Consider the following 114091-nt stretch of genomic DNA (forward strand, 5'->3'; position numbering starts at 1 on the left):
CCAAGCGCTTTGTGGTGACCGAGGCCAACTATGAAGCCTTCAAAGAGCGCTTTGTCGCCAAGATGACGTCGCTGAAAGTCGGTGATCCTAACGAAAGCGATACGGATCTAGGCCCCATGGCACGTGTGGATCTGCGCGACACGCTACATGATCAGGTGGAAAAAAGCGTCGAGAACGGCGCGAAGATTTTGTGCGGCGGCGAAAAGCCCGAAGGCAAAGGGGCGTTCTACCCGGTTACCGTACTGGACAACGTTACTCCCGGCCAACCCGCTTATGATGATGAGCTGTTTGGCCCCGTCGCGGCCCTGATTCGTGCCAAGGACGATGAAGATGCCATGCGTATTGCCAACGACAGCCGTTATGGCCTTGGCGGCGGGATTATTTCCAAAGACACGAAACGTGCCACGGAACTCGCCCGCAAGTACTTCGATACCGGCATGGTATTCATCAACGGCTTTGGCGTAGCCACGCCTGAAATGCCCTTTGGTGGCGTAAAAGACTCTGGTTACGGACGCGAGCACGGCGGTTTTGGCATGCACGAGTTTGTTAATGCCAAGTCCGTCATTGTGGTTAGTGAATAACCCTGAACGCATGATGCACGCGTTGTGATAACGACGCCGCAAGCCCTGCAAAAGGCTTGCGGCGTTTTCTATTGCAGTAAGTTTTTCAGGACGTATTAACAGGCAGGGGGCACCATCCTACTAATTAGTGGGCAGCTCGCCAAAACGTAACCGCTTCCTATTACCCTGCTTGTTCAGCCTGACGTTCCAGCTCCATGGTCATCTCTTTGGACAAGTTAAGCGCACCGGCCAGTTGATCCAGCCAAGCGCGCTCCATGGGATTTTGATCATCAATGACCGCAACACTCATCAGGTACATCTCGCGAGCAGCCTGGGGTGAGTCGGCTTCGCGCGCCAGCGCTTCGGCGTCAAGGGGGGTCTTGAGCTGCTGCTCCACCCAGTCGTGCATCTCTTGGTCCGCCCCCAGCGCGTCAATCTGCTCGGTTATCAGTGCCTGCTCTTGCTCATCAATATGTCCATCGGCCCGCGCAGCCATAATCATGGCTTGCAAGAGCTCCAGGCTACGCCGTTCCTGAAACTCACCGCTGAGCGCGTCGACCCGCTCGCCTTCCTGAGCACCTGCTTGCGCATCTGAAGCTGGAGCGTCGCTGCTCTTGGCCGCTTGTGAGCTCTGCCATGCTTTCCACGCGAGCATGCCAACACTTGCGATCGCACCATATTTGAGCGCTTTACCGCCCATGCTGCGGCCACGCTTGGACCCCACCAGCATGCCCATGGCACCGCCGCCCAGCAGACTTTTAATATCCAAACCACCGGAGGAGTGACTACCTTGGCCACTGCTTGCACCGCCCAACTGCCTGGAAAGACCGCTCAGCATGCCTTTCACATCGACCCCGCTGCTGCCTGTTTGACTACCACTGGCCTGCTGCATCAATTGCTGAAGAATTTTACTCGCGTTCATCCTTGTACTCCTTGGTCTGATAGGGTGAGTAAATCATGTAGGTGAACAGCCAGAACCGAGCTTAGCGCAGGAGGGGCATTCTCAGCCCTTGAACTTGCACCGTACTTCCCTGGCGACTGGCACGTACCTCTATACGAACCGGCATCTGCTCTTTGAGTTCGCTGACATGGGAAATAATTCCAATCATACGCCCGCCCATTTGCAGTTCGCTCAGCATGGCGATGGCCTGATCAAGCGCATCCTGATCAAGACTGCCAAAGCCTTCATCTATAAACAGCGTATCGAGCTGTATACCTCCTGCATAGGCTTGAACCACATCGGAAAGCCCCAGCGCCAGCGCCAGAGCAGCCATGAATGATTCGCCGCCCGAAAGCGTGGCGACCGGCCGGTTCTTGCCGGTGTAGGTGTCCGCAACATCCAGCTCCAGGCCTGAAGCCTTGTTGCCTTTCGAGGGGTCTTCCCGACGCACCAGCTGATAGCGCCCCCGGCTCATGCGCACCAGCCGCTCGGATGCCTGGATAAGCACATCATCCAACAGTACGCCCAGTACAAAGCGCTGCAGGCTGATACGGTGCCCGGTACGTCCGTTGGCTATTTCACTTAATGTTCCCCAAAGGCGATATTGCGCCTCAAGCTCGGCCTGGGCGGCGTGGGCCGCTGCCAGCTTCTGACGGATACCGCCAAGCGTGGTTAATCGGCTATCCAGCGCTCGCCACGCTTCCAGCTGCGTATTCTCTTCCGCCTGAGCGGCAGCGCTTTGCGTGGTTAATGCCTCAAGATCCGGCGGTGTCTGCCCAACAAGCTGTGCCTGACAGTTCTGAAGGGCACCTTCCAGCTCGGCCTGCCGGCGTTGATACTCTTCTACCTGGCCGGTTAAATTTTCCCGCTCATGGTCACTCAACTGCGCTGCCTGAAACGCCGCTTCATTGTCAAATGGGCTTCGCGCAAGAGCTGCCTGCCACTCAGTTTGCGCCTGTTCAAGCATTTGCTTGCCTTGCTCAGCACGCTGATTGGCGCCGTTTAGCTGCTCTTCTGCACGCGCCTGCTGGGTCTGGCTAATGGAGAGCGCTTGCTGAGCGCTCTCCCAGTCTTTTTCAAGCTCGGCCATTTTGCGTTCAAGCTCGGCCAGGGTTCGGCGCATTGCCTCGGGATCGCGGGCGTCTTCAGGCAGTGATTGGCTTAACTGATCGCGCTGACTTTCCAGGCGCAACGCTTCATCCCTGGCCTTTTCAACCAACGGCTGCTGCGCCTTGAGCTGCTTATCCAGCGCCACCCACTCACGTCGAAGCCCATCACGCGTTGTTTGTTGCTGAGTGACCTCACGCTCTACTATTTCGCGCCGCTGTACTTGGCCACGCAAGCTAGTACAGGCTTGATCAAGGTCTGTCAGTGAGCGGTCAGCCCACTCGCCAAGCTGCTGGCGTAACCGCTGCGTCTGTTCGACGTGGTAGTTGAGCTGCTGGGCAAGCTGCTGGTAATGGCGGTCAGCATCTTGCAGCGCCAGACGGGCCTTTTCCTGGTCAGCACGTGCGCGCTCGACCTGCGCCTGAGTGACCACATCGGCATTTTCGACCGCAGGCGCCGGGTGCTCCAGGCTGCCGCACACCGGGCAAGGCGCCTTGACTTCAAGCGTAAGTGCCAACAGCGCGGCCTGCCCTTGGTGCCAGCGTATTTCCTGCTCGGTGGCGTAACGCCCGGCCTGAGCGGCATCACGGCGCAGTTGGTCAAGCGTGTCAGCGGCTTGCTGTTTCTGGTTGGCAAGCTCGCGACTCTGGCGTATCAGTCCTTCCAGCTCTCTGTATTGGGCCAACAGCTGCTCATGGCGGCCAAGTTCTGCGGGGGCGCTTGCCAGATTCTGACACTCCGCTTGTAGCTGTTCAAGGCGCGCGCCTATCGCTTCGCCCTGCTGGCGAATGCCTTCGAGCTGGGCTTCATCGCGCTTGTATGCGTTGTCCGCCTGCTGCCAGGCATGCTGAGCTGCTTTAAAGCGCGCCTGCAGCTCGCCTAGCTGCTGCCCCTTATGGATATACTCACCCAGCTGCCGATGCCGCTCGCGCAGGGTGGGAAGCTCTGCTTGGCGCTGGCGGGCAACTTCTACTGCTTGCTGTGCCTGCTCGGCCCTGACCCGCTGGGCGGCTAATGTGGCGGTGGCCTGCTGTTGCTCAATTTGCGCCACGTTCAACGCCTGTTGCGCCTGGGCCAGGGTGGTGCTGTAAGGGCGTAGCGCCTGGGCGTGGCTAGCCTGGCCTAGACGAGTCTGAATACGCACAATATGATCATGCTGTTCAAGGAGGCGGGCCTTATCGGCGACCAGCGCATCGCGGGTCTCAAACTGGCGCTGCAGCGCCTGGGCGTCATCGCGCCTTTTGTCGGCGCTACGGCGCTGTTGCTGGGCCGTCTCAAAACGCTGCCGTGCGCTGACTACCTGGGGGGTTAGCGCCTGACACTCCCGCTCAAGCTCGGCCTCACTCTCAAGCTCCCCCCCGGCCAAAATGCCGCGAATCTGCTGGTGATGATCGTTTACGGCGCGTTCGATCTGGTTTGCCTGAGTGCGCAGATGCTCTTCAATACGCTGAAAGATATGGGTTTGAAACAGTTGGGAAAATATCTTTTCGCGGTCTTTGGACTCCGCCAGCAGCAGCTCACGAAACTTGCCCTGAGGCAGCACCATCACTTGGCGAAACTGGCTGGCATCCAGGCCCAAAAGCGTCTGCACCTGTGCAGTTGCCTCGCTTACGTTTCGGGCCACCAGGCATTTATCTTCCTCGCCTTTGTCGGTTAACCGCCATAACTGGGCCTCCGCATTCTGGGTCGTGGTGCCCTCCCCGCGTGCCTTGGGACGCTCCTGCTGTGGCACCCGACGCACCCGGTAGGCGCTACCGCGCAGGTAGAAATCCAGCGTGACTTCGGTTAGCCGCGAGGCATCCGCCTGGTCGCAACGCATTTGCGTCCCTGAACGCTCATCGCCCGTCGTCTGGCCGTAAAGCGCAAAGCAAATCGCATCCAGAATCGAGCTTTTGCCGGCGCCTGTCGGCCCATTGATCAGGAAAAGCGGGCTTTTCCCCAATTCGGAGAAATTGATCGACTGCCGTGCTGCGAAAGGGCCGAAGGCCTGCATGGTGAGCGCGAGCGGTGTCATGATTCCTGCTCCTCGTCACGCTGCAACTGGGCAATCAACTTGCTCATGGCGCTTGCCTGTTCAAGGGTCATGGCCTCGCCACTGGTCTGTTCGAAAAAATCACTAAACATATTCAACGCATCGAAGCGCAATCGATCACGATCCAACTGCTGGCGTTGCTGGCTGCCCAGCATGCCGGGTTTTTCGAGATGCAGGACATTGGGGTACACCGCCCGAAGTTTTCCCATCGGATCAAGAATCGCGTGACGGTCCGTCAGCCTGACCAGCAGATAGTCATCAGCCTTCGGATCTTGCTTCCCTTGTGCCAGCAGCTCTTCCAGCTCGCCTTCCAGCACGCGTACATCTCGACGTGGTATCAAGGGTAATTGCCTAACCTGCGCGCTGCCCGCCTGATCAATATCTACCAGCGTGACGCCTTTACTGTGGGTCGCTTCGGAAAAGCTGTATTTAAGCAGCGAGCCACTGTAGCGAATATGCTCCCCACCTCGATACTGGGGGCCATGCAGATGCCCAAGCGCTACGTAGTTGAAATTCTGCATGGGCGCCCAAGCGACGCTTTCAGCGCCTCCCAGGGTTAACGGGCGCTCGGAATCTGACGCGCTGCCACCATCGACAAAACAGTGGCTCATCAACACCGTTGGGCGGGTAGCATGACGTTGCTTGTCGATACGCTCAAGCAGGTAGCGGTGAGCGCTATCGAAATCGCGCACATCAATACCAAATTGGCTGCGGACGTATTCAGGGTCAGCGTAAGGCAACCCGAAAATATCAATGTCACGTCCATTTAGGGAAAGCGTGACCGGGGTAGAACAGTCCGCTAGATCGGAAAGAATATGCAGCCCGGCCTGGCGCAGATGCCGGGCACCAAAGCGCAGCCGTTCAGCGCCATCGTGGTTACCTGAAATAATCACAACCGGCAGGTCACGTACTTGGCAAAGCTCGCCCAGCACATCATCCAGTAGCGTCACTGCGGCTGCGGGCGGCACCGAACGGTCGTAGATATCTCCCGCGATCAGTACCGCATCCACGGCTTCACGGTCGATAATCTCGATTAATTGCTCAAGAACATGGCGCTGATCTTCCAGAAGCGAGACATTATGAAACAGGCGCCCCAAGTGCCAGTCGGCGGTATGCAATAAACGCATGGCAAGCTCAATAGCAGATTAAGTGCTTGCATCATAACAAGCTAAGCGAGCGGCGTTTAGCGCTGACTGAGGCGCGCAGCTATTAAGGTGCAATGGGTAGTTGGCGTTTATGCTCGGTGCGCGTATAGGTATCAATAATGGTGTTATATGCCTGATCGCTGACGGTGTCTCCTATCAAAAAGGCATCAATATCCACATAGGTGACGCCGAGCGCGACCTCATCGGCAAGCTGCGGCTTGAGCGTTTCCAGATCGGCAGTCGGTTGCTTTTCAACCAGGAAGGCAGGTGCATCAAGCGCTGCGCCTACTTCTCGTACTTGGCTTTTGGTAAGGCCAGTGAGTGGCGCTACATCGCAGGCGCCGTCACCATATTTGGTAAAAAAGCCCATAAGCGCTTCTGCTGCCTGGTCAGTGCCAACCACCAGCCCACCACGTGCGCCTGCCGCCGCATATTGGGCCACCATGCGCTGGCGGGCCTTAATATTGCCCAGCACAAAATCCCGGTGGCCCTCATCGTTAAACGCAAGACCACCCTCTTCAAGCGCGGCTAACAACGCATCACTTGCCGGCTTGATGTTAACGGTGAGCACATGATCAGGATTGATAAAAGTGAGCGCTTGCTGCGCATCTTCTTCATCATGCTGGGTGCCATAGGGTAGCCGCATGGCGTAGAAGTAAGCATTCACTCCTTGCTCTCGTGCCCGCTCAGCGGCCAGTTGCGCCAGGCGCCCTCCAACAGTGGAATCCACGCCGCCGCTGATTCCTAGCACCAAGGCATGTTGCCCGGATTCCATCATCTGGCGGCATAAAAAATCGACGCGGGTTTCCACCTCCTGCTGAGCATCAATCTTCGGTTTTACCTGCAATACCTTCTGGATATGCGACTGCGTTTCCTGTCGGTCTATCATGTTAGCCTCCTTGCTGTGTTGGGCATTCATAAGAATTAATGACGTGTTGTCAGACTAGGTCAGAAATGCATCCCTATCTACTCATCAAGCGGCGCATTGCCCTCTAGTACACTACGGTGATGCTTGGGGATGCACTCCAACGCATAATGAGCGGCAGCAAGGCGAACATCGTTACGCCCACCAGAAAAGTGCCGGGTTTCTGTTATCAGATACACTTTCTGGTCATGACGAAACGCCCAGGCAAAACATACCGTACCGGCAGGAATGTCATCTTGAGGCTCTGGGCCTGCCACCCCGGTATTGGCAACGGCTACTGTGGCATCGTTTTTATCCAGTGCGCCTTTAGCCAGCTCGCGTGAGGTTTCTTCGCTGGTAAGCCCATACTTGTCAATCGTATCGAAGCTAACCGACAAGTAGCGGTTTTTTGCTTCAGGCGAATAGACTGCCAACCCACAGTCAATGGATTCCCCGCTGCCAGGGATGCTAGCCAGCTCAGAAACAATAAGCCCTGCCGTGCAGGATTCGGCAGTTGCCAGCTTGAGTTGATGCTCTTTTAGATAGTCGGTGACATGTTCAAGCAATTCCATTGCGCACTCCTAACCAACGATGGGTTATATCAATTTACTTTCCTTCTTAAAAAGTAGTTGTTCTCTCAACAGGCTGAAAACCAAAAAAGAAACTTAGCTATTTGTTAATAATAAAGCGCGTAAAAAAAGCCCCTATCTAACGAGAGGGGCTTTAATAAACGCGTTGCTCGAATGCAGGTTACCTGCGGAAGGCATCCGGATAACTGGTCAGATCAACTCCCCAAAGTATTGGCAACAGGAAGTACACGGCGGCCACAATGAGCAGCATTGCTGCAATATTAAGCCAGAAACCGTTACGTACCATTTCGATGATCTTGATTTTACCCGTCGCGAAGATAATCGCGTTGGGCGGCGTCCCCACCGGTAGCATGAAGGCGCAGTTGGCCGCCATAGCGGCAGGCACCATTAGGACAAAGGGGTGAATATCCAGCGCCAGCGCCAGCGATGCCAGCACGGGAAGAATCATCGTGGCGGTTGCGGTGTTTGAGGTGATTTCGGTCAGGAAAAGCACCATGCCGGTAGCCAAGAGAATGACCAGCAGGAAGTTAACTCCTTCCAGCACGCTCATTTGCCCGCCAATCCATGAGGCCAGACCGGTAGAACCAAAACCAGCAGCAATCGCCAGACCGCCCCCGAACAGCAAGAGGATGCCCCAGGGCACATCTTTTGCAACATCCCAACCCAGCAGGCAACCTCCCTTACTGGGGGAAGGCACTAGGAAGAGCAAAATAGCGGCGACAATGGCGATCATGGTATCGCTGATACCGGGGATATTGATAATTTGCCCTTGCCACAAGAACGACCGGGTAATCCACATAAAGGCAGCGAACAGGAAAATACCCAGTACTGCCTTCTCTTCAAAAGAGATACGGCCCAGTTCCGCTTTTTCTTTCTGGATCATCTCCCTGCCACCCGGCAGCTTGTTGAAGTTGATCGGGTAGATAACTCGCGTCAACAGCAGCCAACTGAGCAGCAGCAGAACAACCACTACAGGGAAAGCAAACATCAGCCAGCTGGCAAAGGAGATTTCCACCCCAAACAGCTCACTGACCACCGCCGCTAAAATAATATTGGGCGGTGTACCAATCAGCGTCCCCAGACCGCCAATCGTGCCACCGTAACCAATCCCAAAAATAAGCGCTTTGCTGAACTTATCGATCTCGGTAGTGTGGTCCCCTTCGCTTTTATTCAGCTCCTGGGTCACTTGGTAAACAATGGCGGTACCAATAGGTAGCATCATCATGACGGCCGCGGTGTTGGACACCCACATCGACAAGAAGCCGGTCGCTGCCATAAAACCGAAAACAATATTGTTAATACTGGTGCCCAGCACGGAAATAATCGTCAGGGCAATGCGCTTGTGCAGGTCCCACTTTTCCATGGCTAGCGCGATCATGAAGCCGCCCAGGAACAGGAAAATAATCGGGTTACCGTAGGCTGCCGTCACCGCACTGCCTTCTAGGGCGCCGGTAATCGGCAGCAGCACGATAGGCAGTAGTGAGGTAACCGGAATAGGAATGGCTTCGGTAATCCACCAGACGGCAACCCACAGTGTGGTTGCCAGCACCATCCGACCTTCCAAACTTAGGTCTGCCGGGTGAAAAAACATCAGCACAAAGGCAAACAGCAATGGCCCTAGAATTAAGCCAACTTTCTGCGGTGTGGTGTAGGCGGGGGGACGCGGCGGCTTGGACCCCGTGCCCCCGTGGCCTTCATCGGTCGAGGTGGGCGCACGCGGAGTGCCTGATGTTGGCAGCGCACACATCAGTAGGTTTTTGACTTGGTCGTGGGAATGCCAAAGCTGATCCCAGAGCGTCATCGTGGCAGTTCTGCGCATTGGAAAAGTACCGCTCTTGTCAGGTAAACGAAAAAGCACAGTAGAAAAATAGCGGGCAATTTGCTTTCACTCAGCAAGGACCCAACCGTTTCTTGGCGCCCTTTATTCACTGCAATAAGCCATTAGTCCAGTAAATCACCCTTAATTACAACCAAAGTCTAACAACTTTGGTTGTAACGAGGTATCGCTTCGCGGCCTGTCTATCTAATATTTATTTTTTAAAGCCAACGTTTGCTACTGATTGAATGCTCTCAAAAAATTAACGGATGCCCTCACCACTCTATTTTCACCAACCCATTAGTGACACAGCGGTGACAATATTATTAATTTTTTGTATAGCTTTTTTTGAGCAAATTCTATTTATCGTGGTCTATGCTGAAACAAAACAGCGTGTATCAACAAATATCGTGTAGTTACCCATGACCATGGGCTTTGGAAGGCGGGGGCGAGGGAAATCACTAACCGCAACGCTCAAGGAGTCGAGATGATACGTCAACATCTTTACAATGGAGCAAAACCAGGCAGCCGCGAACATCTGGAACATTACCTTACGGAACAGCGTCATAGGCGCGAAAAAAGCCAAGAAACTGAAATGGTAAAACTTGCTTCTCTGGCTTTTCTGGCAGGCTGTATGGTGACACTGCTCGCAACATTACCCATCATGTAATGGCGAGAAAAAAGAACAGCGAAATCCCTTTACTTGGCGTAAAGGGATTTTTTTGGGCCTGACTGCCCTGCTACGACCAATTGGTGTTTGCTTCTCGGGAGAAGCTATATTACTCTCGAAGAGTACAAGTTGCGTACAAATAACCTCAGCATTCACAAGGAGTAGTGGCATGCACCATATTCATCTAGCAAAGATTTCCCAAGCCGGTCTTCAACTTGCTATTCAAGAGATCAAGGAAGAAATGTTTGATACGCCCGAATGTGATTACACCATCGCCAAATTGCTTTGCCATTGCAGCCAGTTTGATGCCGCAGAACGTCAGCTTGACGAAATGCTGCTCAAATGGGGTTCATCACCTGACGTCATCGAACTGACCGAAAAAGGCTACACCATGGTAGCCACCATGAGCGCCAGTAGTTCAGCCAAGACGCTTTCATCCGTACCTGCCAATCAATCATCACGTGACACGGCTGCTGCCTAATTATTCCAGGCCAGCGCTACCTTGATCTTCCCTTGCCGTTTTAAAACGACGGCAAGGGAAGCAGGCTATCAATCAAGGTGGTCAAGTGTTACTACAATATCCTGTGTTGAAACATCCACTGTCCAGAACGTGTAGCTATCATCGTCCTCATCCACCAGACGAATATCAAAATACGGATTGGTATAGCCTGTTAACGTGACGCGCTGTGTATCGCCGTTCACCAGCACATTTTCTCCCAGTACATCTTCTTCCCAACTTTTTGAGCTCGCCGGGCTAACGTACATGTAATAGAGGGTATAGCCGGTACGGTTGGTAATATCGACATAGTAATCGGCAGCGCTTGCCATTGTTGACATGCACAACAGCACACATCCCGCCAAGCTTAATATGAATCGCATTAGAACGTTCCCTTCTTCTTTTTTGGTTATTTGGCCACCATGCTTGCACCAAAATGGCGCTTCATGGCTCCCAAGCGATTATAAAATGCAAGGCTGCAGAACGGGAGCATGACACGCGGCAATTGTGGCAATTAAAGTAAAAGCACCACTCTGATAACCACAACCTGGTTAACGCGAGAAAATCCTATGTTCTTTTCATGGCTTATTGCCATAAACCTCCTACCAAAAGCCCGCAGGATGATCACAGATGGTAGAATGCTGCACTTTTCGGGCGGCGCCCATGGCGCCAATCCACCTTCTACTACCTGAGTGACGCGCAATGATTGCAACCGCCACAGGCTTACTTCGCCCGCTTTTACAGTTGGGCCTTATTCCTCAGATCCTTATCGGCATCGTGGCAGGCACTCTGCTCGCCACCTTTGCGCCAGGCATTGCCAGTGACGTAGCCTTGCTGGGCCAGCTGTTCATTGCCGCACTCCAGGCCGTCGCTCCCATTTTGGTATTTGTATTGGTAGCGGCTGCCATTGCCGCCCATCGGCAGGGGCAGCCCACCCATATCCGCTCAGTACTAGTGCTCTATATTGTCGGCACGCTGGTTGCCGCCCTTATTGCCGTGGCGGCAAGCTTTGCATTCCCCACTGAGCTTACGCTGGAAGCCCCGCGGGCAGACGGCAACCCACCGGGGGATATTTTCCAGATTCTTCGTCATCTGCTGCTTAATGCCGTAGCCAACCCTGTGAGCGCACTGATGGAGGCCAACTTCATCGCCATTCTTGCCTGGGCAGTAGGTTTGGGCTTGATGCTACGCCAGGCAAGCGAGACCACACGCACTGCCCTTAACGATCTCTCCAGTGCTATTTCGCGTATTGTTGCGCTGGTCATTCGCCTTGCTCCACTGGGCATTTTTGGCCTGGTAGCAGGCACTCTGGCAGAGTCCGGGATCAACGCGCTGCTGAACTATGCACAGCTGCTCAGCATTATCGTGGGCTGCATGGTGTTTGTAGCACTGGTGAGTAATCCACTGCTGGTTTACATCGCTACCCGCCAGAATCCTTACCCGCTGGTATTTGCTTGCCTGCGGGGCAGCGCGATTACCGCCTTCTTTACCCGTAGCTCAGCGGCCAACATTCCGGTGAACCTTGAGCTATGCCGCAAGCTGAAGCTCGACCCAGACACGTACTCCATCTCAATACCGCTGGGCGCCACCATCAATATGTGCGGTGCGGCCATTACTATCACCGTGATTACCCTGGCCACTACACATACACTAGGCATCAATGTCGACTTTCCCACAGCCCTATTGCTGTGTGTGGTATCGGCTCTGGCCGCCTGTGGTGTGTCCGGCGTCGCTGGCGGCTCGCTTATGCTGATCCCCATGGCGGCTAACCTGTTTGGCATTCCCACCGAAGTGGCCATGCAAGCGGTCGCGATTGGCTTTGTCATTAGCGTGGTACAGGACTCTACCGAAACTGCCCTCAATTCCTCGACTGACGTACTGTTCACTGCAGCAGCCTGCCGGGCATACAAACAAGACGTTTAAAAAATCTATTTCCTAGCGAAGCGGTAAGTATCGTATTGACTGTTCAGTGTTCTTTATATAGAACGTTCTATAAAAGGAACACTGAGCAGTATCATGAATGAAGACTCCCTCTACACACTTGGCAAACACCTACAGGCTCTGCGCCAAACGCGGGGCTTATCACTGAGCCAACTAGCCAGTGCTGCTGGCATCGCTAAATCCAACCTTTGCCGCTTGGAGCAAGGCAACGGTAATCCGACGCTGGATACGATATGGCGCCTGGCCGTTCAACTTAAGGTTCCTTTCGGAACACTGGTCGCTCCCATCAGCGTGCCGCTTGGTGAAGATGGCGTGCAGGTTCGGCTTATTGAGCAAGGAAAAGATACTCCCCATGTAGATGTTTACTGGATGCGCTGCGCACCTCACACGCAACGCCATGCAGAAGCGCATACGCCGGGCACCTGGGAGTCCCTTACCCTGATCAGCGGCTGGTTGGAGGCCGGGCCAAAAGGTAAAGCTACGCCGCTTAGGCTGGGTATTCCTGTCACCTTTTCTGCTGATCAGCCACATATTTACCGCACTGAAGACGCCGAGGCCACGCTGCTTATGACCATCACCTATGGTGGAAATGGTGGTACACCATGAGCCATGCATCCACCCGTTCAGTGCTAAAAGGGGTGCGAGAAGCCATCCCACTGCTTGGCGGTTACATTCCCGTTTCTCTATCGTTTGGATTAGTAGCCACCCAAGCCGGTCTCACTACCTGGGAGGCAGCGGCTATCTCCCTACTGATTTACGCTGGCGCCTCACAGTTCTTGTTTGTCGGCATGGTGGCTGCGGGTTCGCCGCTGTGGCTGGTAGTGGCGATGACGCTACTAATCAACGTACGCCATGTCGTCTATGGGCCCAATCTCGCTTCCTGGCTTCCCCCTAGCCGCCATTGGCTGTGGCTAATGCATGGCCTTACCGATCAGGTCTTTGCCCTAGCGCACACGCGTCTGCCTCAGCTTCCCGAAGCTGAGCGATTCAGCTGGTTTTTAGGAGCAGCACTGCTAGCGTGGGTAGTCTGGATTGTGGGAACTATCGTAGGCTCGACAGCGGGAGAAGCACTGACTGCCCGCTGGCCGCTTCTGGGCGAGATCATGCCATTTGCCCTGCCCGCGCTCTTTCTCACCATGGTTGCTCCGCGCTTTACCGATAAGCGCTGGGCGCTAGCCTTGAGCTGCACCATTGCATCTGCCCTCTTCTTCACCCTTTATGGCTGGAGCAATGTCGCCATCCCACTGGCAGCCGCCTGCGGCGCCATCTGTTTTTATATGGTGAAATTTCACCCAGGGAAGAACACTTTATGAGTACAGAGCTTTGGCTGGCGGTAATCGCCTCGGCATTGGGTACGCTACTCATACGCGTTGTGCCGTTTCTTTGGATGCAGCGCCGCCTGGGAAGCGATACCGGCCTAAACGGCATTCCTCAATGGATCAGCATCTTAGGCCCGCTGATGATCGCGGCAGTGTTAGGCGTCTCACTCGTTCCCGTTAATCCTGGCGTTATTTCATGGGCGGCAACGGCCATTGGGCTCTTGGTGACACTACTTGCATGGCTGCGTGTGCGCTCAATGGGCTTGCCTGTGGCAGCGGGTGTGGCGGTGTTCGGAGTGGTGCTGATAGGTGTAGCGCTAGCGGGATGATGTCGCAGAAGACATGAAAAGTGGTGGGCCCAGTAGGACTTGAACCTACGACCAAGGGATTATGAGTCCCCTGCTCTAACCAACTGAGCTATAGGCCCGAAAAGCGTGCATATAATAGCGAATGTGCGGGGGCGAGGCTACCCCCTTATGTACGTATCTTCATGCAGGAATGGCACTTTTTGCGGGTTTGCGGGTCTTGAAAGGAGTTCTTTATGCGGAGACGCGCTTTGAAAGCTTTAATTGCCCTAATTCCCTTGCTGTTGGCGGTGCCCGTTCAGGCTGATTGGCAGCTTGCTCCTGACCAGTCGCGCGTAGAAGCAACCATCACCCAGACAAATGGCGCGACCCCACAAGCGCATCACCATCAGGTGCGCAATTTGCAGGGTGATATTTCACCGGATGGCACGCTGCGTTTGCCGCTTAAGTTAAGCCAGACAGATCTGCTTTCGCGCTTTAGCGACCTGCCGCCCTGGGCCAGTTTGCTGACCAATACCACGCTGGTCACGCTGACGGCACAGATGCCGCCTGAGCGGCTGGACGCGCTGGATATTGGCGAATCGCTGGTGGAAACGCTGACGTTTCGGGTGCAGACCGATGCGGTTAACCAGCAGGAATCGGTACCGTTACGCTTTACCCGCGAAGGCGTCAATCAGGTGCGTGTGACCCATGCAGAACCGTTGGCGCTGGATGGCAATGCGTTGATGGCGAATACCACGGTACGCACCATTTTATCGATGCTGGGTTATCAGCAGATTGATGAGCACGTACCGGTCACGCTGAATGCCCTGCTAGTAAATCGTTAACTGCCCATTACACTCTGGCGCTTTACTCAGCTGCTCGGGTCAAACGCAGACCGTTTGCTTGGCCCGGCGAACGTTGGCAAGCAGGGGGCTTCCCGTATCCGGGTCAGTCAGCAGGGTGCACTCTACTTGGTAAAGCTTGCGCACTAGCTCGGGCGTCACCACCTTGTCGGGGGCGCCCTGATCAACGATTTTCCCATCGCACATGGCGATTAGATGATCGGCATAGCGGCAGGCGCTGGCCAAATCGTGTAGTACCATCACAACGGTTCGCCCATGCCCTGCCAGGTGGCGAACCAGCTCGAACACTTCGATCTGATGACCTAAATCCAGCGCGGAGGTCGGCTCATCCAGCAGAAGCAGAGGCGTCTGCTGAGCGATGGTCATGGCGATCCAGGCGCGCTGGCGTTGCCCGCCGGAAAGCGCATCAATGGGCCGGTCAGCCAGATCCTCGAGGCCGGCGGCCAGAAGCGCATGCTGCACAACGCGCTGATCCTCTGCTGACCATTGGCGGAGCCAACCCTGATGCGGCTGGCGTCCGAAACGGATCAACTCGGTCACCGTCAAGCCTTCTGGCGCGACCGCCTCCTGGGGTAACAACGCCAATTGCGTGGCAAGCTGGCGCGACGGCAGGCGCTGAATATCCTTGCCGTCTAAAAGCACGCTACCGACATCCGGCTTATGCAAGCGCGCCAGACCCGACAGCAGCGTCGACTTGCCACAGCCGTTTGGGCCTACAATGGCCGTTACCTTGGCACTCGGCAGGCTAACATCCAGGCCATCAATTACCCTCCGCGCGCCGTAGCCCATACTCAACGCCTCGGTGGCCAGCGTCGGCGCGGTTCGAAAATCGTTCATGCGTGACTCCGTTGCGGCCGCATCAAAATCCATAAAAGCCAGGGGCCACCAATAATCGCGGTGACAATCCCCACCGGAAGCTCAATTGGCGCCAGTAGCGTGCGCCCGGCCAAATCAGACAACACCATCACTAACGCGCCCGCAAGCGTAGCGGCGACCACCGGCACATGGCGCGGGGTAGAGAGCGCCCGTGCAATTTCAGGGCCGATCAGCCCTACCATGCCCACAGGCCCGGCAACGGCCACAGCCAGTGCTGTTAAAGCCACCGAGAGCAGTAAAATTTGAATACGCCGTGCGCTAGTGTTGACTCCCAATCCGCTGGCCGTGGCTTCTGAAAATCGTAAAACGGTTAGTGACCGCGCCAAGGTTAGCGCTGCTACAAAGCCAAGCGCCAAGCCGATGCCCAGCAATTGAACCGAGCCACCGGAGCGGGCATTCAACGAGCCGACCGTCCAGGGGTAAGCGGCATTGGCGGTATCAATTGCTACTCGCGCCAGCAGCAGCTGAGTGATGGCGCCGAAAACAGCCCCCACGCCGATACCCGCGACGATAAAACGATAGCCCTGAGTGCCGCTGCCTGCGGCGAGCCCGAAAGTCAGCACGGCGGCGGTAACGGCACCGGTCAAGGCCATCGCAGAAGGCGCCAGCGACACGCTCATGCCCACAACCGAGGCCACCGCAAACGCAGTGGCGCCATTATCGATCCCGATAATGCCCGGTGTGGCCAGCCGGTTACGGGCCAGGGTCTGCATGAGGATACCGGCCAGCGCGAACGCCCCGCCGGTGAGACACGCCGCCACAAGCCTTGGCAGGCGTAGCTCCTGAACCATGAATCCGGTCATTATATCACCCTGCCCTGCCAAGGCCTTCACGACATCACGTGGGTCAAGAATGACGCTACCCAGGCTGAGGTAAGCAGTGCAGGCGAGCATCAGTACTATTATCAACCCACTATTAACCCAAACCGCGCGCTGTTCGATCAGGATACTGACACCACCGCCTCGGCGTTCCCCCCACCGCCAGTAGCCCCTGGGCGATTTTACCGGCGCGTCCTCAGGCGGTGCTATTCCCATGGAAGCGTCGTTGGATAACAGCGCGGCGGCACCATGCTTTCTGAATTCAGGTTTTAACCAGCGGAGCGTCATAGGCAAGCTCATAACATCGGTAACCGGCGGGCGCGAACGGCGGCGATCAGCACAGGCGCTCCGCACAGGGCGGTCAGTACGCCGAGCGGCAGCTCAGAAGGCGCCACCACCACACGCGAAATGATATCGGCCGTCAAAATAATCAAGGGACCAATCGGCAGGCAGAACCACAGGGTACGCCGGATATCGGGCCCGGCAAAGGCGCGAGCGATAAACGGCACGACCAGGCCCACGAAAATGATCGGCCCGGCAATGGCCGTTGCCGCGCCCACCAGCAGGGCAACGCAAAGAACGACCAACGCCCGGATAAGCTGGGGATGATGCCCAAGCCCCGAGGCCATGCGCTCACCGAGTGCCAACGCCGAAAGGGGCCGCGCAATCAGAGCGATAAGCACGGTACAAAACGCCATGGAAGGTAAAACGGCCCATAGGTCTTCCAGGCGGCGCCCGGCCAAGCTCCCGATTACCCAAAAGCGCACTTCATCGGCTGAGCGCTGGTCGAACAACAGCATCATGGAGGTCATTGCTCCCAAGAGCGCTGAGAAGGCAGCCCCGGCGAGTACAAGGCGTATAGGGTCATTATCTACCCCGCGCCAGCGGGCGACACCCAATACGCACAGGCAACCCACAAGTGCCCCTAACTGCGCCACGGAAATACGCAGGGTGGCCGCGCTGGCGCCAAGCACCAATGCCAGCGCTACGGCAAAGGCAGCCCCTGCGCTTACCCCCAACAAACCGGGTTCGGCAAGGGGATTGCGAGCAACCGCCTGAAGCAGTGCCCCGGATACACCCAGGGCCATACCCACAGCAATGCCTATCAAAGTGCGCGGCGCGCGCAACTCCCATACAACAAAATGCGCTTCGCTGTCCTCACTGCCCAAAAGCATCGAAAAAGCCTGAGAGGGCGAAACAGTGCCAGCGCCAACAAGTAGGCTAACGACACTCACCGCCACAAGGGCGGTGAGTAGTAATGCGAGCAGCGTGCGCTGTTCAAGACGCTGCGGTATCAGAGCAACCTTCACGGCAATAAGGCTTTTTCAATGTCGTCAAGGATAGTGTGAGCGGCCAGGGGCCCTGATGCACTGCTCCAAACCTGGCCGTTAACGGGAACCACATGGCCCTGCTGTACCACATTCAGGCGGGTAAAGGCGCTGCTTTGCTTGGCGGCACCCAAGGCCTGCTGCCCTTCTTCATTGAGCGTTGCAAGAAACAGCCAATCACCATCTATTAGCGAGAGGTTCTCAAGACTCAATATATCGCTATGCGGACTGCCTTCTTTGACCAAACCCTGGTCATCAACCGTCAGCCCTGTAGAGGCAAGAACCCCGGTCGAGAACAGTTCGGACGACATGATCATAGGGCCTGCTGGCATCCAGCGCACGATGTAAGCAGTACCACCAACGTCGGCTTCACTAAGGCGCTCATTAAGTTCAGCGGCACGCTGCTCAACGGCCTCAAGCGCTTCGTTGATCTCGGCTTCTTTACCCAGCGCCTGCCCGAAAAGGCGTGACTCGTCTTTCCAGCCTTCCTTTGAAAAGCCTGTGGTATTAGGCACAACTGTGGGTGCAATGCGTGAAAGTAGACGGTACTGCTCTTCGGGAAGCTGAGGAGCAGCAAGAATCAGATCAGGCTCCAGGCGAAGGATGGCTTCAATATTGGTTTCACGTGCAACGCCTACCATTTCCAGCAGGCTGGTATCAATATGCTCACCCATGTAAGCCGCTACCTCGTTGCCGCCACGCGTAGCAATCGCCCCAATCGGCGTGACACCTGCCGCGACCGACGCATCCAGTGCGCCTTCGTAAAGCGTGACGATACGCTCTGGCGAGTCAGGCACGTCCACTTCGCCAAACGCGGTATCCAGCTCCCGCGCTTGCGCATGGGCGGCCAAGCTACTTAACAACACACCGGTCAGGCTAAGGCGCAGTACTGTACGCAGCATTGTGAACCCTTACTGTTAATTCATTTCTTTAATAGTAACGATTCTCAAAAGCAAGCGCATCACTATTTCATAGAATCTCCCGTTCCATTTCTAGCAACACCCAACCTTGTCAGTTAAGTTGCCTTTATTGCAACGACTTGTTCCTTGTTATTATCTCGCACATAGGAACTTTTCTTCTTAGAATCTTCGCCTCATTTGATAATCAATATCATTAGCAAATAAGTCATAAACAAGGGGATCGCAATGTCATGCTTTACTCGTAACGCTTTAACCAGCGCTGTTGCACTTGGGCTTGCTGCGGGAGCGGCCAATGCTCAGGAAAATACTCAGCTTAATAACATGGTTGTTACCGCCGCTGGGTATGAGCAGTCGCTGAATAGCGCCCCTGCGAGTATCTCTGTGGTAACGCGAGAAGAATTAGAGCAAAAGCAGTTTTCCAATATTGCCGAAGCAATCGCGGATGTACCGGGTGTCGATGTGCGTTCGGGCACCGGTAAAACCGGCGGTTATAACATCTCCATTCGCGGCATGCCGAGCGCTTATACACTGGTTTTGATCGATGGCCGTCGCCAGAATACCTCCGGCGATGTCACGCCCAATGGTTTTGGTGAGACTTCCACCAGCTTTATGCCCCCGCTCTCGGCCATTGAGCGCATCGAAGTTATTCGCGGCCCAATGTCGACGCTTTACGGGTCGGACGCCATGGGCGGCGTTATCAATATCATTACCCGGCGAGTCGGCACCGACTGGGCAGGCTCTGTCACGGTAGAGAACACCTTCCAACAGGATCGTGATGCAGGCAATGATTCAGCGATTAATCTCTATGCTTCCGGCCCACTAGTCGAAGACACCTTGGGCCTGCAGCTCCGTGGCCGGGTATATGATCGCGACAGCTCTGAGCGCATGGTGGAAAACAGCGTAGGGCGCGACCCGCGTCCCTCTGAAGCGCGCATCTACTCGATTGGCGGGCGCTTGAACCTTACGCCGGATGATACCAATGAACTTTGGCTGGATGCCGAGCGCTCCCGCCAGGTGTACGACAACTCAGATTGCCGCCTGGGCAGCCTGGATGGCTTAAACCGTAGCGACTGTGCCACACCCGAGCCGGGCACCACCTTCGGCTACGAAGATGAGCTTCGTTTTAACCGCGACCAAATTGCCGTAGGCCACACTGGCCGCTACGCAGCAGGTACCCTGGAGAGTAGCATTACTCACAATTTTACCGAATCGCTTGGGCGCACACTGCCTGCGGGCAACGCGCCTGACTATGGCTATATTGCCCAGGGAGGCGAACCCCGCCTTCTTGAAAACCGCGATATTGTGGTCGACAGCAAATTTGTTGCGCCGCTGGATGATCATATGGTGACCGTTGGCGGTCAGTATATTGATGCCGAGCTCAAAGACGGTTCAGCAGGTAACGAGAAATTCTCTCAAACAAGCTGGGCAATGTTCCTTGAGGATGAGTGGTTCCTGCGTAACGACTTGGCGCTGACACTGGGCGGACGCTACGAGCACCATGATGCCTTTGGCGGTCACTTTAGCCCACGCGGCTACCTGGTCTGGGAAACAACGGATAACTGGACACTCAAAGGTGGTATCAGCCAGGGTTACAAAACACCAACGCTCAACCAGCTCCACGACGGCATCAACGGCTTCACCAACCAGGGGCAGTCGATTAGTCTCGGATCTCCCAACCTTAAGCCTGAAAAAAGTACCAACTATGAGTTGGGCGCTATTTACGACAACCTCGATGGTTTCTCGGTAGGCGCCACGGCCTTCTTCACCCAGTTCCGTGACCGCATCGCCAATGGTGACGACCTGCCCAACTGCCAATTCATCGACTCTAATGGCAATCAGCCGTTTGCTAATGCCGCCAACTGTTTGAGCGTGGGTAATTTCACCGAGCAGGATAGCTTCGGCCAGTCGGTCAACGTTGACCGTGCGGAAACTCGCGGCGTTGAGCTGACCAGCAGCTATCAAATTGCGCCTGCCTGGGCCATCAGCGGTGGTTATACCTATACCGACACCGAGATCACATCTGGCAATAACGAAGGCCAGGCGCTTACCAATGCACCCAAGCACAAGCTGACCGCTGATCTTAATTGGGCAATTAACGATCGTTGGACGGCTGCCCTGGAAGGCGAGTACTACTCTTCGCGTGAGCGTTTTAGCAGCGGTGTAACCGGTTCATCAGCCGCTCTGGTCGATCAATTGGGGAATAACCTGAAAGGCTACACGCTGTTTAATCTACGCAGCTCCTATCAGGTTGCTGACAACGTTCGTTTGGCCGGCACCATTTATAATCTCTTTGATAAGGATTTCTCGGCCTACGATACCTATCAATACGACGGCGATACTTACGTTGCCTACCGCTACACTGAGACATACCGCTCCACTGATGGTGTTGCGCTGGATGGCCGCAGCTTCTGGGTCTCGGCAACGTATGACTTCTAAGCGAAGATAGTTTGTTCCAGAAGCTCGCGACGTTCCAGCTACTGTTTCGATACTGATTTAATGCCCCGGCCCAGCGCCGGGGCTTTTTTAGCATGTCTTATAAAAAAAGCGGCTACCTGCCGATAGCCGCTTCTACTTTTATATGCGCTATACGTGGTTAGAAAGAGACATTAAGCCCTAGCCAAAGGCGTCGGCCGTCATCAACGTAGCCATACTCCTCATACGTTATACGCTCATCAAACAAGTTATAAATGCCGGCACTGACTGTTGTGTTGCCATTAATCTGATAACCAAGACCTGTATCAACAAAGGTATAAGATGGTGCTACAGTCGAACCTTGAGAGGGGCCCGTGGTTGGCTGGCTCTCTTTGCCCCGGTACGTGACCTTGGTCCATTGACTTAGTTTGCTGTTCACTTGCCAGTCCAGTGAGGTCGATACCTGGTGGCGAGGCAGCTGCGTGAGCGGCTCACCCGCGTAATCGCCACTTTTTTGTTCGGAGTCGGTAAAGGTATAACTAGCGGTTAGTTCAAGTGCATCATTTAGCGGCGCTGTAAAACTGGCTTCTACCCCTCGAGTAATAGCTTCATCAACGTTAACCCGGTAAGTGGGGTTACTGCCAAACTGGTTAGGCTCATCGGCGCAGACACCGTCAGGGCAGGCAATACGGGTAATCTTATCGTCAAAATCGTTATGGAAAACCGTCAGACTGCCGCTCAAGCCCGCTTGATTGGCATACAGCAGCGCAATTTCTTTATTAAGCGATGTCTCAGGTTTTAAGTCAGGGTTTCCATAAACATCGCCACCGCGGCTGACCTGCCCCCAATTGGGAGTGATCTCACGTAAATTGGGTGACCGAAAACCGGTTGAAACGCCACCTTTTAGTGTCCAGGCAGATGTCATGTTCCATACACTATAAAGGCGTGGGCTAACATGGCTGCCGTACTTTTCATCGTCATCCATGCGCAGACCGCCGGTCAATGCCCACGTATCCGTGAGCATCCATTCATCTTCTACGAAGAGCGCCCACTGACTACCCTCAATCCTTGAGCGATCAGAAATCTGGTTGGTCGTGCTATCTTCAAGGGACTCCTCTTCATAGCTCGCCCCTACCGTTAGCATATGCATGCCTAGCGGAATAATGGCGCTGGCTTTTGCTGTCGTGTTCGTTATCTCTATATCGCGTGATTTATTTTCGCTCTGCTCGCGCTGAATGAAGGTTTCGCTGGTCCCCCAATTAAAGCGGCCGCTATGCGTCAAAGCCACATGCTGATTAGTATATTCGCCAATATTATCAGTACACCCACCTCGACAGCCCTCTGCGGGGGCCGAGCGCCCTACTAGCGAACGGCGCTCCTGCTCGGTAATACCGGCTTCAAAAGTAAAATCATGATTGCCATTGGCCGCTAAACTTAGCCGTGCCGTCAGGCTTTGCAGGCTTTTATCTTCGTAGCCATTAAGAATGTCATCTTCATCACGTTGAGAGGCGCGGCCATACAGTTGAAGCCCCAAACGATCTTCTATCAGCGGTCCACTCAAGTAAAAGTTTGCTTGACGACTATTCCCCGAGTCACTGCTTTCCTGCAAAACAGTATCAAGCTGCACATTACCGTGCCACTCACCTGCCACTTTACGTGTGATCACATTGATAACCCCGCCAATAGCATCCGAGCCGTAGAGCGTTGACATGGGTCCACGCACGACCTCAATTCGCTCGATAGCTTGTAATGGAGGTAGCCAATCCTGCTCGAAACCGGCCGAACCATTAGGGCGAGACTCGCGGGAATTCTGTGGTCGGCCATCTACCAGGATAAGCGTATATTGCGACGGCATACCGCGAATCGAGATATCACTTCCATTATCACCTGCTCCTCCCCCGGTTATAATAACGCCGGGCACATCACGCAACGCATCAGTGACATTTTGATAGTGTCCTCGCTCCAGCTGTTCGCGAGATAGCACACTAATCGAGGCAGGAGCATTAGTTACTTGCTGTTCGAACCCAGCGGCAGTCACGACCATATTATTCAGAGCTTCAGACTGCTGAGCCATGGCAGAGCCAACGGACAGCGAGGTGATAGCGGTTGCAAGTAACGTTCGATTGAATAGGCCAGGCATTTCGCTTCCCTTATTGAAAAAAACATCAATGTAAAATGATAATTATTAGCATTATCATTTTAGCTATTTTGTTCCTAAAAAGGGCGGTACGCTACGTTCATCAATACGCAACACAAATGCCAATTATTTTCATTCATGATATTGGCTGGCATAATAAATTTGATAAAGACCTCGGCGACCCCTTATGTACGACTTTGATGAACTCAATGCTTTTGCCAATGTAATGGCAACTGGAAGCCTGACGCGCAGTGCACAAGCCATGGGCTTGGCTAAATCGACGCTCAGCCGACGCATCAGTCAACTGGAAAATCGCCTTGATCAGCCGTTACTGCGCCGTCAGGCCAATCGTCTGATTCCCACAGAAGCTGGCCTGCTTTTTCATACCTACTGCCAGGAGCTTCTGGCGCTGGCAGCCAATAGTCAGGAGGCGCTGGCTGAACTCAAGGAGGAAATCAGCGGGCAGCTGACGCTCAAGGTGCATACGTCACTGACCAGAGGATGGGCGAGCGAGGTCATCAATGCTTTCGTACAGCGTTACCCCCATATTGAGTTAACGCTGCAAACACTTGAGGCACTGCCCACATCGCCGGATAGCCACTGTGTGCACGTCTGGCTTGGCGATCTAAGCGAGTGCGGTCTTCATCAGGAGCGGGTAGGTGAGTTCACGCGCGGCCTTTACACCAGCCCTCGCTACAGTAATGCCGCGTCGCTTCCTCAACACCCCAACGAGCTTTATCAACACGCCTGGGTCGATTTACTCGGCACCACTCAGGAGGGTTTGCAGTTAAATCATGTCGACGGGGAAAGCCTCGCCTTTCACCCTCCTCGCTCTCGCCTGCGGGTCGACCTGGCCCTACTACATATGGACGCCATCGCCCGGGGCCAAGGGGTTGGAGTATTGTCCCACTGGCTGGTTCAGCAGCGCGAACAGCACCACCCTGGCGAACTGATCGTGTGCCTGCCGGGATGGGCGCCACCGCCTCTACCCATCACGCTTCTTTATGCTTATGGTCATCAGCCGCGCCGTGTTCATGCGCTTCTGGATTTTCTACGCGCCAGCATACCAGCTGAGTGGAGGAAGGTGCAGGACAATTCTATAGGCCAATCGCTTGCCAGTTAGATGGCTAATTAACGACAATAGTCCGCCCTGTCTGCCAAGGATTATTGATGCTTGCTGAACTGTTTGCTGTGATGGCGCCCGTGCTTGCCGGGGCGGGGCTCGGTTTCTTATGGATCCGTTTAGGGCATCCATATCCTGTCGACTTCGTTACCCGCCTGGTTTTCAATATCGGCACGCCCTCACTTGTTTTAGCGTCATTAGCCGGTGCGGATATCGATGCCAACACCTTTGGCCGCACCATGCTGGCCACCGCGCTGGTGATCATCACGATGGGGATAGCGACCTTTGGCGTTGCCAAGCTGCTGAATCGGGATTGGCGAGTTCTATTGGCGCCCATGATGTATCCCAATACCGGCAATATGGGACTCCCCGTCGTACTTTATGCATTTGGTAGCGCCGGCTTTGCTTATGGCATCACGGCAATGATTACCGTATCGCTGTTTCAGTTCACCTTAGGCGCCGCCCTCAACAGCCGAGGCAACCCGCTTAAAACCCTCGTCAAAACGCCTACGGTGTATGCCATATTGATTTCTATGGCGCTGCTGCTGACCAATACATCACTACCGCCTTGGCTTACCAACACCGTGGGCCTCATGTCTGGTTTTACCGTGCCGTTGATGCTGATTACCCTTGGCGTTTCCCTTGCGAGCATTCAGGTAAAAAACCTGCGTTCAGGATTAGGATTTAGTCTGGTGCGCATTCCCTTGGCAGCTGGCGCCGCCTGGCTGATTGCAGGATGGCTTGGGCTTCCGCCGCTCGCGCAAAGTATCCTAGTAATCCAGATGTGCATGCCGGTAGCGGTATTCAACTACCTGTTTGCCCAGCGGGCACAGCGTGAGCCAGCCTATGTTGCAAGCCTGGTATTTTGCTCGACGCTGTTAGCCCTGTTTTACCTCCCACTTCTTCTGGCGCTACTCATGTAACGTTAAAGCGGAACCCTGCACAAAGGCGAAGAGTCACTGCTAGACTGGGGAATTCAGCAATCACCTTGCGGTTACCCCACCTCAAAGGGCTCTTTATGCATAATACAAACAAGGCTTACATAACGTTCCGCTGGCTAACGCTCGGGTTCACCGCGCTGTGCCTGGCGGCAGGTGCAGGCAACGCTCAGGCTGGGCCGGTGGGCGATGTGATCAAAACCGAGCATATTGATGTTACCCTTGAGCGAGTGGCAAAGGGCTTTGAACATCCGTGGGCAGTAGCGTTTCTACCGGATGGCCGTTACCTAGTCAGCGAGCGCAATGGTCAGTTGAATCTGGTGGAAGAGGATGGCCAATCACGGGTACTGGAGGGCATGCCCCGCGTGAATCATCACGGTCAGGGCGGTTTGCTGGATATTGTGCTACATCGTGATTTTGGAGACGGCAGCGGCGAGCACGACTGGATCTACTTCACCTGGAGCAAGCCAGACGATAGTGGCAGCCGCAGCGCGCTTTCCCGGGTGAAATGGCAAGGTGACGCGCTTGGCGATGTAGAGCATCTGTTTGAACAGGATCGCGCCTCCGGCCCTGGCCGCCATTACGGTTCGCGCATTGCTTGGTTAACCGATGGTACGCTGCTGATGAGTATTGGTGATCGAGGCTCTGATCCATCAAGAGCCCAGGCCAGCGATGATCATGCGGGTTCTACCGTGCGTTTGACCGAAACCGGCGATGTGCCCGACGATAATCCTTTTGTCGATGATGCTGGCACACTTGATGAAATATATACGCTGGGCAACCGCAATATTCAGGGGCTGGTGGTACGGCATAACGGCGATGCCTGGGCCTCGGAGCATGGGCCATTAACGGGTGATGAGCTTAATCTGCTTGAACCCGGCAATAACTATGGCTGGCCTGAAGTCACCCTGGGTAACGATTATGCTACCAACGAGCCCATTGGCGAAAACTCGTTGCCGGGCATGGCCGACCCTCATTATGACTTTGAGATTCGCTTTGCCCCCTCAGGGCTGGCAGAAGTCAGTGGAGACACCTTTGCCGCCTGGGAAGGCAACTTGCTGGCAGGCGGGCTGAGCAGTGAAATGCTGCTGCGCCTCACACTTGATGGCGACCAGGTGACGGAAAGCGAGCGCCTTCTTGAAGGGCAGATTGGGCGCATCCGCGATGTTCGCCAAGGGCCAGATGGAGCTATTTACTTGCTAACTGACGATAGCCAAGGCAGCCTCTACCGCTTGCTCCCTGCAGCACAACCTTAACATGTTTAATAATGGCGCCTTTCAATGATGAAACGCTTAACACCACCATGGATGCAGCATGCGACTTCGTAATTTAATTATCCTAACCGTGATCGTACCGCTGTTTGTTGTCCTGGTGGTGTTCAGTCTGGTGGCAATCAAGTCGCTGGAAGACAATGTCCGTTCCAAATTACAGACCGAAGTCGAAATTATCACTCGGGCGCTCAGCACCTCATTGAGCTATGCCGTCGCCCGGGACAGCCCTACCCCACTTGAAGAAGCACTTCAGTCGGCGTTTTCGTTTCATCGCATTTACGGGGCTTACGTGTTCGACCTGCAAGGGCGTGAGGTGTATGGGCTGGGCCTTGGCAAGGATCTCTTTACTGCCGAGGAGATACGCCAGGTGATTGAGCGTGATGACCTTTATAGTAACTACCGCCAACATGAAGGCTGGACCTACTACTCCGCGATTACGCCACTGCGCACGCAAGACGGTACCGTGCATGGCGTGCTTCAGGTTAACCGGCTGAATACCGGCATCGAAAATTACACCGGTTTTATTAGTGTGGTAGCGGTGCTTGTGTTTGTCATTGGTGCTGCTGGCATTGTGTTCAGCATCTGGTGGGGGTTCAGACGTTTCATAGAGCGCCCGCTTAACCGCTTGTTGCACGTTATGCTGCTAGTTGAAGATGGCGACCGAAGCCAGCGTGCTACCATAGAAGGTCCTGCCGAATATCGCCGGCTTGCCTCAGGTCTGAACGGCATGCTGGATGCCATGGCGGAAAAGGATCGCGATATCGAGGCGCGCCAAAACCGCGAGATGGAATTGGAAAAACGCCTGCGCAAGTCTAAAAAACTGGCCGAGCTAGGCGTTCTGGCCGCCGGAGTCGCCCACGAAATTGGCGCTCCGCTAACGGTCATCAATGGCCAGGCCCAGCGGCTGGCGCGTCGCGATGTTATAGGCGATGATGAACGGGCAAAGCTTGGGCGTATTCGCGGTGAAGTGGAGCGTATTGTGGAAATCGTCCGTCAACTGATGGAATTAGGCCGTCAGCACAATGTCGAAAAGGGCGAACTGGCATTAGATCAACTGATTCAAAATGCCAGTGACCTGGTGGAAGAGGAGCTGGAGCCACGAAATATTCGACTTGATATTGATCTTCCCTCTCCTACCCCCCATTTATTGGCCAATGGACAGCAAATTGTTCAGGTGCTTACTAACTTGTTGCGTAACGCCGCTCAAGCACCTGATGTAAGTCACGTTCGCGTGCGCGCACGAACAAATAACCATGAATTGACGCTTTATGTGGAAGATAACGGGCCAGGCATTCCTGTCGACAATCATCAGCATGTTTTTGACCCCTTTTTCACTACCAAGCCGGTGGGTCAAGGCAGCGGCCTGGGGCTCTCCATGGTGCACCGTATTATCAATGACCACGGCGGTACGATTGGCGTGTTTAACAGCGCTCTTGGCGGCGCTGGATTTGAAATCACGCTTCCCCTTACTGAAACCGCATCCGCTTGAGGACAACATTTGTGACCCATCAGGAACACCCTTTACCTTTGCTGGTAGTGGAAGACGATCCCGCTATACGAGAGCTTTTAGAAGAAGAGCTGAACGATGCGGGCTATCAGACGCTTGGTGTGCCCAGCGCTGAAGAGGCGATCGCCCTGCTAAGCCATACGCCTGTGGCCATGATGATTACCGATGTACGCCTGCCTGGGATGACCGGCATTCAGCTTTTACAGCAGGTTCGCCAAAGTGGCAGCGAGCTTGGAATCATTGTTATTACAGCCTTTGGTACTATCGATCAGGCGGTTGAAGCACTCAAGCTGGGTGCCAACGACTTCCTGACCAAACCGCTTGATCTGGATGCCATTCGCGAAGCGGTCTTTCGGGTACTGGAACGCCAGCGCCTATCACTTTCACACGATACGGAGCTTAGCCACTTTCATGGCATCGTGGGTAAAAGTGATGCCATGCAGTCGCTATTTCATGATGCTTCCCGCTTGGCTAAAAGCAATGCGCCCATTCTTATCCTGGGGGAAAGCGGTACCGGCAAGGAGCTTCTGGCACGCGCAATTCATCAGGAAAGTCCACGCCATGACGCTCCTTTCGTCCCCGTCAACTGTGCCAGCATCCCCGCTGACCTGATGGAAAGCGAGTTTTTTGGCCACGTGAAAGGCGCATTTACCGGAGCCAACGAAGCGCGTAAGGGTCTTTTTCAAACAGCTCAAGGTGGTAGCCTGTTTCTGGATGAAATTGGTGAAATGCCGATTAACCTGCAGGCTAAATTGCTGCGGGCGCTGCAGGAAAAAACCGTGCGCCCGGTGGGCGGTGAGCGCGAAGAAACCGTCGATGTGCGTATTATTGCCGCGACCCACCGCAACCTGGATAAAGAAATCGAACAGGAAAGCTTTCGTAGCGACCTGTTCTACCGCCTGGAAACTTTCTCGCTTCGAATTCCGCCTTTGCGCGAACGGGGCAGCGATATTGAACATCTGATTTTTGCCCTGATTGATAAACACTCAGAGGCACAGAATAAACAGATTGAGCAGATCGAGCCCGATGCACTCAACAGCCTGCTTCACTACTCTTATCCTGGCAACGTGCGCGAACTGGAAAATGCCATCATGCGCGCAGTCACACTAAGCGAAGAGGGTATTTTACAGTACCAGGATTTACCCGAGCGGCTGCGTGAACACTCTCCTCAGGACGCTGGCGTTGAAATTACGCCAACCTTGAACGGTGAAATACTGCCCGGCACTCAGTTACCCGCGCCTGCTCCTACCCGTTGGCCAAGCCTCGAGGAGGTGGAAAAGCGCTATATTCGTAAAGTTCTGGAAGCCACGGGTGGAAATAAACGCCGTACAGCGGAGTTGCTGGGAATAGCGCGAAGAACACTATACCGTCGGCTTGAAGACAGCGAAGAGTAAGTGAACCAACCCATTTAAAAAGCCAGATCAGCAATCGCTCATCTGGCCTTCACATAATAGATTAGGTGCCATCTTCCGTTGGCGGTATACCATTGTTATCGTCATTAGCCATCGGCCCCTGATTTAGCGGCTCTTCAGGCTCAGGCTGAGCATTCTCATTCGGGGGATCATCTTCTCCGCAGCCTACCAGTAGAACCGTACTAAAGGCACAGATGAAGGCCAATAATAGTGCCTTGATGCGATATTTATTCAGTATCACCATGCCGCTCTCCTTTGCTTATCATAGTGGATATGAGTATTTACCCCTATCAACATAGCCAAGCTCCCTGGCGATGCAAGGCGCTGGCCGATATTAGGCAAATAAGAAATCAAAGATAAAAAAACCCCCGCAGGCGCGGGGGGAAGGATGATAAACCGTGTGGAGCAGCCGCAGGGAACGAACAGCTGAAGCGGCTTATCATCGTAGGGATCGGTAGGTGGTTACTGGCCGCTGGTTAGCTCGTCATCATTTTCTTCATTGGCACCTGGCATCGGGTCCGTACCTTCGCCAAACCCGGGCTCTTCGTTCACGGGGTTAGTACGAGCCTCGTCTGAAGGCTGAATAGACTCTTGAGGAACAGGTGCATCATCTGCTGTTGAGCCTGCTTGGCCTGTAGAGGACGTACCGGCAGGTTCCTGAGTTACTGTGCCATCTGCCTCGGGCGACGTATTAGCACCTTGCTCCATAGATTCAGGCTGCTGCGCGGGGGGCATCTCTTCATCGCCATTATCACCACAACCTGCAAGGAGAAGAACGCTTGCAGCCGTAGCTGCCATGCACAGTGAAAGTATACGCGGGCGTTTCATTTTTACGTTTACATGCTTATCCATAAATTCTGCCTCCATGACGTCCTGTGCAAATATCCTGAACTGTTCCCTATACATTGCATGCATCACACCAAATACCAAAATAACTCAACAAAACAAACACAAATCAAAAACTTACTTTAAAAATAATAATGCTGAATAAGCTTTAATACTGGGTAAAAAATGGCACATGTGGCATTTATTGGCAGCGTTGAAAGGAGCGTTGTGACACAGACGAAGCATTTATGTATAATATTTTCTAATAGTTAAATAACAAAAATATATTTTTTATTTATGAGCGCTTTGTGTGGCTGTTTTTTATAGGTAGAAATTGGGTAAGGGAAAGCAACAACACAAAGTGCCTACTACTAATAAAAGGCATAGCCAATGGATGAACAGCGTCCTGTTAAAATCAAAGTACGCGGCTTGAGTAAGGTATTTGGCAAACAGCCAAAAAAAGCCTTGGCATTACGTGATCAAGGATTGAACCGCTCTGATATTCTGGAAAAAACAGGTCAGACTTTGGGCCTTTCTAATATCTCCTTCGATGTCTATGAAGGTGAGCTGCTGGTTATCATGGGACTTTCGGGCTCGGGTAAATCTACCCTGATTCGTTGCCTCAACCGCCTAATTGATACCACGGAAGGCGAAATCATTATTGATGGCGAGAATATTCCTACGCTAGGCGAAAAGGCTTTATTAGCATGCCGCCGTCGACATTTCTCCATGGTATTTCAAAACTTTGCCCTCTTTCCCCATCGCACGGTACAGGAAAATGCCGAGTTTGGTCTGGAGATCCGAGGTATCGCCAAAACAGAGCGCAAGCAGATCGCCCATACCGCTCTTAAACAGGTGGGCCTTGAAGGCTGGGAGGATGCTTATCCTAATCAGCTCTCTGGTGGTATGCAGCAACGCGTTGGGTTGGCGCGGGCACTCGCCAATGATGCAAGCGTACTGTTGATGGACGAAGCCTTTTCGGCACTTGACCCTTTGATTCGTAAGGATATGCAGCAGGAGCTTTTGCAGCTTCAAACCAGAATGCAGAAAACAACTGTCTTTATTACCCACGATTTAGACGAAGCCCTTAATATCGGTGACCGCATCGTGCTGCTTAAAGATGGCGAAGTGGTTCAAATAGGCACTCCGGAAGAAATCCTCACTCAGCCAGCCGATGACTATGTCCGCCGCTTTATCGAAAGTGTTGACCGCTCACGGGTGTTAACCGCCGCAAGCGCCATGCGCCCACTGCGCACCACAGCACGAGACAGCGACGGCCCGCGTACCGCGCTGCATCGAATGCGCGATCACGCGCTTGACTCCATCTACGTAACTGACCGTGACCGTCAATTGCTTGGCCTGCTTGAGGCGGAAGCCGCCAACACCGCCATCCAAGAAGGGGCTGAAAGTATTTCTGGCTACCTGACCCAGGACTTTCGCAAAGTGCCACCTGATGAGCCCTTGCATCACCTGTTTGCCATGTTTAGTGAAAAGAGCTTTCCCATTGCCGTTATAGACGAACAGCACCGGCTGCAGGGCGTTGTGGTGAAAGGTGCCGTACTGGATGAACTGGCCAAAGCAGGAGAGCAGTAATGGAAATCCCTCATCTTCCCCTGGGCAGTTGGATCGAAACCGGCCTTAACTGGTTAACCAGCGAGTATTCGGTTGTTACTCGGGGTATTTCGCGCTTTACCCAAACCGGTATTAACAGCTTGAACGATGGTTTGATGTGGCTGCCGGAATGGGCGCTTCTAGCCCTTATCGCCCTGCTTTGCTGGAAACTTGCTGGCCCCCGGCTTGCCATTGGCGGCGCGGCAGGCCTGGCCCTAATCTGGAACATGGGCCTTTGGAACCCGATGATCGAAACCTTGACCTTAGTGGTCATTGCAACGCTGGTAGCAATCATTATCGCACTTCCCGTTGGCATTGCAGCCGCGCTGTCAGAACGCCTTTACCGGGTGATCATGCCAGTCCTCGATTTTATGCAGACCATGCCCGCGTTCGTTTATCTAATACCCGCCATTCCGTTTTTTGGCATTGGTTCAGTATCGGCCATTTTTGCCACGGTAATATTCTCAATGCCGCCCGCCATCCGCTTCACGACGTTGGGTATTCGCCAAGTGCCTATTGAGCTGATCGAGGCCGCCGACTCCTACGGTGCCACCCGTAGTCAGAAGCTATTTAAAGTGCAGTTACCGCTTTCGCTACCGACGGTAATGGCAGGTATCAACCAGACCATCATGCTGGCCCTCTCCATGGTGGTCATTGCCGCCATGATCGGCGCGGATGGTTTAGGCAGCGAAGTATGGCGTGCCATCCAGCGCCTTCGCCCCGGCGACGGTTTTGAGGCAGGTATTGCGGTCGTTATCCTGGCCATGTTACTGGATCGTTTGACCCAGTCGTTTCGCAGAACATCAAAATAGGTTGATCACAACCTCCAGAGCACCATGAGCGTTGAGTCAAGAGCACAATTAGCCTACTTGACTTGATGGGATTGATTTTCACGACCATGCTGAAATCGCCTAACATAATTTTTATCAAGGCGATGATTACAAAAGGGAGCAAGTGAATGAAAAAGCATATTTTGAATCGCCGTATCCGTTTGGCCTCTGCACTACTTATTGCAGGATCTGGCTTGGCCATCAGCGGGGCTACTCAGGCACAGGATCAGGGCACGGTTAACCTGGCGTATGTCGAGTGGTCATCAGAAGTGGCTTCCACCAACGTTATTGCCGCGGTGCTTGAGCAAGCCGGCTTTGACGTGGAAATGACTTCTCTGTCGGCGGCTGCCATGTTCCAGGCACTCTCAACAGGCGACGCTGATGCCATCGTGGCGGCATGGTTACCCACTACCCATGCTGAATACATGGAGCGTATTGGTGACCAGGTTGAGGATTTAGGCCCCAACCTTGACGGCACAAAGCTCGGCCTTGTCGTTCCCTCCTATACAGACGTTGACTCGATTGCCGACCTTAACGACAACGCTGATTTATTCAATAGCGAGATTATCGGTATCGACCCCGGTGCTGGCCTGATGGGGCTGACCGAAGAAGTCGTGAATACCTATGATCTTGATCTTCGCTTACGTAGCGGCAGTGACGCCACCATGGTAGCCGCACTTAGCAATGCTATTAATAACGAAGAAGATATTGTGGTCACTAGTTGGACGCCACATTGGATGTTCGCCCGTTGGGATCTTAAATATCTGGACGACCCTGAGAATGTATTTGGTGGTGCCGAACAGATCCATACCGTGGTACGTGACGGTTTCGAAGACGACATGCCGAAAGCTTATGCAATTCTTGAGGCATTTGAATGGACTCCTGAGCAAATGGGCGAAGTCATGCTTAAGAATCAGGAAGATGGCAGTGACCCCTATGAAAATGCCAAGCAGTGGGTAGAAGACAATCAGGAGGTTGTTGAACAGTGGCTAAATAGCTAACCGCTCCATTACAGCGTGCCGGTCTCAGTAAATGCTGTGGCCGGCACGTTTGTTTTTTTAAAATAAATTCTACAAAAATTAACCTCATAACCCAGAAATACAACGTTCGTTAATATATAGTTAAACAAACGCAACACGCTACTCTCGCGCGTGTTGTTTAATCAAATGGAGAGGCACTCGTGGATAAGTCAGAACCTAATCATTCCCCGGATGAGCCGGTCTCAGAGGGCATTCCTGCCCCTGAAGGAGCAGCAAATCTCATCGATACCGATTACGTTATCGGCCAAGATAACATCACTGCCAATCGCATGGGGGTTAGCGTAGATCTCCATGGCAAGGTCTTCACGATTTCTGCTCTGGTAGTGACTCTATTTGTTGTGCTGACTCTGGCACTCCAAGACACGATCAGCCCCATCTATGATGCCATTTTCAGCTTCTTAACCGGCAACCTTTCCTGGTTCTTTATGCTGGCCGCCAATATCTTCGTGATTTTATGTATTGGTTTGATTCTCTCCCCGCTTGGAAAAGTAAGGCTTGGGGGCGCTGATGCGACACCGGATTACACCTACTCAGGCTGGTTTTCAATGCTGTTCGCCGCAGGTATGGGCATCGGCTTGATGTTCTATGGTGTAAACGAGCCATTAACGCATTTTGGTACGTCCCTTGCCGGTGGCCCTGACGCGCCACTGATGGGAGCTGCAGGCGATGAGTCCGCTGCTGCCGCACTTGGCATGGCCGCGACTATTTACCATTGGGGTCTGCACCCCTGGGCGATCTACGCCATTGTGGGTCTTTCGCTGGCACTGTTTTCCTTCAATAAAGGGCTTCCCCTTTCCATGCGCTCAGTGTTTTACCCGATTTTGGGTGAGCGTGTATGGGGCTGGCCGGGTCATGTGATTGATATTCTGGCCGTCTTTGCTTCGCTTTTCGGTCTGGCTACGTCGCTAGGGTTGGGTGCGGCTCAGGCGGCTGCCGGGTTAAGCCACCTGTTTGGCGCGCCGGAAAGCGATGTCACCATGGTGCTGCTTATCATCGGTATTACCATCATTGCTATCGCATCGGTTATTGCCGGTGTCGATAAAGGCGTTCAGCTGCTTTCCAAGATCAATATTGCGCTTGCCGCTGCGCTGTTGTTCTTTATCGTCGGCGTTGGCCCTACCCTGCTGATCGCAACTGGCTTTTTTGAAAACCTCTTCCATTACTTTGTTAACCTACCCGCACTATCCAATCCCTTTGGTCGTGAAGATATTGGCTTCACCCAAGGCTGGACAGCCTTCTACTGGGCGTGGTGGATCTCCTGGTCTCCGTATGTAGGCATGTTTATCGCCCGCGTTTCACGCGGCCGTACGGTTCGTGAGTTCCTGGTTTCCGTTCTGATTATTCCGGTGCTGGTTTCCGTACTTTGGATGACCACGTTCGGTGGCACTGCCATTGATCAATACGTAAGCCAGGGCATTGAATCTGTCCGCGACGCTAATATGGATCTGCAGCTGTTTATCATGCTTCAACAGCTACCGCTTTCTCAGATCACCTCGTTTATCGGTATTGTGCTGGTCGTGGTTTTCTTTGTGACCTCGTCAGACTCGGGTTCACTGGTGATCGACTCTATCACCGCTGGTGGCAAGGTCGATGCACCCAAGCCGCAGCGGGTGTTCTGGGCCATTATCGAAGGGGCTATCGCTATCGCTCTACTGCTGGGTGGCGGCTTGACGGCCCTGCAAACCATGGCGGTTTCCACCGGTCTGCCCTTTACCGTCATCCTATTGGTCGCCTGCTATGCGATTATTAAAGGTTTGATGAGCGAGCCAAGGTCCGCATAACCCTTGTCAGCTTGCACTCAATCAACGGGCAGCCAATTGGCTGTCCGTTTTTTATGGCTATTGGCTAACACCACAGGTCTTTTAAAGGCGTATCGGGCCGGTAGTGGTTGGCAATTTGCGCCTGCAGAAGCTCTGCCGTTGCCAGCGCATCAATAAGGGCGTGATGCCCCTGATAGTTAGGCAGGCCATAACGTTCGCGGCTGGCGTTTAAACGTATCGAGACGGGCGGTCGCCCTAGCCAGCGGCGAAAGCGGGACCACAGCGTCTGGCGATGCAGCCTTGCTTCAAGCGACATCGTATCAATCATGGGAAACATCACTCCTTCCCCACGCCGCGCCTTGATGGCAGCATCAAGAAAAGGCCGCTCGATATTACGAAAGTGAACGACCACCAGGTGACCTGCCAACATTTCCAACAGCTCATCCAAAACAATATCCAGGTCGGGCGCTTCGGCTACTTCAGAATGAGTAATATGATGAAAAGCGATTGACGCTTCCGCCAACGGCCTTGTCGGTTTGACGACCCAATAACGCCGCTCGGCAAGTTTTATACGATCGAGCGTAAACGGCACAACCCCGATACTGACAATAGCATGGCGATCTTCATCCAAACCGGTGGTTTCCATATCGAGCGCAACCATGGGTACATCGGAAATGGGCGTATCGCTTGCGGGCAGCGGCGTTGAAAAAAACCGCTTGATGGCATCATCTTTTGCCTGCTGCCTGCGCTGTGCCATGTAGCTAGCCCAGTCGGACTGACTGACGCGTTGACGTGGACGAATGCCTAGCATATTACTGCCTCGGCCGCTGTGCGGGCATGGGATAACGGAATTTTAAAAACTTCTGGGCATTGCTAAGCACCTGGAAGGCGTCTTTCAGCGTATGTCGTTCGCTATCTTCCACATTTTCAGGCTCGATATTATTATCCGGCATTCGCTCTTCCTGAATATCAATCATCTGGTGACGCAACCGTGTCATGCATAAAAACTCGAAGGCATAACTAAGCTTATCGCTAACGCCGTTCGCCAATAGCTGCGTCTGGCTTATGTCGTTTAACCGCTGAAATGTATTCTGGGCTTTTGAACCACAGGCCAGCGCATGGATCCGGATCAGATCCACCATGGGCGCAGTACCACGCCGCTTCAGGTTGATCGAATTATTGTGCTTACCGTCTTTTTCCATCACAAAGGTGCGGAAAAACCCAAGCGGCGGAGTACGATTGAGCGCATTGCGCGCCATAGCGGCCAAAAATAGCGGGGATTCTGCGGCTCTCTTAGCGACTAGATCCTGCAGGGTTTCAACAAAATGATCCTCGCCATAGATGCTGTCCAGGTCAAAGAAAATCGAACTTTGCAGTAGCTTTTTAGGCGTGGGATTGGAAATCCAGTCTTCAAAATAGTCTTTCCAGACGCTCAGCGGCTGACGCCACTGGGCATTGGTGGCCATGATATCGCCTTTGCAGTAGGTATAACCGCAAGCATCCAGACCGTCGCTGACAAACTTGGCCAACGCATAAAAGTAGTCGTCATGCTGTTTGGGCACAAACTCATCAGACAGAACGAGCGCATTATCCTGATCGGTCACAATGCTTTGCTCATTACGTGCCATCGAGCCATTCACCATAAAACAGTACGGCACTGGCGGGGGGCCAAGCTCTGCCTCGGCGAGCTCCAGCAGACGGCGGGTAAAACTGCGCCCGATGGTTGAAAGCGCACTGCCGACCATTTGTGAGTTAGCCCCTTCCTGCACCATTCTGACAAATGCAGCGCGTACGTCAGGCGCCAGCCGGGCAAGACCCTGGGCGCTGGACTGATTAAAAATATTGCTGACTAGATAAAGCCCGCTGTGGGTCTCATAGCGAATAATATCGGAAAGATGCACCACACCCACCGGACGCTGGCGGTAAATGACGGGCAGGTGATGCACGTTATTGCGCAGCATCGTAAGCATTGCTTCATAGACCGAGGCATCGGACTGAATGGTAATCAGATGAGACGATGCGACGTCGCCAATCGCAGCCTGAGGCGAGAGCCCCTCTGCTACTACGCGGGTTCGAAAATCACTATCGGTAAAAATCCCTTCCATACGCCATGTCTGGCCTTCGCTGTCCTGGAAGCTATAGCGAGGATTGCCCGAGCACTGCTTGATCACGATGGCCGCCGATGCCTGCGCCTCGCTGATTTGATTCGCAACTTGCTGAAGAGTTGTGCTGGCCTCGACCATGACCGGATAACGCGTTACCAGCTTGCGGATACGCGTCACCATCATGTCATTGGATTTTTTCTGCTGTTCAGCCACCGTTTCAAGGCGTGGCCGTTCAAGCTCTACAAAGTCTGCAAAATCATCATCTTCTTCACATAAGCGCTGAAAGACATCATTGGGAATAAAGTAGATGAGCGTGTCTTCAATTGCCTGCGCCGGAAAGCGCACCTTATGATTGCGCAATAAGCTGAAGTGCCCAAAGATATCCCCCTCACCCAAGCGGTTATAGAGTTCGCCCTGTCGACGATATACCTCCACGGCCCCGCTCCTGATAAAACATAGCTCGTTCAGGATCTCGTTGAGCACCAGAATATCACTGCCGGTCTTGAAATAGCTGACCTCTACTCGCTCAGCTATGACATCAAGCAGCTCATCGGAGAGGCCATCAAAGGGCGGAAACTGGCCCATGAATTGGCGGATTTCGAGTAGCTCAATGTCCATGCATTCTCCTAAAACATATCCGGCAGGCAAAGAGATAGTTTGGAGCGGTTAACGGACAGCGTAAACCCTCGGCACAATAAAAAGCCCGGCACTTGCGTGCCGGGCTTTATGATCACTAGCGAACCACTTCATGTTCTATACGATAAATCAGCTGTTACTAACCTTACCGCTAACAATAAAGACAGCTTCTAGTAAGCAGACGTGACTTATGACTCGCTAGCCATCTCTTGAACACGCTGCATCATTTCCGGATCTTGCTGAATGGACTGACCAATGGCATTGAAGGTATCAACATCCAAGCCGCTATCTTCAACGACTTCGATCATACGATCATTGGCTTCGGCGCGAACTTCCTGTTGTGCAGCTTCGTCACCTGCTTCCTGCAGACGCTGTGTGTACTCTTGCGAGATCACGGCGATTTCTTGAGAAGCATCGGCGAACTGCTGTAGCTGCTCGTCAGAAAAATCCTGGGCGGGTACCGCTTGTTGAGTCGCCATCGGATCCTGAGCGGGGTCCTGCGCTTGTTGAGCGTTGGCGGTAGAAGCCATTAAGCCGGTAGCGAGCAGGGCAGCAGAAAACAAAGCAGTTAAACGTTGCATAGAAAGAAACCTCATTGACACGATGTGAGTGTGTAAGGTCTGACGCAATCATTCAGGACAGGTTCAATTTTTTCAGTAATAGAATGTAACAAGATAATAATAAACGCGCTAAAATGCCAGTCAACTTTTACTTTTATCTAAAAATCATCAGTTAATTCAAATAGTTAATAAAAAATATCTTTATTCCCGTTTATCCCGGATTTTTATAGCTTTTGTGAAACATTAACTTTATACGTACTCCACTCCGGCTTATAAACGCTGCAAGTAGCCAGCGCCGCCCAAGTTACGCATCTGCTGGGCAATCCACTGGCTGCGTCTTTCTACTTGGGCATCCGGGCGCGATGCACTGCGCGTACGCGGGCTGGGCAGGATGGCTGCCAGCAAACTGGCCTGGCGATCAGAAAGTGCGTTGGCCGATACTCCAAAGTAGTGCCGTGCGGCGGCTTCCAGGCCAAACACGCCGCTATCCCATTCAGCTACATTAAGGTACACCTCCAGAATGCGCTGCTTGCTCCAGAGCGTTTCAATCAGCAGCGTAAACCAGGCTTCCAGCCCCTTCCGTGTCCAGCTTCGCCCGCTCCACAGGAAAACATTCTTGGCTGTTTGCTGGCTAAGCGTGCTGGCACCGCGCAGGCGGCCGCCATCCCGACTGGTTTGCCAGGCACGGCGAAGCTCGACGATGTCGAACCCACGATGAACGGGAAAGCGCTGATCTTCAGCCGCAATGACGGCGAGTTTGGCGCTGTTGGAAAGCTCGTCCCAGCTGCGCCACTGGCGCTGTATGTTGATAGGTTCGCTATTGATCCAGCTCTGTATCTTGCGCTCCACCATCACCATGGATCCAGGCGGCGGAACAAAACGGAACAGTAAAACCAGGGCGACAGAAAGAAGGACAAAAAGCAGCACGCCGCGCCACACAAGACGCCATAACTGACGAAGAAAGCGGCCCAGCGTACGTTTAAGCATCGTTATCCTTAGCGTTTCATAAGATGTTCCGCATGATAACGCAGATGGTCCTCAATGAACGAGGCAATAAAGAAGTAACTATGGTCGTAACCCGGCTGACGACGCAACGTTAGCGGATGATCATGTTCTTCACACACAGCCTCTAGCCGTTCGGGTTTTAGCTGCTCCTCAAGAAACTGATCGGCTTCACCCTGATCGATAAACAACCGCTGCCGTGAGGCGCCGTTGGCGACCAGTTCGCAGGCATCGTACTGGCGCCAGCGTGATTGATCGTCGCCCAAGTAGTTGGTGAACGCCTTTTGCCCCCACGGGCATTCCATTGGATTAACAATAGGTGCAAATGCAGAAACCGAGCTGAAACGTCCTGGATGTCGCAGCGCCAGAATCAAGGCGCCGTGACCACCCATTGAGTGGCCGCTGATCGACTCACGCCCATTCACTGGAAAATGTTGGCGTACAACCGAGGGAAGCTCTTCAATAATGTAGTCGTACATCCGGTAGTGCGGCTTCCAGGGCGCTTCGGTCGCATTAACGTAGAATCCGGCGCCTGAACCCAGATCATAGCTTTCGTGCTCGCCGGGCAAATCGGTGCCGCGGGGGCTAGTATCCGGGCATACAATCGCGATGCCGAGTTCAGCCGCCAACCGCTGGGCACCGGCTTTCTGCATGAAGTTTTCATCGTTGCAGGTAAGCCCGGAAAGCCACCATAACAACGGTACACGCTCACTTTCTGCCTGAGGGGGCAGGTAAACCGCAAACTCCATATCGCAGTCCAGCGCCCGGGAGTAGTGGCGGTAGCGCTTGTGCCAGCCACCAAAGCTGCGGTTGGCAGACACCAGTTCTAGAGTTTCACTCATGCTCATGGGCAGGCTCCTTGCGAAGAGACAGGCGCGCAAGATACTCTCGCGCGCCTTGAAGGGCTTATCAAGTAGCTACTTAATAATGCAGTACGGTACGAATACTCTTACCAGCATGCAGCAGCTCAAAGGCTTCGTTGATTTTTTCAAACGGCATATCATGGGTGATGAAGTCATCAATATTGATTTCGCCGTTCATGTAACGTTCAACGTAGCCCGGCAGCTCACTGCGGCCTTTCACGCCGCCAAAGGCGGAGCCTTTCCAGACACGTCCGGTTACTAGCTGGAACGGGCGGGTAGAAATCTCCTCACCCGCGCCGGCCACACCAATGACAATCGACTCACCCCAGCCCTTGTGACAGCATTCAAGTGCTGAGCGCATCACGTTGACGTTGCCGATACACTCAAACGAGTAATCCACACCACCATCGGTCAAGTCGACAATCACCTGTTGAATCGGGTCGCTGTACTCTTTGGGGTTTACAAAATCGGTCGCCCCAAACTGCTTGGCCAATTCGAACTTGTCCGGGTTTACATCAATGGCAATAATCCGGGCGGCCTTGGCCATTACTGCCCCCTGAATAACCGCCAGACCAATTGCACCCAGGCCAAAAACCGCCACGGTTGAACCGGGCTCGACTTTGGCGGTGTTGAGTACCGCACCAATGCCGGTGGTCACGCCGCAACCAAGCAGGCAGATTTTATCCATCGGCGCTTCTTTTGAAACCACCGCCAGGGACACTTCCGGCAGGACGGTGTACTCACTGAATGTTGAAGTGCCCATATAGTGATGGAGCATCTTTCCATCCAGCGAAAAACGCGAAGTACCGTCGGGCATCACGCCTTTACCCTGAGTAGCACGTACGCTGCCACACAGGTTGGTCTTGCCGGAAAGACAGAACTTACACTTGCCGCACTCGGCGGTGTAAAGCGGGATAACATGATCGCCAGGCTTGAGGCTGGTGACGCCTTCACCCACTTCCTGCACCACACCGGCACCTTCGTGGCCCAGTACTGAAGGGAAAAGCCCTTCAGGGTCGGCGCCGGACAGTGTATAGGCATCGGTATGACAGACGCTGGTAGCCGCCATCTTGACCAGCACTTCTCCCGCTTTCGGGCCTTCTACATCGATTTCAACTAATTCAAGCGGTTTTCCTGCTTCCAAGGCAACGGCAGCACGTGATTTCATATTAACTCCAAAATTTTAGTTACTTCTTAAGTAATAACAGCGTTACTACTTGTTGTCAGCCACAGGGCCAAATTCAATTGGCAGCCAGCGATAGCCCGTTTCATCTTTGGCAACATGCCCGATACCTGGGAATGGCATATGGGCACCCGCAACCCAGTGTTTATCTGCAACGGCACTTTCGAGCACGCTTTCACGCGTACGTATAGCCTGCTCGGGGTCGGAATCAAACTCGATAGCTACGCTAGGGTCGGCAAACTGAACGCCATAACTATGCACCACGTCACCCCATACCAGCATGGCGTCTTCATCGCTATTGAGCATAAAGCTTGAGTGTCCAGGCGTATGGCCATGGGTGTCCTGGGCCACAATACCTTTTAAAAGTTCATCGCCCGGCGTAAAGGAGCTAAACCGACCTGCTTTTTGATAAGGCGAGACCGCTTCTTGAGCTATAACGAAGAAATCGCGCTCTTCTTCAGGTAGCTCGGCAGCACGTGCTTCATCTAGCCAAAAATCTGCGTCTGCCTGACTTACACGTAACTCAGCGTTGGGATAAACCGCCTCGCCATTCTCATTGGTTAAGCCACAAGCGTGATCAGGATGCAGATGCGTCATCAGTACCGTGTCAACATCATCAGACGTGTAGCCAGAAGCACGCAGGTTGCTCTCGACCTGCCCCAATGAGGGACCGAAGCAAGCGGCCGAACCAGCATCAACTAGCACAAGGTTCTCGCCAGTGTGAATGAGAAAGGCATTTACCGCTGTTTGCATGCCGTTTTCCGCATCAATAAAAAGTGCATCAAGGTGACGGAGAATTTCGTCCTGCTCTATGCCTTTTAATAACGATGTATCGATAGCTGTATGACCATCATAGAGAGCAGTCACTTCATATTCACCGACCAGCATGCGAAACCAGCCAGGCGCTTGTTCTTGCTGCTGCGTAGGTAATTCAGCTTGGACGGTAGCTGCCCAACCAACACTAACGGCGACTGCCAAGAGACTGTGCGAACACTTGGAAAAGTATGTAGACATAAGCTGTACGCCCTAAATACGGTTAAAATGCCAATAGTGTAGGCCACATAGGCGCAGTTGATAAACCGGGATACACTCATAAGATTGTTGTCACTGAGCAATAATCATCATTGGGAGTTAATATGCAACACTGGGGCCGTATTGAGGCATTTGTTGAAGTCGTACGTTTAGGGACTTTTTCGGCCGCTGCTAGTTACTTGAAGGTTTCAACTTCGCACATCAGTCGTTTGGTTAGCCAGCTCGAAAACCAGTTGGGCGTACAATTGCTCTATCGCACCACGCGGCAAATCCGCTTGACTGATGCTGGCGCTATTTACGTAGAGCAATGCCGCCATTTGTTCGATGGTCTGCGCGATGCTGAACAAGCGCTTAGTGAACTCCAGTCCAAGCCTAATGGGCTACTTAAACTCACCTCAGCCACCACTTTTGGCGAGCGCTTTATAGCACCTTTAGTCAACGACTTTCAGTGCCTGCACCCTCAGCTTGAGGTTCATATGCACTTCACCAATCGCCCGGTAGAGCTGATTGAAGAAGGTTTTGATATTGCCATTCGTATGGGAGTACTCAAGGATTCAAGCCTGATTGCCCGGCGGTTATGTGAGCGGCGCGAATACATTGTGGGTTCGCAGGCCTATTTTCGCCAAACGCCGCCTCCGCATACGCTGGCGGAACTGAGCCAGCATCGCTGCCTAATAGGCTCGCGGCCTAACTGGCTGTTCGAAGCGAACGGTCAGCGCCGCGAAGTGCGTATTGAAGGCTGCTGGAGTGGGAACTCGGGCCCTGCACTGCTGGACGCAGCGCTCAAGGGATTAGGCCTGGCGCAGCTGCCTGACTACTATGTAGCTCCCTATCTTGCCAGCGGTGAACTTGTCGCGGTACTGGAGCCTTTTCAGCATCACGATACGGCCGTGTGGGCGGTGTATCCACGCCACCGCCACCTGTCGCCTAAAATTCGTCAGTTAGTTGATTACCTGGTAGCCAATATATCCCGCGTACTGCCGGATACTCAGCCACGCTGACTCACTCCTCTGGCGACTTTCATGTGATTGGGCTGCCTAGCCGCGGCGATCAAAGGCTTCATAGCCTAAACGTTATGTACCTATGGATTATTAACAAGTGTCGCGTGCCAGCACACAAAGGTGACGATATAATGAACATTCGCAACTGAATGTTTTTCGTCAGCAATACCTGCAAATCTCTACACCGAAGGAAAAAGCATGCACCTCCCCCCTCCTGCCTGGCCCATCGATTTTCGCATCACGTTACTGCGGGCTACGCTTTACGTGCTTTTTATCGGCGGCATTGCCCAAGGGGCTTATTATGAAGCCCTCTATTTTCCGTCCGTACGTTTTACCGAGCTGGGCTTTACTGAGTTTGCCCAGACGCTAACGCTCGCCAGCTGCTGTGGGTTACTGCTGTATACCCGTCAGGTAATTAAGGTCTTCCCTAATGTAACGTTACTGCTATTTGCGTTTATTGCCGCTTCACTCGTTCGCGAGCAGGATTACTTTCTAGATGTATACGTTGCCGATAACAGCTGGAAGGTCATTGTTGCGCTGATTATAATGCCTACTCTTGGTTGGGTGATTTATCAGCGCCGTCACTTTGTTGCCGAGTTTGCTCACTACAGCAACACCTTCGCCTTTGGCCTGTTTGCAGGTGGCGTGCTGACCACCTACGTGTTCTCACGTTTGTATGGGCGGCAGGTTTTCTGGCGCGCTGTTCTTGATGATAGCTACGTACGCGTCTTCAAGGACGTAGCCGAAGAAGTAGCTGAGCTTCTGGGCTACAGCCTTATTCTGTTTGCCACTATCGAACTGCTGCTGCTTGCTCTGCGAATCAGTAAGGCCCAGCGCGCCCGTTCGTAATCCCCCCCTACCTACCTCTAGTAACTGTCTATTTCGACGGCATGCCGCCTATGCTTAGGGCGGCATTTCATTTTTTAGATTCCGCTATACGCAAACCCATTTGCACAGCGTCTTCCCCCACCGTAGTGTGCCGCGTTATAGATTTTTTTATTCTTTGCTTAATAACAACGGCCTAAACCCTATGAAGACTCCTAATAATTACGATAGCCGCACTAACCGCGGCTTATTTACCCGCTTTCTGGATAGCGTTGAGTGGCTGGGTAATTTACTGCCTCACCCGGTTACCCTGTTTGCGCTGCTGTGTGTATTTGTCGTTATTGCAAGCGGCATTGCAGGCGCGCTGGGGTTATCAGTGGCTGACCCGCGGCCTGCCAATGAAGGCGAGCTGATTGCAGTCAATTCGCTACTCAATGCAGAAGGCTTGCGGCGCCTGGTTACTGAAATGGTCACCAACTTTACCGGCTTCGCCCCTTTGGGCACCGTACTGGTGGCCATGCTGGGAGTAGGCGTTGCCGAACACTCGGGCCTGCTGTCTGCCAGCATGCGCGCCTTGGTGCTCAACCGCTCGCCACGTATCGTGACCTATGCCGTGGTGTTTGCCGGCATCATGTCGAACATGGCCGCAGAGCTTGGCTATGTCGTGCTGATTCCCCTGGCAGCCATGATCTTCCACTCGCTGGGACGTCACCCGCTTGCTGGACTTGCAGCCGCGTTCTGCGGCGTATCCGGCGGTTACAGCGCCAACCTGCTGATCGGCACCGTCGACCCGCTGCTTTCGGGGATTACCCAGGAGGCCGCGAGGCTGTTGGACCCGGCCTATATCGTGGGAGCTGAAGCCAACTGGTTCTTCATGTTTGCCAGCACCTTCTTTGTGACGCTGATTGGTGGCTTGGTCACCGAGCGCATCGTCGAGCCAAAGCTGGGAGAATTTGACTCCGCCTATGCTGAAAGCGATATCGACCAGCAGCGCATGGAGGGGCTTTCTGCCGAAGAAAAGCGTGCATTGAAAGGCACCGGCCTGGCCGCACTGGCGCTAACCGCCCTGATCGCGGTGATGGTAGTACCCGAAAGCGGTATTTTGCGTAATCCCGAGACGGGCCTTGTCAGCGGCTCACCGTTTTTACGCGGCATCGTGGTCATTGTGGCCGTCGCCTTCACGCTACTAGGATTTGTCTACGGTCGCCTGGCGGGCACCATGCACAATGACCGCGACGTAGTAAATGCCATGGCCAAGAGCATGAGCAGCCTTGGGCTGTATATCGTTCTGGTCTTTTTTGCCGCCCAGTTTGTTGCGCTATTCAACTGGAGCAACTTCGGGACCGTGACCGCCGTTGCTGGTGCCGACCTGCTACAGTCACTGGGTTTACGTGGCCCGGGCCTGTTTGCCCTATTCATCCTGCTGTGTGCCTTTGTCAACCTGTCGCTGGGCAGCGCTTCGGCCCAGTGGGCGGTAACAGCACCTATCTTCGTCCCTATGCTGATGCTGATGGGCTATGCGCCCGAGGTGATTCAGGCGGCTTACCGGATTGGTGACTCTGTCACCAACCTGATCACGCCGATGATGAGCTATTTCGGCCTGATTCTGGCGGTGGCGTCTCGCTACCGCAAGGATATGGGCATTGGTACGCTGGTAGCCCTCATGCTGCCCTATACGCTATTCATGCTGATCGGCTGGAGTCTGCTGTTCTTCGTCTGGGTGTTTATCCTTGGCCTTCCGGTTGGCCCAGGCTCAGCCACTCACTACACGCTGTAACGCTAGGCAATAAAAAAACCCGCCGTGTTACCGGCGGGTTCTTTACTTAGCTGCCCGAGCTTACTTACTCATCCAGGAACGAGCGCAGTGGCTCAGAGCGCGACGGATGGCGAAGCTTGCGCAGCGCCTTGGCTTCAATCTGACGAATCCGTTCACGGGTAACGTCAAACTGCTTGCCAACTTCCTCAAGCGTATGGTCGGTATTCATATCAATACCGAAACGCATGCGCAGTACCTTGGCTTCACGTGCAGTGAGGCCACCCAGTACGTTGCGGGTCGCTTCAATCAAGCCTTCACCGGTCGCCATATCGATAGGCAGCAGCATCGTGCCATCCTCGATAAAGTCGCCCAGGTGTGAGTCATCATCATCACCAATCGGCGTCTCCATGGAGATCGGCTCTTTGGCGATTTTAAGCACCTTGCGCACTTTGTCTTCCGGCATTTCCAGACGTTCGCCCAGCTCTTCCGGCGTCGGCTCGCGGCCCATTTCCTGCAGCATCTGGCGCGAAACGCGGTTGAGCTTGTTGATCGTCTCGATCATGTGCACCGGTATACGGATAGTACGCGCCTGATCGGCGATCGAACGGGTAATCGCCTGACGAATCCACCAGGTAGCATACGTCGAGAACTTGTAACCGCGGCGATATTCGAACTTGTCCACCGCCTTCATCAAGCCGATGTTGCCTTCCTGAATCAGATCCAGGAACTGCAGTCCACGGTTGGTGTACTTCTTGGCGATCGAGATAACCAGACGCAGGTTGGCCTCAACCATCTCTTTCTTGGCACGACGTGCCTTCGCCTCACCAATCGACAGCTTGCGATTCACCTCTTTCAAGTCCGCCACGGTGAGCTGCACCATGTCTTCTTCAAAAGCGATTTTACGCTGAGAACGGGCGATATCGGCACGCAGCGGTTCAAGACGGTCAGCGTACTTGGGCTGTGCTTCCTGGAAAGCATCCAGCCACTTGGGATTGGATTCGCTGCCAGGGAACGACTTGATAAACGTCTTGCGCGGCACTTTGGCTTTTTTCACGCAAAGCTGCATGACCGCTTTTTCCTGGGCACGCACCTGCTCGACGCTGATACGTACCTGACCGACCAGACGCTCAAAATGCTTAGGCACAAGTTTGATAGGAGAGAAAAGCTCAGCAAGACGTTCTTGCTCGGCCTTCACCTCAGCACTACCGCGACCGTACTTGGCAAGTACAGCTTCTACCGCGGCATTTTGCTCGCGAATCTGCTCAAAGCGTGCCCGCGCCTCTTCAGGGTCCGGGCCACCCTCACTTGCGTTTGTGTCGTCGTCGTCCTCGTCGTCATCGCTTTCAACGTCGTCATCATCGCTAAGCTCGGCTTCCACCTCAGGCTCAGGCACATCCGCTTCGGCAACGCCGGGGATGCCTTCATCAGGGTCGATGAAGCCGGAAAAGAGATCCGATAAGCGGCCAGGAGCTTCCTCATCCTGGGTGGCGTCGTAAGCATCCAGAATCGAGGCGACAGCGCCTGGCAGATAAGCCAGCGCCGACATCACTTCACGGGTGCCCTCTTCGATCCGCTTGGCGATCTCAATTTCGCCTTCACGAGTCAAGAGTTCTACTGTGCCCATTTCACGCATGTACATGCGTACTGGGTCTGTGGTGCGACCCACGTCGCTTTCCACGGCGGCAAGTGCCGCAACGGCCTCTTCCGCAGCGGACTCGTCCGTGGAGTGATCCGACATCATCAAAGTGTCTTCATCAGGCGCTTCTTCAGCAACACGGATGCCCATGTCGTTGATCATGCCAATGATGTCTTCCACTTGATCCGGGTCGGCGATATCCTCAGGTAGATGGTCGTTGACCTCGGCATAAGTCAGGTAGCCCTGCTCTTTGCCGCGCGCGATCAACTCCTTCAGACGTGACTGCTGCTGCGCATTTCCAGCCATAGAAACCCTATCTCGACGAAGAAGAATGAAACACCTAGAGCGCTGAATCGATTAAACTCAACAAGCCGAACAGTATAACGTAATTTACTGATTTTTTTCCAGCATAACGTATTTGCGCGGTCATTCAGGTGTGTTAGGTTATTCGGTTAGCTCAGCGTTTGGCGACTAACCATTATCTGGTGCTGAGAAGAGCAAAATTCAACCCCCCTCACCCCAAGTCTCATCTAGTATTTAGTCATCGCTAACAATTTCATGAACTTTTGCCTTTCGTCAGCCGACAGCTTTTCACCAGACTCCTGCTTTTTAACTAGCGCAGCAAACTGCTCCACCAGCGTTTCCACTTCTTTCTGCGGGGAGAGTTGCTGCTGCTTGCTCTTCAAGTACTCGACAAGGCTTAAAAGCTCTGCCTCTCTCGTGTCTTTTGGAAGCAATAATTCCCGCTTGGCAAGCTCTGCTAACACCTGCCCCTGAGGGCTGCCCTGAAAATGCGCCAGCACCACTTGTGGGCTGCGATAACGTCCGGCCTGTAACAGGGCAACCAAGTCGCGGCATAACGGCGTATGCTCATCTTCAGGCAGCCACTCAAGCGTATCCGGTAGCGTCGACACAATGCCCGGCTCATGCAAAAGCAGCTGTACGATCCGGCCCACCGGCGACAGCACCTGGCTACGCGTCTTGGGCTTAGACCGCCTGACATTTTCAGGTTCCCTGCTTTCTTTAGCTTCGGGCTCTGCTACCGGCTCCCAGTAAGCAGGCTCCTTGGAAGGTGCTGCACGCTTCTCCAAAAGTGCCTGCAGCTGCTGCTGGGCCAACCCACTGCGTTTGGCAAGCGCTTCCAGCAGCAACGACTTGAGCATGCCTTCAGGTACTTTGTTCAGCGCTTCAAGCACCTGGCTTGCAAAGCGCTCTCGTCCTTCCACAGTATTCAGATCACGCCCTTGGGCAGCCTGTTCAAACAGAAACTCGGAAAGCGGCATTGCACAGGTCACACGATCCCGAAAAGCTTCAGCCCCTTCACGGCGTACCAGCGTGTCCGGATCATCGCCTTCAGGCAGAAACAGAAACCGCGCTTCACGCCCATCAATCATCAGCGGCAATACAGTTTCCAGTGCCCGACTAGCCGCTTGGCGCCCTGCACGATCACCGTCAAAACAGAACACCACTCGGCTGACCAGCCGGAACAGGCGGCTTAAATGATCTTCCGTGGTGGCCGTCCCCAGCGTGGCAACGGCGTTATGAATACCGTATTGCGCCAGCGCCACGACATCCATATACCCTTCAACCATGACCAGCTGTTCAAGCTTGCTGGATACCTGACGTGCCTCATACAGGCCGTACAGCTCACGCCCCTTATGAAACACCGGTGTTTCCGGCGAATTGAGATATTTGGGCTGCTCATCGCCCATCACTCGTCCACCAAAGGCAATCGTACGCCCGCGCAAATCACGAATTGGGAACATTACCCGGTCGCGGAAACGGTCATAGGTGCGTCCGGTGTCCTCACGGTGAATCAGCAGGCCATACTCAACCTGAACAGACTCCGGGATACCGCGCTCACTCAAATGCTGTTTAAGCGCTTCCCAGCCGCCCGGCGCATAGCCAATCCCGTAGGTCTGAATCACTTCAGATGAGAGCCCGCGACCTTCCAGGTAGCGTTTAGCACTCTGGCCTTCGCCCATCTTGAGCCGTTCACGGTAGAAGCTGGCAGCAAGCTCAAGCAGGTTAACGCCCTCTTTGCGCTTTTTATCTCGCTCTCGGGCATGGGGGTCGTCCGCCCCTTCTCGGGGAACATCAAGTCCTAGCCGTCCCGCCAGCTGCTCTACCGCCTCAGGAAACGGCAACTTCTCATACTCCATCAGAAAGCGTAGTGCATTACCATGAGCGCCACATCCAAAGCAGTGATAAAACTGCTTGTCGGCGCTTACCGTAAAAGAGGGCGTTTTTTCCTGATGAAAAGGGCAAAGCCCTGCGTAGTTCCGGCCAGCCTTTTTCAGCTGCACGCGCTCGCCAACGACCTCGACCACATCAACGCGGCCGAGCAGATCGTCAATAAAACGCTGTGGAATCTGGCCTGCCATGAACTACGGGCATCCTCGCGCAGAGCGCTGACTTGCTGATAGTTAAGACGCAGCTTAAGGTCATCAGGCACATCGCCAGATCACCCTAAACAACGAGAGATAAATCGAAAAACAAACGGCCACCTAGTGGCGGCCGCTTGGCATCCCTCTTGAGATGGCCAGCTAACTACTCTGACCTTCCCCAGGTACGGATCAATAGAGCCGTTCGAAACGCTTTTGCTCACGCTGAACCTTCTTGGCGTGGCGTTTTACGGCAGCTGCCGCTTTGCGCTTACGCTCAGCAGTCGGCTTCTCATAGTGCTCGCGACGACGTACTTCAGAGAGAACACCGGCTTTTTCGCAAGAACGTTTGAAGCGACGCAGGGCGACGTCAAACGGCTCGTTATCACGTACTTTTACAGAAGGCATTAAGCACTCACCTACCTTAAGGAGTCTTGAGTTCGGATAGTACGCACACCGCTGATTGCATAATTGCCAGTGCGGTGCACGACCCAGTTTTACAGCGCACGATAGTCTAGTCGTGAAAAGCCATCTTTGCAAATGCTTACGCGGTTATTGCCTGACAATGGTAGACTACGGCATTTACCCATATTCACCCGAAGGGTCTTTTCTGCTATGCGCGTATTGGGCATCGAAACTTCCTGCGACGAAACTGGCGTCGCGCTATACGATACCTCATTAACTGGTGGTAGCGGCCTGTTGGCCGATGCGCTGTATAGCCAGATTGCCATGCACGCGGATTACGGCGGCGTAGTACCTGAGCTGGCCTCTCGCGACCATACGCGCCGGTTGCTCCCGCTCATCGAGCAGGTGCTCAATGACGCCAAGCTTACCCGAAAAGATATTGACGGCATTGCCTATACCGCAGGGCCTGGGCTGGTCGGCGCGCTGATGGTGGGAGCCAGCACCGCTCACGGCATGGCCCGTGCCCTGGGCGTCCCGGTGCTCGGCGTGCATCATATGGAAGGGCACCTGCTCGCGCCCATGCTTGAAGAGGACGCCCCGGAATTTCCTTTTGTGGCGCTCCTGGTATCAGGCGGGCATACCCAGCTGGTTGAGGTGAAAAGCCTGGGGAATTACCAGCTACTGGGGGAATCGGTGGATGACGCCGCCGGCGAAGCGTTCGACAAGGCGGCCAAAATGCTGGGGCTTGCCTACCCGGGCGGCCCCGAAGTTGCCCGACTGGCTGAACAGGGTAATCCCAAACGGTTTCGCTTCCCACGCCCCATGACCGACCGCCCAGGGCTTGATTTCAGCTTTTCAGGCCTTAAGACGCATACATTAACCGCAATCCGCCAGCTGGAAACCTCAGGTGAGCTTAACGAACAGGCTCGCGCCGATGTTGCCCGCGCCTTTGAAGAGGCGGTCATTGATACGCTTGTGATCAAATGCCGCCGTGCGTTGGACCAAACGGGGCTTAAGCGGCTGGTAGTGGCAGGCGGCGTCAGTGCCAATCAGCGGCTGCGCGAGCGGCTGGCCCTTGAGTGCGAAAAGCGCCAAGCGAAGGCTTACTATCCGCGCGGGCGCTTCTGCACGGATAATGGTGCCATGATTGCCTACGTAGGTGCACAGCGCCTGGCCGCTGGCGAGCAGGATAGTAATGGCGTCATGCAGGCCACTCCACGCTGGCCGCTTGATCAGCTGGCAGCGCCCAGCGCTTCCTGATCATCAGGGCTTCCTAAGGCGCGGCTCCTCGCCGCGTCTTAGCCTTCGAATATTAAGCCAGTGGCGCAGCAGTACCAGAAGACTCAAACATCCCACCACACCCACGTAACTAGGCGCTAGCCAGACACAGGCGAGCGGAGCTATCAGCGCGCTCATCAAAGACGCAAGTGCCGCAGTTTTTAGCCGCCACGCCAGTAATGCCCATATGGCTGCACTGATGAGTGCCACGCCCGGCACCAGCACTAGCAGCACGCCCAAGGCGCTGGCCACCGCTTTACCTCCGCGAAAGCCATACCAGACGGGGTAGCTATGCCCCAACATTACCGATAGCCCAATCAGCCCCTGCCAACTGATCGGTAGTGCCATCACCTTGCTGGCAAGTACCACAGGCACCCCCTTGAGCGCATCAAGGACCAGCGTAGCGCCCGCTAAACGCGGCCCATAAAGACGCAGGACGTTTGAAAAGCCGGGATTACAGGATCCACAGCAGCGCGGGTCACTAACGCCTGCCGCTCGGCAAACGCTAATCGCTGCCAGCCAGCTGCCGCTTAAATAGCCGATTACGATCCATGCCATGGCGTCTTTCCTGTCCTGCTGTCGTTTCGACTCATCCTAACGTACAATCGCCGGCTTGTTGCAGCCAAGGAAAAGCCCGTGGATCGCATTTTGATCGAAGCGCTGAAGGTAGATACCGTGATTGGTGTCTACGATTGGGAGCGCACCATTCAACAGTCGTTAAGTCTGGATCTGACGCTGGCAACCGATATCCGCCCGGCCGCCGCGACGGATGATCTAAGCCTGACCCTGGACTACGCGGCCATTTGCCAGCGAATCCAGCGTTTTGCCGATACGCATCAATTCGCCCTGGTGGAAACCTTTGCCGAACGCTTGGCGGAATGCTTGCGCTACGAATTCCCAATTTCCTGGCTACGCTTAAGAGTACGCAAGCCCGGCGCCGTGCCCCAGGCGGCTAGCGTAGGTCTTGAAATCACGCGTGGCGAGTTACCGACCGCCAAGGAGTAACCATGAGTCTGGTTACCGTCAGTTTAGGCAGTAATGTTGAACCTGTACGCCATATTCGCCTGTGCCTGGATGCACTCTTTGATGCCTTTGGCCCTCTGCACATCTCCCGGGTGTTTGAAAGTGAGCCCGTCGGCTATAGCGATGGCCGCAACTTCTACAACCTGGTGGTGGCTTTTGAAAGTGACCGCTCACCGGGCGAACTTCAGGCCTGGGCCAAGGCGCTTGAAGTCATTCATGGCCGCAAGCCCGATACGCCCAAGTACAGCCCCCGAGCGCTGGATATCGACCTGCTAACGGTCGGCAATCTTTGCGGCGTTGTGGATGACATCACCCTGCCCCGTGCTGAAATCATCGACAACGCCTTTGTCCTGCAACCGCTGGCCGAACTGCTTCCCGATGAACGGCACCCTGTCTGCAATACGTCCTACGCCACACTCTGGAACAACTTCTCACTTGGCAGTCAGCGCCTTTGGCCGGTCGATTTCACCTGGGGTAACGCTTGGTTATCCCGAGCCGAGGTCATGCCCTACAAAGTAGTGGCAAGGTAGCCAGGCGCTTAACCAAGCGCCTTTACCACCGCAAGCCTGCGCTGCTCACGCAGCGCCTTCCCTAGCGCCGCGCCCTGAACCCCCTGCTTGATGAGCGATTGCGGGCTAACCGCGCGTGCGCTGTTCCAGGCCGCTTCCAAGGCAGCGACTTGCTCACCGGCCATCTTTGCTACCAATAGCAGTTGGGCATCTACCTGAGCGGGCTTGCGCCAGCCATCCAGACGTTCCAGCCAGTGCAGCACCGCTGCTGCTTCCAAGGGTGTCTTCAACAATTGCAGGGTCAACGCCACATGGCGCGCCAGTTCAGAGACACCATTGGGTAGCCGCAAGCGTTTAGCCAACGCCTCGCGAGCAGTATCATCCAGTGCGCAAACCAGCAATGCATAGCGCCAGTGTGCAAGCCTCGCCTGATTGGCAGCGGGGGCATGCTCAAACGCCGCCAAGCCTTTGGATAACGCTTCACCAACAAGCTCCGGGAACCAAACGCTCAGCGCCTGACACTCAGCCAGGGTCGTGAAATACACCTCAGGACTTGGCTCGCCCAAGGCTTTCTCAGTTTCTACCCATACACGCTCGGCAGCCAAGTGCTCAAGCTCGCCGCTTTCACTTACCTTGGTCATCAAAGCCACAGTTTCAGGGGCAATGGAAAATCCCAAAGGCGCGTAGCGGGCTAGAAATCGTGCGGTGCGCAGCACACGTAGCGGGTCTTCGCTGAAGGCCTGGGAAATATGTCGCAGCACGCGCTTTTCTATATCGCCCTGACCGTCAAAAGGATCAACCAGCTGGCCATCCGTCCCTTGGGCGATGGCATTGACGGTAAGATCGCGGCGCAGTAGATCCTCCTCCAGGGTAACATCCGGGCTTGCATGCACCTCAAACCCTGAATAACCGTGGCCCGACTTACGCTCGGTACGTGCCAGGGCGTACTCCTCAGAAGAGTCTGGATGCAAAAACACGGGAAAGTCACGCCCGACCGGCTTAAAGCCCCGCTTGCGCATGGCATCAGGTGTTGCTCCTACCACGACCCAATCGTTGTCATAGACCGGCCAGCCCAACAGCGCATCGCGAACGGCGCCCCCCACGCGGTATACATTAAGCCCGGCAGTATGAGGATCTTCTCGTTTAACCATTAACGCTTCTCCCGCTGCTGGCTGGGCACGCTGATCCGCTCATGAGTATCCAGGTTAAGCGCGGTTAATGCGCCACCCCATACGCAGCCGGTATCCAGCGCCTCGGCATGCACTCTAGAGCCAGGTGTCCGGCCTTCAAGTGCCGCCCAATGGCCAAATAGCAGTCTTGGGTTATCCTCGCGGGCGTATTGAAACCAGGGAGCAAATCCTTCTGGCGCGCTTTCAAGCCCCTCTTTAGCATCGAACTCCAAGCGCCCCTGGGCATCAATAAAGCGCATCCGTGCCATGGCATTCACGATAAACCGCAGTCGATCCATTCCCTCAAGCTCCTCGCACCAGCGGTCAGGCTGATTACCAAACAGCTCCGTCAAAAAACGCCCTGACTGCTCACTGGCCAATGCTTGCTCGACTTCGCGGCTATAGGCAACAGCCTGGTCGACGCTCCATTGGGGTAACAGCCCGGCATGAGTCATCAAAGTATTACCTTGCTGCACGGCAAGCGGCTGACCCTGCAGCCAGTCCAGAAGCCGCTCACCGTCAGGCGCGGTTAGAATCCCGTTTAACGTATCGTGACGTTTCTGCCTGCCGCCTCCGCGCGCCACCACCAGCAGGTGAAAATCGTGATTGCCCAACACGCAGCGCACCGCGCTGCCTAACGCTTCTGCTTCGCGCAGGCACTCAAGCGAGCCAGGACCGCGATTGATTACATCGCCCACCAGCCACAGCGTGTCGTTTGTGGAGTTAAAATGCAGCGCTTCAAGCAGTGCCATAAACTCAGCGTAACAGCCATGCAGGTCGCCAATCGCGTAGGTACTCATGCGCAAAGCCTTATATTGAAATAAACGATACTGACAATAAAAAATCGTACGTCGTGCCATGCCATGCAGTCCCCACTGGATTGCGCTGGTGGGATAGGCAAACATGGACCAAGATAAATAAGCCTAATGAATCTAAGCGCTTTTGCCTTAGATAAGATTAATAATAATCAGCGAAGTAAAACATTCGCGACGATCAAGGACAATACAACCATTATGACGTCTACCTACACGCGGCGCAGGCTTTTAAAAACCGCTTCCTTTGTAGGCATGGGCATGGCGTTAGTGCCGCTTACTACCCTATTGCCCGCCGCCAATGCAACAAACCACCAAGTCTCCTCAACCCAGACTGAAAAGCCTGCCAATGTGATGGTAGATGGCTGGCTTCTACGTGTGAGTGACCGCTGATGTACGTGCCTTTCGAGACGCTCGGCGAGCTGGGCGATACGGTTGATGTGTGCGTGATTGGCAGCGGTGCGGCGGGCGTTTCCATCGCAGTGACGCTTTCCCGCCAGGGTCACCGCGTACTCATGTGTGAAGGGGGCGATGAAATTTTCAGCGAGCGCTCTCAGGATAACTATCGCGGTGAGATAGAAGGCGATACGTACATTCCTCTGGAAACCAGCCGGCTTCGTCACCTAGGCGGCTCTACCAATCACTGGGGCGGCGTTTGCCGCTCGCTTGATACTTACGACTTTACCGCCAAGTCCGCCGCCCCCGAGACCGCCTGGCCAATCAGCCATGACGATTTATCGCCTTACTTTACGGCCGCCGCTGAACTGCTCAGCCTAGACCCAATTCCGGCCGACGAACCCATCGAAGGGGCAGAGATTCAGCGTATCCATTTCTCTCTTGGGACGCCGGTTCGCGTCCAGCATAAGTACGCTGAAATGATCAGCGAGTCCGAGCATCTGCTGTGCTGCCTCACTGCCAACCTGCTTGGCCTTGAAACCGAAAACGGTCATATCACCCGTGCCACGTTTGGCAATTATGCCGGCAAGCAACACCAAGTGCGCGCCCGTTACTTTGTACTGGCCTGCGGTGGTATCGATAATTCTCGTCTGCTGCTCTGGTGTAACCAGCAGACGGGCGGAAAGCTGATTCCCCAGGCGGATACGCTGGGGCGCTACTGGATGGATCACCCTCACGCGACGGTAGGCCAGGCTCTGATTTTCACCCCCGAAGCGCTAGGCCTGGACGAGACGTATAACGTATTTCTTTCGCCTAGCGAGCATGCCCTTGAAAGCCGGCAGATGCTCAACTGTGGCTTGCGATTACACCGCATGAACGCCGAGGCCGCCCAGGCACTGATAGAGGAATTAAGCACGCAGGCCCCCACGCTTGGCGAGCAGATCAGGACCTGGCAGGCCGATGGCCGAGTCATTCACGGCGCCATGTTAAGGGCCGCGTGGGAGCAGGAGCCTCGTTTTGAAAACCGAGTGGAACTCTCTGAAGAGCTGGATTCGCTGGGTGTTCCGCGCAGCAGGTTGGTATGGACACAGTCAGCGCTTGATCGCCATACTATTCGCGAGAGTTTACTGCTGCTAGGCGAATACCTGCTTGAAGAGAACATTGGACGTGTACAGCTAGCGGATTGGCTGGCGGCTCTACCCGTCACACTACCCACCGACGGCGAACTTGCCGGTCGGCACCATATGGGTGGAACGCGCATGAGCCACCGCCCCGAAGAAGGTATCGTCAATACCGACTGCCGACTCTTTGCCCAGGATAATATGTACGTGGCGGGTTCAAGCGTCTTTGCCAGCGCCGGGCATGCCAACCCTACCCTGACGATCGTTCAGCTGGCGCTTCGCCTGTGCGATCACCTGGAACAGCGTTTAGCCTAGTCGTTTGATAAAGCCGTGCTCAATGCAACTGGCACGGCACGGCTAATCGAAAAGGCGTCACCGGCACTTCAAATGCACGCTGGCTATAGGTGTTCAGCAGCGTATAGGCGCCTTCCATCACCCCCACGGGCGTTTGCAGAATAGCGCGACTGGTATAACGAAAGCGCTGGCCGGGGCCGATCAGCGGCTGTTGGCCAACGACCCCTTTACCACGTACTTCCTGGCTATCACCGCTGCCCTGAGTGATTTTCCAGTAGCGAGCCATTAGCTGAACGCTATGCGGGCTCTGGTTATGCACCGTTATGGTGTAGCTAAAGACATAGCGCGACTCCGCATCGCTAGACTCTGACGCTCGGTATTCAGGCGACACGCTGACTTCAATGGCTAAACCACTCACCCTTTGTCACTCCCTTCGGCGCCTGCCGCATCATCCACCGCAACCTGGTTGGCAATGGCCACATACTCTGCAACCGTCAACGTTTGCGGACGGCGAGTCGGGTCGATCCCCAAGGTCTCAAGCGTCTCAGGACTAACGCGACCTTTAAAGTTATTGCGCAGGGTTTTGCGCCGCTGACCAAAGGCCAGTTTCACCAGCTCAAACAGAAGCACCGGATCGTCTGCAACATGGGGCAAGGTGGTGTGGGGGGTCAGGCGCACAATGGCAGAATCCACTTTGGGACGCGGCACAAACGCCTCAGGCGGCACGATAAATAGCTGGTCAACCTGGCAGTAGTACTGGGCCATCACCGATAACCGCCCCCAATCAGTGCCACCTGGTTGAGCCGCCAGTCGCTCCACTACCTCTTTTTGCAGCATGAAATGCATATCAGCAACGGCGTTACCCGCGGTCAGCAGATGCACAATCAACGGCGTTGAAATGTTATAGGGCAGGTTGCCCACCACGCGCAGCGCCGGGCCATCACCTTTCAGGGCCGCGAAATCAAACTTAAGCGCGTCCCCTTCATGAATAACGAATTCAGGGTAGTTGAAAAACTGCACCCGCAAGCCAGGAATCAGGTCGCGGTCCAGCTCAATCACCTCCAGCGCTCCGGCCGCCTCCAGCAAGGGCCCGGTTAATGCCCCCTGGCCTGGTCCGATTTCAACGAGACGATCCCCTTCCCGCGGCCCAATGGAACGGACAATACGCGAGATAATTCCCAAATCGCGGAGAAAGTTTTGACCGAAGCGTTTGCGAGCACGGTGCTGCTGGGGCACTTGAGACATCTAACAGGGTTCCTTGGAGGTTTTTTCAATCTTGGAGCATGTAAGGCGAGTGGAGCGAACATTATAGGACTAGGTATACAAAACCTAGCAGGCGGCACTGGCCCGCTGATTGGCAAGACGGCGAGCCAGAGACAGGGCAACGTTTAGGCTGCCGGGATCCGCCACGCCCTTGCCCGCCAGATCAATCGCGGTGCCATGATCTACCGAGGTACGCACAAGCGGCAAGCCCAGCGTGATATTAGCCGCCTGGCCAAAACCTGCATACTTGAGCACCGCAAGCCCCTGATCATGATACATCGCCAGCACCGCATCCACACCCGCCAAGTGGCGCGGCGTAAAAAGCGTATCGGCGGGCAACGGCCCCTGGATATCTATTCCTTCGGCGCGCAGCGCATCAAGAGCTGGCGCAATGACCTCAAGCTCTTCGCGGCCAAGATGGCCATCTTCACCGGCATGGGGGTTTAAACCACATACCGCAATACGGGGTGAGGCAATACTAAACTGACGCGTCAGGTCGGCGGCCAATAGACGACTAATATGCGTTACCCGTTCAAAGGTAATGGCATCGGCGACCTGGCGTAGCGGCAGATGCGTGGTCACCAGCGCAACACGTAGATCACCACTTCCCTGCCAATGGGGCGCACGGGTATGAAGCGCAGCATCCGTTACCAGCATCATTACCACATCATTTACGCCGCAGGCGTCGCGCAGCCACTCGGTATGTCCGGTAAAATCGGGATAGCCGCCTTCAATAATCACGCCCTTATGCAGCGGCGCCGTCACGATGGCGGCTGCCTGCCCGGCCTGGCAGGCATTAACCGCAAGCTTAAGCGTTGCCAGCACATAGCCTGCGTTGGCCGGGTTAAGCACGCCGGGCACGGCAGGCTCCTTGAGCGCGACCGGCCATACCGGAAGCTCGCCCGCCACTGCCTTGACCTCTTGACCCGGCAGGGTTTCCAGCAGTGTTACTGCAAGGCCGAGTGCTTCGGCCCGCTGGCGCAGCATATCAACATCGCCAATCGCCACCGCCTGCTCAGGTAGCTGCCCTTGGGCCGCCAGCATCAACACCAGTTCTGGACCGATACCGGCGGGTTCGCCAGTGGTTATCAGCAGTGGTAGGTCGGCACTTGATGTCATTAGAGGCGGATATCCACAAAGGCTTCCGAACGAATTTCCTGCTGCCAAGTTTGCAGCTCTTCATTGGCGCGGCGTTGGAAGATAGCCTGACGTATCTGCTCACGACGGCTCTCTTCGGTCACGTTCTGACGTCGGCGCTCTTCCACTTCGATTACGTGATAGCCAAACTGCGAGCGCACCGGCTCAGAGATCTGATTGACGCTCAGTGACTGCATGGCTTCTTCAAAGGCTGGCACGGTCTGCCCGGGGCGCACCCAACCAAGCTCGCCGCCGTTAAGGGCGCTGCCACGGTCATCGCTGAACTCACGCGCCACGGAGGCAAAGTCAGCGCCTTGCTGCAAACGCTGGCGCGCCTGTTGGGCACGCGCCCGGGCCTGGTCTTCGCTGCGCGTGGGGTTGAGCTCTACCAGAATATGACGGGCGCGAATCTCTTCAACAAATGATTGGTCGCCATTCTGGCTCCCCTGCTGGTCCAGAACGCGCTGAACGTCACGGTCGCTTACTGAAACGCGTTGGCTTACCTGGCGTTGCTGTACCTGGCGCATCAGCATTTCACGACGAATATCTTCGCGCACATCAGCAAGCGTCATGCCGTCACTTTCCACCGCATCCGCGAACTGTTCCAGAGTCATGTTGTTGGATTCAGCGATGGTACGCAGCTGGCGGTTAAGCTCGGTATCATCAATGGTTAGGTTGGCGCGACGCGCCAGCTGCAGCTGGACCTCGTCCATTACCATGCGCTCAAGCACCTGGGCCTCAAGCGTTGCACGCGGCGGCAGCGAGCCACCCTGCGCTTGAGCCTGCTGCTCTATCTGCGCCATGCGGTCATTAAGTTCGCTGCGCATGATGACGTTGTCGTTGACCACGGCCACAACGCTATCGATGGGCTGACGCTGGGTAGACGCATAGTCTTGCGCTTGGGATACCAGCGGAGTCACAAAAGCGCCCGCACCAATGCAAAGGGCCATTACACCCGTGGCCGACACTTTTCTTGCCTGGGCTAGCAGCGTATTTCTGGTCTTCATAAAAGGTCTCTTTCAGTCGCCATTCAACAACGTCATTACAGGGGAGTAGGACGATAGCCAGGAATGGTCCGTTCAAAATAGCTGTCGGCCTGCTGGCCAATGCCACCTAAGCCACGGAATACAAAACGTAAAAACAGCCCGCGATCACTGAAGTCATCTCCAATGCGCGCCGTGTCGTTATCATCTACCCACTCACGCCAAACAAGCTGCACGCCATAGCAGCAGTCGTTCCACTGCAACCCGGCCAATTGCTCAAGCGAACGGTCGTTGGTTTGATCGTGCAGATAACGGCCAATCAAATCAATCCTGGGACTGGCTTTCCAGGCAAACGACAGATCCCACTCTTCGCGGCTGTAGTTACGAAAGCTGTCATCGCCTGGCACCACGTCAGGATCAAACCCTTCGATCTCCCAACGGTAGCCAAGGTTCACTACATGGCCTTCCGGATGCCGATAACGCAGGTCAACGCTTGTCCGTTCGGTCTGCTCGCGGTGGTCATCGTATAGCCACTCGTAGCCGGTACTCCAGCGATCATTGATCTGCCAGTCTAATCGGGTAACAAGAGGCGAGCGGTCACGCGTGGCCTGGTAATAGCGCTGCGGGTTAACGTTAGGGTCCTCTTCGGGCCTTGCAGGTAGTGTGTCCGGATCCCCTTCACTATCAATACGCCGCTCGGCAAAATAGACGCTTTGACCTACGCCAAACGTCAAGCGCTCCCGCCCGTTGCTGTCTTCAATCAGGCGTGACTCTACGCCCAGCGACACGCGGTTAAGATCGCCCACCCGGTCAGCACCGGAAAAGCGGTGGGGCGACCACAGCTGTTCCCAGGAAAAGGCGCGCTCGCGGCTATCGAAGTCGGGCAGTTGCGTCTGGTTGGTACGCGGTACGTAGGCGTAGTTAAGGCGAGGCTCCAGGGTTTGCCGGTAATCCCGATTGCCAAGCTCCAGCTCGCGTTCAAACACCAAACCGCTATCCACCGATGTCACCGCGACGCTACGCGTTGGCGAAGTGCCACGATCAGTTTCCCGCTCGCCGTAATCAAGCTCATAGGCGGTATACCAAAGCTCGGTACGCGGCTCGATATACCCCCAGGACTCCTCTCCACGCCAGCCAAGCGCTGGAGTCAAGTGCAGTCGGCTACCTGTCGCGGCTTCTCGTTCCGGCACTCGCCGCTCATCGACATCACGCCAGAAGTAGGTTGCGTTGGAGCGCCATTCACTATAGAGCCCGTGGCCTAGCTGCCAGTTGGAGTTCGCGGTCAGGCTGGGCAGGCGATAAAATGGCTTGTCGGTATCGTTAAGCGGGTCTTCAAGACGCTGAAAACCTTGCGCCCGCGCATCAAGCTGCCAGCGCTCACCCTGGTAGTCCACTTGAGCAAGCCGCTCCATGCTGACACGGTCGCTGTTGCCAAACTCGGCGCCGAAATCATCAAAATAGCGCCCGTCGCTAGCAGCACCATAGCGAAGGCTGTAATTGCTGCGGCTGTTAACCCGGCCAGCATGCTGGGCATCAATGTACCAGCGATCCTCGCCTGTAAAACGATTGTCGTTGTTGGCGCCGCCGTCATCGCTGCTCAGGTAACCACCTTCCACGGTGCCCGCGCTCTCTTCAAACAGGTAGCGGTACTCACCGTTTAGCAGCAACCCGCGATCTGACATCCAGCGCGGCGTAATTGTGGCGTCGTGATTGGGCGCGATATTCCAATAAAACGGCTGGGCGTAATCAAATCCATCTGATGAGAACCCGATGGCAGGAGACAGCAAGCCTGTATGGCGCTGGTCATCAATGGGAAAGCGCAACCATGGCCAGTAAAAGATAGGCACGTCTTTTACCTGTAAACGGGCGTGGCGTGCGGTGCCAAACCCCGACTCCTGATTAAGCCGTATATCACTGCTAACCAGTTGCCAGGTGTTAGCGCCAGGGTCACAGGTCGTGAAGGTAGCATCATGCAAGCGATACCGCGCCTCGCCTATTTGCTCAAGCTGGCTTGCCTGGCCACGCAAATGCTCTTCATACAACACATAATGACTATTGCGGATAGTGGCCCGGTCTTCGTTGAGCATTAGCGTGGCGTTGTCCCCACGCAGCAGAGCCTGACCGTCGCGTAGCACCAAATTGCCCTCGGCATCGACCTGCTGACGATCGGCGGGCAAAAAAATTCGCTCGGCCTCAAGCTCGGTATTCCCACGCCGCAATACCACATCACCCCGTAAAAGCGCTTCACCGTCAGCGGCGTAATCCGCTTCCTGGGTCTCAACTGATAGGGTTTCGGGATTCTGCTCTTCAGGCAGCCGGTAGCCGGGCATGACATATCGCCCGCGGCATAATTGTTGCGGTGCTTCGCTCTGCCCCCAGGGCTGCCAATCAAGTGCCTCGGGAGGCAGCGTTTGATCCTGAGCCACTGCCGTGAACGAGGCCCCAGCAAGCAAACTGCCCATCAGCGTATGCGCAACCGGTACGGTGCGCGTAAATCGCTTGCCCATGTTCGTTATCCTTGGCATCCAGAATAGGTATTATACAGCCCGCATGATGCCCGACCAGCAAGGAGCTTGCATGTCCTCTTTACGGATTGATGCCCTCACCCGATGGGCCGCTGAACAACATCGCCTGAATCAGGCCGATATCATCCTCTCCCCGGCAGGCGGCGACGCCAGCTTTCGGCGTTATTTTCGTTTAATGCTTCCAGACGGCCACACGCAAATCGTGATGGATGCCCCACCCGCCCAGGAGGACTCTTCCTCATTTGTTGCTATCGGCAACCGCTGGTACGCAGCCGGCTTACCTGTACCCAAGATCCATGCCGCCAATCTGGAGGACGGCTTTTTACTGCTCGATGACCTGGGCAGCACGCCCCTGCAGGACCGGTTCATCGATGAAGCCTCAGTGGTCAGCTACCACGAAAAAGCGCTGGCCCTGATTGCCGAGTTGCAAAACCGGGCAAGCCCGGCGGCGCTGCCTGGCTATGATGCACCGTTACTTACTCGTGAGCTCGACCTTTTTCCTGAATGGTGCCTGAGCCAGTGGCTGGCGATACCCGCCCCCAAAAGCTGGGAGGCACTTCGCGCAGCGCTTGTTCAGTCAGCGCTCACTCAGCCTACAGTAAGCGTACACCGTGATTTTGATGCCATGAACCTCATGGTTGATCATGAGCAGCTTTATATGATCGACTTTCAGGACGCCGTGGCGGGCCCCATCAGCTACGACGTTATTTCTCTGTTGCGTGGCCGCTACTGGCGGTTTAGCAATGAGCAGTTTACCCATCTTGCCGCCACTTTTCATGATCAGGCGCGCCGCGATGGGCGGTTATCGGCCGCGCTCCCCTTTGATGCTTTTATCACCCAGTGTCATGCCATGGCAGCCCAGCGTTCGCTCAAGGTGCTGGGGATTTTCTGCCGCCTGACCCTACGCGACCAAAAGCAGGGCTATCTGGAGCGCCTGCCGCACTTTCTGGACCACCTCGACGATAGTCTGGCCGCCCTGCCTGAACATGCAGACTTTGCAAAATGGGTGAGTACCACCCTGCGCCCAGTCATCGTTCGACGTCTGGAGGATACCCCATGAAAGCGATGATTCTGGCCGCTGGGCTAGGCAAGAGGATGCGCCCTTTAACCGATCACTGCCCAAAACCGTTACTGCCCGTCGCGGGCAAGCCCATGATTGTGCATCACCTCAATCGGCTTGCGCGTGCTGGCATTAGCGAGGTGGTAATTAATGTAAGCTACCGCGCTGAGCAAATTGTCGAGGCACTTGGCGATGGCAGCACGTATGGTCTACACATTCACTATAGTCACGAGCCGACGCCACTTGAAACGGGGGGCGGCATTCAAAAAGCCCTTCCCATGTTAGGCGAGCAGCCCTTTCTGCTGGTCAATGGCGACGTCTGGAGCGATTACCTGCCAGTTCCCACCCTGCTGAAAGGCAACGACCTGGCGCACTTGGTACTTGTAAATAACCCCAGACACCACCCGGAAGGCGACTTTGCCTTGAATCAGAACCGGGTAAGCACGCAAGGTACGCCGCGGCTTACTTATGCCGGGGTAGGTATCCTTCATCCGGCCCTATTCGCCGGCAAGTCCGCAGGCGCCTTTGCCCTGGCACCGCTTCTCAAACAGGCCATGGGCATGCAGCGCGTGAGCGGTGAGCACTTTACCGGCCACTGGGTGGATGTAGGGACACCAGAGCGCCTGACGACGCTCGAGAGTTTGCTAACCCACGGCGCTAATCACAAAGAAATGTTATGCTGCGCGACTTACCTGTCGTCGCCTAGTTAAGGAGAGCCACGTGAAAGCAAGGGTAAAATGGACGGATGGTCGTCAATTTATCGCCGAGTCGGGTAGCGGGCACAGCGTTGTGATCGACGGCCCGCCCGATCATGGCGGTCGTAATACCGGGCCTCGCCCCATGGAAATGTTGCTCATGGGCATGGGTAGCTGTACGGCGTTTGATATCCTGAACATTCTGGATAAAGCGCGCGCGGATGTCACCGACTGTGTCGCTGAACTGGATGCACAACGCGCTGACAAAGTGCCTGCGGTATTTACCAAGATTCACGTGCACTTTGTGGTGACAGGCCGGGCATTGAAAGAGAAGCAGGTCGCGCGTGCTGTGGAACTGTCTGCAGAAAAATACTGCAGTGCGTCCATCATGCTCGTAAAAGGCGGCGTTGAGATCACGCATTCCTTTGAGATTATAGAGGCTTGAGACGAAGCGACAGCATCCTGCGCTCACTCTTGTGGCCTGTTGCACACCGCTGCATAAAAAAATGCCCTGCCGGGATGCATACCCTGCCCCGGACGGGCATAATACGCCTCCTTGCATTATCCCCTACTGTCCTGCCCGCGCTTTTAAAAAGCGAGCATCGCGCATGGCAGTAGGTTCTTTTCGGTTCCGACGCTGGCTCGTCGGGGTATCTTCATCTGCCATAGGGAGGTTCGGACATGTCAGATAATCTCCGACTCCACGGGTTCAATAACCTGACCAGCTCGCTGAGCTTTAATATTTACGACATCTGCTACGCCAAAACCGAAGAGCAGCGTACCGCTTATATCGACTATATCGATGAGCTTTACAATGCCGAGCGGTTGACGCAAATTTTAAAGGATGTCACCAATATTATCGGCGCGCATGTGCTGAATATTGCCCGTCAAGATTATGAACCTCACGGGGCTAGTGTCACCATTCTCATTGCTGAACATGAGCTTGATGATGCCAATCCTGAGAAAACGGAGCCAGGTCCTGGTCCGCTGCCTGAAACCGTGGTTGCTCATCTGGATAAGAGCCATGTCACCGTACATAGCTACCCGGAATCGCATCCTGACAACGGCATCAGTACTTTCCGTCTGGATATTGACGTGTCAACGTGCGGTCACATCAGCCCGTTGAAAGCGCTGAACTACCTGATCCACAGCTTTGATTCTGACATCGTCACCATGGATTACCGCGTGCGCGGCTTTACACGTGATGTGGACGGCAAAAAACTGTTCATCGATCACGATATTGCCTCGATCCAGGATTATCTGGCGGAAGATACCAAGCAGGCATATCAGATGATGGATGTAAACGTGTATCAGGACAACATGTTCCATACCAAGATGCTGCTTAAGGATTTTGAGCTCGACAACTACCTGTTCGGCACGTCGCGTCGCGATATCACGTTTGAAGAAGCGCGCGATATCGAAAGCCGTCTGCGTAAGGAAATGCTGGAAATCTTCTATTCGCGCAATTTGGATTGACGAAAGCGCTATTCAAGCTAAAAGCAGTTCTTAAAAAGCCGGCTAATTTGCCGGCTTTTTTTGTTGCTAAATAGTTAATAGAACCCGCTTTCACCTTCAGGGCGGGTTTTAAAGCGCCGGTGTAGCCAAAGATACTGCTCGGGATGCTTGCGAATGGCACGCTCAATAAATTGATTAATCCGAGAGGCATCATCAATCTCATCGCCACTAGGGAAGTTTTCAAACGCTGGCAGGCACTCGATGGTATAGGTGCGGTTATCCGGGTTGCGGTGAAACATCAGCGGCACGACCGGCGCCCCGGTCATTCGCGCAATCTTGGCGGTCAGGCGAATAGTGGCGGCCTGTTGGCCAAATAGCGGCGCAAACACGCTGACATCGCGACCAAAGTCCTGATCGGGCGAGTACCAGACAATATGCCCGGCCTTAATACGTCGCACTACGCCCCGCAAGTCATGCCGGTCAATCGCCTGGCCAAAAATGCGTGAGCGGGCACGCGTCATGAAGCGCTCGAAAAGTGGATTATTGTGCGGGCGATAGACCACGTCTGCAGGAAAGAATAGAGAATGCAGTGCACCGCCCAGATCAAGCGTTGAGAAATGAATCCCTACCACCAGCACACCCTTGCCCTGCGCCTTGGCATGGGCCAAATGCTCCTGGCCATGGTACGCCACCCGATGGCGAAATCCTTCGGCGCTGCGACACCAGCCGGTGGCGGTTTCAACCAGGCCGATACCGTTGGCGATAAAGGTATCTTTCACCAACTTGTACTGCTCATCAGCGTTTTTTTCAGGGAAGCAGAGTGCCAGATTCGTGGCGGTAATATGGCGCCGACGCTTGGCAAACCGCCATGCAAGCAGGCCCATCATCTTGCCTACCCAGAGCTTTAACCCCCAGGGCAGCCAGGCCGCCACATACATGGCGCCAATGGCAAGCCAGGTGCCCCAATAGCGCGGATGAGCAAAGGAACGTGGATAACGTGTTTTTGACATGCCTACCACCTAAACTGTGGGCGCTTGATAGTGCCGGGGTACGCGTGGCAATACGCCGGTTAACAAGGTGTAGCTAATGGTGTCGCAATAGCGTGCCACTTCATCGACCGGCAGCACAGCACCATTGCTGGCAGCTCCCCAAAGCACCACCTCACTGCCAATAGCAGCGCTCTGGATATCGGTCACATCGACCGTCAGCATATCCATCGATACCTTGCCAGCGATGGCGCAGCGCTGCCCATTGACCAGCACCGGTGTGCCATCCACCGCGTGGCGGTCATAACCATCACCATAGCCTGCGGCGATTACCGCAATACGTGAACGGCGCTTGGCGCGCCAACGCCCGCCGTAACCGACCGGCTCGCCTTCGCTTAGCTCGCGCAGAGCAATAATTTCCGAGCGCAGGCTCATCACCGGACGTAACTGACGGGTAGTGTCATTGGCTACTTCCAGCGGGTCGCTTCCATACAGCATCACACCTGGGCGGTTCCAATCGCCATGGGCGTCAGGCCAGGCGAGCGTGGCGGGAGAGTTGGCCAGGCAAAGCGGCGCATCCAGTGTCTTGGCCAGCGCCTGCAATACTTGCATTTGCTGCGTAAAGTAACGCCCATCGCTGGCATCAGCAGTGGCGAAGTGGCTCATTAAATGCAATGCAGCGACTTGGGGGGCGTTTACAAGGCGTTGCCAAACAGCGGGCGCCTCTTTTACATCAAATCCCAGCCGATGCATGCCCGAATCAACCTTCAGCCATACCGGAATCGGCTGCTGAGGTGAAAAGGCCAGCAGCGCGTCTACCTGCCATGCGCTATGCACAGCCACCCACAGTTGGTGACGATCCACCAGCGGCAGCTCATCGGCGCTGAATATGCCTTCCAGCAGCACAATCGGCTTGGTGATACCGCCTTCACGCAAGGCGAGCGCCTCTTCGATACAGGCAACGCCAAACGCGGGCGCCAGGCTTTCAAGCGCCTGAGCACACGCCACGGCACCGTGGCCATAAGCATTGGCCTTGATCACCGCTAATGAGCGGCTTTGCGGTGCACATTGGCACGCCAACTGATAGTTGTGACGCAGCGCGTCTAAATCGATATGGGCCACTAGGGGGCGCATCACATCTCTCGCTTATCGGTAATAAATCAGCAATATTGCTTACCCTAACAGCAACGCACCGAGCATAAACTCGGTGCGTTGAGGTCGTGCTGGTGGGTCGATCGTGTTGGCTAGCTTTCGAAAATAGCCTCAAGCGACAGGCCCTGCTTCTCAAGGGATCGCCGCAGTTTCTTTAATGCTTCTACCTGGATTTGACGCACCCGTTCACGCGTCAGGCCAATTTCTGCCCCCACTTCTTCAAGAGTGGCAGCTTCGTGACCACGCAACCCAAAGCGGCGCACGACCACTTCACGCTGCTTGTCACTCAGCTCATCCAGCCAGAGATCAACGTGCTCACGCACGTCGCCATCCACCAGGCAACCTTCAGGACCTTGCACCTCATCATCGGTCAGGGTATCGATCAGTGGCTTATCGCTCTCACCGCCCATCGGGTAATCGACCGAGGAGACGCGCTCATTTAAGCCCAGCATTTTCTTGACCGTATCAACCGGCTTGTCGAGATGATCGGCAATCTCTTCGGCGGTTGCTTCGTGGTCAAGCTTCTGGGTCAGCTCACGCGCGGCACGTAGATAAATATTAAGTTCTTTAACGACATGAATCGGCAGACGAATGGTGCGCGTCTGGTTCATCAGGGCGCGCTCAATGGTCTGGCGAATCCACCACGTCGCGTAGGTTGAAAAGCGAAACCCACGCTCAGGATCGAACTTTTCAACCGCACGAATAAGCCCCAAATTGCCCTCTTCGATCAGATCCAGCAGCGTTAGTCCCCGGTTAAGGTAGCGCCGTGCAATCTTGACCACCAAACGCAGGTTGGACTCGATCATTCGCGAACGACCAAGCGGGTCTCCCTTACGCGCCAAGCGGCCGTAATAAACTTCTTCCTCAGGCGTTAGTAGTGGCGAAAATCCTATTTCGTTGAGGTAAATTTGCGTGGCATCCAGGCTCTGGGTCGATTGTCGATCCTCGCGCCCTAATGCTTTTTCAAAGGCATCCTCTTCCACTGCAGTATCATCATCAGCGCTATCCAACGCTTCTTCGGCAGCATCCAGGTCAACCTCCTGTAGATCCTTCTCCAGCATACTCATGGTCTTACCCCCGTAGTATCGCCTGCCCGCCTTTCTAAAAGAATAAAGGTAGCCACACCCAATGTGCGCTGTACCGTTATTAGTGCGTTGCACCGTTATTGTTATTGGCTTGAACCCGCTATTTAACCGCTGATTCAAGAAATCTTGCTACTATTTTTTGTCGCGTAGTGCCTTTCCCGTGTCGCATAGTGCCTTTTGTCTAGCAGTGTCGTCTAGTTAGCGTTTGGGTAGAAAGGTCAAGGGATCCTGAGGCTGCCCATCGCGGCGCACCTCAAAATGCAGCCTGACAGTTTCTGCATCACTATTACCCATGGTGGCAATGACTTCACCCGCTTCGACAACATCGTTCTCACTCACGTTTAAACTGTCGTTGTGAGCATAAGCACTCAAGAACTGATCATTGTGCTTGAGAAGGATGAGGTTACCATAGCCACGCACACCACTACCGGCATAAACAACGATACCAGGGCCAGCCGCTTTAACAGGTTGACCTTTTTGCCCAGCGATATCAATCCCTGCGGTAATCGAGTCGCCCTCTCCAAACTTGCCAGTCACCTGCCCATCGGTAGGCCACTGCCAGTCGATTGTATCGGCAGGCGTGAACGTGCGCGACGAACGGTCTGTTTGAGCAGGCGCTTCGGCAGCTGGCGTCTCGGTCTGCACAACAGTTTGTTCCGCGGGCTCCTGGGCAGGCTGGACCGCTGGCTCTGGCTTGGGCTCTGGCTTGGGCTCTGGCTTGGACTCTGCCGCGGGCGCCGGTGCAGGCGTGCTTACCTCGGCAACCACGGCTTCAGCGGTGGGCTCCTCAGCCGGACGGCTGTTAGAAGCCACTTCCTGAGCGCTGGCTACTGCTTGGCTACTGGCTCGCTCGCTTGCCTGACGCTCACCACTGAGCCGCTGGCTACGCTCAATCGCGGATTCATCAGGCAGCAGCCAATCAAGCTCCTGATCATTGCTTGCTACAGCAGTTGCCCCGGGGTTTAGCCCGGTAGCCACCACGCCGCGGGATTCAGTGCGGGCATTATTCTGAGGCGAAGCATTCGGAGATGACGAATCGGTGGCCGCCCCCGCACGCAGGGTAATCGTTTGCCCGGGTTGGATCTGATACGGCGCACCAATATTGTTCATTGCTGCCAGCTGGCGGTAATCCAGATTATGTTGCCAGGCAATACCATAAAGTGTATCGCCCGCCTTCACCGTATATTGGGGTGAATTTTCCACCGCGCGGCGTGCTTCGCTCAAATCACGTATTTGTGGGGTGTTGTGCTGCTGATTGGCACACCCGCTAACTGCCAACACCAACGCTGACATTATGAAGATTTTACGCATGCAAGCCCTACTCCTTTTTCAGCGCTGAGCGGTATCGGTTGAATGAGTCGTTGTCTTTGTGTCTGCCCGGCGGTTCAGCAACACCACCAGCAGTGCACCGACAGCCATCAGGCCTACCACACCAATAACCTGCGCTGGCGCACCGGTCAACATTGCATAGTCATCAGGCAATAAATAGTGATAAGCCAGGGGAATCATCTGCCCATCCGGGCCAATCTGATAGCGTAAAAGCTCTCGCCATGGCCAGAGAACCGGCAATGAACCGACAATGAATCCCAATAGCAGCTGCAACGTGAAGCCATGATGGCGTTTTAGCAGCCAGGATAACAGCCGTGAAAACAATGCCAGTCCAATCACACAGCCCATTCCAAACAGCATGATAATAGAGATATCGAAGCCGCGAATAGCCCCCATAATCGTGCCGTAGAGTCCCATGGTGAGCAACAGGAAACTGCCCGATACACCCGGTAGCAGCATGGCACTAATCGCAATAGCGCCTGCTAGCACAATAACCAGCGAATCATTGCCGATCATCAGGATGAGAGGCATTAAGCTGGGCAGCAGCCGGGCGAGTAGTAGCCCTACCAGCAGAGGGATGATGTACCATACCCGCCAGCGCTGGCCGGCCTGCCCCACCACTAAAGCAGAGGCTGCCACTAGACCAAAGAAAAACCCATCAAGCAGCAGCGGGTGTGCTTCCATCAACCATAGCGCCAGGTGCGCAACGCTCACCAGGCTGATCGCAATACCTGCAAGCAAAGGGATCAGAAAAGCCAGGTTCAAATGCTGGAACAAGGCCCGCCATCCGCCGCGACACAGCGCTACCAAAGCGCCTGGGCCAAACTGCTTGATGGTATCAATCAACTCTTCATAAATGCCGGTTATAAACGCAATGGTGCCGCCCGAAACTCCAGGCACGGCATCCGCGGCGCCCATGCCTGCGCCTTTTAAAAATAGATTCAAGGATTTATGCTTCAATCCACTACTCCTTGCAATAGAGGTACAAAACGAACGCGCTCAAGCTGGCGCTTTTCAAAAGCGCCGCCAATACGCTTTATCTGAGTAAGCCATTGACTGCCATCAGGTTCTTCAAGGGGGGCAATCAAGACCCCATCGTGGGTCAATTGCTCAAGCAAAGCTTCCGGCAGCGTCTGGGCGCAGGCGGTCAACAAAATAACATCAAACGGGGCGGCCGTTGGCCAGCCTTCCCCACCGTCGGCAACGGCAAGCGTCGCCTCGGCTTCCAGGCGCCACAAACGTTCCCTTGCCCGCTCATGCAGGGCATAAATACGCTCGATGGAGTAAAGCTCTTTCACCAGACGCGATAAAATCAGCGTTTGATAGCCAGAGCCCGTGCCTACTTCCAGTATCCGACGCGGGGCAGCACGCACCACAAGTTCAGTCATTCGCGCAACGGTAAGTGGTTGAGAAAGCGTTTGACCAAACCCGATGGGCAACGCGGTATCTTCATAGGCACGGTGCGCCAAGGCCTCATCTACAAACAGGTGTCTGGGTTCGTTAGCCATCACCTCCAATACATCCGGGTGGCGAATACCCTGTTTAATGAGACGGTCGATCATACGGTCTCGCGTCCTCTGGGAGGTCATCCCTCGCCCGCGCCGCTCAATCGGTGAAAGCTCAGGCAAAGGCATCCAACCAGTCCTGCACATCGCTACGCGCCGGGTGGCGCGTCAGATCCGTTTGCAATGGCGTTATCGACACATAGCCTGCTGCAATGGCCGCAAAATCAGTATCTTCGCCATCATCAGCATTCGCCGCCACCGGGGCAATCCAGTAACGTGTACGCCCACGCGGGTCTTCAACGGGTAGCGGCTTCTCAGCCGGTCCACGATAGCCAAGCCGGGTGACTTTAACACCTTTAACAGCCTCCCACGGCACATCAGGTACATTGACGTTTAACAACGTTCTAGGCGGCAGGGAAAGCTGGTCGGCTGCGCCAATCAGGCTTGCCGCTACTTTAGCGGCGGTCTCAAAATGGCGCTCGCCACAGAGCGACATCGCAATTGCCGTCATGCCTAGATTGCGTCCCTCCATAGCGGCGGCCACTGTGCCTGAATAAAGCACGTCATCGCCGAGATTGCTGCCATGGTTGATCCCCGAAATCACTAAGTCTGGGCGTTCATCCCAGATGCCGTTAACGCCCAGATAAACGCAGTCGGCGGGAGTGCCGTCCACGCTATAAAAGCCGTTATCCAGCGCGGTTAATGACAGCGGCCGCGATAGCGTCAATGAATTACTGGCGCCGCTACGGTCGCGATCCGGAGCCACAACGCGCAGATTGGCATGTGCCTCAAGGGCGTCATGCAGTGCTTTAAGCCCAGGGGCATAGACACCGTCGTCGTTGGAAAGCAGCAGTCGCCGCATGAATGCCTCCTTGTTAATCAGCGCAGCCTGAGTTGCTTACGCCATGTCCGGGTGTCGAATCAATTCACCAATCACGGCAGTGGCAAAGCTGCCTCGGGGTAGCGCAAACGAGAGTAGCACGGCATCTGCCTCCCAGGTGAGCTGAGGCATCGTCAATCGCATGCGTAGTGCTCTGCGTGCCCGTTTTACAGCGCTTTTCTCTAGCCCTTCACAGAGTGCTGGATGCTGGCGAGCCAGCTGCGTTTCATAAGCGCCTGCCTCACCCTGCGCGCCATCGCCCACACCCCAGAGTACGCCCGTTGGATGAACGTCCAGCTCCGCTGCGCGAGCCACCAAGCCTTCATCCACTATATCGATACCAAATACACTCTGCGTACCATCGAGCATCAGTATGTCCCCGGCGATTGGCTGGTTCCAGGTACCATCCGCTAGTCGCGCGCTTAACAGCTCGTTGAATAAAAAGCTGCGGGCGGTTGAAAGCATCATTCCCTGGCGGTCATCACGCTTACGCCACCCGCGAGCCAGCAGCGCTTCGGCGCGCTGTAAATTGCGCCCGTCGGGGCCAAAGCGCTGGGGACCAAAATAGTTGGGCACGCCCTGCTCGCACAGCGCCTGCCAGCGTCGCACAAAGTCATCGGCCTGAACGGCTTCACCGCTTAACCGTAGTGTAAAAGCGTTGGTGCGATGCACACCCCGCTTTAATTTACGCGGGTGGCGGACCTTTTCCAGAACCTTGATGCCTAGCGCATCCAATAAGGTTTCCAGCTCATCAGGCGCCTCCCTACCCGGCAGATGGACACTTAACCACTGGCGGGTAACTGCAATACGGTCTTTCATGCCCGAGTAGCCAATATCCCGCAGCGTCACCCCGCAAATCCGGCTGATGCTTTTCACCATCTCCAGCGTGGTTTGGTTGCGCTTTTCCAGCCGCAACCAGAGATGCTCACCATGGGCTTCCGGGGTGAAATCAAGCTGCTCGTCCACCAGAAAATCTTCCGGCTTGGCGCGGTACTGACCCGGCTTGGGTGGCCCAAATGCGGCATCCAAACTGCGTGACCACTGGGGTAACTTACTCATCTCTTGCCTCGAGCCGTGCAAGTAGCACCACGGCTTCCGCAGCAATGCCTTCACCACGCCCGGTAAACCCTAACTGCTCGGTCGTGGTCGCTTTAACGTTTACCTGGCCAAGCGCCACGCCTAACGTATCAGCAATGGTATGGCGCATTGCCTCAATATGCGGCGCCATTTTAGGTGCTTGCGCCATGATAGTGGCATCCAGATTGACGACTCCCAGTCCTTCGGCCTGCACCAGCCCTACCACATGGCGTAGCAGCGCGCGGCTGTCCGCCCCTTTCCATTCGAGGTCGGTATCGGGAAAGTGGTGACCGATATCGCCCAGCGCGCAGGCGCCCAAGAGCGCATCGCTAATGGCGTGGAGCAACACATCGCCATCAGAATGGGCGACAAAACCTTGCGGAAACGGCAGTTTGACACCGCCGATCATCAAGTGGTCGCCGGGGCCGAAACGGTGTACGTCAAATCCATGGCCAATGCGCATTATCACTCCTAAATAAGCTGAATGTTTTGTGCTGATAAAATTGCAGCGGCCAGAGCGAGGTCATCCGGGTGAGTCACTTTTAAATTATCACGCCGCCCGCTGACCAACAGCGGCTGCTCGCCCAGCGCCTCTACCGCAGACGCCTCATCGGTCACCACGCGCTGATAATGGCGTGCGCTTTCCAGCGCCTGACGCAGCAGGGCGTAGCGAAACCCCTGAGGCGTTAATGCATGCCAGAGCCCCTCGCGAGGCTCTGTTCGGGCGCTTTGCTGCTCGGTGTTGGCCCGTTTCATGGTATCCGCCACCGGCATCGCCAAAAGCGCACCTGCCATGTGGCTGGCTGCTGCTTGATAAAGCGCGTGCAGATCATCAGGTGTAATACAGGGACGCGCCACATCGTGCACCATGACGATGTCAGCCTCCTGTGCTGGTATGGCATGCAGCGCATTCAAGACACTGTCCATACGCTCTTTACCACCAGTGACGCGCTGCCAGCGGGTAAAGGGCACCCATTCAGGCTGAAACCAACGGTCATCACTGTCCAGGCAGAGCACCAGTGTAGCCTCGGGAAACGCCTGATACAGCCGCGCCAGGGTGTGGGCCATGATCGGCTGCCCGGCAAGCGTCAGGTACTGCTTGGGTTTATCGGCACCCATACGGCGCCCCTGCCCAGCGGCAGGCACTACCAGCCAAAGCGCGCTATCGCCGTTTAGCGTAAATTCACTCATGGGGTCGGTCGCTCGCGACCCAGGCTTGGCTGGGTGACCAGGCCGGCATTGATCCCCAGTAGCTCTGTTGCAATGGCAACTCCCGGGACCCAGAAAAACTGCTCGTCGCTTCGCACCATGCCCATATCACTACGGGCGCGCTCTTCAATAGCATCAAGACCCGTTTTAAGATCAGTGACCTCAGCGGCCAGGCGGGCATTGCGCTCACGCATGGGAAGATTGTCGGCTTCCTGAGCGGCAACGCGCTGCTCAACTACCTGCAGATCACGCCAGCCGCCGTTGCCTAGCCACAGCGTATACTGGAGCAAGCCCAGCACGGCAACCAGTGCAACCACCAGCCATTTGTGCATCACCAATCTCCTGAGGATAAGGTAAATAGGGGTGCCGCCACCCGCCGTAACGGCGCGCATTATGCCATCATGGCGCAGCATCAGCGAGCCACAGATGACTTGAAGGGTAGCGCCTGCTGGGCAGCTTCTCGATAGGCCTTGATATGCGCGCCCTCTTCCTGGCAAAACTGTGCCACACCAGCGGCCAGCCCAGGATGCGCCATATAGTGCAGCGAGCGCACCCGCTGCGGTGCAAACCCGCGCACCAGCTTGTGCTCCCCCTGGGTACCAGGATCAAACAGCGTAAGCCCCTTTTCCAGGCAGTACTCGATGCCCTGGTAGTAACAGGCTTCAAAATGCAGGCAGTCAGCGACCACCTCACTTCCCCAATAACGTCCATACAGCGACTGATCACCGCGAAAGTAGAGCGCTGAGGCGACCGGCACTCCACCCAATTGAGCCTGTACCAGCATCAGCGCCTCTGGCATGGTGTTGCGCAAACGCTCAAAAAAGTCCTGATTCAGGTAGGGTGAGCGGCCACGCTCAAAATACGTCATCGAGTAGCAGCGATAGAAGTGCGCCAGCGCACCCTGCGTAATATCATGCCCTTCAAGGCGTTTAATGCTCACGCCCTGGTCAGCTACCAGGCGACGCTCGCGCTTGATCATCTTGCGCCGTTTGGAGGTAAGGCTTGCCAGAAAGCCATCAAAGCTGCCAAAACCTGCATCCTGCCACTGAAACTGAACGCCTTCTCGGGCGATTAACTCAGGAAACTGCGCCTGCCAAGCGTCGACATCGCGCTCATTGGCAAACAGCAGGTGCCAGCTTGAGAGCGATGCCTGGTCAGATGCCTGCCAGGCCGCCGCCAGTTCAGTGCGAACAGCACTGTGAGGGCACTGGTCAGCGATCAGGGTGCGCACCCCAGGCACAGGAGTAAACGGCACGGCGCTGAGCAATTTGGGGTAATAAGCGCCACCAGCGCGTTCAAACGCCTCGGCCCACCCCCAGTCAAACACATACTCCCCATAGGAGTGGTGTTTGCGGTACATTGGCAGTGCCCCAACCAGCTGGCTGCCCTGCCAAACGCAGGCATGGCAAGGCTCCCAGCCTGTGTCATGACTGACCGAGCCGCTCGCTTCAAGGGCATGCAGGAATGCATGGCGTAAAAACGGCTGGTCGCGCCCGACCAGGGCGTCCCACTGACTCGCCTCGATGTCTTCCATGGCGATTAACGTAGAGTGTCTTAGTGAGCACACAGACATGGTATCTCCCAGAGAGCAAAGCGATGGCACCCGGTTGCCTGCTGCTACTTTATCATTAATACACGCGGGTTAACGTAACGCGAACCCGCCATTATTATCCTGACGAATACGTGAAACGAACGGCAAGGAGAGGCTATGAAGCACGTTCTAACCGACAGTTTTAACGCTCAGCGGCACGCTGTCGATCAAACGCCTTTTCCACCCTTGAGTGTCAGGCGCTCCCGTCTGCTGCGCTTGGCGCACATGACCAGACGCCATCAGCACGAAATCGTCCGCGCGATTCAAGCAGATTTTGGCCACCGCAGCGAAGTGGAAATCCGCCTGGCAGAAATCAATGCCGTGCTTCAGGCGGTCCGCCACGCTCGCCTCCATGTTTGGCACTGGATGCGCCCCTGGCGAGTGGGGGTGCCTTGGCGGCTATTACCCGCCCGGGCGCGCATCGCCCCCCAGCCATTAGGTATTGTCGGCGTTATTTCACCCTGGAACTACCCATGGAGCCTGGCGCTGATGCCTATCATCGACGCCTTTGCCGCAGGCAATGTGGTGATGCTAAAGCCTAGCGAGCTTTCCCCCCAGACAAGTGCCCTTCTTGCACGCTTGGCGGCGCAATACTTCACGCCAGACGAGCTGTTAGTCGTTGAGGGCGATGCCCGCGTTGCTCAGGCCTTTAGCAGCTTGCCGTTTGATCACTTGATATTTACCGGCTCGACCAGTGTCGGGCGCTTGGTCGCAAGAGCAGCTGCGGCTAATCTTACTCCGGTCACGCTTGAACTAGGCGGCAAGTCTCCAGCGCTGGTGGCAGGAGATACTGACATGGACAAAGCAGCCGCGGCGATTATCTTCGGCAAGGCGTTCAATGGCGGGCAAACATGCCTGGCGCCTGATTATGTTCTGGTAGAGAGCCGTTATCTGGATCGGCTGGTTAGCGCTTTGAACCGCGCAGCACTTAAGCAGCGGCCAGACAGCCGAGAGGCAACCGACCCGATCAACAACGACCATCGCCAGCGCGTTGAGAGCATGCTCGAAGAAGCCCGTGATCACGGCTGTCGGGTTATCGACCACGGCAGCTACGCGCCGGCATTGGTAATTGACCCTACTCAGAAACTGCGCATTATGCGCGAGGAGATTTTCGGCCGCTGTTTGCCGATTATCAGCGTCAAGCATATGGAGGCGGCTATCGAATTCATCAACGCACGCCCTCACGCGCTGGCGGTATATGCATTTACTGACAATAAGGCACTACAGTCACGCTTACTTCACGCGACGCGCTCTGGCGCTCTGGTGTTTAATGACACATTGCTGCACCACGCCGTACCCGCGTTGCCATTTGGCGGCATTGGTGAAAGCGGTATGGGCGCCTACCATGGGCGTACGGGCTTTGATCGCTTTAGTCATCTGCGCAGCCTGTTTTATCAAGCTAAACATGCCCCTAGCCGAGTGCTACAGCCGCCCTACCGGCGCTGGCTGTTAAAATTACTTAGGCTTGGCTAAAGCTTACCCACTAATGACCGATAATTAGATAAGTTAATATACTTATTTTTCATTTGGAAACCCGATGCAAGCCGCTGACAAGCCTCATAACGAAGCACAACGCCTCGCGGCATTGTATGCTCTGAACATTCTAGATACCCCACTTGAAAAATCGTTTGATCGTATTACCCAGCTGGCACGTGAAATTTTCGACGTTCCCATTGCCCTTGTCTCGCTGGTAGACAAGGATCGCCAATGGTTTAAATCTCGCCAAGGCCTGAATGCCTGCGAAACCTCTCGCAGCGTCTCCTTTTGCGCTCACGCTGTTACTCAAAACGCTCCTTTAATTGTTGAAGATACCCAAAAGGATGCGCGCTTTAACGCCAATCCGCTCGTTAACGACGGTCCGTTTATCCGCTTCTATGCAGGACACCCCCTACGCTTAGAAGACGATCTGCCGATTGGCACGCTCTGCATTATTGATCAGCAGCCACGGAGCTTCTCAGCTCGCGAGCAGCGTATACTTAAAGGGCTTGCCCAACAGGTTGAAGAACTGCTGCGCCAGCACACGCTAAAAGAGTCGCTCACCAGTACGGCTCGGCGTTTTGAAGCGCTTTTTACTCAAAGTGCTACTGGCAAGGTACGTATCGACCGCTCCGGTAACATCATTGCCATTAACCCCTTTGCCCTTCAGCTTTTGGGCTACACCGAAGCCGAACTTATTGGAAAGAATGTTTCCATACTCACACCGCCAAATATTGCAGTGCGCCATAATGCCTTTATCGCCCGCTATCTGGCCGGTGGTGAACCCACCGTAATCGGGCGCGGCCGGGAAGTAGATGCGCAGCACAAAGACGGGCACTGTGTTCCAGTACATCTTGCCATCAGCGCTATACCCAATGACCAAGGGGAAGTAGTTGAGTTTTTAGGCACTTTGACGAATTTAAGTGATATCCATGCGGCCAACGAGCGCATTCATAAAGAGCAAAGCCTGCTTAAGGTGCTACATCAAGGAATAACGGACTATCAGGCATTGATGTCTGGTGAACGCTTATGGACCTTCTTGATGGAGGCGCTACGCGAGCTAACCGACAGCGATTATGCATTGATTGGAGAGGTATTGCCTTCTACCACTACTAATACACTTAAAGTCCACGCTATTACCGATCTCTCCTGGAACGATGAATCGCGTTACTTGATGGAGCGCCTGCGCAGTGGCGACATGAAGCTGACGAACCCCAATTCGCTGCTGGGTCGGGTATTTGCTTTTGGCGAAGTCGTCATGACCGGCGACGTACTCACCCACCCCCAGCGCGGCGGTTTTCCTCCGGGACATCCTCGTATAGACAACTACCTCGGCGTACCGATTTTCAATGGCGAACAGCTGATCGGCATGTATGCAATTGCCAACAGCAAGCAGCCCCTGAATCAAACGTTGCTGGACTGGCTACAACCGTTTACCGCCACCTGCGCCCTGCTGATCAACCTTTACCGTCAAATGGCCGAACGCGAGCAGGTAATGACCGAGCTGGGCGCTGCTCGTGACCAAGCAGAAAAGGCCAACAAGTCCAAAAGCGAGTTTCTCTCTTCGATGAGCCACGAGCTGCGAACGCCGCTTAACGCCATTATCGGATTTGCACAGCTGCTCGGCAAAGGGCGCCGGGAGCCGTTGAGCAACAAGCAGCAGCGCCAAGTCAACCAGATTGAAAAAAGTGGCCAACACTTGCTGTGCCTGATTAACGAGATACTTGATCTGGCTAGAATAGAAGCAGGCCAAATGGCTCTTTCCATTGAACCACTGCGGCTTGAGAATGTGCTGGACGATGCCTGCCAGACGTTAGAAGCCAATATGGAAGCAGCGGGCATTGAGCTGGTCCGCACGCCCTCATCAACTCCTTGGCATGTAGCCGCTGACTATACACGCACCAAGCAGGTGCTTTTAAACCTGCTTTCCAACGCCATTAAATACAATAGTCCGAAGGGCAAAATCATCATTTGCGCCGAGCAACAGGGCAGCGAAATACGCATTAACATCACTGACACCGGTTTTGGGATCGCGCCTGAACGCCACCATGAATTGTTTGAACCCTTTAACCGTCTGGATGCGGAATATGGTGCCGTCGAAGGAACCGGGATAGGTTTGGCGATTACGCGCCAGCTAATTGAGCGCATGAACGGCCAAATTGGTGTTGATAGCAAACCAGGCCAAGGCGCCACGTTCTGGTTTACCCTGCCAATGGCCGATATGGAAGAAGTCTCCAACGCGCGTCATGGGTCAGACAGCGTCAGTTTTGACTTTGATAATCAACGCGTTTTCAACTTGCTATACATTGAAGACAATCCCGCCAATCAGCGGCTTATGGAAGATATCATCGAGGATATCGATGAACTTAGGCTGCTGATTGCACCCAGCGCTGAAACCGGCCTGGAGATGATGCGCCATTCGGTGCCTGATGCGATCCTGATGGATATTCACTTACCCGGCATGAACGGTTTCCAGGCGCTGGATATCATTCAAAAAGATGCGCAACTGCGCGGCATTTATATCATTGCCCTGTCTGCCAATGCCATGGAGCGGGATATAAAACATGGCCTTGCAGCGGGCTTTGACGCCTATCTTACCAAGCCGCTGGATATTGACAGACTCACCGCCACACTGACCAAATTTATCAATTTAGCGCCGAGGAAATCGCCATGAATCTAGCCAGTAAGCATGTGCTAGTGGTGGACGACAATGCAGCCAATGTAGAGCTGCTTATGGACCTTTTGGCTGATCACGGTTTTACCCATGTGTACGGTATTAGCGACCCACGCCAAGTCCTTGCCCAATGCGCAAAGCAGAAGCCAGACTTGCTGCTGCTGGATATTCGCATGCCCTTCCTGGATGGCTACGCCATTATCGATCAGTTGCAGCAACATTTTTTGCACCAGATGCCGCCGACCATTGTGCTAACCGCTCAAATTGATGATGAGACACGCCATCGCGCACTTAACATGGGCGTGCGCGACTTTATCACCAAGCCTTTCCTTCACGAAGAGGTACTGCAGCGTATTCATAATACGCTGCGCCTTGAGCACCGCTACCAGGTGCGCGACCAGCAGGCTGAAACGCTAGAGCGCATGGTGGCCAAACGCACCCAGCAGTTGAATCACCAGTCACGTACCGACCCCATTACCCAACTCCCCAATCGCCGTGGCCTGATGCAAACCCTGCGTGAAGCATCAATTGGAAATTCAGCCACAGGGCTTCTGTTTATTGCCCTTGACCACTTGGATGAAGCGGTCCGCCTGCATGGGTATGGCATTACCGATCAGCTCGTCAGGCATATCAGTCAAACGCTTTACTCACAGCTGGATAGCGGTAGCGTCCTTGGTCTGTGGGGCGGAAGCGAGCTTCTAGCTATTACCCAATGTACCGACCAGCCGACACTGGAACGACTGGCCGCACAGTTACTAGGCTCTTTTGAACAGGATCAGGTGCTGGGCGATCTTCTAATCCCCTTGAACGCACGTATCGGCATTAGCTGGACCACAGAATTCTTTAATATAGAACGCCTTGTACATATGGCGGCGTTGGCACTGCCGCAAAAAAATTGCCCCCAACGCATCCAGAGCTACAACGCAACGCTGGAGGCTCAGCAACGCCACCGGCTTAATGTGCAACAGGCTATTCGCGGCGCCACCCAGCGTGGTGAGATGTCGCTGGTATTTCAGCCTAAAATATCCCTGACTACGCAAGAAATTATTGGCGCAGAAGCTCTCCTACGCTGGCACCACCCAGAGCTTGGCCATATCTCACCGGGCGACTTCATTCCGCTTGCTGAAGCCAGTGGAGATATTCTAGCCATTGGCGACTGGGTACTTGAAGAAACCATGCGGCATATCGTGGCATGGCGGCGGCAGGGAGTACTCAACGACCGCTTTCACGTTGCGGTGAACGTGGCTGCACGTCAGCTAACGCGAAAGGATTTTGCCCAGAAACTGCTTGGCCGCTTGGCAGCCTATGGAATTCCCGAACGTTTTTTCGCCTTGGAGGTGACCGAATCAGGGTTGCTGAGCGATATGCAAAATGCACGCATCCAGCTGGCCCAGCTTGCCAAGATGAACGTGGCGGTGGCCATTGATGACTTTGGAACCGGGCATTCATCGCTCGCTTATATACAAACACTGCCTTTTTCGACGCTCAAGATTGATCGCGCGTTTGTAATGGATATCGACAAAAGCCCTGTTGACCGTCAGCTTGCCAACATGATTACCCAACTAGCGCATGCCGTAGGTTGCGACGTCGTAGCGGAAGGAATCGAGACCGCTTCCCAAGCGGCCTATCTACATTCTATTGGTTGCGAAGCCGCACAAGGTTACTATTATGCCCGACCACTGCCTGCCGATGACTTTGTGGCATGGTGTAATAACAGGGCATCGACGCCTCCCCCACTAACGGCCATGGAGCTTGTTTAATGGCGCATGACTTGCTTGACCGCTTACGTGAACGCCTGGAAGAGTTGAATCGCTCCGAGCGCAAAGTCGCTAACGTGATTTTAAGCGACCCGGCAGCGGCTACCAGCTTAAGCATTGCAAGCCTAGCCCAGGCGGCCTCGGTCAGTGAGCCCACCGTCAACCGGTTTTGCCGCAACTTTGGCGCCAAGGGTTATCCTGATTTCAAAATCAAGCTTGCTCAAAGCCTGGCGGGTGGAACACCTTACGTCACCCGTGCGGTGGAACCGGGCGATACGGCCACCCAGTATACGCACAAAATTTTTGGCGCCACTATTGCCGCACTTGATGAAGCACAACGCGATATCGACATGGCCGCCGTTGAACGCATGGTGGACTACCTTACCCAGGCCAAACAGATCCACTTTTTTGGCCTAGGCGCGTCAGGGGCCGTGGCCCAGGATGCCCAACACAAGTTTTTCCGCTTCAACCTTCCGGTGATGGCATACATTGATGTGCTGATGCAGCGCATGGTGGCTGCTGCCTGCCATACCGGAGATGTGGTCGTGATCATTTCCTACACCGGGCGCACCCGCGAGCTGGTAGATATCGCACGGGTCGCCCGCGAGGCAGGCGCCGTAGTGCTGGGGATTACCGCCCCCGCCTCACCGCTCGCCAATGAATGCAGCGCCACACTTGACGTCGCCACTCCAGAAGATACCGACCACTATATGCCGATGACCTCTAGAGTGATTCAGCTCACCTTGATAGATGCCTTGGCGACTGGGGTCACGCTGCGCCGCGGGGAGGACTTTTTGCCACACCTGAAAAAGATCAAGGACAGCCTGCGGGACACCCGGTTTCCTCTAGACGCCCCCGGCCAATAACCACTTACGCCGAGACGGCGGTAGTGACGGTAATTTCCACTTTCAGTTCGTCAGCCGGCATCGGCGCGCAAACGCAGGTGCGTGCTGGCGCATAGCCTTCAGGTACCCAGGCGTCCCATACCTCGTTCATGGCAGCAAAATCACTGCCGTCTTTTAAATAAATGGTGGCACTCAGCAGCTGCTCACGGCTTGAGCCAATCTCTTTTAAAAGCGCGTCCACCCGGGCCAGCATGCTCTGGGTCTGCTCGGTGATATCACCGTTTCGCGCGTCTGGCCCGGCTACCTGGCCACACAGGTAGGCAACGCCTTGGTGAATAACGGCACGGCTCATACGGGCTTTGGTATCGTGACGTTCAATTGTCATGGGACACTCCACTAAAAAATTCAAAAAAGGCAGTGTAAACGGCTAGCCAGAGGCTGACCATGCTTTACTGCTCAATACTCGGTGGGTACCGGGCGATGCTCAAAAACCCGACGCAGCACAAAGCTGGTGTGCGCGCCTGTCACCCCTTCAATACGGTTGATGACATGCAGCAGCAGATGCTGATAGTCATCCATGTCACGCACCAGAATCTTCAGTTGGAAGTCGGCGGCCTGGCCGGTAATGATCAAGCACTCAATCACATTGGGAATCTGGCGGATATGGCGTTCAAAATTTTCAAACCGCTCGGAGGTATGCTGGTCCATGGCGATATGTAGCAGTACCATGAGCTGATAGCCCAGCTGGCGGGCATCCACTTCTGCGCGATACTGCATGATCAGGCCATGCTCTTCCAGCGTGCGAACGCGCCTTAAGCAGGGCGAGGCGGAAAGGCCTATTCGGTCCGCCAACTCCTGATTACTGATCCGCCCCTCTTGCTGCAAAATGGTAAGGATTTGTCGATCAAAACGATCAAGTATCAATGGCGTTACCGACATAACAAGCAGCCTCTGCTAAAAATTATATGTTTCTTAATATATTCTGCCAATTAATGTCATTTTTATCTGTTTTAAGCAATAACCTAGCGCCACAAACCCGTTACACTAGTGAAACTGCCAAAAGTAGTTAGCGATTCCGTGTCTTGCTCTTCACAGAGAGTTCGCATCGATAAGTCTGCACTGATGAGCGTGTATTAATGAGCCACGGCCTACGCCACAAGCGGCCACATTTCCAAGTCATTAACCCTTAGGAATTTCACCATGTCTGCTTTTGATCATCGTAAATACCGTCCAGCCCCTCGCGTTCCTGCGTTTAACCGTCAATGGCCTGACCGTGACCTTGATCGTGCGCCGATCTGGGTGAGTGAAGACCTTCGCGACGGCAATCAGGCACTGCTGGAACCGATGACCGTTGAGCAAAAGCAGCGCTTCTGGCATCAGATCATCAAGGTGGGCATCAAGGAAGTGATGGTCGGTTTTCCTTCAGCGAGCCAACCCGACTATGATTTTGTGCGCTGGTTGATCGAGGAAAACCAGATCCCTGAGGACGTAACCATCGCAGTGCTGGTGCAGTGCCGCGAGCATCTGATCGAAAAAACCTTTGAGTCGCTGGTAGGCGCCAAGCGCGCCATCATCCATTTATACAACTCGACCTCGACCATTCAGCGCGAGCGGGTGTTTGAAATGGACCGCGACGGTATTACCCAGATCGCCGTACAGGGCGCGACCTGGGTGAAGCAGTATGCCGAACGCTATCCGGACGTGGCCTGGCGCTTTCAGTACTCGCCGGAAAGTTTTTCAAGCACCGAAATCGACTTCTCGCTGGCCATTTGCGAAGCGGTCATGGATGTCTGGCAGCCAACGCCTGAGAACAAGTGCATTCTCAACCTGCCCACAACAGTAGAAGTGGCCGGCCCCCATCATCATGCCGACCAGATCGAATACTTCTGCCAGCATATCAGCCGTCGCGATAGCGTGATTATTTCGGTGCATACCCATAACGATCGCGGCGGCGCCGTGGCATCGGCAGAGCTTGCTTTGCTTGCCGGTGCAGACCGCGTAGAAGGCACGCTTTTAGGCAACGGCGAGCGTACCGGCAACATGGATATCGTGACGCTGGCCATGAACTTGTACAGCCAGGGCATTGACCCTAAGCTTGATCTCTCCAACCCCGATGAAATCATTCAAGTGGTTCACGAGTGTACCGGCATTGCCATTCACCCGCGCCACCCCTGGGTGGGCGAGATGGTATATACCGCCTTCTCGGGTAGCCATCAGGATGCGATTCGTAAATCCCTCAAGCACCAGAAGCCCGATGAGCCCTGGCAAGTGGCTTACCTGCCCATCGACCCGCACGATATTGGCCGCGACTACCAGGCGGTAATTCGAGTTAACAGTCAATCCGGCAAGGGCGGCATGGCCTTTTTGCTTGAGCGCGACTACGGCATCAACCTGCCGCGCTGGATGATGCTAGCACTCGCCCCCTTTGTCCAAAAAGAGAGTGAAAAACGCGCAAGCGAGCTTTCAAGCCAGATGGTTCGCCAAGTGATGGTGGATAACTTCACTCAGGAAGCACCACTGTCACTGGCGGATTACCAGCTATCCAAAGGGCAGCGCGAAGGCCTTGAAGTCACCCTGTGGCACGGTAGCGAAACCCTGCGCCTGTCCGGCTCCGGCAATGGTGCCATGTCCGCATTTACCGATGCCTGGCAGAAGCACTCGGGCGTCAAGATCGGTATTATCGATTACAGCGAGCACTCGCTAGGTGGTGACAGTGAAGCCAATGCCATTGCCTTTGTGCAGCTAAACATAGACGGCCAGCGTATTTGCGCTTTTGCTGAGGATAGCGACACCGTGAGTGCCTCTCTAAAAGCGCTGATCTCAGGGATCAACCTGATCTCAGGCTCCTCTAACCAGGCAACGTCAACCCTTCAGGAAGGCGCGCTTACTGTCTAGTTGATTCAGTGCCTATGCTAGAATTAGCCGCCTACCCACTAGGCGGCTACAAGGCACACATGGGGCACGGAGTAGTAGGTATATTGCTGGTCGCGCTTGGCGGCGCGCTCGGAGGGATGGTCCGATTCGCCATCTCCAATCTTATGGCCCGTTTTTTAGGCAAGGCGTTTCCCTGGGGAACCCTCGCGGTTAATACCAGCGGTGCTTTTCTAGCGGGATGGCTGCTCGGCAGCCTAGGCTTACCCAGCGCCCCTACCCCTTTATGGCTCTTCACGGTCGTCGGCCTGTTGGGCGGCTATACCACGGTTTCCTCGTTCAGCTTGCAAACCCTTGAACTCTGGCAAAGCGGCCAGGCGGGACGTGCCGCGTTCAATATAAGTGCCACACTATTATTGGGCATAAGCATGGTCTCGCTAGGCTGGCTATTGGCAGGGGGCCACGCATGAGCGCCTGGAAAACCTATCTGGCCGTGGGCCTGGGCAGCGGTTTGGGCAGCCTGCTGCGCTACGCTGTCTCGCTTATTTCCCAGGCAGTGCTGGGCAGCTATTTCCCCTGGGGCACGCTAATTGTGAACGTGATAGGCTCTGGCTTGATTGGCTGGACAGCGGTTACGGCACTGCACACACCTCACGGTAAACCTGCCCGCTGGCATTCGTTTCTGGTCGCTGGTTTTTGCGGAGGGTTTACGACCTTCTCGGTGTTTAGCCTGGAAACTCTGCACTTCATTACCCTTGGCCAGGCGTGGCCAGGGCTTTTATACGTGCTGGTGAGCGTGTCGCTGTGGCTATTGGCAGCCATGGCCGGTGTGCGCCTGGCGCGTCCACGCAACCCTCTACCCCGCTGAAGAGTCATGACATGCGCGAGCAGTTAGAAAAACACCAGTGCTGGCTATATTTAGCTTGCGTTGGCCTGGGGCTGGTTCTGGGCATTCTCAAGCCAGCCTTTGCCCAGACATTTGAACAGCTGATGTGGCCGTTATTGGGCTTGTTGCTGTACACCACCTTTACCCAGATCCCCCTGCTGGGCGTGGCCCGCAGTGTTTCCGATGGTCGTTTTATCGCGGCGCTGCTTGTGGGTAACTTTATAGCCATTCCGGCTTTTCTAGCCCTTTGCGTACTTTGGCTGCCGCTTTCACCGGCGGTATTGGCCGGCGTATTACTGGTTCTGCTGGTGCCCTGCACCGACTGGTTTATCAGTTTTACCCACTTGGGCAAGGGCAGTGCGTCCTTGGCCGTTGCCGCCGCCCCACTTCTGCTGCTGGTACAAATGCTCGCCCTGCCCGTTTATCTGTGGCTGTTCTTGGGAGCCGAGTGGTTTCAACTGACACTTTCTGCACCGCTGCTGGGCGCCTTTGTAGGCCTTATCCTCCTTCCCTTGGCACTGGCCGGGCTGACCGAGTACGCAGCTACCCGGCAACCACGCATCAAGGCTGCTACCGACCATTTGGGTCTACTGCCCGTGCCGCTGCTTGCGCTGGTGGTCTTTATCATCGCAGCTTCACAGGTCAATAGTCTGAACGGGCTTTATCAAGTGATGGCCCAGGTAGTGCTTATCTTTGTGGGGTTTCTGGTGTTTGCAGGATGGCTGGGGAAGCTGTTGGGCAAACTGTTCAGGCTCCCTGTTGCCAGTGCCAGAACGCTGGCCTTCAGTTTTGGCACGCGCAACTCGTTTGTGATGCTGCCCATCGCCCTTACTCTTCCCGAAGCGTGGCAGGCGACTGTCGTGGTGATTGTCTTTCAATCGCTGGTCGAGCTTTTCGGGATGATTGTTTATCTTCGCTGGGTGCCTAAAACGCTGCTCCCTGACCGCGCTTAAACGCAAAAGCCGCCCCGCAACCGTTAGCGAGACGGCTTCCTCAGTGGTTTGGTGCCGATTAGCGCAAGATCAGTACCGGTATGTGACTTCCGCGCAGCATGGTTGTGGTGGTGCTTCCGATCAACAGGTGGCGGATACGTGAATGCCCATAAGCCCCCATCACCAGCAGGTCGATATCATGCTGTGCTGCATAGGCCTGCAGCGTTTCATCTACCTTGCCAGCGCGGATACCGCCCTCTACCCGATGGCCTGCATTACGCAGAGCGCCCAACGCCCAGCCAAGTTCCAAGTGATGCTCAGAGGTGTCTGCGCCAACAACCAATACATGGCACTCAATGCCTTTAAACAGCGATGAACGAGCCAGCATATCCACCCCTTTGCGGGCGGTTTTACTGCCATCGAAAGCGATCAGGATCTTTTCAGGACGCTTGAAGGTTGGCGGTACCATGAGGATAGGACGATGCATTTCGCGCACGACACGCTCTAGGTTCGCGCCTAAATGATCACTGGCACGATGGGCGGTTTCGCCACGTTTGCCCATTACCAGCAGGCGAACGTCCTCTTCGATATCTATCAGCGTTTCTACCAGCGTGCCGTTCAGTTGACGTGTAAGGGGAGCGCTCACGCCACCCTCAACAGCCCTCTTCTGGGCGGCTTCCAGCATTAACCGACCCTGTTCCCGGTTCACCTTGGCACGCTGTTCATCCAGCGTGGAGAGCTCTTCCATCAGGTGTTCGCGGGCACCAAAATGTAGGTTACCTGACAGGTTCTGCTCACCCGGCACGGCCGAATGGTTATCCACCACATGCACAAAGGTCAGCGGTGCCTCTAACGCAAGGCTTGCCCAGGCGGCGTAATCACATACGCCTTCTGAAAACCGGGAGCCGTCAATCGCGGCGACTACGTGCTCAGTCATGCTGCTCTCCTTACCGGATATCAGTGGTCACCCATCAGCTTTTCAACCGCTTTAGGGTCGTTATGCACCGCGTAGCGGTCGACTACCGTAGCACTGGCTTCGCTTAATCCCACCAGCTCAACCTCAGTGCCTTCGCGGCGGAATTTGATCACCACGCGATCAAGGGACTGTACGGCAGTAACATCCCAAAAGTGCGCCCTGGATAGATTGATCGTGACCTTATCGAGGCTCTCCTTGAAATCAAAGGCGGCCATAAAACGCTGGGAAGAAGCAAAAAATACCTGTCCTATCACCTGATACTCGCGCTCCTTACCTGCCTTAATTTCAGTAGAGTCGATAACCATGATATTGCCAACCTTGTTGGCAAAGAACATTGCCGCCAACAGCACCCCCACAAATACACCAAGTGCCAGGTTGTGCGTACTCACCGTTACCGCAACGGTTGCCAGCATGACAATGTTGGTGCTCAAGGGGTGTTTTTTCAGATCCCGAATCGACTCCCAGCTAAAGGTACCAATCGATACCATAATCATGACCGCCACCAGCGCCGCCATGGGGATTTGCGATACCCAGTCAGAAAGAAACACCACCATCAACAGCAGTACAACTCCTGCAATCAGCGTCGAAAGGCGCGTGCGGCCGCCAGATTTAATATTGATCACCGACTGGCCAATCATCGCACAGCCCGCCATGCCGCCCATCAGGCCAGCGCCGATATTGGCAAGCCCCTGGCCTTTACATTCGCGGTTTTTATCGCTCTGCGTGTCGGTCAAATCATCCACAATCGTCGCTGTCATCATGGATTCCAAAAGACCCACAACGCATAGCATCAATGCGTAAGGCAGAATGATCATCAGCGTTTCAAGATTGAGAGGGACATCTGGCCACAAGAAAACCGGCAGCGTATCTGGAAGCTCGCCCATATCACCCACGGTGCGAATATCCATACCGCTGACCATATACACAATGGTTAACACCACAATGCACACCAGCGGCGAAGGGATCGACTTGCCGATAACGGGCAGGTAGGGGAACAGGTAAATAATACCCAAGCCTGCCAGGGTCATGGCATACACGTGCCAGGTAACGTTGGTCAGCTCAGGCAGCTGGGCCATAAAGATAAGGATAGCCAGCGCGTTCACGAACCCGGTTACCACCGAGCGCGAGACAAAGCGCATCAACTCCGCAAGCTTTAAATACCCGGCGATAATCTGGAATACGCCGGTTAACAGTGTAGCGGCCAGCAGGTACTCAAGGCCGTGCTCGCGCACCAGTGTGACCATTAAAAGCGCCATGGCACCGGTCGCTGCGGAAATCATCCCGGGCCGCCCGCCGGTAAAGGCGATAATGACCGCGATACAGAACGAGGCGTAAAGACCTACCTTTGGATCAACACCGGCGATAATCGAGAAGGCAATTGCTTCGGGGATGAGTGCCAACGCGACCACCAGACCCGAAAGCGTGTCGCCTTTAATATTGGAAAACCACTCATGTTTGCTGAAAAGTGCCATTCAGGGAGTCCATGGTTGAAGTCGAACAGGACGCGCCAATGCCGCTGCACAGAGGCAGAAGCCACGCCATTAGAATCAGGTCGTAAGTCATACGCTACATAGTGAAGACGCCCAAGGCGCCAGTAGCCAAATTACGGTCGCAAAGTGCCGTAACGCCGGGGTAGCGCATCAGCGCTGTGGCGTTTTAAAGGAGGGATGTTACCTAGGGTGGAGTCATCAACCCAACAGTCAGTCGTACAGAGGTTACCTGTGAGCGTTTCATTGCGTATATGCCTTGCCGTGAAAACGTGTTTTAGATTGTCGCTGGCAACAAATTGCTAAATTGCAGGCCAACAAGGCGCGGATTCTACCAGTAAAGCACGCCTGTTGCACCCGTTACGCTAGACGTTTGGCAAGGCTAAGGTGATCTTGCGCTTCACCATGACTTACCATAAGCCACCAATGTAGCGACCTATTGATACGTCTGGCCGCGACACCGGCAAGTAACATCCTAACCAGAGGAGCAATACATGAGTCAGTCGATTGCAGTGATCAAGGGCGATGGCATCGGGCCTGAAATCATGGACGCCACCCTGCGCGTGCTTGATGCATTAAAATGCGGATTTGACTATGCATTTGTGGATGCGGGTCTGGTCGCTCTGGAAAACCATGGCACCTTGATTCCTCAAGGATCGCTTGATGCTATCGAGAAGCACGGCATCGCCCTGAAGGGCCCGCTAACCACACCTATTGGCAAAGGCTTTTCTTCCGTCAACGTTCAACTGCGCCGCCACTTTGATCTTTACGCCAACGTACGCCCGGCAATCAGCTTTCCTGGCACCCGGTCGCGTTTTGAAGGTATCGACATGATTACCGTGCGCGAAAATACCGAAGGGGCCTATCTTTCCGATGGCCAGGAGATGATCGACGACGGCAATACCGGCATCTCAGTGATCAAGGTGACCCGACAAGGTTCTGAGCGGATTGTGCGCTATGCCTTTGAGCTGGCCAGAAGCAATGGCCGCAAAAAGGTAACCGCGGTACACAAGGCCAATATTATCAAGACCAGCTCAGGACTGTTCCTGGAGGTGGCACGGGAAGTAGCCAAGGAGTACCCCGAACTCGAGTTTCAGGAGATGATCGTGGATAACGCTTGCATGCAGCTGGTGATGAACCCGCACCAGTTTGATGTGGTGGTCACGACCAACCTGTTTGGCGACATCCTTTCAGACCTTTGCGCTGGTCTGGTGGGCGGTTTGGGCCTGGCACCTGGAGCGAACATTGGCGAAAAAGCTGCAATCTTTGAAGCAGTTCACGGTTCAGCGCCGGATATTGCCGGTAAAAAGCTCGCTAACCCCTGTGCCCTGCTCTTGGCCGCCGCACAGATGCTTGACCACCTGAGCATGACGGAAAAGGGTGACACGATTCGCAGCGGCATCCGTAGCGTACTGGAAACCCGCCGCGATATGGTCACACCGGACATGGGCGGCACAGGAACTACCGATACGTTTGCCCAGGCGCTGGTGGAATACGTGCAGGCTTAAACGTTAGGGCCAAGATAACCCAACGCCCTTAGTCATTAAGGGCGCTTTTAGGTTGTTGTCACTGAATGCGGCTGTAGCAGCTGCTCGTGCTGATGAACAGGGCAAATCAAGCCAGGCAAGCGTCGGTGAAATGGAGATTATTGTTAACGAAATCTTAGTGGGCGCGCGTAGCGTATCTGCCACGGTTGAATAGCTTGCAGTAGAAGCTTCGTAAGCTTTATCAAGCCTCATCAAAAAGCCCCAAGGTTTTGTTAACCTCGGGGCTTTTCTATGCGCAGTGACTTAGCACTTATTTCAGGGACGTTTTACGCAAGTATGGCAGCACAGCTTCAAACTCACCAAATTTCTGCTTGGCATCATCATCTGAGACGCTTGGCGGAATAATCACGTCTTGGCCAACGGTCCAATCAGCAGGCGTTGCAATACCGTGTTTAACGGTCGCCTGGAGTGCATCGAGAGCACGCAGAATTTCTGCAAAGTTGCGTCCTACCGTCATGGGGTAGGTCATGGAAAGTTTAAGCTGCTTATCTGGGCCGATAATAAAGACCGAGCGCACAGTGGCACTGTCAGCAGGCGTGCGGCCATCTGGCAGGTAAGCATCTTCAGGCAGCATGTCAAAAAGCTTTGAAACCTTAAGACCTTCGTCAGCAATGATCGGAAAATCAACGTCGCTACCGCTGTACTTCGCGATATCGCCCGCCCAGCGCTTGTGATCCTCAACGCCATCTACCGACACGCCAATTACTTTAGTGCCGCGCTTTTTCCACTCGTCACTTAACGTGGCCACAGCACCAAATTCGGTGGTGCAGACCGGGGTAAAATCTTTGGGATGTGAAAACAAGATAGCCCAGCTATCGCCGATCCACTCGTGGAATTGGATTGGCCCTTGGCTGGTTTGGGCTTCAAAATCGGGAACGACCGCATTGATACGTAATGACATAGAGCCTCCTTCGCGGGTGATTAATGTTTTTAATACCTTAAACCACCTGTAGATAATTCACTATAGAACATTTAGTGCTAAGACTACGAACGTTATCCCGCGCCACTCTCTTTCCCCTTATACGGCAGTGCGTATGGATCTTCTGAGCCATCCATGCGCACTGCTACCTAAGCGGTGGGTCTGGGACCTTTATGCTTTATACGTGTCAGCCAGCGCTGCCTAGCGTAATGCCTCAAATTAGCCACGCTATCGGTTTCATCAATAATGTCCTGACCCAGAATGGTTTCAATAATATCTTCAAGCGTAATAAGGCCCACAAAGGTGCCATGCTCGTCATACACAACGCGCATGTGCATATGGTCCTTGAGCATTGAAGCAAAGACATGTTCTACATTGTGCGCGATATCGACACTGGTAATGGGGTGCATAAGCTCCCGCATGGTCTTGGCATCATCGGCGTGATACATGTCGGCTTTATGCACATAGCCAAATGCCATTTCGCCGTTATCCATAACCGGGAAACGCGTAAACGGCGCTTTACCGTACTGCTGATCAAACGTCTTGACGTCCATGTTAGGGGGCACTGTCACGCACACTGTTCTTGGTGTCATGGCTTGGCTTACGGCAATTTCATGCAGGTTAAGCATATTGACGATAGTGCGCGATTCATCGGCATCCAGCACCTTCTCTTCAAGCCCTACACGCGCCAGCACCTTGATTTCATCGCGCAGATCAACATCATGCTCAGAAGTGCCCAGCCGACGCGTAATCTGCTCCGACAGCCAGATAAACGGCAGTAATCCCACTATCATTGGCTTCAATAAACGCGGTAAAAACGGTGCTAAGCCGCGCCAGTAGGTGGCACCAATCGTCTTGGGAATAATTTCAGAAAACACCAGGATCAGCATCGTCATGACGGCAGATACAATGGCAATTGAGGCTTCCCCGAATACCACTGCTGCTTGCGCCCCCACCGCCGTTGCACCAACAGTATGAGCAATTGTATTAAGCGTCAGTATCGCCGCCAGCGGTCGGTCAATGCTGGTTTTAAGCTGATTAAGCGATGCATGCAGCTTTGGCTTCTCTTCTTTTAGCCTAGCGATATAGCTTGGCGTAATGGAGAGCAAGGCCGCTTCAAGGATGGAACATAAAAAAGATAGTGCGATGGAAAGCGTGGCAATCGTGATGAGCAGGAACATGAGCGCCTGAAGTGAGGAATGATAGCGTGTTTATAGGAGCAATACGGGTACCTGTCAATAAACCTCTATACGCTTTTTCTGGCATGGGCAATGGCGACTACTCATGGGATTTGACCGGGGCTCGTACTGAAAATTGTCAAGGGTAGCGGCATTCATAAAAGCAGTTATGGTTTATCTCACTTCTAGGCCCCGGTAGTGAATAATTGCCCGAAGCGGCCGTTAATCGCGATGGGTTAGGTGCCCCGCATCCTGACCGACCAGAAATAGTGCTTAACCCTGATGCTGTCCAAACGCTTAAAGCAGGCGATATCGCGCTTATCAAAGGCAGCGGTTGGGAAGGTAGCGAGCGTAGCGCGCTCGTCCATTGCAGCCCTTCGTTAAGTCTTGGCCAAAAGCGCTTATTACTCACGATTGACCCTGCTTAAATACAAAACGCCTCCACTTGGGAGGCGTTTTAGGCTTGCTCAGTTACTTATTGAGCAAACACTTCCGTCCACTCGTTGCGCTTGGCAAGCAGGTCGCGGGCCAGTGCCTGGGCGCCTTCCAGGCTGTGGCTGGCGGCCCAGCCACACTGCATTTCGTTGCAGGCGGGCACTTCGGTGGCGACTAACACGTCATTCAGCGTTTGTTCGATAATTGCCAGCACATCGTCGTAGTCATCGTGATTAATCATCGCGATGTAGAAGCCGGTTTGGCAACCCATGGGGCTGATATCGACCACCTTGTCAGAATGGTTGCGGGAAAGCTCAGCCATCAGATGCTCAAGGGAGTGCAGCGCTGGCATCTCCATATGTTCTTTGTTCGGTTGGCAGATACGCAGATCGTATTTATGAATCTGGTCGCCGTTCTGGCCCTGTTTAATATCGGCCAGGCGTACGTAGGGGGCTTTTACCTTGGTATGGTCCAGGTTAAAGCTTTCGACGTTCATCTTCTTTTCGGTCATGTTCGCTCCGCGTCTATCGGTGTCGTGGGCCCATTTTACACGTTTGGCTTATACCTTGGGCGCGTCAAAATTCCACGGCTCATCGGTATACACGCATACATTGGCGTCTTCGATATCGCCATCAGGTGATTCAACGTGCTTGGCAAAGAAGTCCTGAATCTCCTTTCGCTGGCAGTGGGCTTCAAACTCTTCGCGGCTCGCCCAGATTTCATGAAATACAATTGGGTAGCTGGTGCCCTGGGCGAAGGGATTGTCGATCTGCCGCGTTACCGTGTAATGAATGCAGGCATCTTCACGGTGGGTATTCGGCTCCAGTGACTGGAGTGCCTTGAACACCGCTTCTTCTTTACCCGGTTTGGGTTTAAAGCCTGCAACGCAGTAAATTTTCTCTGACATGATCGCATCCTGGTTCGTTAAGCGTGCGTCATTATGCGGCTTGTCCTTATAGGTTAACAACCTAGCGAATAATACGTTCGGCCAAGGCTTCCAGGTCAGGCACCGTCATATCAGGCTCAACCCCCCAGGGGTCAAAAGGCGCATCGGAGTGGCGTCGTATCCAGGCGCTGCGCAACCCGGCGTGGGTTGCGCCAATCACATCAAAAGCATTGCTTGAAACCAGCCAGGTTTGCTCGGGGCGCGTTTCCAGGCGGCTACGCAGGTATGCGTAGACAGCCGGGTCAGGCTTGAAGCGCTTGATATCGTCAACGCTTACCACTTCATCCATATGGCTCTCTACACCTGCCCGTGCGAGTAGCTTCGATACGGCATCCGAGGTGCCGTTTGAAAAAGCCACGCAACGGATGCCTGCATCACGTAACTGATCCAGCGCCTGCACCACATCAGGAAAGGCCGGAAGTTCACCATACACGGCCATTAAATGATCACAGTCATTATCCGAAAGGCCCGTCTGTAGCGCACGGTTGGTAAACGCCAGAGCGTCACGAGTACATTCTTCAAAGAGAACATAGGCGCTCATCAATCCATGGCGAAAGCTGTACTCCAGCTGCTTTTCCCGCCAGCGCTTAGCGAACTCACCTGCCTTGGAAACATCAGTAAGCCGACGTTCAAGCTCGGTGGTAACCCCTTGGGTATCAATCAGCGTGCCGTACACATCGAAAGCTAATACCGGTTGCATAGCCACTCCTACCTATCCGTTGATCATGCCCTGTGTTCAGCATAGCCGTCCCATTCAAAAACAAAAATGCCGCTGCACAAGCAGCGGCATTCACAAGGTCAGGGTCGATCACTCAGACGGTAAACGCCGCTTCCTGATGCCCTGTTTTCAAATCACCTGAACGGGTAAGTTCATCAGTAACCCGATCAATGGCACGTTTGGCCCGGCCAATCATATCGTCGACTTCCGCGCGGTTAATGGTCAATGGGGGCGCAAAGCCTAAAATATCTCCTTGGGGCATCGCTCGGGCGATCAGATTCTCCTCCATCGCGGCAGCAGCTACCCGTGGGCCAACTTTCAATGCTGGGTCAAAATGCAGGCGCTGCGTGGCATCCGGCGAGAACTCAAGTGCGGCCATAAGGCCAACACCGCGTACATCGCCTAATAGTGGGTGGCCCTCGAAGTTGGCCTTGAGCTGCGCCTGGAAGTAGGCACCCGTTTCGGCAGCGTTGCCCACCAGGTTTTCACGCTCGATAATATCCAGGTTGGCAATGCCCGCGGCACAGCCCAGCGCGTGGCCGGAATAGGTCCAACCGTGGCCGATGGGGCCAAACTCGCCAGTGCCCTGCTCAAGCACTTGCCATACTTTTTCGCCCACAATCACGCCAGAAAGCGGCTGATAGGCACTGGTCAAGCCTTTGGCAATCGTGACCAGATCCGGCTTCATGTTGTAGTGGTGGCTACCGAAGTCAGAGCCAGTACGCCCAAATCCACACACCACTTCATCAGCAATCAAAAGCACATCGTACTTGGCCAACACAGCTTGAATCGCGTCCCAGTAGCCTTCCGGCGGCGGTACAATGCCGCCTGTGCCCAACACCGGCTCGCCAATAAACGCAGCAACCGTATCCGGCCCCTCTTCAAGAATCATCGCCTCAAGCTTGTCGGCGCAGAAGGACGAAAACTCAAGCTCGGTCATGCCGTGCTGCTCAGCGGCGCGCAGGTAGTAGTGCGGCGCTTCGGTATGGCGAATCGTATCAATGGGCAGATCGAAATGGTCGTGAAACGCCTTGAGGCCGGTCAACGAGCCGGAAGCAATACCTGATCCGTGATAGCCACGCATGCGGGAGATGACTTTTTTCTTCTGCGGCCGGCCCAGCACGTTGTTGTAGTAGCGCACGATTTTCAGCTGGGTTTCATTGGCATCACTGCCGGACATGCCGTAGTAAACCTTGGACATGTTCATGCCAGCGATTTTCAGAATACGCTCGGAAAGCGCGATCTGCGGCTCGTTCGAGTGCCCCACATAAGTATGGTAATAAGAAAGTTCCATCGCCTGCTTGTAAATGGCCTCGGCAATTTCCGTGCGGCCATAGCCGATATTAACGCAGTAAAGACCGGCAAAACCGTCAATAAACTCGCGGCCATCCTTGTCCACAATATGGATGCCTTTACCGCCAGTAATCACACGGCCCGGCGCATCGCCATGGGCAAAGTCACGCAGGTGGGTAGAAGCGTGAAAAGTGACTTTGCGGTCGCGTTCGATCAGATCCTGATGCTGGCTCATAGCGCTCTCTCTGTAATGCCCCTCCCTACTGTTAGGAGGGTTTTTTAAAAATTAGTAACAACGTAAATTTTTATGCAATAAACGTAGCTAGCTCCCCGAGACCGAACCCAGTGCGCCCAGACAGTAATATTTGGTTTCGAGATACTCATCAATACCGGTGGCGCCGCCCTCACGACCAAGGCCGGACTGCTTCACGCCGCCAAACGGTACTGGCGGGCCGGTCATCTTGACCGAGTTTACGCTCACCATGCCGTACTCGAGCGCACGCATCAGCTTCCAGATCCGCCGGATATCATGGGTATACACATAAGCCGCTAAGCCATACTCGGTGTCGTTGGCAAGCTCGATGGCTTCTTCGTCGCTTGAATAAGCGGTAATCCCGGCCACGGGGGCAAAGTTCTCTTCCCGCCAGACTTTCATCTGGGGTGTTACGTTGGTTAACAGCACCGGCATAAAGAAGTTTTCGCCCGGCGCCTGGCTCTGATCGCCTCTGATCAGTGTTGCGCCACGGGAAATCGCATCATCAACAATCGCGGCAGCCTTCTCCACGGCTTGGCGATGAATCAACGGGCCAAGATCAACCTCCTCCTGCAAACCGTTGCCCACGGTTAATGCCACCATGCGCTCGGTGAATTGCACAACGAACTCATCATGAATGGATTCGTGTACCAAAATGCGGTTGGCCGCCAGGCAGTCCTGCCCAGCCGTTTGGAACTTAGCCGCTACCGCCGCATAGGCCGCTTCTTTGGGGTCCATATCTGGCCCGACAATAAACGGCGCATTGCCGCCCAACTCAAGCGAAAGGCGTTTTACGGTACCGGCGCTTTGTTCCATCAACAGGCGGCCAACGCGGGTGGAGCCAGTAAACGATAGCGCCCTAATGCGCGGCTCGCTACATAGAATTTTTGAAACCTCTGCAGGCTCACCCAATACCACGTTAAAGATGCCGTCCGGAATACCTGCTCGCTCGGCTAATTCCGCCAGAGCTAGCGCTGAAAAGGGCGTCTCATTGGCCGGTTTCACAATCACCGGGCAGCCTGCAGCCAACGCCGCCGCCGCTTTACGGGTAATCATTGCCAGCGGAAAATTCCACGGTGTAATCATCGCTGCAATGCCAACAGGCTCTTTGATAGTACCCAGCGAGGCATTGGGAATATGGCTGGGAATAGTCTCACCATAAGTGCGCTTGCCCTCTTCCGCGAACCAGCGCACAAAGCTTGCTCCGTACTCCACTTCGCCACGCGCATCGGGCAGCGGCTTGCCCTGCTCCAGCGTCATGATGGTGGCAAGGTCTTCCCGGTTGGCCTGAATCAGATCGTACCAGGCGAGCAGCCGCTCGCAGCGCTCATCGGCACGCAGCGCGCGCCAGCGAACGAATGCTACCTCGGCAGCATCAACCGCAGCGGTAATTTGTTTGGCTTCAAGCAGCGGGATATGGCCGATGGCTTCGTTGGTTGCCGGGTCATACACCGATTCTTCCCGGCCCCCTTCCCCATGTGTCCACTTGCCGTTCACATAAGCGTACTGGCGGAACAGGCGTGGGTCTGCCAAGCGTTTAACCAGCGTGGTCGATAGTAGGGTCATGAGCACCTCCCCTGGTTGAAGCCACTGTCAGCGACAAACCGTTGCACGTTGACGATTGAAAAGATCGGCTTCTGGCTGACCTTTTCGATGTACCTAGCGTAAGGGAGATGGCACACGAAGTGTTTTTGAAAGAGAAGGGTTATGGTTTAACTTTTTTTGTCATAACCGCTTTTTTCAGCGCTTTTTTTTGGTGTTAACTGTGAGACCAAGGCTAACTGCCAAAGACGAGACTTAAAAAAGTCTAAATATTCGCTGTGTTGTGGTATACCTAATGCTTCAAGAAGATTCTCAATGATGCTATGTCGGCTATAGATAAACTGTGCTCTACGCCATGATCTATCCTGCTTAAACGACTGGTTTCAAGATCTTACCCTCTACAGAGATCGCGAAATGCCAGCTATACCGGGCCAAGGGGAATGTCGTGTGTCAACTTCCTTACTTTAAGCAGCTTTCCCAACACATCAATGACACAACCGTTCGGGAAAAGTACGACATAGATCGGCACGGCGAACGCCTGTATTCGTTGATCGTGCTCACTAAGCTATTGGCAATTTTTTACTTTTCCTACACCTTGATGGATATCTATATATTGCCCGATATCACGCTTAGGTCGATATTATTACGCTTCTTAATTATAGGACCACTCATCGTCTTCTTGTTTGCCTATTACAAACGACCTGCTTCCATTCGCCATAAGGAGCTTGCAGGCGTAGTGGTGGTCGTCTTGGGAACGGCTGTTTGGTGTACAGTGCTATTAGGGTCGGAAAATCCACGCGTACTTCATTACTTCTATGCTGGCCTAATTTTTCAGCTGGTTCTTACCATTGTTCTGACGCCACCGTTCGAGTACAGCATCTATGGCTCGTTGTTTGTGTTCATCTGTCTTTATACCACTATTTGGTTTCTGCCCGGCGCCGATCTTGAGTACGTAGTGAACCACTTGGCGTTTGGCTTACCCACTCTAGTGTTGACCCTAATAGCCAACTATCGTTTTTCCGCAGAGTCGCTACGTCTGTATCTACAAAATGTTAATACTGATCAATTACGTTTAGAACTTGCTGAGCGCAATGCGGATTTGGAGAGAATTTCCACTATAGATCCGCTAACAGGGCTATCTAACCGCAGAGGCCTCGATCGATATGCGGCGTCATTATTCCAAACATACGCATCCTCTAAAGAGCAGATCGCCGTTGTAATTGTGGACGTGGACTATTTCAAAGCATTTAACGATCATTATGGGCATGCTGATGGTGATAACTGTCTACAAATAGTCGCTGAGGCTATTCGTGCCGCGTGTTCATCGAAGGATATGGTATGCCGCTTCGGGGGCGAAGAATTCCTAATTTTACGTCTAATGGGCAATGACACTGAGCATAACGCTTTAGCACTGGCTGAAAGTGTACGGGCAAACGTCGCCAACCTTGTCATTCCCCATACCCAATCAGACTATGGCATCGTTACCGTGAGCGTGGGGGTATGCGCTGGTCCTATTAATCCTATGGAGGAACTAAATAAGTTGATTCAGGCGGCTGACAAGGCGTTATATGCCGCAAAACATGAAGGCCGAAATCTGGTCTGCGAGAGTCGCTTCATTGGCGCTAAAGAGACGACTCCCCCAGAATTCAGCAGCTTGGTCACTTAATGCTGATCAGGCGCTGATGAGTCACACACCGATATTCTCAACATCAATGCCAATTGGCTCGCGCTTGACCGTTTTGGTCACAATATAAGTAAAGTAACGCTCGATTCCTGCCTCAGAAACCAGCCACTTGTCCATCAATCGCTGGTAGCTATCAATCGTGCGGGCTTCAAACTTCACCAGGTAATCCACTCCCCCGCCCACGGCGACACATTCGGTAACCTCCGGGGTGTTCAAAACCAGGGCTTCAAAACGCGCGAAGCTTTCAGCGTTGTGGGCTTTAAGCTCGATCTGCACCCATACAGGGTTACGCGGCACCAGCACGTCGGCATTGATGCGCGCGGTGTAGCCTTGAATAACCCCCGCTTTTTCCAGGCGTTTGACCCTCTCCCAGCAGGGGCTGACCGAGAGGTTAATCGCCTCGGCCAGTTTGGACTTAGTGATTCGCCCGTCTCGGGAGAGAATATCGAGAATTTTGAGGTCAAAACGGTCAAGTTTCATCATGCCTTGGGCTATGCCTCCAGGCGTTCGACGACATCGGCAATTACCGCAATGGTATCCCCCATATTGACCAGCGCCGGGGCACGCCGTGCCATCAAAATGCCACCGCGTTCGGCACGGTAGGCAACCGGCTCGCTACCGGTGCGGGTCATATCGTACACGTAGGCCAACACCTGCCCTTGGGTTACCGTATCACCCAGCGCCACACATAGCTCAAGTACGCCGGAATGCTGGCTTTGTACGTAACAACGGGCATCAGGCATATCGAGATATACCTGCCCGTCTTCCGGCATTTCCACCTCGCCCGCTACTAAGCCGTAATGGATCAGAAAGTTGCGCACGCCGCGCTCGGTAATTGCCATGCTTTGGGGCGTGGAGGTGCCGCCGCCGCCAAGCTCAGTGGCCACAAATATCTTGCCCTGACGCTCGCAGGCGGTATCAAAAAGTTTTTCAGCGTCCAGCTCAAACATAACCATGGCATAAGGCGCGCCAAACGCTTTGGCGCCTTCCAGCGCAGCCTGTTGCTGGGTTTTATCATCCAGCACATGAGAAGCCCCAAACGGCAGAATATCCAGTGTGCGGCCACCGGAGTGTAGATCCAGCACTACATCGCTCATAGGTGCCAGCACTCGGGTGAAGTAGTCGGCAATTTGCAGCGTTACACTGCCGTTGGGGTCGCCTGGGAAGCTGCGGTTAAGGTTGCCTTTATCCATGGGCGAGGTTCGTTTGCCTGCCATTACGGCCGGCGTATTCATGCACGGCACGATAATGACCCGCCCGCTGACTTCCTCTGCAGTGAGCGCATTGGCCAGCTTGAGTAGCGACGTAATCCCTTCGTATTCATCGCCATGATTGCCGCCAGTTAGCAGAGCGGTGGGGCCCTCACCGTTTTTTACCACGGTAATCGGGATCATCACAGCCCCCCAGGCAGATTCATTCGTGGAGATGGGCAGCTTTAGAAAACCGTGCTGCACGCCGTCAGCATCAAAATCGACAGTGGCGGAAACCGGGCTCGGTCGCAGGGTCATAACGAATCCTTAGTCAATGGCTTAACGCTTAGTGCGTTATTTAACAAATAGCTGCCGGGGGAAATTGGCTAACGTTTCACAGCCTGTTTCAGTAATCAGGATGCTTTCGGTAATCTCCAGCCCCCAGTCGTCTACCCAAAGCCCAGGCATAAAGTGAAACGTCATGCCGGGCTGCAGGATGGATTCATCCGAGGGGCGCAGGCTCATGGTGCGCTCGCCCCAATCCGGCGGGTACGAGATACCAATCGGATACCCACAGCGCGCCCCACCCCGGTCAAAGCCATATTTATCCATGGCAGCACCCAATGCCATGGCAATATCCGCCGTGCGATTTCCCGGCTTAGCAACCGCCAGGCCGTTTTCGATCCCTTCCAGCAGGGCCGATTCAGCGCGAATAAAGTCGGTAGGTGGCCGACCCAGAAACACGGTGCGTGACATGGGCGCGTGATAGCGCTTGAACACTCCGGCAATCTCGAAAAACGTGCCTTCGCCTTCACGAAACGGCGTGTCGTCCCAGGTCAGGTGCGGGGCAGCTGCATCTTTACCGGTTGGTAGCATGGGCACGATGGCAGGATAGTCGCCGCCGTACACCTTGCCGTTTTCATCCACAAAGCCTTCAATCCCCACCCGATAAATTTCCGAGACCAGCTTGCTCTTGGGCAGGCCCGGCTCAATCACCTCCAGAATACGCGAGTGCATGCCTTCGACAATTTTGCCGGCAATGCGCATATAAGCGATTTCCTGAGGCGACTTGATCGCCCGGCACCAGTTCACTAGCGCATTGGCGTCAATAAAGCGGGCGTGAGGAAGCTCGCGCAGCAGGCTTTGGTAGGCCTTGGCAGAGAAATAGTAGTTATCCATTTCCATGCCTACCACGCCGGTATGCCAGCCGCGGTCAGGTAAGACGGATTGCGCTAGATAGTCCATCGGGTGCATATCCGGATTCTGGACGTAGTAATCCGGGTAATAGGTAATATTGGCTGGGTCAATCCAGCAGGTGCGTAGTGCTCCGTTAGCATCCATACGGCGCCCAAACCATACCGGCTCGCCTTCCAACCCGACCAGAACACACTGGTGCACATAAAAAGACCAGCCGTCATAACCGGTCAGCCAGGCCATGTTAGACGGGTCGCTAACGATCAATACATCAATGCCGCGGACGGCCATTTCAGCACGTACCTTCCACAGGCGTTGGGCATACTCTTCACGCGTGAAGGGCAGGGAAACCTGGGTCATCGGGTAACTCACCATCAAAGATCACCAAGAACCGGTGCGCGTTTAAGTCACGCCAAGCAACGGGCCAAAGGTTCGACCTGGCCCCGCCGCTGAAGGGCTTGCCAACGTCGCCTTAGCCCGATACTAGCACCCCCCCTTGGTTACGGGTCAAAACCTTTATGCCACTCAGTTCAATTGTTCTTTCAAACGGCTCCGTAAAAGCTCCAGTACGGCGCGCTCATCCGGGCCAATGAGCTGCTCGTTTTCAAGCTTCTGCTCAACTAACTGGCGAAAATGCTCCAGCGTACGGCCATCCAGGTAGCTCTCGACTACCCGGGGGTCAATGTAGCTGGCCTTGGCGATACTGGGCGTATTGCCAAGGGACTGAGCTACCCGCTCAACTGCCTGGCGTACGTTTTTCTGACTGACTTTCTCGTTTTCGCCAACGCCTAATTCTTCAAGCGCTAGTGCTGCAAGCGAAGTACCCGCCCAGGTGCGAAAATCTTTGGCGCTGAAGGCTTCGCCCATTACCTCATGGATATAATCGTTCAGATCAGCGCTATCGACGCGTACCTTATTACCCTCCTCATCGAAATATTTAAAGATTTCGTAACCGGGAACACCATCAAGCTCGGCGACCACTTGGGCGAGTTTAGCGTCCTCCACGACCCGATGCTGGTGCTGGCCACTTTTGCCCTGATAATCGAAAATCAGCTCGTCGCCCTCAATGGTCAGATGCTTGGAGCGCATGGTGGTTAGCCCGTAAGAGTCGTTTTCGCGCCGATAGCGCTCACTTCCTGGACGAAAATAGGCGCTGTCGATCAGACGTACCATGCAAGCCAACACCTTTTCCCGGGGCAGCCCCTCAAGCGCTAGATGCTGCCCCGTCACTCGGCGCATAGTGGTTAGTCGCTGGGCAAAGTCGACAATGCGGTCAAACTTTTTCGCCTCACGGGCTTCACGCCATTTGGGGTTATAGATGTACTGTTTGCGCCCGGCGTCATCGCGCCCTACCGCATAGATATGGTGGCGGCGGTTCAGCGTTATTTCGACCTCACGCCAGGCAGGAGGAATAGCCAGCGAGTCAATCCATTCCCGCCAGCGCGTATCGCGTAGCGTCTTTCCCGTTGCCGTTTTATAGGTGAACCCTTTGCCACTGCGGTGGCGAGTCACCTTACGAAGCGAGGCCTCGTGCATGGTAATTTCCCTTTACCGTAATGTTCATTTAAGCGTAGGCCAAACTTAGCGTTTCTTCGTAGTGGGCAAGAAGCAGTACGCATCCCACGGCAGCGGCAACTTGCAGCACACAATGCGCCTCGCTCATGATAGAGGCTCTAATAGCGTCATCATGTTTGCGGAGGCGAGATGAAAATTGTTGTGCATATCGATAATGCCCAGGAGTGGCGTGACGCCCTGACCCAGGCCCTACCCAATGCAACCGTCGTGACCAGCGACGCTGCTGAAGAAGAGCGCCTGGGGGCCGACTATCTTGCCGTATGGAAAGCACCTGCACACCTTTTGAAAGAACAAACGAAGCTGAAAGGCATTATCAATCTGGGCGCTGGGGTGGATCACCTGTTAAGTACCCCGGGTCTGCCCCCTCAAGTGCCTATCGTAAAATTGCGTGATGCGGGCATGGGCGATCTGATGGCTGACTACGTACTCTACGGCGTTTTGCACTTTTACCGCAGCATGGACCGTTACGCCGTTCAGCAAGCTAGCGCCCGCTGGCAGCCCCATAACGTAGTTGAAAAAACCGACTGGCCGGTAGGCGTACTGGGATTGGGTGCCATCGGTGCGTATGTAGCCAGCGCCTTGCAGCAGGCAGGTTTTCCCGTGCTGGGGTGGAGCCGCTCACCTAAAACCATAAAAGGGGTAAAGTGTTTGTACGGTGACGATGGGCTCGACACTCTCCTGCCTCAGGTGAAAACTCTGGTCACCATTTTGCCCGACACGGCGGCAACCAGACATATTCTTGATGCAAAGCGGCTGGCTCAGCTACCTGAAGGCGCCAGTATCATCAATCCCGGTCGGGGCAGTCTTATTGATGAACAGGCACTTCTTGATGCCCTTGGTGATTATCATAAACCGGGCCATTTGCGCGGCGCTCTGCTGGATGTCTTCCATCACGAACCGCTGCCTAGCGATAACCCTCTGTGGCAGCATTCACGTGTGATGGTAACGCCCCATATGGCGGCCCCAACTCCGCTTAGTGACGCGATTGACCAGGTTATTTCGTATTTAAATGCCTTTGAGGCCGGTGAAACGCTTCCTACCGTCAACCCAAGCCAAGGTTACTGAGCACGTTAAAACCTGCCGACAGCTCCTATGCTTGGTAAACGCTGACGACATTACCTTGGGTATGTCATAGGCAAGCCAGAACCAGTCTATGCTAAATGTTAAGATATACGCTTGTGGGTTTGGATATGTTTATATCAGGCTATAGAAAAGCGGGGCTGGCATCTTTTCGTGCCTAGGCACGTCATGGGGAAAAGAGCGAAGGCCATCATAGGGATCAGGGCTGTCGCTTTTTCGTCTGTCAAACACTCTTTAGCCCTACCCGACCGCCCGGCCTATTGGGCAATCGCCTGTTAACAAGGAGAGTCATCATGCGAGTAACCCGTTTGAAGTCCCCGTTCAGTGCTATCAGTGCTTTATCGGCCAGCACATTGCTGGGCAGTGCCTGCCTGTGTCTATTTTCCTTGCAGGCAAATGCGGGCGAAGAAGCGTCTGGCAAGCTTGCCGAGCTTATGCCTTTTAAAGCTCAGTACCGGCTGGAAACTCGTGGCTGGCCCGGGGCAACGATTACCCATACGCTCACGCAAGAAGGCTTGCACTGGCTAAGTGATATGAGCTTTTCGGTCACCATTGCGCGTGGTCAAGAGTACAGCCGCTTCTCGGTCAGCGATGACTCCATCCACTCGCTGCTGTATAACAGCAGCTACTCGCTACTCGGCGTGGGCGATAGCTACCAATTGAATGAAGACGCCATCCCGAGCATTGACCGTCAGGCTGCCTTAGTAGATTTATCCCGTCGTGCGGGCAACGAAGCATGCATGCAAAGTGCGCCCTGTGAACTTGAATTTGTTGACCATCGCGGCCGCGATGAGCATTTCCAGTATTACTCCGTGCCAGGACTACAGGTGGTGAGCGTACCGGCTGGTGAATTCGAGGCGCAACGGGTGATATTAAGCGATACCGAGAAACCCGACCGCCACCTGGAAATCAACTTTCATCCCGACTGGCCTGGCCTGATTCTTTCAGCGGAGTACCGCAAGGAGGGGCGCCGCCAAACCCGTATCAGGCTTACTCAATTCAACCCCTAAGCGAGCCCACCCTTTAGATGCTATCTGGATTATTGATTGTTCTATTGCCCCTGATAGTGGGCTATTTAATACGCGTTCGTTCTACTTCTCTGCAGCAATTGATCAACCGAGCCGTTAGCGGCTCGGTTTATCTTATTTTGCTATTCATGGGAATTAGCCTGGCCGGGCTTGAGAATCTGGCAAGCCAGCTTTCACGACTAGGGAGTAATGCGTTACTGCTATTCGGTATCACCACGGCATTTAATCTGGCAGCTCTCTGGTGGCTATCGCACCGGGTAGCGTTAAAAGCGGGTAACTCACCCGTGGTCAAAGATGCACCTACCAGTAAGCTTGCGGCAATGCAGGGTTCGTTGCTCTTGCTAGCTGTGGTAGCGGGCGGCGTTATAACAGGCCTGCTGTTTGGCCCCTGGCTAGGTGAAGCGCTGTTTACCACTGCCGACTTCATGGCCGAATGGGTGCTTTACGCGCTATTGGTGTTGATTGGCTGCCAGCTGCGTAATTCCGGCATGCCGCTTAGGCAAATTCTGCTCAACCGGCTGGGGCTTGCTATCGCGGTAACGCTGGCAGTTAGCTCTCTTCTGGCTGGGCTGGCCGCGGCGCCCTTGCTCTCGCTTAGCTGGAATGAAGGGCTCGCCATGGCCTCTGGCTTTGGCTGGTATTCGCTTTCAGCCATTTTGATCGGTGACCAGTTAGGGCCGTTAATGGGCGGCGTGGCTTTTTTTAACGACCTTACTCGCGAACTCCTGGCGTTTATTTTAATTCCACTAGTGATTCATCGCCATACGGCTCTTGCTATCGGCTATGGCGGCGCAACGTCAATGGACTTTACGCTGCCCGTGATTCAGCAGCACGGCGGCGTCGCCTGTGTGCCCGTCGCAGTGGTCAGCGGATTTATCCTTTCGCTGCTTTCACCTCCGCTGATTCTGTTCTTTCTTTCGCTTTCTGCATAAGGCGCGGGGATTCATCTGTCAGACTATCTACCAAAGCTATCTACGATAACTAGCAACACGCCTGCTGTCGGCCTATCCGCTGGCAGGCGAAATGTACTCTCTGGGCTTGGTCCACCTAAAGCGCACATTTTATCATCCAATTTTCAGGCCACTTTCTTCATCTCGTTTAAAATTTTAACAAATGAGCAGAAGTTTTATTCAGCCAGCGATTAATACTTACTCGTCAACCTATTGAGAAACAAAACCAATTCAAATAAATATAAACAAGAGAACATTTAACCCTCGTTAATATAACTCTTAAACATCATATTTTTTAATATTTTATTATCGTTAGTAAGCGTTTCCTGCCATATTATTGATATCTGCTTCCCCATTGCCCTACATACAGAGTTGATTTAGGTTATGGTTGAATGAAACCTCACCAGCGTATGCTTTTTTCAACTAAGCTATTTTAATAAAAATTTCCAACGAGAGGCATGACTGAGCGGTTACTAGCAGAGAGACAGGAAATTCATTAAAAAAGCGAGTTATCTAATTAAGCAAGTATTAACCATGATAGTCCAGGGAGATTGACCATGGGGGGAGTGGCTTTAGGTGAGGTTACTACCGATAAAAGCGAGCCGGACGAGAGCATAAAAGAAGTTGGCAGAAACTTAAAGCTAACTCCAGCCCAAACTTCTTTTATCTCTCATGACGTGATTGCTGACTATTGCTCTAATCACGGCGCTACTGATAACCGTAATAATAACATTATAGTTAAAAACAATAAAAATAGCCCTGACTCTCCACAACGCATTTTATTTGTGACCACTGAAATTACCGACTTCGTTAAAGTCGGTGGACTAGGTGATGTTTCATCGGCCTTACCCAGGGCACTATCGGTACATCACGATGTGCGTGTACTGATTCCTGCCTATCGGGAAATACTCGAATCCGAGTATGATATTATTCCCGTTGGCCATTTACCCGCTTTTGCCGACTTGCCCGCTTGCGATATAGGCAAGATAACCTGCCGCGATGGTCTGATCCTGTATGTACTGATGTGCCCTGAACTTTATGACCGCGAAGGTACCCCTTACGGGACGGGCTCCAGCGGCTATGGCGATGGTCAGGACAACGGCTGGCAAGATAACGATATCCGTTTTGCCCGACTCTCCCGGGCAGCGGCCGATATCGCGCTAGGTGAGGCAAATCTCGATTGGCAGCCCCAGCTATTGCATCTTAACGATTGGGCGTGCGGCTTGGCACCAGCCTATATGCACTGGCAAGGGCAGTCTATTCCAAGCGTGTTCACGATTCATAATCTGGCGTATCAAGGCATATTCAATGCTTCACGCTTGAGCGCGCTCGGCATTCCCGATGAAGCGTTTCATATCGAAGGTGTCGAGTACTATGGCGATCTTTCGTTCATGAAAGCAGGTATTGTCTATGCCTCGCATGTGACCACAGTTAGTGCCACCTACGCCCAGGAGATCACAACGCCGAAATTCGGGTGCGGCCTTGATGGGCTACTGCGCTGTAAAGCCGACCAGGGGCGCTTGAGCGGGATTCCCAACGGTATCGACGACTCCTGGGACCCGCGCACGGATAGCCATCTGATTCAGGCCTTCTCCTCCAACGATTGGAGCGGCAAACGAGCCAATGCCGACCATGTACGCCGCCATTTCGGCCTGACTCCCAGCCAAGGGCCACTGTTTGTGGTGATATCGCGTCTTGTGCATCAAAAGGGACTCGACCTGACCATTAAGGCTGCGAGAGCCATTGTGGATGCTGGCGGGCAGATCGTCTTCATGGGCAGCGGCGAGTGGCACGTAGAGGAAGCGCTGCGCGAGTTGGCCATACGTTTTCAAGGAGCTATTGCCGCCTACATCGGTTTCGACGAATACCAAGCGCGCTGCCTGTTCGCCGGGAGTGATTTTCTGCTAATGCCGTCACGCTTTGAACCCTGCGGATTGAGTCAGATGTATGCCCAGCGATTTGGCTCACTCCCCATTGCCCACAGAACCGGCGGGCTGGCTGACACGATTGAGGATGGCGTGACCGGCTTTTTGTTCGACGACATGCAGTTCGGCAGCTACATGCGGGCGATTCAGCGCGCTTTTTCCGTATACAAGTCGACCGACCTGTTCAATGCCATGCGCGGCGCGGCCATGACCGGGCGCTACCACTGGCGGCAGTCCATCGTGCCTTATAGCAAGCTTTATCAGCAGGCGCTTGAGCAGGAGTTGGTTAACGATGGCTAACCCGACTCAATTTCAACCCGCTTTCGGTGCGCACGTTATCAGGGAGGGACAGACACGGTTTACGCTCTGGGCACCGAACGCGCACCGGGTAGATGTGGAGGTCGAAGACCTGCCCAGCGCCACCATGGTGAAAGCCGATGAAGGTTATGTCACCGCCGAGATTGCCTGCGGCCACGGTGCTCGCTACCGCTACCGCATCTTCGGTGATGATAACGATCAGGGCAGCCTGATACCTGACCCAGCCGCCCGTGCCCAGGCCGGTGATATCGACGGGCCTAGCGTAGTGATTGATCCCTACCACTATCAATGGCGGAATCAAAGCTGGCAAGGGCGCCCCTGGCATGAAACGGTGTTCTACGAGCTGCATGTCGGTACGCTGGGCGGCTTTGAGGGTGTTCGCCAACACCTTCCCTATCTTGCTGAACTGGGTGTCACAGCCATTGAGCTGATGCCAGTCTCGGAGTTTCCGGGCGCCCGCAACTGGGGCTACGATGGTGTACTTCCATACGCGGTGGAAGCCTCCTACGGCAGCCCTGATGAACTGAAAGCTCTGGTTGATGAAGCGCACTCCCTGGGCCTGATGGTATTTCTCGACGTGGTGTATAACCACTTCGGCCCGGACGGTAACTACCTGGCAAGCTATGCCAGTAGTTTTTTTCGCGAGGATCTCGCCACGCCCTGGGGTCCTGCTATCGATTTTCGTCAACCCCAAGTACGGCGTTACTTTATCGACAATGCCTTAATGTGGCTTGAGGAGTATCGCCTGGACGGCCTGCGCTTCGATGCCGTTCATGCCATCAGCGAGCAGGACTTTCTGGTCGAGCTGGCAGAAACGGTACGCACCCAGATAGCGCCTGAGCGGCATGTTCATCTGGTGCTTGAAAACGAAGGCAACACCGCCAGCCTGCTCAATTCCGAGCAGTTTAACGCCCAGTGGAATGATGACTGGCACAACGTTATCCATGTACTCCTGACCGGTGAGACCGAGGGCTATTACAGTGATTTCGTCGACGACGCCACGGCCCGGCTGGCCCGCTGCTTAAGCGAAGGGTTTATCTACCAGGGCGCGCAGACGCGCCATGGCCGCGCCCGCGGCGAGCCCAGCGCCCACCTGCCCCCCACAGCCTTTGTGGCGTTTCTTCAAAACCATGACCAAACCGGCAACCGCGCCCTTGGCGAGCGTTTAAGCCTTCTTGCGGACCCTGACGCTCTCGCGGCAGCCACAGCACTGCTGCTGCTTTCACCCATGGTGCCCTTGCTGTTCATGGGCGAAGAGTGGGGGGCTACTCAGCCCTTTTTGTTCTTCACCGAGCACAAGGAGGAACTCGCTCAGGCGGTTCGCGAGGGGCGCCGGGCTGAATTTGCCGACTTCAGCGCCTTTCTGGATGAAAAGGCCCGCGAGCGCATACCTGACCCTAATGCCCTGAGTACCTTTGAGGCTTCAATCCCCGACTTTGACGCACGTGGAACGGCTCCCCATGCCGCTTGCCTGGAACGCTATCGCACCCTGCTGGCACTCCGTCATCAGCATATCGTACCGCGCCTTCAAAGCGCACGGGCATTAGGGGCTGAAGCAATCGGCGACAAGGCCGTGCTGGCCCGCTGGCAGATGAACGACGACACCCAACTGGTAATAGCGCTCAATTTAGGCAACCAGCCGGTCGCCATACCAGACTCAGACGTTCAAACACTGCGCGCCGAGCAATGCTTATACGAAACACGCGAAGGAGTGGCATCTACTACACAGAGTGGCCGCCTGCCCTCGGGTGCTGCTGCCGTGTGGCTACTGGATGGGCCGGGTAACAGTGAGGCAAGCCGATGAACCATAAACTTACCCAGCTCGCTGAAGCGGCCGGGTTATTGCTCGAATGGGAAAATAGCGACGGCGAACCGTGCCAGTTGTCCGAGTCAGTTCAACGTACCCTTCTGGAAATACTCGGCTTTCCAACCGAGAGTGAGGCGGCGCTTGATGAAAGCCTGCAGCGACTGAAACGTCTGCACGCGCCGGACCATCCTGCCGAGTGGCCACCGCTAATCACCGCTGATCCTGATACGCCCATCACACTACCATCGCCGCTATCCCCCGGCACGGCGTTTATATTGATACTCGAGGAAGGCAGCCGCGTAGAGGGCACGCTAGACCGCGACGGTATGCTGCCCAGTATCTCGGAAATCGGTTATCACCAGCTGCATATAGCCGATACCCAACTAACCTTGGCAGTCGCTCCACAGCGGTGTTTTTTCCCGAGTGAGGCTAGTAGTGAATCCACGCCTCGCTTATGGGGCCTGGCTGCCCAGCTTTATTCCCTGCGCCGCTCTGGGGATGGGGGTATTGGGGATGTCCTGGCGCTGGAAAATTTTGTTGCTCCTGCTGCAAAGCTCGGAGCGGATGCGCTGGCTATTAGCCCCACGCACGCCATGTTCAGTGCTAACCCTGATAATTACAGCCCTTACTCGCCCTCCACGCGGCTTCTCAATAATGTGCTTTATAGTGCGCCGGAAACCCTGTTAGGTGAAGACCGCGTTCGCGATGCCCAGGCACGCAATGGGCTGCAGGCAGAACTTAGTCGCCTGGAAACCGACGATTTACTCGACTGGCCCGGAGCGGCGCGGGCCAAGCTCTCCTGGCTGCGTTTTCTTTACGATGATTTTATGTCTTGTGAGGATGACGCCACTCAAGCCCTACGCCAGAAAATGCAGGAATTCCGTCAAGCTGGGGGCGAACTACTGGAAGATCACTGCCGTTTTGAGGCCCTGCAAAGGGAGTTTGGGCCCAGCAACTGGCGTGACTGGCCTGAAGCGCTTCGCGATCCTGCCAGCCCTGAGCTGGCTCGCTTTGCCGAGACGCGCGCCCACGAAATAGGCTTTCACGTTTTTCTACAGTGGTTAGCTGCCGATGGGCTGTCGCGCGCTCAGCACGCCGCTCGCGAGAACGGCATGGCGATAGGATTAATTGCTGATTTAGCCGTGGGCGCGGACGCCGCGGGTAGCCAGACATGGAGCCGGCAGGAAGATATGTTGGAAGGCGTC

The 114091-nt window shown here is 54.6% G+C and carries 106 protein-coding genes and 1 tRNA gene (2 of these 107 running past the window's edge); 47 read left to right on the forward strand and 60 right to left on the reverse strand.

The window, feature by feature from the left end:
- Positions 1 to 581: the final stretch of an NAD-dependent succinate-semialdehyde dehydrogenase gene (locus tag ELY38_RS04410; RefSeq protein ID WP_127060288.1), read on the forward strand. The gene continues 802 nt to the left of window position 1, outside the view; only the last 581 of its 1383 coding nucleotides appear in the window; its start codon lies off the left edge, out of view; its stop codon occupies positions 579 to 581.
- Positions 582 to 741: 160 nt separating this feature from the next.
- On the opposite strand, the gene ELY38_RS04415 is transcribed toward ELY38_RS04410, so the two are convergent.
- The 6 genes from ELY38_RS04415 to ELY38_RS04440 form a co-directional block, all read right to left on the reverse strand.
- Positions 742 to 1482 carry a tellurite resistance TerB family protein gene (locus tag ELY38_RS04415; protein WP_127060289.1) on the reverse strand — a complete coding sequence of 247 codons (741 nt, stop codon included), beginning with the start codon at positions 1480 to 1482 and terminating at the stop codon, positions 742 to 744.
- A 61-nt stretch (positions 1483 to 1543) separates the two neighbouring features.
- Positions 1544 to 4621, reverse strand: a complete 3078-nt coding sequence (locus ELY38_RS04420) for an AAA family ATPase (RefSeq protein ID WP_127060290.1) — start codon at positions 4619 to 4621, stop codon at positions 1544 to 1546.
- On the reverse strand, positions 4618 to 5766 hold the full coding sequence (locus tag ELY38_RS04425; protein ID WP_127060291.1) for an exonuclease SbcCD subunit D: 1149 nt from the start codon (positions 5764 to 5766) through the stop codon (positions 4618 to 4620). The genes ELY38_RS04420 and ELY38_RS04425 overlap by 4 nt, the downstream gene beginning before the upstream one ends.
- Before the next feature lie 82 nt (positions 5767 to 5848).
- Positions 5849 to 6673 (reverse strand): ammonia-dependent NAD(+) synthetase, encoded by an 825-nt coding sequence (gene nadE, locus ELY38_RS04430; RefSeq protein ID WP_127060292.1) that lies wholly within the window; start codon positions 6671 to 6673, stop codon positions 5849 to 5851.
- A gap of 77 nt (positions 6674 to 6750) precedes the next feature.
- Entirely contained in the window at positions 6751 to 7260 is a 510-nt protein-coding gene (locus tag ELY38_RS04435) for a CinA family protein (protein WP_127060293.1), read from the reverse strand.
- Positions 7261 to 7438: 178 nt separating this feature from the next.
- Positions 7439 to 9079, reverse strand: a complete 1641-nt coding sequence (locus ELY38_RS04440) for a DASS family sodium-coupled anion symporter (protein WP_127060458.1) — start codon at positions 9077 to 9079, stop codon at positions 7439 to 7441.
- Positions 9080 to 9581: 502 nt separating this feature from the next.
- Between ELY38_RS04440 and ELY38_RS04445 the strand changes: the two genes are divergently transcribed.
- Together ELY38_RS04445 and ELY38_RS04450 are read left to right on the forward strand one after the other, a co-directional pair.
- Positions 9582 to 9764, forward strand: a complete 183-nt coding sequence (locus ELY38_RS04445) for a hypothetical protein (RefSeq protein WP_127060294.1) — start codon at positions 9582 to 9584, stop codon at positions 9762 to 9764.
- A gap of 169 nt (positions 9765 to 9933) precedes the next feature.
- Positions 9934 to 10245, forward strand: coding sequence for a hypothetical protein (locus ELY38_RS04450; protein WP_127060295.1), 312 nt, complete (start codon positions 9934 to 9936; stop codon positions 10243 to 10245).
- A 68-nt stretch (positions 10246 to 10313) separates the two neighbouring features.
- On the opposite strand, the gene ELY38_RS04455 is transcribed toward ELY38_RS04450, so the two are convergent.
- Positions 10314 to 10643, reverse strand: coding sequence for a hypothetical protein (locus ELY38_RS04455; protein WP_127060296.1), 330 nt, complete (start codon positions 10641 to 10643; stop codon positions 10314 to 10316).
- Positions 10644 to 10962: 319 nt separating this feature from the next.
- On the opposite strand from ELY38_RS04455, the gene sstT reads away from it, so the two are divergent.
- The 4 genes from sstT to ELY38_RS04475 all read left to right on the forward strand — a co-directional run bounded on the left by sstT (position 10963) and on the right by ELY38_RS04475 (position 13849).
- On the forward strand, positions 10963 to 12183 hold the full coding sequence (sstT, locus tag ELY38_RS04460; RefSeq protein ID WP_127060297.1) for a serine/threonine transporter SstT: 1221 nt from the start codon (positions 10963 to 10965) through the stop codon (positions 12181 to 12183).
- 93 nt (positions 12184 to 12276) lie between these two features.
- A complete protein-coding gene (locus ELY38_RS04465) occupies positions 12277 to 12807 on the forward strand; it encodes a helix-turn-helix domain-containing protein (RefSeq protein ID WP_127060298.1) in 531 nt (176 codons plus the stop codon).
- Positions 12804 to 13514, forward strand: a complete 711-nt coding sequence (locus ELY38_RS04470) for an AzlC family ABC transporter permease (RefSeq protein WP_127060299.1) — start codon at positions 12804 to 12806, stop codon at positions 13512 to 13514. The genes ELY38_RS04465 and ELY38_RS04470 overlap by 4 nt, the downstream gene beginning before the upstream one ends.
- On the forward strand, positions 13511 to 13849 hold the full coding sequence (locus ELY38_RS04475; protein ID WP_127060300.1) for an AzlD domain-containing protein: 339 nt from the start codon (positions 13511 to 13513) through the stop codon (positions 13847 to 13849). The genes ELY38_RS04470 and ELY38_RS04475 overlap by 4 nt, the downstream gene beginning before the upstream one ends.
- A gap of 21 nt (positions 13850 to 13870) precedes the next feature.
- Here ELY38_RS04475 and ELY38_RS04480 read toward each other — a convergent pair.
- A tRNA-Ile gene (locus tag ELY38_RS04480) sits at positions 13871 to 13947 on the reverse strand.
- A 114-nt stretch (positions 13948 to 14061) separates the two neighbouring features.
- Between ELY38_RS04480 and ELY38_RS04485 the strand changes: the two genes are divergently transcribed.
- Positions 14062 to 14652 (forward strand): hypothetical protein, encoded by a 591-nt coding sequence (locus ELY38_RS04485; RefSeq protein WP_127060301.1) that lies wholly within the window; start codon positions 14062 to 14064, stop codon positions 14650 to 14652.
- A 39-nt stretch (positions 14653 to 14691) separates the two neighbouring features.
- On the opposite strand, the gene ELY38_RS04490 is transcribed toward ELY38_RS04485, so the two are convergent.
- The 4 genes from ELY38_RS04490 to ELY38_RS04505 are packed head-to-tail and all read right to left on the reverse strand — an operon-like array spanning position 14692 to position 18594.
- On the reverse strand, positions 14692 to 15507 hold the full coding sequence (locus tag ELY38_RS04490; protein WP_127060302.1) for an ABC transporter ATP-binding protein: 816 nt from the start codon (positions 15505 to 15507) through the stop codon (positions 14692 to 14694).
- Positions 15504 to 16652, reverse strand: coding sequence for a FecCD family ABC transporter permease (locus ELY38_RS04495; RefSeq protein WP_127060303.1), 1149 nt, complete (start codon positions 16650 to 16652; stop codon positions 15504 to 15506). The genes ELY38_RS04490 and ELY38_RS04495 overlap by 4 nt, the downstream gene beginning before the upstream one ends.
- 8 nt (positions 16653 to 16660) lie before the next feature.
- Positions 16661 to 17674 (reverse strand): FecCD family ABC transporter permease, encoded by a 1014-nt coding sequence (locus ELY38_RS04500; protein ID WP_127060304.1) that lies wholly within the window; start codon positions 17672 to 17674, stop codon positions 16661 to 16663.
- On the reverse strand, positions 17671 to 18594 hold the full coding sequence (locus ELY38_RS04505) for an ABC transporter substrate-binding protein (protein WP_127060305.1): 924 nt from the start codon (positions 18592 to 18594) through the stop codon (positions 17671 to 17673). The genes ELY38_RS04500 and ELY38_RS04505 overlap by 4 nt, the downstream gene beginning before the upstream one ends.
- Before the next feature lie 243 nt (positions 18595 to 18837).
- Here ELY38_RS04505 and ELY38_RS04510 point away from each other — a divergent pair, with 243 nt between their 5' ends.
- Positions 18838 to 21048 (forward strand): TonB-dependent receptor domain-containing protein, encoded by a 2211-nt coding sequence (locus ELY38_RS04510; protein WP_127060306.1) that lies wholly within the window; start codon positions 18838 to 18840, stop codon positions 21046 to 21048.
- A 157-nt stretch (positions 21049 to 21205) separates the two neighbouring features.
- Here ELY38_RS04510 and ELY38_RS04515 read toward each other — a convergent pair whose 3' ends face one another.
- Positions 21206 to 23164, reverse strand: coding sequence for a ligand-gated channel protein (locus ELY38_RS04515; RefSeq protein WP_127060307.1), 1959 nt, complete (start codon positions 23162 to 23164; stop codon positions 21206 to 21208).
- 184 nt (positions 23165 to 23348) lie between these two features.
- Here ELY38_RS04515 and ELY38_RS04520 point away from each other — a divergent pair, with 184 nt between their 5' ends.
- From ELY38_RS04520 to ELY38_RS04540, 5 genes are all read left to right on the forward strand, one after another.
- Positions 23349 to 24284 (forward strand): LysR family transcriptional regulator, encoded by a 936-nt coding sequence (locus ELY38_RS04520; RefSeq protein WP_127060308.1) that lies wholly within the window; start codon positions 23349 to 23351, stop codon positions 24282 to 24284.
- A gap of 47 nt (positions 24285 to 24331) precedes the next feature.
- Positions 24332 to 25207 (forward strand): AEC family transporter, encoded by an 876-nt coding sequence (locus tag ELY38_RS04525; RefSeq protein ID WP_127060309.1) that lies wholly within the window; start codon positions 24332 to 24334, stop codon positions 25205 to 25207.
- Between the two features lie 95 nt (positions 25208 to 25302).
- Positions 25303 to 26478 (forward strand): PQQ-dependent sugar dehydrogenase, encoded by a 1176-nt coding sequence (locus ELY38_RS04530; RefSeq protein WP_127060310.1) that lies wholly within the window; start codon positions 25303 to 25305, stop codon positions 26476 to 26478.
- 58 nt (positions 26479 to 26536) lie between these two features.
- A complete protein-coding gene (locus ELY38_RS04535; protein WP_127060311.1) occupies positions 26537 to 27982 on the forward strand; it encodes a sensor histidine kinase in 1446 nt (481 codons plus the stop codon).
- Positions 27983 to 27993: 11 nt separating this feature from the next.
- Positions 27994 to 29394: a sigma-54-dependent transcriptional regulator gene (locus ELY38_RS04540; protein WP_127060312.1), complete on the forward strand. Its 1401-nt coding sequence runs from the start codon at positions 27994 to 27996 to the stop codon at positions 29392 to 29394.
- Positions 29395 to 29455: 61 nt separating this feature from the next.
- Here the strand turns inward: ELY38_RS04540 and ELY38_RS04545 are convergent, their stop codons facing one another.
- A complete protein-coding gene (locus ELY38_RS04545; protein ID WP_127060313.1) occupies positions 29456 to 29656 on the reverse strand; it encodes a hypothetical protein in 201 nt (66 codons plus the stop codon).
- 218 nt (positions 29657 to 29874) lie between these two features.
- A complete protein-coding gene (locus tag ELY38_RS04550) occupies positions 29875 to 30264 on the reverse strand; it encodes an LptM family lipoprotein (RefSeq protein WP_127060314.1) in 390 nt (129 codons plus the stop codon).
- Between the two features lie 363 nt (positions 30265 to 30627).
- On the opposite strand from ELY38_RS04550, the gene ELY38_RS04555 reads away from it, so the two are divergent.
- The 4 genes from ELY38_RS04555 (at position 30628) to ELY38_RS04570 (ending at position 35499) form a co-directional block, all read left to right on the forward strand.
- Complete coding sequence (locus tag ELY38_RS04555; protein WP_127060315.1) at positions 30628 to 31830, forward strand: quaternary amine ABC transporter ATP-binding protein; 1203 nt, start codon at positions 30628 to 30630, stop codon at positions 31828 to 31830.
- The gene (locus ELY38_RS04560; protein WP_127060316.1) at positions 31830 to 32660 is read left to right on the forward strand and encodes an ABC transporter permease; all 831 of its coding nucleotides are present in this window, start codon (positions 31830 to 31832) and stop codon (positions 32658 to 32660) included. The genes ELY38_RS04555 and ELY38_RS04560 overlap by 1 nt, the downstream gene beginning before the upstream one ends.
- Before the next feature lie 146 nt (positions 32661 to 32806).
- Positions 32807 to 33679, forward strand: coding sequence for a glycine betaine ABC transporter substrate-binding protein (locus tag ELY38_RS04565; protein ID WP_127060317.1), 873 nt, complete (start codon positions 32807 to 32809; stop codon positions 33677 to 33679).
- A 179-nt stretch (positions 33680 to 33858) separates the two neighbouring features.
- Positions 33859 to 35499, forward strand: a complete 1641-nt coding sequence (locus ELY38_RS04570) for a BCCT family transporter (RefSeq protein ID WP_127060318.1) — start codon at positions 33859 to 33861, stop codon at positions 35497 to 35499.
- 64 nt (positions 35500 to 35563) lie between these two features.
- Here the strand turns inward: ELY38_RS04570 and ELY38_RS04575 are convergent, their stop codons facing one another.
- The 7 genes from ELY38_RS04575 to ELY38_RS04605 form a co-directional block, all read right to left on the reverse strand.
- Positions 35564 to 36289, reverse strand: coding sequence for a 3'-5' exonuclease (locus ELY38_RS04575; RefSeq protein WP_127060319.1), 726 nt, complete (start codon positions 36287 to 36289; stop codon positions 35564 to 35566).
- A gap of 1 nt (position 36290) precedes the next feature.
- Positions 36291 to 38201: a DUF294 nucleotidyltransferase-like domain-containing protein gene (locus tag ELY38_RS04580; RefSeq protein ID WP_127060320.1), complete on the reverse strand. Its 1911-nt coding sequence runs from the start codon at positions 38199 to 38201 to the stop codon at positions 36291 to 36293.
- A 206-nt stretch (positions 38202 to 38407) separates the two neighbouring features.
- Positions 38408 to 38800, reverse strand: coding sequence for a DUF4168 domain-containing protein (locus ELY38_RS04585; RefSeq protein WP_126951201.1), 393 nt, complete (start codon positions 38798 to 38800; stop codon positions 38408 to 38410).
- 249 nt (positions 38801 to 39049) lie between these two features.
- Entirely contained in the window at positions 39050 to 39766 is a 717-nt protein-coding gene (mtgA, locus tag ELY38_RS04590; RefSeq protein ID WP_127060321.1) for a monofunctional biosynthetic peptidoglycan transglycosylase, read from the reverse strand.
- Between the two features lie 8 nt (positions 39767 to 39774).
- Positions 39775 to 40629, reverse strand: coding sequence for an S-formylglutathione hydrolase (fghA, locus tag ELY38_RS04595; protein ID WP_127060322.1), 855 nt, complete (start codon positions 40627 to 40629; stop codon positions 39775 to 39777).
- Between the two features lie 73 nt (positions 40630 to 40702).
- Entirely contained in the window at positions 40703 to 41812 is a 1110-nt protein-coding gene (locus ELY38_RS04600) for an S-(hydroxymethyl)glutathione dehydrogenase/class III alcohol dehydrogenase (RefSeq protein ID WP_127060323.1), read from the reverse strand.
- Between the two features lie 45 nt (positions 41813 to 41857).
- The gene (locus ELY38_RS04605; RefSeq protein WP_127060324.1) at positions 41858 to 42841 is read right to left on the reverse strand and encodes an MBL fold metallo-hydrolase; all 984 of its coding nucleotides are present in this window, start codon (positions 42839 to 42841) and stop codon (positions 41858 to 41860) included.
- 122 nt (positions 42842 to 42963) lie between these two features.
- On the opposite strand from ELY38_RS04605, the gene ELY38_RS04610 reads away from it, so the two are divergent.
- The 3 genes from ELY38_RS04610 (at position 42964) to ELY38_RS04620 (ending at position 46462) form a co-directional block, all read left to right on the forward strand.
- Positions 42964 to 43860, forward strand: a complete 897-nt coding sequence (locus ELY38_RS04610; RefSeq protein ID WP_127060325.1) for a LysR family transcriptional regulator — start codon at positions 42964 to 42966, stop codon at positions 43858 to 43860.
- Positions 43861 to 44058: 198 nt separating this feature from the next.
- Positions 44059 to 44709 carry a hypothetical protein gene (locus tag ELY38_RS04615; protein WP_127060326.1) on the forward strand — a complete coding sequence of 217 codons (651 nt, stop codon included), beginning with the start codon at positions 44059 to 44061 and terminating at the stop codon, positions 44707 to 44709.
- A gap of 181 nt (positions 44710 to 44890) precedes the next feature.
- Complete coding sequence (locus ELY38_RS04620) at positions 44891 to 46462, forward strand: AbgT family transporter (RefSeq protein ID WP_127060327.1); 1572 nt, start codon at positions 44891 to 44893, stop codon at positions 46460 to 46462.
- A 64-nt stretch (positions 46463 to 46526) separates the two neighbouring features.
- Here ELY38_RS04620 and rpoD read toward each other — a convergent pair whose 3' ends face one another.
- The 3 genes from rpoD to rpsU all read right to left on the reverse strand — a co-directional run bounded on the left by rpoD (position 46527) and on the right by rpsU (position 50869).
- Complete coding sequence (rpoD, locus tag ELY38_RS04625) at positions 46527 to 48383, reverse strand: RNA polymerase sigma factor RpoD (RefSeq protein ID WP_127060328.1); 1857 nt, start codon at positions 48381 to 48383, stop codon at positions 46527 to 46529.
- A gap of 224 nt (positions 48384 to 48607) precedes the next feature.
- Positions 48608 to 50461 carry a DNA primase gene (gene dnaG, locus ELY38_RS04630; protein ID WP_127060329.1) on the reverse strand — a complete coding sequence of 618 codons (1854 nt, stop codon included), beginning with the start codon at positions 50459 to 50461 and terminating at the stop codon, positions 48608 to 48610.
- A gap of 192 nt (positions 50462 to 50653) precedes the next feature.
- Positions 50654 to 50869, reverse strand: coding sequence for a 30S ribosomal protein S21 (rpsU, locus tag ELY38_RS04635; RefSeq protein ID WP_008956349.1), 216 nt, complete (start codon positions 50867 to 50869; stop codon positions 50654 to 50656).
- Between the two features lie 207 nt (positions 50870 to 51076).
- On the opposite strand from rpsU, the gene tsaD reads away from it, so the two are divergent.
- Positions 51077 to 52126: a tRNA (adenosine(37)-N6)-threonylcarbamoyltransferase complex transferase subunit TsaD gene (gene tsaD / locus ELY38_RS04640; RefSeq protein ID WP_127060330.1), complete on the forward strand. Its 1050-nt coding sequence runs from the start codon at positions 51077 to 51079 to the stop codon at positions 52124 to 52126.
- 3 nt (positions 52127 to 52129) lie between these two features.
- Here the strand turns inward: tsaD and plsY are convergent, their stop codons facing one another.
- Entirely contained in the window at positions 52130 to 52702 is a 573-nt protein-coding gene (plsY, locus tag ELY38_RS04645) for a glycerol-3-phosphate 1-O-acyltransferase PlsY (RefSeq protein WP_127060331.1), read from the reverse strand.
- A 78-nt stretch (positions 52703 to 52780) separates the two neighbouring features.
- Between plsY and folB the strand changes: the two genes are divergently transcribed.
- Together folB and folK are read left to right on the forward strand one after the other, a co-directional pair.
- The gene (gene folB, locus ELY38_RS04650) at positions 52781 to 53149 is read left to right on the forward strand and encodes a dihydroneopterin aldolase (protein WP_127060332.1); all 369 of its coding nucleotides are present in this window, start codon (positions 52781 to 52783) and stop codon (positions 53147 to 53149) included.
- 2 nt (positions 53150 to 53151) lie between these two features.
- Positions 53152 to 53697, forward strand: a complete 546-nt coding sequence (gene folK / locus ELY38_RS04655; protein ID WP_127060333.1) for a 2-amino-4-hydroxy-6-hydroxymethyldihydropteridine diphosphokinase — start codon at positions 53152 to 53154, stop codon at positions 53695 to 53697.
- Between the two features lie 8 nt (positions 53698 to 53705).
- On the opposite strand, the gene ELY38_RS04660 is transcribed toward folK, so the two are convergent.
- The gene (locus ELY38_RS04660) at positions 53706 to 54827 is read right to left on the reverse strand and encodes a tRNA nucleotidyltransferase/poly(A) polymerase-related protein (RefSeq protein ID WP_127060334.1); all 1122 of its coding nucleotides are present in this window, start codon (positions 54825 to 54827) and stop codon (positions 53706 to 53708) included.
- Positions 54827 to 55645, reverse strand: coding sequence for a symmetrical bis(5'-nucleosyl)-tetraphosphatase (locus ELY38_RS04665; protein ID WP_127060335.1), 819 nt, complete (start codon positions 55643 to 55645; stop codon positions 54827 to 54829). The genes ELY38_RS04660 and ELY38_RS04665 overlap by 1 nt, the downstream gene beginning before the upstream one ends.
- A gap of 213 nt (positions 55646 to 55858) precedes the next feature.
- Between ELY38_RS04665 and ELY38_RS04670 the strand changes: the two genes are divergently transcribed.
- Positions 55859 to 56050 carry a hypothetical protein gene (locus tag ELY38_RS04670; RefSeq protein WP_127060336.1) on the forward strand — a complete coding sequence of 64 codons (192 nt, stop codon included), beginning with the start codon at positions 55859 to 55861 and terminating at the stop codon, positions 56048 to 56050.
- Complete coding sequence (locus ELY38_RS04675; RefSeq protein WP_127060337.1) at positions 56050 to 57489, forward strand: FAD-dependent oxidoreductase; 1440 nt, start codon at positions 56050 to 56052, stop codon at positions 57487 to 57489. The genes ELY38_RS04670 and ELY38_RS04675 overlap by 1 nt, the downstream gene beginning before the upstream one ends.
- Before the next feature lie 19 nt (positions 57490 to 57508).
- Here ELY38_RS04675 and apaG read toward each other — a convergent pair whose 3' ends face one another.
- The 5 genes from apaG to ELY38_RS04700 form a co-directional block, all read right to left on the reverse strand.
- Positions 57509 to 57886, reverse strand: a complete 378-nt coding sequence (apaG, locus tag ELY38_RS04680) for a Co2+/Mg2+ efflux protein ApaG (RefSeq protein ID WP_127060338.1) — start codon at positions 57884 to 57886, stop codon at positions 57509 to 57511.
- Complete coding sequence (rsmA, locus tag ELY38_RS04685) at positions 57883 to 58713, reverse strand: 16S rRNA (adenine(1518)-N(6)/adenine(1519)-N(6))-dimethyltransferase RsmA (protein WP_127060339.1); 831 nt, start codon at positions 58711 to 58713, stop codon at positions 57883 to 57885. Before rsmA ends, apaG begins: the two co-directional genes overlap by 4 nt.
- Before the next feature lie 84 nt (positions 58714 to 58797).
- A complete protein-coding gene (gene pdxA / locus ELY38_RS04690) occupies positions 58798 to 59850 on the reverse strand; it encodes a 4-hydroxythreonine-4-phosphate dehydrogenase PdxA (protein WP_127060340.1) in 1053 nt (350 codons plus the stop codon).
- Positions 59850 to 60875 carry a peptidylprolyl isomerase gene (locus tag ELY38_RS04695; protein ID WP_127060341.1) on the reverse strand — a complete coding sequence of 342 codons (1026 nt, stop codon included), beginning with the start codon at positions 60873 to 60875 and terminating at the stop codon, positions 59850 to 59852. The genes pdxA and ELY38_RS04695 overlap by 1 nt, the downstream gene beginning before the upstream one ends.
- Positions 60876 to 60910: 35 nt before the next feature.
- Positions 60911 to 63358, reverse strand: a complete 2448-nt coding sequence (locus tag ELY38_RS04700) for an LPS-assembly protein LptD (RefSeq protein ID WP_127060342.1) — start codon at positions 63356 to 63358, stop codon at positions 60911 to 60913.
- Between the two features lie 70 nt (positions 63359 to 63428).
- Between ELY38_RS04700 and ELY38_RS04705 the strand changes: the two genes are divergently transcribed.
- From ELY38_RS04705 to speD, 4 genes are all read left to right on the forward strand, one after another.
- A complete protein-coding gene (locus ELY38_RS04705; protein ID WP_127060343.1) occupies positions 63429 to 64436 on the forward strand; it encodes an aminoglycoside phosphotransferase family protein in 1008 nt (335 codons plus the stop codon).
- Positions 64433 to 65146, forward strand: coding sequence for an N-acetylmuramate alpha-1-phosphate uridylyltransferase MurU (gene murU, locus ELY38_RS04710; RefSeq protein ID WP_127060344.1), 714 nt, complete (start codon positions 64433 to 64435; stop codon positions 65144 to 65146). The genes ELY38_RS04705 and murU overlap by 4 nt, the downstream gene beginning before the upstream one ends.
- 10 nt (positions 65147 to 65156) lie before the next feature.
- Complete coding sequence (locus ELY38_RS04715; protein ID WP_127060345.1) at positions 65157 to 65576, forward strand: OsmC family protein; 420 nt, start codon at positions 65157 to 65159, stop codon at positions 65574 to 65576.
- Between the two features lie 236 nt (positions 65577 to 65812).
- A complete protein-coding gene (speD, locus tag ELY38_RS04720; protein ID WP_127060346.1) occupies positions 65813 to 66607 on the forward strand; it encodes an adenosylmethionine decarboxylase in 795 nt (264 codons plus the stop codon).
- Positions 66608 to 66681: 74 nt separating this feature from the next.
- On the opposite strand, the gene lpxL is transcribed toward speD, so the two are convergent.
- The 12 genes from lpxL to ELY38_RS04780 form a co-directional block, all read right to left on the reverse strand.
- Entirely contained in the window at positions 66682 to 67596 is a 915-nt protein-coding gene (gene lpxL / locus ELY38_RS04725; RefSeq protein WP_127060347.1) for an LpxL/LpxP family Kdo(2)-lipid IV(A) lauroyl/palmitoleoyl acyltransferase, read from the reverse strand.
- A gap of 9 nt (positions 67597 to 67605) precedes the next feature.
- Positions 67606 to 68706, reverse strand: a complete 1101-nt coding sequence (gene alr / locus ELY38_RS04730; RefSeq protein WP_127060348.1) for an alanine racemase — start codon at positions 68704 to 68706, stop codon at positions 67606 to 67608.
- Between the two features lie 110 nt (positions 68707 to 68816).
- On the reverse strand, positions 68817 to 69791 hold the full coding sequence (rpoS, locus tag ELY38_RS04735) for an RNA polymerase sigma factor RpoS (RefSeq protein WP_127060349.1): 975 nt from the start codon (positions 69789 to 69791) through the stop codon (positions 68817 to 68819).
- 216 nt (positions 69792 to 70007) lie between these two features.
- The gene (locus ELY38_RS04740; protein ID WP_127060350.1) at positions 70008 to 71120 is read right to left on the reverse strand and encodes a peptidoglycan DD-metalloendopeptidase family protein; all 1113 of its coding nucleotides are present in this window, start codon (positions 71118 to 71120) and stop codon (positions 70008 to 70010) included.
- An 18-nt stretch (positions 71121 to 71138) separates the two neighbouring features.
- Positions 71139 to 72056 (reverse strand): DUF368 domain-containing protein, encoded by a 918-nt coding sequence (locus ELY38_RS04745; RefSeq protein ID WP_422822311.1) that lies wholly within the window; start codon positions 72054 to 72056, stop codon positions 71139 to 71141.
- Between the two features lie 38 nt (positions 72057 to 72094).
- Positions 72095 to 72772, reverse strand: coding sequence for a protein-L-isoaspartate(D-aspartate) O-methyltransferase (locus ELY38_RS04750; protein WP_127060352.1), 678 nt, complete (start codon positions 72770 to 72772; stop codon positions 72095 to 72097).
- Positions 72759 to 73505 carry a 5'/3'-nucleotidase SurE gene (gene surE / locus ELY38_RS04755; RefSeq protein ID WP_127060353.1) on the reverse strand — a complete coding sequence of 249 codons (747 nt, stop codon included), beginning with the start codon at positions 73503 to 73505 and terminating at the stop codon, positions 72759 to 72761. Before surE ends, ELY38_RS04750 begins: the two co-directional genes overlap by 14 nt.
- Before the next feature lie 36 nt (positions 73506 to 73541).
- A complete protein-coding gene (gene truD, locus ELY38_RS04760) occupies positions 73542 to 74582 on the reverse strand; it encodes a tRNA pseudouridine(13) synthase TruD (RefSeq protein WP_127060354.1) in 1041 nt (346 codons plus the stop codon).
- Positions 74575 to 75063: a 2-C-methyl-D-erythritol 2,4-cyclodiphosphate synthase gene (gene ispF, locus ELY38_RS04765; protein ID WP_127060355.1), complete on the reverse strand. Its 489-nt coding sequence runs from the start codon at positions 75061 to 75063 to the stop codon at positions 74575 to 74577. The genes truD and ispF overlap by 8 nt, the downstream gene beginning before the upstream one ends.
- A gap of 8 nt (positions 75064 to 75071) precedes the next feature.
- Positions 75072 to 75791 carry a 2-C-methyl-D-erythritol 4-phosphate cytidylyltransferase gene (gene ispD / locus ELY38_RS04770; RefSeq protein WP_127060356.1) on the reverse strand — a complete coding sequence of 240 codons (720 nt, stop codon included), beginning with the start codon at positions 75789 to 75791 and terminating at the stop codon, positions 75072 to 75074.
- Complete coding sequence (gene ftsB / locus ELY38_RS04775; RefSeq protein WP_127060357.1) at positions 75788 to 76141, reverse strand: cell division protein FtsB; 354 nt, start codon at positions 76139 to 76141, stop codon at positions 75788 to 75790. The genes ispD and ftsB overlap by 4 nt, the downstream gene beginning before the upstream one ends.
- 80 nt (positions 76142 to 76221) lie before the next feature.
- Positions 76222 to 77382 (reverse strand): GNAT family N-acetyltransferase, encoded by a 1161-nt coding sequence (locus tag ELY38_RS04780; protein ID WP_127060358.1) that lies wholly within the window; start codon positions 77380 to 77382, stop codon positions 76222 to 76224.
- 135 nt (positions 77383 to 77517) lie between these two features.
- Between ELY38_RS04780 and ELY38_RS04785 the strand changes: the two genes are divergently transcribed.
- The 4 genes from ELY38_RS04785 to ELY38_RS04800 all read left to right on the forward strand — a co-directional run bounded on the left by ELY38_RS04785 (position 77518) and on the right by ELY38_RS04800 (position 84173).
- Entirely contained in the window at positions 77518 to 78873 is a 1356-nt protein-coding gene (locus ELY38_RS04785; protein WP_127060359.1) for an aldehyde dehydrogenase family protein, read from the forward strand.
- 64 nt (positions 78874 to 78937) lie between these two features.
- Positions 78938 to 81550, forward strand: a complete 2613-nt coding sequence (locus ELY38_RS04790; RefSeq protein ID WP_127060360.1) for a GAF domain-containing protein — start codon at positions 78938 to 78940, stop codon at positions 81548 to 81550.
- Entirely contained in the window at positions 81547 to 83310 is a 1764-nt protein-coding gene (locus ELY38_RS04795; protein ID WP_127060361.1) for an EAL domain-containing response regulator, read from the forward strand. Before ELY38_RS04790 ends, ELY38_RS04795 begins: the two co-directional genes overlap by 4 nt.
- Positions 83310 to 84173 carry a MurR/RpiR family transcriptional regulator gene (locus ELY38_RS04800; RefSeq protein ID WP_127060362.1) on the forward strand — a complete coding sequence of 288 codons (864 nt, stop codon included), beginning with the start codon at positions 83310 to 83312 and terminating at the stop codon, positions 84171 to 84173. The genes ELY38_RS04795 and ELY38_RS04800 overlap by 1 nt, the downstream gene beginning before the upstream one ends.
- 4 nt (positions 84174 to 84177) lie before the next feature.
- Here ELY38_RS04800 and ELY38_RS04805 read toward each other — a convergent pair whose 3' ends face one another.
- Positions 84178 to 84537 (reverse strand): RidA family protein, encoded by a 360-nt coding sequence (locus ELY38_RS04805; protein WP_126951160.1) that lies wholly within the window; start codon positions 84535 to 84537, stop codon positions 84178 to 84180.
- Positions 84538 to 84608: 71 nt separating this feature from the next.
- A complete protein-coding gene (locus ELY38_RS04810) occupies positions 84609 to 85091 on the reverse strand; it encodes an Lrp/AsnC family transcriptional regulator (protein WP_127060363.1) in 483 nt (160 codons plus the stop codon).
- A gap of 261 nt (positions 85092 to 85352) precedes the next feature.
- On the opposite strand from ELY38_RS04810, the gene ELY38_RS04815 reads away from it, so the two are divergent.
- The 4 genes from ELY38_RS04815 to ELY38_RS04830 are packed head-to-tail and all read left to right on the forward strand — an operon-like array spanning position 85353 to position 88862.
- Complete coding sequence (locus ELY38_RS04815; RefSeq protein WP_127060364.1) at positions 85353 to 87047, forward strand: 2-isopropylmalate synthase; 1695 nt, start codon at positions 85353 to 85355, stop codon at positions 87045 to 87047.
- A gap of 59 nt (positions 87048 to 87106) precedes the next feature.
- Entirely contained in the window at positions 87107 to 87493 is a 387-nt protein-coding gene (crcB, locus tag ELY38_RS04820) for a fluoride efflux transporter CrcB (protein ID WP_127060459.1), read from the forward strand.
- Positions 87490 to 87891 carry a fluoride efflux transporter CrcB gene (crcB, locus tag ELY38_RS04825; RefSeq protein ID WP_127060365.1) on the forward strand — a complete coding sequence of 134 codons (402 nt, stop codon included), beginning with the start codon at positions 87490 to 87492 and terminating at the stop codon, positions 87889 to 87891. The genes crcB (ELY38_RS04820) and crcB (ELY38_RS04825) overlap by 4 nt, the downstream gene beginning before the upstream one ends.
- Positions 87892 to 87902: 11 nt before the next feature.
- Positions 87903 to 88862 carry an arsenic resistance protein gene (locus tag ELY38_RS04830; protein ID WP_127060366.1) on the forward strand — a complete coding sequence of 320 codons (960 nt, stop codon included), beginning with the start codon at positions 87903 to 87905 and terminating at the stop codon, positions 88860 to 88862.
- Between the two features lie 58 nt (positions 88863 to 88920).
- On the opposite strand, the gene ELY38_RS04835 is transcribed toward ELY38_RS04830, so the two are convergent.
- Both ELY38_RS04835 and ELY38_RS04840 read right to left on the reverse strand, forming a co-directional pair.
- Positions 88921 to 89778, reverse strand: coding sequence for a universal stress protein (locus tag ELY38_RS04835; protein ID WP_127060367.1), 858 nt, complete (start codon positions 89776 to 89778; stop codon positions 88921 to 88923).
- A gap of 20 nt (positions 89779 to 89798) precedes the next feature.
- Positions 89799 to 91289, reverse strand: coding sequence for a SulP family inorganic anion transporter (locus ELY38_RS04840; RefSeq protein ID WP_127060368.1), 1491 nt, complete (start codon positions 91287 to 91289; stop codon positions 89799 to 89801).
- A gap of 509 nt (positions 91290 to 91798) precedes the next feature.
- Between ELY38_RS04840 and ELY38_RS04845 the strand changes: the two genes are divergently transcribed.
- A complete protein-coding gene (locus tag ELY38_RS04845) occupies positions 91799 to 92812 on the forward strand; it encodes an isocitrate dehydrogenase (RefSeq protein ID WP_127060369.1) in 1014 nt (337 codons plus the stop codon).
- A gap of 289 nt (positions 92813 to 93101) precedes the next feature.
- Here ELY38_RS04845 and ELY38_RS04850 read toward each other — a convergent pair whose 3' ends face one another.
- A complete protein-coding gene (locus ELY38_RS04850) occupies positions 93102 to 93752 on the reverse strand; it encodes a peroxiredoxin (protein WP_127060370.1) in 651 nt (216 codons plus the stop codon).
- Positions 93753 to 93919: 167 nt separating this feature from the next.
- The gene (locus ELY38_RS04855) at positions 93920 to 94951 is read right to left on the reverse strand and encodes a CNNM domain-containing protein (RefSeq protein WP_127060371.1); all 1032 of its coding nucleotides are present in this window, start codon (positions 94949 to 94951) and stop codon (positions 93920 to 93922) included.
- Positions 94952 to 95154: 203 nt separating this feature from the next.
- Between ELY38_RS04855 and ELY38_RS04860 the strand changes: the two genes are divergently transcribed.
- Positions 95155 to 95376, forward strand: a complete 222-nt coding sequence (locus ELY38_RS04860; protein WP_340148031.1) for a DUF1826 domain-containing protein — start codon at positions 95155 to 95157, stop codon at positions 95374 to 95376.
- Positions 95377 to 95423: 47 nt separating this feature from the next.
- On the opposite strand, the gene ELY38_RS04865 is transcribed toward ELY38_RS04860, so the two are convergent.
- The 5 genes from ELY38_RS04865 to ELY38_RS04885 form a co-directional block, all read right to left on the reverse strand.
- Positions 95424 to 95894: an S-ribosylhomocysteine lyase gene (locus ELY38_RS04865; RefSeq protein ID WP_127060372.1), complete on the reverse strand. Its 471-nt coding sequence runs from the start codon at positions 95892 to 95894 to the stop codon at positions 95424 to 95426.
- 48 nt (positions 95895 to 95942) lie between these two features.
- Entirely contained in the window at positions 95943 to 96290 is a 348-nt protein-coding gene (locus tag ELY38_RS04870) for a putative quinol monooxygenase (protein ID WP_126951146.1), read from the reverse strand.
- 61 nt (positions 96291 to 96351) lie between these two features.
- The gene (locus ELY38_RS04875; RefSeq protein WP_127060373.1) at positions 96352 to 97029 is read right to left on the reverse strand and encodes a haloacid dehalogenase type II; all 678 of its coding nucleotides are present in this window, start codon (positions 97027 to 97029) and stop codon (positions 96352 to 96354) included.
- Between the two features lie 112 nt (positions 97030 to 97141).
- Entirely contained in the window at positions 97142 to 98575 is a 1434-nt protein-coding gene (locus ELY38_RS04880; RefSeq protein WP_127060374.1) for an aspartate aminotransferase family protein, read from the reverse strand.
- 87 nt (positions 98576 to 98662) lie between these two features.
- Positions 98663 to 100159, reverse strand: coding sequence for an NAD-dependent succinate-semialdehyde dehydrogenase (locus ELY38_RS04885; protein WP_127060375.1), 1497 nt, complete (start codon positions 100157 to 100159; stop codon positions 98663 to 98665).
- A 421-nt stretch (positions 100160 to 100580) separates the two neighbouring features.
- Here ELY38_RS04885 and ELY38_RS04890 point away from each other — a divergent pair, with 421 nt between their 5' ends.
- Positions 100581 to 101801 carry a GGDEF domain-containing protein gene (locus ELY38_RS04890; RefSeq protein ID WP_127060376.1) on the forward strand — a complete coding sequence of 407 codons (1221 nt, stop codon included), beginning with the start codon at positions 100581 to 100583 and terminating at the stop codon, positions 101799 to 101801.
- Between the two features lie 21 nt (positions 101802 to 101822).
- On the opposite strand, the gene ELY38_RS04895 is transcribed toward ELY38_RS04890, so the two are convergent.
- The 4 genes from ELY38_RS04895 to ELY38_RS04910 all read right to left on the reverse strand — a co-directional run bounded on the left by ELY38_RS04895 (position 101823) and on the right by ELY38_RS04910 (position 105739).
- Positions 101823 to 102302: an Lrp/AsnC family transcriptional regulator gene (locus ELY38_RS04895; protein ID WP_127060377.1), complete on the reverse strand. Its 480-nt coding sequence runs from the start codon at positions 102300 to 102302 to the stop codon at positions 101823 to 101825.
- 8 nt (positions 102303 to 102310) lie between these two features.
- Positions 102311 to 103327: a N(2)-acetyl-L-2,4-diaminobutanoate deacetylase DoeB gene (gene doeB, locus ELY38_RS04900; protein WP_127060378.1), complete on the reverse strand. Its 1017-nt coding sequence runs from the start codon at positions 103325 to 103327 to the stop codon at positions 102311 to 102313.
- Positions 103328 to 103363: 36 nt separating this feature from the next.
- Entirely contained in the window at positions 103364 to 104563 is a 1200-nt protein-coding gene (gene doeA, locus ELY38_RS04905; RefSeq protein ID WP_127060379.1) for an ectoine hydrolase DoeA, read from the reverse strand.
- Between the two features lie 165 nt (positions 104564 to 104728).
- Positions 104729 to 105739, reverse strand: coding sequence for a DNA topoisomerase IB (locus ELY38_RS04910; protein ID WP_127060380.1), 1011 nt, complete (start codon positions 105737 to 105739; stop codon positions 104729 to 104731).
- A 168-nt stretch (positions 105740 to 105907) separates the two neighbouring features.
- On the opposite strand from ELY38_RS04910, the gene ELY38_RS04915 reads away from it, so the two are divergent.
- The 6 genes from ELY38_RS04915 to malQ form a co-directional block, all read left to right on the forward strand.
- Complete coding sequence (locus ELY38_RS04915; RefSeq protein ID WP_127060381.1) at positions 105908 to 106843, forward strand: 2-hydroxyacid dehydrogenase; 936 nt, start codon at positions 105908 to 105910, stop codon at positions 106841 to 106843.
- Between the two features lie 308 nt (positions 106844 to 107151).
- A complete protein-coding gene (locus tag ELY38_RS04920; protein ID WP_127060382.1) occupies positions 107152 to 107868 on the forward strand; it encodes a hypothetical protein in 717 nt (238 codons plus the stop codon).
- A gap of 17 nt (positions 107869 to 107885) precedes the next feature.
- A complete protein-coding gene (locus tag ELY38_RS04925) occupies positions 107886 to 108818 on the forward strand; it encodes a LysO family transporter (protein ID WP_127060383.1) in 933 nt (310 codons plus the stop codon).
- An 803-nt stretch (positions 108819 to 109621) separates the two neighbouring features.
- Positions 109622 to 111061: a glycogen synthase GlgA gene (glgA, locus tag ELY38_RS04930; RefSeq protein WP_246009068.1), complete on the forward strand. Its 1440-nt coding sequence runs from the start codon at positions 109622 to 109624 to the stop codon at positions 111059 to 111061.
- Entirely contained in the window at positions 111054 to 112883 is a 1830-nt protein-coding gene (gene treZ, locus ELY38_RS04935) for a malto-oligosyltrehalose trehalohydrolase (RefSeq protein WP_127060385.1), read from the forward strand. Before glgA ends, treZ begins: the two co-directional genes overlap by 8 nt.
- On the forward strand, positions 112880 to 114091 hold the 5' portion of the coding sequence (gene malQ / locus ELY38_RS04940; RefSeq protein WP_127060386.1) for a 4-alpha-glucanotransferase. It continues 930 nt past the right edge of the window; only the first 1212 of its 2142 coding nucleotides appear in the window; the start codon lies at positions 112880 to 112882; its stop codon lies off the right edge, out of view. The genes treZ and malQ overlap by 4 nt, the downstream gene beginning before the upstream one ends.

This window comes from Vreelandella nanhaiensis (assembly GCF_003990185.1).
Classification (GTDB): domain Bacteria; phylum Pseudomonadota; class Gammaproteobacteria; order Pseudomonadales; family Halomonadaceae; genus Vreelandella; species Vreelandella nanhaiensis.

What these genes read in the sequence shown, in the direction of transcription:
- ELY38_RS04415 (WP_127060289.1), bottom strand. Translation starts at nt 1,482, where the DNA reads ATGAACGCGAGTAAAATTCTTCAGCAATTGATGCAGCAGGCCAGTGGT.
- ELY38_RS04420 (WP_127060290.1), bottom strand. Translation starts at nt 4,621, where the DNA reads ATGACACCGCTCGCGCTCACCATGCAGGCCTTCGGCCCTTTCGCAGCA.
- ELY38_RS04425 (WP_127060291.1), bottom strand. Translation starts at nt 5,766, where the DNA reads ATGCGTTTATTGCATACCGCCGACTGGCACTTGGGGCGCCTGTTTCAT.
- nadE (WP_127060292.1), bottom strand. Translation starts at nt 6,673, where the DNA reads ATGATAGACCGACAGGAAACGCAGTCGCATATCCAGAAGGTATTGCAG.
- ELY38_RS04435 (WP_127060293.1), bottom strand. Translation starts at nt 7,260, where the DNA reads ATGGAATTGCTTGAACATGTCACCGACTATCTAAAAGAGCATCAACTC.
- ELY38_RS04440 (WP_127060458.1), bottom strand. Translation starts at nt 9,079, where the DNA reads ATGACGCTCTGGGATCAGCTTTGGCATTCCCACGACCAAGTCAAAAAC.
- ELY38_RS04445 (WP_127060294.1), top strand. Translation starts at nt 9,582, where the DNA reads ATGATACGTCAACATCTTTACAATGGAGCAAAACCAGGCAGCCGCGAA.
- ELY38_RS04450 (WP_127060295.1), top strand. Translation starts at nt 9,934, where the DNA reads ATGCACCATATTCATCTAGCAAAGATTTCCCAAGCCGGTCTTCAACTT.
- ELY38_RS04455 (WP_127060296.1), bottom strand. Translation starts at nt 10,643, where the DNA reads ATGCGATTCATATTAAGCTTGGCGGGATGTGTGCTGTTGTGCATGTCA.
- sstT (WP_127060297.1), top strand. Translation starts at nt 10,963, where the DNA reads ATGATTGCAACCGCCACAGGCTTACTTCGCCCGCTTTTACAGTTGGGC.
- ELY38_RS04465 (WP_127060298.1), top strand. Translation starts at nt 12,277, where the DNA reads ATGAATGAAGACTCCCTCTACACACTTGGCAAACACCTACAGGCTCTG.
- ELY38_RS04470 (WP_127060299.1), top strand. Translation starts at nt 12,804, where the DNA reads ATGAGCCATGCATCCACCCGTTCAGTGCTAAAAGGGGTGCGAGAAGCC.
- ELY38_RS04475 (WP_127060300.1), top strand. Translation starts at nt 13,511, where the DNA reads ATGAGTACAGAGCTTTGGCTGGCGGTAATCGCCTCGGCATTGGGTACG.
- ELY38_RS04485 (WP_127060301.1), top strand. Translation starts at nt 14,062, where the DNA reads ATGCGGAGACGCGCTTTGAAAGCTTTAATTGCCCTAATTCCCTTGCTG.
- ELY38_RS04490 (WP_127060302.1), bottom strand. Translation starts at nt 15,507, where the DNA reads ATGAACGATTTTCGAACCGCGCCGACGCTGGCCACCGAGGCGTTGAGT.
- ELY38_RS04495 (WP_127060303.1), bottom strand. Translation starts at nt 16,652, where the DNA reads ATGACGCTCCGCTGGTTAAAACCTGAATTCAGAAAGCATGGTGCCGCC.
- ELY38_RS04505 (WP_127060305.1), bottom strand. Translation starts at nt 18,594, where the DNA reads ATGCTGCGTACAGTACTGCGCCTTAGCCTGACCGGTGTGTTGTTAAGT.
- ELY38_RS04510 (WP_127060306.1), top strand. Translation starts at nt 18,838, where the DNA reads ATGTCATGCTTTACTCGTAACGCTTTAACCAGCGCTGTTGCACTTGGG.
- ELY38_RS04515 (WP_127060307.1), bottom strand. Translation starts at nt 23,164, where the DNA reads ATGCCTGGCCTATTCAATCGAACGTTACTTGCAACCGCTATCACCTCG.
- ELY38_RS04520 (WP_127060308.1), top strand. Translation starts at nt 23,349, where the DNA reads ATGTACGACTTTGATGAACTCAATGCTTTTGCCAATGTAATGGCAACT.
- ELY38_RS04525 (WP_127060309.1), top strand. Translation starts at nt 24,332, where the DNA reads ATGCTTGCTGAACTGTTTGCTGTGATGGCGCCCGTGCTTGCCGGGGCG.
- ELY38_RS04530 (WP_127060310.1), top strand. Translation starts at nt 25,303, where the DNA reads ATGCATAATACAAACAAGGCTTACATAACGTTCCGCTGGCTAACGCTC.
- ELY38_RS04535 (WP_127060311.1), top strand. Translation starts at nt 26,537, where the DNA reads ATGCGACTTCGTAATTTAATTATCCTAACCGTGATCGTACCGCTGTTT.
- ELY38_RS04545 (WP_127060313.1), bottom strand. Translation starts at nt 29,656, where the DNA reads ATGGTGATACTGAATAAATATCGCATCAAGGCACTATTATTGGCCTTC.
- ELY38_RS04550 (WP_127060314.1), bottom strand. Translation starts at nt 30,264, where the DNA reads ATGGATAAGCATGTAAACGTAAAAATGAAACGCCCGCGTATACTTTCA.
- ELY38_RS04555 (WP_127060315.1), top strand. Translation starts at nt 30,628, where the DNA reads ATGGATGAACAGCGTCCTGTTAAAATCAAAGTACGCGGCTTGAGTAAG.
- ELY38_RS04560 (WP_127060316.1), top strand. Translation starts at nt 31,830, where the DNA reads ATGGAAATCCCTCATCTTCCCCTGGGCAGTTGGATCGAAACCGGCCTT.
- ELY38_RS04565 (WP_127060317.1), top strand. Translation starts at nt 32,807, where the DNA reads ATGAAAAAGCATATTTTGAATCGCCGTATCCGTTTGGCCTCTGCACTA.
- ELY38_RS04575 (WP_127060319.1), bottom strand. Translation starts at nt 36,289, where the DNA reads ATGCTAGGCATTCGTCCACGTCAACGCGTCAGTCAGTCCGACTGGGCT.
- ELY38_RS04580 (WP_127060320.1), bottom strand. Translation starts at nt 38,201, where the DNA reads ATGGACATTGAGCTACTCGAAATCCGCCAATTCATGGGCCAGTTTCCG.
- ELY38_RS04585 (WP_126951201.1), bottom strand. Translation starts at nt 38,800, where the DNA reads ATGCAACGTTTAACTGCTTTGTTTTCTGCTGCCCTGCTCGCTACCGGC.
- mtgA (WP_127060321.1), bottom strand. Translation starts at nt 39,766, where the DNA reads ATGCTTAAACGTACGCTGGGCCGCTTTCTTCGTCAGTTATGGCGTCTT.
- fghA (WP_127060322.1), bottom strand. Translation starts at nt 40,629, where the DNA reads ATGAGCATGAGTGAAACTCTAGAACTGGTGTCTGCCAACCGCAGCTTT.
- ELY38_RS04600 (WP_127060323.1), bottom strand. Translation starts at nt 41,812, where the DNA reads ATGAAATCACGTGCTGCCGTTGCCTTGGAAGCAGGAAAACCGCTTGAA.
- ELY38_RS04605 (WP_127060324.1), bottom strand. Translation starts at nt 42,841, where the DNA reads ATGTCTACATACTTTTCCAAGTGTTCGCACAGTCTCTTGGCAGTCGCC.
- ELY38_RS04610 (WP_127060325.1), top strand. Translation starts at nt 42,964, where the DNA reads ATGCAACACTGGGGCCGTATTGAGGCATTTGTTGAAGTCGTACGTTTA.
- ELY38_RS04615 (WP_127060326.1), top strand. Translation starts at nt 44,059, where the DNA reads ATGCACCTCCCCCCTCCTGCCTGGCCCATCGATTTTCGCATCACGTTA.
- ELY38_RS04620 (WP_127060327.1), top strand. Translation starts at nt 44,891, where the DNA reads ATGAAGACTCCTAATAATTACGATAGCCGCACTAACCGCGGCTTATTT.
- rpoD (WP_127060328.1), bottom strand. Translation starts at nt 48,383, where the DNA reads ATGGCTGGAAATGCGCAGCAGCAGTCACGTCTGAAGGAGTTGATCGCG.
- dnaG (WP_127060329.1), bottom strand. Translation starts at nt 50,461, where the DNA reads ATGGCAGGCCAGATTCCACAGCGTTTTATTGACGATCTGCTCGGCCGC.
- rpsU (WP_008956349.1), bottom strand. Translation starts at nt 50,869, where the DNA reads ATGCCTTCTGTAAAAGTACGTGATAACGAGCCGTTTGACGTCGCCCTG.
- tsaD (WP_127060330.1), top strand. Translation starts at nt 51,077, where the DNA reads ATGCGCGTATTGGGCATCGAAACTTCCTGCGACGAAACTGGCGTCGCG.
- plsY (WP_127060331.1), bottom strand. Translation starts at nt 52,702, where the DNA reads ATGGCATGGATCGTAATCGGCTATTTAAGCGGCAGCTGGCTGGCAGCG.
- folK (WP_127060333.1), top strand. Translation starts at nt 53,152, where the DNA reads ATGAGTCTGGTTACCGTCAGTTTAGGCAGTAATGTTGAACCTGTACGC.
- ELY38_RS04660 (WP_127060334.1), bottom strand. Translation starts at nt 54,827, where the DNA reads ATGGTTAAACGAGAAGATCCTCATACTGCCGGGCTTAATGTATACCGC.
- ELY38_RS04665 (WP_127060335.1), bottom strand. Translation starts at nt 55,645, where the DNA reads ATGAGTACCTACGCGATTGGCGACCTGCATGGCTGTTACGCTGAGTTT.
- ELY38_RS04670 (WP_127060336.1), top strand. Translation starts at nt 55,859, where the DNA reads ATGACGTCTACCTACACGCGGCGCAGGCTTTTAAAAACCGCTTCCTTT.
- ELY38_RS04675 (WP_127060337.1), top strand. Translation starts at nt 56,050, where the DNA reads ATGTACGTGCCTTTCGAGACGCTCGGCGAGCTGGGCGATACGGTTGAT.
- rsmA (WP_127060339.1), bottom strand. Translation starts at nt 58,713, where the DNA reads ATGTCTCAAGTGCCCCAGCAGCACCGTGCTCGCAAACGCTTCGGTCAA.
- pdxA (WP_127060340.1), bottom strand. Translation starts at nt 59,850, where the DNA reads ATGACATCAAGTGCCGACCTACCACTGCTGATAACCACTGGCGAACCC.
- ELY38_RS04695 (WP_127060341.1), bottom strand. Translation starts at nt 60,875, where the DNA reads ATGAAGACCAGAAATACGCTGCTAGCCCAGGCAAGAAAAGTGTCGGCC.
- ELY38_RS04700 (WP_127060342.1), bottom strand. Translation starts at nt 63,358, where the DNA reads ATGGGCAAGCGATTTACGCGCACCGTACCGGTTGCGCATACGCTGATG.
- ELY38_RS04705 (WP_127060343.1), top strand. Translation starts at nt 63,429, where the DNA reads ATGTCCTCTTTACGGATTGATGCCCTCACCCGATGGGCCGCTGAACAA.
- murU (WP_127060344.1), top strand. Translation starts at nt 64,433, where the DNA reads ATGAAAGCGATGATTCTGGCCGCTGGGCTAGGCAAGAGGATGCGCCCT.
- speD (WP_127060346.1), top strand. Translation starts at nt 65,813, where the DNA reads ATGTCAGATAATCTCCGACTCCACGGGTTCAATAACCTGACCAGCTCG.
- lpxL (WP_127060347.1), bottom strand. Translation starts at nt 67,596, where the DNA reads ATGTCAAAAACACGTTATCCACGTTCCTTTGCTCATCCGCGCTATTGG.
- alr (WP_127060348.1), bottom strand. Translation starts at nt 68,706, where the DNA reads ATGCGCCCCCTAGTGGCCCATATCGATTTAGACGCGCTGCGTCACAAC.
- rpoS (WP_127060349.1), bottom strand. Translation starts at nt 69,791, where the DNA reads ATGAGTATGCTGGAGAAGGATCTACAGGAGGTTGACCTGGATGCTGCC.
- ELY38_RS04740 (WP_127060350.1), bottom strand. Translation starts at nt 71,120, where the DNA reads ATGCGTAAAATCTTCATAATGTCAGCGTTGGTGTTGGCAGTTAGCGGG.
- ELY38_RS04745 (WP_422822311.1), bottom strand. Translation starts at nt 72,056, where the DNA reads ATGGGCGCCGCGGATGCCGTGCCTGGAGTTTCGGGCGGCACCATTGCG.
- ELY38_RS04750 (WP_127060352.1), bottom strand. Translation starts at nt 72,772, where the DNA reads ATGCCTTTGCCTGAGCTTTCACCGATTGAGCGGCGCGGGCGAGGGATG.
- surE (WP_127060353.1), bottom strand. Translation starts at nt 73,505, where the DNA reads ATGCGGCGACTGCTGCTTTCCAACGACGACGGTGTCTATGCCCCTGGG.
- truD (WP_127060354.1), bottom strand. Translation starts at nt 74,582, where the DNA reads ATGAGTAAGTTACCCCAGTGGTCACGCAGTTTGGATGCCGCATTTGGG.
- ispF (WP_127060355.1), bottom strand. Translation starts at nt 75,063, where the DNA reads ATGCGCATTGGCCATGGATTTGACGTACACCGTTTCGGCCCCGGCGAC.
- ispD (WP_127060356.1), bottom strand. Translation starts at nt 75,791, where the DNA reads ATGAGTGAATTTACGCTAAACGGCGATAGCGCGCTTTGGCTGGTAGTG.
- ftsB (WP_127060357.1), bottom strand. Translation starts at nt 76,141, where the DNA reads ATGCACAAATGGCTGGTGGTTGCACTGGTTGCCGTGCTGGGCTTGCTC.
- ELY38_RS04780 (WP_127060358.1), bottom strand. Translation starts at nt 77,382, where the DNA reads ATGTCTGTGTGCTCACTAAGACACTCTACGTTAATCGCCATGGAAGAC.
- ELY38_RS04785 (WP_127060359.1), top strand. Translation starts at nt 77,518, where the DNA reads ATGAAGCACGTTCTAACCGACAGTTTTAACGCTCAGCGGCACGCTGTC.
- ELY38_RS04790 (WP_127060360.1), top strand. Translation starts at nt 78,938, where the DNA reads ATGCAAGCCGCTGACAAGCCTCATAACGAAGCACAACGCCTCGCGGCA.
- ELY38_RS04795 (WP_127060361.1), top strand. Translation starts at nt 81,547, where the DNA reads ATGAATCTAGCCAGTAAGCATGTGCTAGTGGTGGACGACAATGCAGCC.
- ELY38_RS04800 (WP_127060362.1), top strand. Translation starts at nt 83,310, where the DNA reads ATGGCGCATGACTTGCTTGACCGCTTACGTGAACGCCTGGAAGAGTTG.
- ELY38_RS04805 (WP_126951160.1), bottom strand. Translation starts at nt 84,537, where the DNA reads ATGACAATTGAACGTCACGATACCAAAGCCCGTATGAGCCGTGCCGTT.
- ELY38_RS04810 (WP_127060363.1), bottom strand. Translation starts at nt 85,091, where the DNA reads ATGTCGGTAACGCCATTGATACTTGATCGTTTTGATCGACAAATCCTT.
- ELY38_RS04815 (WP_127060364.1), top strand. Translation starts at nt 85,353, where the DNA reads ATGTCTGCTTTTGATCATCGTAAATACCGTCCAGCCCCTCGCGTTCCT.
- crcB (WP_127060459.1), top strand. Translation starts at nt 87,107, where the DNA reads ATGGGGCACGGAGTAGTAGGTATATTGCTGGTCGCGCTTGGCGGCGCG.
- crcB (WP_127060365.1), top strand. Translation starts at nt 87,490, where the DNA reads ATGAGCGCCTGGAAAACCTATCTGGCCGTGGGCCTGGGCAGCGGTTTG.
- ELY38_RS04830 (WP_127060366.1), top strand. Translation starts at nt 87,903, where the DNA reads ATGCGCGAGCAGTTAGAAAAACACCAGTGCTGGCTATATTTAGCTTGC.
- ELY38_RS04835 (WP_127060367.1), bottom strand. Translation starts at nt 89,778, where the DNA reads ATGACTGAGCACGTAGTCGCCGCGATTGACGGCTCCCGGTTTTCAGAA.
- ELY38_RS04840 (WP_127060368.1), bottom strand. Translation starts at nt 91,289, where the DNA reads ATGGCACTTTTCAGCAAACATGAGTGGTTTTCCAATATTAAAGGCGAC.
- ELY38_RS04845 (WP_127060369.1), top strand. Translation starts at nt 91,799, where the DNA reads ATGAGTCAGTCGATTGCAGTGATCAAGGGCGATGGCATCGGGCCTGAA.
- ELY38_RS04850 (WP_127060370.1), bottom strand. Translation starts at nt 93,752, where the DNA reads ATGTCATTACGTATCAATGCGGTCGTTCCCGATTTTGAAGCCCAAACC.
- ELY38_RS04855 (WP_127060371.1), bottom strand. Translation starts at nt 94,951, where the DNA reads ATGTTCCTGCTCATCACGATTGCCACGCTTTCCATCGCACTATCTTTT.
- ELY38_RS04865 (WP_127060372.1), bottom strand. Translation starts at nt 95,894, where the DNA reads ATGACCGAAAAGAAGATGAACGTCGAAAGCTTTAACCTGGACCATACC.
- ELY38_RS04870 (WP_126951146.1), bottom strand. Translation starts at nt 96,290, where the DNA reads ATGTCAGAGAAAATTTACTGCGTTGCAGGCTTTAAACCCAAACCGGGT.
- ELY38_RS04875 (WP_127060373.1), bottom strand. Translation starts at nt 97,029, where the DNA reads ATGCAACCGGTATTAGCTTTCGATGTGTACGGCACGCTGATTGATACC.
- ELY38_RS04880 (WP_127060374.1), bottom strand. Translation starts at nt 98,575, where the DNA reads ATGAGCCAGCATCAGGATCTGATCGAACGCGACCGCAAAGTCACTTTT.
- ELY38_RS04885 (WP_127060375.1), bottom strand. Translation starts at nt 100,159, where the DNA reads ATGACCCTACTATCGACCACGCTGGTTAAACGCTTGGCAGACCCACGC.
- ELY38_RS04895 (WP_127060377.1), bottom strand. Translation starts at nt 102,302, where the DNA reads ATGATGAAACTTGACCGTTTTGACCTCAAAATTCTCGATATTCTCTCC.
- doeB (WP_127060378.1), bottom strand. Translation starts at nt 103,327, where the DNA reads ATGACCCTGCGACCGAGCCCGGTTTCCGCCACTGTCGATTTTGATGCT.
- doeA (WP_127060379.1), bottom strand. Translation starts at nt 104,563, where the DNA reads ATGACCCAGGTTTCCCTGCCCTTCACGCGTGAAGAGTATGCCCAACGC.
- ELY38_RS04910 (WP_127060380.1), bottom strand. Translation starts at nt 105,739, where the DNA reads ATGCACGAGGCCTCGCTTCGTAAGGTGACTCGCCACCGCAGTGGCAAA.
- ELY38_RS04915 (WP_127060381.1), top strand. Translation starts at nt 105,908, where the DNA reads ATGAAAATTGTTGTGCATATCGATAATGCCCAGGAGTGGCGTGACGCC.
- ELY38_RS04920 (WP_127060382.1), top strand. Translation starts at nt 107,152, where the DNA reads ATGCGAGTAACCCGTTTGAAGTCCCCGTTCAGTGCTATCAGTGCTTTA.
- ELY38_RS04925 (WP_127060383.1), top strand. Translation starts at nt 107,886, where the DNA reads ATGCTATCTGGATTATTGATTGTTCTATTGCCCCTGATAGTGGGCTAT.
- treZ (WP_127060385.1), top strand. Translation starts at nt 111,054, where the DNA reads ATGGCTAACCCGACTCAATTTCAACCCGCTTTCGGTGCGCACGTTATC.